At 67.4% G+C, this 113,521-nt stretch carries 109 protein-coding genes and 1 tRNA gene; 50 read left to right on the top strand and 60 right to left on the bottom strand.

Annotated features, from left to right (window positions below):
• Positions 1-98 precede the first annotated feature (98 nt).
• The 3 genes from FV220_RS01375 to FV220_RS01365 all read left to right on the top strand — a co-directional run bounded on the left by FV220_RS01375 (position 99) and on the right by FV220_RS01365 (position 3,706).
• Positions 99-1,259, top strand: a complete 1,161-nt coding sequence (locus FV220_RS01375) for a ceramide glucosyltransferase (protein WP_147829159.1) — start codon at positions 99-101, stop codon at positions 1,257-1,259.
• A 96-nt stretch (positions 1,260-1,355) separates the two neighbouring features.
• Complete coding sequence (gene eat / locus FV220_RS01370) at positions 1,356-2,732, top strand: ethanolamine permease (RefSeq protein ID WP_147829157.1); 1,377 nt, start codon at positions 1,356-1,358, stop codon at positions 2,730-2,732.
• 275 nt (positions 2,733-3,007) lie between these two features.
• Positions 3,008-3,706 (top strand): type 1 glutamine amidotransferase, encoded by a 699-nt coding sequence (locus FV220_RS01365; protein WP_147829155.1) that lies wholly within the window; start codon positions 3,008-3,010, stop codon positions 3,704-3,706.
• Positions 3,707-3,749: 43 nt separating this feature from the next.
• On the opposite strand, the gene FV220_RS01360 is transcribed toward FV220_RS01365, so the two are convergent.
• Positions 3,750-3,836, bottom strand: a tRNA-Leu gene (locus FV220_RS01360).
• A 143-nt stretch (positions 3,837-3,979) separates the two neighbouring features.
• Between FV220_RS01360 and FV220_RS01355 the strand changes: the two genes are divergently transcribed.
• Complete coding sequence (locus FV220_RS01355; protein ID WP_018044975.1) at positions 3,980-4,561, top strand: YqaA family protein; 582 nt, start codon at positions 3,980-3,982, stop codon at positions 4,559-4,561.
• Positions 4,558-5,049: a disulfide bond formation protein B gene (locus FV220_RS01350; RefSeq protein ID WP_147829153.1), complete on the top strand. Its 492-nt coding sequence runs from the start codon at positions 4,558-4,560 to the stop codon at positions 5,047-5,049. Before FV220_RS01355 ends, FV220_RS01350 begins: the two co-directional genes overlap by 4 nt.
• A gap of 18 nt (positions 5,050-5,067) precedes the next feature.
• Here FV220_RS01350 and FV220_RS01345 read toward each other — a convergent pair whose 3' ends face one another.
• From FV220_RS01345 to FV220_RS01330, 4 genes are all read right to left on the bottom strand, one after another.
• A complete protein-coding gene (locus FV220_RS01345) occupies positions 5,068-5,553 on the bottom strand; it encodes a DUF1178 family protein (protein ID WP_056140625.1) in 486 nt (161 codons plus the stop codon).
• 25 nt (positions 5,554-5,578) lie between these two features.
• Positions 5,579-6,454 (bottom strand): carbon-nitrogen hydrolase family protein, encoded by an 876-nt coding sequence (locus tag FV220_RS01340; RefSeq protein WP_056140622.1) that lies wholly within the window; start codon positions 6,452-6,454, stop codon positions 5,579-5,581.
• Complete coding sequence (gene grxC, locus FV220_RS01335) at positions 6,451-6,723, bottom strand: glutaredoxin 3 (protein WP_056140619.1); 273 nt, start codon at positions 6,721-6,723, stop codon at positions 6,451-6,453. Before grxC ends, FV220_RS01340 begins: the two co-directional genes overlap by 4 nt.
• A gap of 118 nt (positions 6,724-6,841) precedes the next feature.
• Complete coding sequence (locus FV220_RS01330; RefSeq protein ID WP_003603128.1) at positions 6,842-7,198, bottom strand: response regulator; 357 nt, start codon at positions 7,196-7,198, stop codon at positions 6,842-6,844.
• A 208-nt stretch (positions 7,199-7,406) separates the two neighbouring features.
• Between FV220_RS01330 and FV220_RS01325 the strand changes: the two genes are divergently transcribed.
• On the top strand, positions 7,407-8,315 hold the full coding sequence (locus FV220_RS01325) for an N-formylglutamate amidohydrolase (RefSeq protein ID WP_147829151.1): 909 nt from the start codon (positions 7,407-7,409) through the stop codon (positions 8,313-8,315).
• Between the two features lie 324 nt (positions 8,316-8,639).
• Here FV220_RS01325 and galU read toward each other — a convergent pair whose 3' ends face one another.
• On the bottom strand, positions 8,640-9,506 hold the full coding sequence (gene galU, locus FV220_RS01320) for a UTP--glucose-1-phosphate uridylyltransferase GalU (protein ID WP_026176136.1): 867 nt from the start codon (positions 9,504-9,506) through the stop codon (positions 8,640-8,642).
• Positions 9,507-9,694: 188 nt separating this feature from the next.
• Between galU and galE the strand changes: the two genes are divergently transcribed.
• The 3 genes from galE to FV220_RS01305 all read left to right on the top strand — a co-directional run bounded on the left by galE (position 9,695) and on the right by FV220_RS01305 (position 13,686).
• The gene (galE, locus tag FV220_RS01315) at positions 9,695-10,687 is read left to right on the top strand and encodes a UDP-glucose 4-epimerase GalE (protein ID WP_056140613.1); all 993 of its coding nucleotides are present in this window, start codon (positions 9,695-9,697) and stop codon (positions 10,685-10,687) included.
• Positions 10,684-11,910, top strand: a complete 1,227-nt coding sequence (locus tag FV220_RS01310; protein ID WP_147829149.1) for a lytic murein transglycosylase — start codon at positions 10,684-10,686, stop codon at positions 11,908-11,910. The genes galE and FV220_RS01310 overlap by 4 nt, the downstream gene beginning before the upstream one ends.
• A 459-nt stretch (positions 11,911-12,369) precedes the next feature.
• The gene (locus FV220_RS01305; protein WP_238253769.1) at positions 12,370-13,686 is read left to right on the top strand and encodes an SGNH family hydrolase; all 1,317 of its coding nucleotides are present in this window, start codon (positions 12,370-12,372) and stop codon (positions 13,684-13,686) included.
• 78 nt (positions 13,687-13,764) lie between these two features.
• On the opposite strand, the gene FV220_RS01300 is transcribed toward FV220_RS01305, so the two are convergent.
• From FV220_RS01300 to gltB, 4 genes are all read right to left on the bottom strand, one after another.
• A complete protein-coding gene (locus FV220_RS01300) occupies positions 13,765-15,198 on the bottom strand; it encodes a glutamate synthase subunit beta (protein WP_147829147.1) in 1,434 nt (477 codons plus the stop codon).
• 72 nt (positions 15,199-15,270) lie between these two features.
• On the bottom strand, positions 15,271-15,672 hold the full coding sequence (locus FV220_RS01295; protein WP_147829145.1) for a type II toxin-antitoxin system VapC family toxin: 402 nt from the start codon (positions 15,670-15,672) through the stop codon (positions 15,271-15,273).
• Positions 15,672-15,902, bottom strand: a complete 231-nt coding sequence (locus FV220_RS01290) for a hypothetical protein (protein WP_056140600.1) — start codon at positions 15,900-15,902, stop codon at positions 15,672-15,674. Before FV220_RS01290 ends, FV220_RS01295 begins: the two co-directional genes overlap by 1 nt.
• Positions 15,903-15,997: 95 nt before the next feature.
• On the bottom strand, positions 15,998-20,710 hold the full coding sequence (gltB, locus tag FV220_RS01285; RefSeq protein WP_147829143.1) for a glutamate synthase large subunit: 4,713 nt from the start codon (positions 20,708-20,710) through the stop codon (positions 15,998-16,000).
• Between the two features lie 434 nt (positions 20,711-21,144).
• Here gltB and FV220_RS26345 point away from each other — a divergent pair, with 434 nt between their 5' ends.
• Both FV220_RS26345 and FV220_RS01280 read left to right on the top strand, forming a co-directional pair.
• Positions 21,145-21,276, top strand: a complete 132-nt coding sequence (locus FV220_RS26345; protein WP_280529911.1) for a hypothetical protein — start codon at positions 21,145-21,147, stop codon at positions 21,274-21,276.
• A gap of 78 nt (positions 21,277-21,354) precedes the next feature.
• A complete protein-coding gene (locus FV220_RS01280; protein WP_147829141.1) occupies positions 21,355-22,272 on the top strand; it encodes a hypothetical protein in 918 nt (305 codons plus the stop codon).
• Between the two features lie 84 nt (positions 22,273-22,356).
• On the opposite strand, the gene FV220_RS01275 is transcribed toward FV220_RS01280, so the two are convergent.
• The 6 genes from FV220_RS01275 to FV220_RS01250 form a co-directional block, all read right to left on the bottom strand.
• Complete coding sequence (locus tag FV220_RS01275; protein WP_018044990.1) at positions 22,357-22,650, bottom strand: formate dehydrogenase subunit delta; 294 nt, start codon at positions 22,648-22,650, stop codon at positions 22,357-22,359.
• Between the two features lie 41 nt (positions 22,651-22,691).
• Entirely contained in the window at positions 22,692-23,549 is an 858-nt protein-coding gene (fdhD, locus tag FV220_RS01270; RefSeq protein ID WP_147829139.1) for a formate dehydrogenase accessory sulfurtransferase FdhD, read from the bottom strand.
• Positions 23,536-26,397, bottom strand: coding sequence for a formate dehydrogenase subunit alpha (fdhF, locus tag FV220_RS01265; RefSeq protein WP_056140590.1), 2,862 nt, complete (start codon positions 26,395-26,397; stop codon positions 23,536-23,538). The genes fdhD and fdhF overlap by 14 nt, the downstream gene beginning before the upstream one ends.
• Before the next feature lie 13 nt (positions 26,398-26,410).
• Complete coding sequence (locus tag FV220_RS01260) at positions 26,411-27,970, bottom strand: formate dehydrogenase beta subunit (RefSeq protein ID WP_056140587.1); 1,560 nt, start codon at positions 27,968-27,970, stop codon at positions 26,411-26,413.
• A complete protein-coding gene (locus tag FV220_RS01255) occupies positions 27,967-28,440 on the bottom strand; it encodes a formate dehydrogenase subunit gamma (RefSeq protein ID WP_018044994.1) in 474 nt (157 codons plus the stop codon). Before FV220_RS01255 ends, FV220_RS01260 begins: the two co-directional genes overlap by 4 nt.
• Before the next feature lie 154 nt (positions 28,441-28,594).
• A complete protein-coding gene (locus tag FV220_RS01250; protein WP_018044995.1) occupies positions 28,595-29,503 on the bottom strand; it encodes a LysR family transcriptional regulator in 909 nt (302 codons plus the stop codon).
• A gap of 423 nt (positions 29,504-29,926) precedes the next feature.
• Between FV220_RS01250 and coxB the strand changes: the two genes are divergently transcribed.
• The 15 genes from coxB to FV220_RS01180 all read left to right on the top strand — a co-directional run bounded on the left by coxB (position 29,927) and on the right by FV220_RS01180 (position 46,472).
• Positions 29,927-30,778 (top strand): cytochrome c oxidase subunit II, encoded by an 852-nt coding sequence (gene coxB, locus FV220_RS01245; protein WP_026176137.1) that lies wholly within the window; start codon positions 29,927-29,929, stop codon positions 30,776-30,778.
• 107 nt (positions 30,779-30,885) lie between these two features.
• A complete protein-coding gene (gene ctaD / locus FV220_RS01240; protein WP_018044997.1) occupies positions 30,886-32,514 on the top strand; it encodes a cytochrome c oxidase subunit I in 1,629 nt (542 codons plus the stop codon).
• A gap of 198 nt (positions 32,515-32,712) precedes the next feature.
• Complete coding sequence (locus FV220_RS01235) at positions 32,713-33,675, top strand: heme o synthase (RefSeq protein WP_027172192.1); 963 nt, start codon at positions 32,713-32,715, stop codon at positions 33,673-33,675.
• Positions 33,676-33,680: 5 nt separating this feature from the next.
• Entirely contained in the window at positions 33,681-33,845 is a 165-nt protein-coding gene (locus FV220_RS25325; protein ID WP_162238932.1) for a hypothetical protein, read from the top strand.
• 43 nt (positions 33,846-33,888) lie between these two features.
• Entirely contained in the window at positions 33,889-34,503 is a 615-nt protein-coding gene (locus FV220_RS01230; protein WP_147829137.1) for a cytochrome c oxidase assembly protein, read from the top strand.
• 165 nt (positions 34,504-34,668) lie between these two features.
• Positions 34,669-35,520: a cytochrome c oxidase subunit 3 gene (locus tag FV220_RS01225; protein ID WP_018045001.1), complete on the top strand. Its 852-nt coding sequence runs from the start codon at positions 34,669-34,671 to the stop codon at positions 35,518-35,520.
• 137 nt (positions 35,521-35,657) lie between these two features.
• Complete coding sequence (locus FV220_RS01220) at positions 35,658-36,029, top strand: DUF983 domain-containing protein (RefSeq protein WP_187273292.1); 372 nt, start codon at positions 35,658-35,660, stop codon at positions 36,027-36,029.
• Positions 36,029-36,805 (top strand): SURF1 family protein, encoded by a 777-nt coding sequence (locus FV220_RS01215; RefSeq protein ID WP_147829135.1) that lies wholly within the window; start codon positions 36,029-36,031, stop codon positions 36,803-36,805. The genes FV220_RS01220 and FV220_RS01215 overlap by 1 nt, the downstream gene beginning before the upstream one ends.
• Positions 36,806-36,900: 95 nt before the next feature.
• Positions 36,901-37,323, top strand: a complete 423-nt coding sequence (locus FV220_RS01210) for a DUF4864 domain-containing protein (protein WP_056140577.1) — start codon at positions 36,901-36,903, stop codon at positions 37,321-37,323.
• A gap of 220 nt (positions 37,324-37,543) precedes the next feature.
• Entirely contained in the window at positions 37,544-38,878 is a 1,335-nt protein-coding gene (locus FV220_RS01205) for a glycosyltransferase (protein WP_147829133.1), read from the top strand.
• Positions 38,879-39,011: 133 nt separating this feature from the next.
• The gene (gene thrC, locus FV220_RS01200) at positions 39,012-40,424 is read left to right on the top strand and encodes a threonine synthase (RefSeq protein ID WP_147829131.1); all 1,413 of its coding nucleotides are present in this window, start codon (positions 39,012-39,014) and stop codon (positions 40,422-40,424) included.
• A 6-nt stretch (positions 40,425-40,430) separates the two neighbouring features.
• On the top strand, positions 40,431-41,726 hold the full coding sequence (locus FV220_RS01195; protein WP_056140569.1) for a pitrilysin family protein: 1,296 nt from the start codon (positions 40,431-40,433) through the stop codon (positions 41,724-41,726).
• Between the two features lie 401 nt (positions 41,727-42,127).
• Positions 42,128-44,947 (top strand): EAL domain-containing protein, encoded by a 2,820-nt coding sequence (locus tag FV220_RS01190; protein ID WP_246689351.1) that lies wholly within the window; start codon positions 42,128-42,130, stop codon positions 44,945-44,947.
• A gap of 114 nt (positions 44,948-45,061) precedes the next feature.
• Entirely contained in the window at positions 45,062-45,439 is a 378-nt protein-coding gene (locus tag FV220_RS01185; RefSeq protein WP_018045009.1) for a hypothetical protein, read from the top strand.
• A 76-nt stretch (positions 45,440-45,515) separates the two neighbouring features.
• A complete protein-coding gene (locus tag FV220_RS01180) occupies positions 45,516-46,472 on the top strand; it encodes a ferredoxin--NAD(+) reductase (RefSeq protein WP_187273291.1) in 957 nt (318 codons plus the stop codon).
• A 126-nt stretch (positions 46,473-46,598) separates the two neighbouring features.
• Here FV220_RS01180 and FV220_RS01175 read toward each other — a convergent pair whose 3' ends face one another.
• From FV220_RS01175 to FV220_RS01165, 3 genes are all read right to left on the bottom strand, one after another.
• On the bottom strand, positions 46,599-47,312 hold the full coding sequence (locus FV220_RS01175; protein WP_056140564.1) for an RlmE family RNA methyltransferase: 714 nt from the start codon (positions 47,310-47,312) through the stop codon (positions 46,599-46,601).
• Positions 47,309-48,415, bottom strand: a complete 1,107-nt coding sequence (locus tag FV220_RS01170) for a Ppx/GppA phosphatase family protein (protein ID WP_026176142.1) — start codon at positions 48,413-48,415, stop codon at positions 47,309-47,311. The genes FV220_RS01175 and FV220_RS01170 overlap by 4 nt, the downstream gene beginning before the upstream one ends.
• 109 nt (positions 48,416-48,524) lie before the next feature.
• Positions 48,525-48,995 (bottom strand): response regulator, encoded by a 471-nt coding sequence (locus tag FV220_RS01165; protein ID WP_018045013.1) that lies wholly within the window; start codon positions 48,993-48,995, stop codon positions 48,525-48,527.
• Between the two features lie 392 nt (positions 48,996-49,387).
• Here FV220_RS01165 and FV220_RS01160 point away from each other — a divergent pair, with 392 nt between their 5' ends.
• Entirely contained in the window at positions 49,388-50,146 is a 759-nt protein-coding gene (locus FV220_RS01160; RefSeq protein WP_018045014.1) for a cold-shock protein, read from the top strand.
• A gap of 174 nt (positions 50,147-50,320) precedes the next feature.
• Entirely contained in the window at positions 50,321-50,587 is a 267-nt protein-coding gene (locus FV220_RS01155; protein WP_147829127.1) for a hypothetical protein, read from the top strand.
• On the opposite strand, the gene lpxB is transcribed toward FV220_RS01155, so the two are convergent.
• The 9 genes from lpxB to FV220_RS01110 all read right to left on the bottom strand — a co-directional run bounded on the left by lpxB (position 50,565) and on the right by FV220_RS01110 (position 62,232).
• Positions 50,565-51,755: a lipid-A-disaccharide synthase gene (gene lpxB, locus FV220_RS01150; protein ID WP_187273290.1), complete on the bottom strand. Its 1,191-nt coding sequence runs from the start codon at positions 51,753-51,755 to the stop codon at positions 50,565-50,567. The genes FV220_RS01155 and lpxB overlap by 23 nt on opposite strands.
• Complete coding sequence (gene lpxI / locus FV220_RS01145) at positions 51,752-52,636, bottom strand: UDP-2,3-diacylglucosamine diphosphatase LpxI (protein ID WP_187273289.1); 885 nt, start codon at positions 52,634-52,636, stop codon at positions 51,752-51,754. Before lpxI ends, lpxB begins: the two co-directional genes overlap by 4 nt.
• Positions 52,633-53,445: an acyl-ACP--UDP-N-acetylglucosamine O-acyltransferase gene (lpxA, locus tag FV220_RS01140; RefSeq protein WP_147829125.1), complete on the bottom strand. Its 813-nt coding sequence runs from the start codon at positions 53,443-53,445 to the stop codon at positions 52,633-52,635. The genes lpxI and lpxA overlap by 4 nt, the downstream gene beginning before the upstream one ends.
• Positions 53,442-53,906, bottom strand: coding sequence for a 3-hydroxyacyl-ACP dehydratase FabZ (gene fabZ / locus FV220_RS01135; protein WP_056140547.1), 465 nt, complete (start codon positions 53,904-53,906; stop codon positions 53,442-53,444). The genes lpxA and fabZ overlap by 4 nt, the downstream gene beginning before the upstream one ends.
• A 151-nt stretch (positions 53,907-54,057) precedes the next feature.
• The gene (gene lpxD, locus FV220_RS01130) at positions 54,058-55,122 is read right to left on the bottom strand and encodes a UDP-3-O-(3-hydroxymyristoyl)glucosamine N-acyltransferase (protein WP_147829123.1); all 1,065 of its coding nucleotides are present in this window, start codon (positions 55,120-55,122) and stop codon (positions 54,058-54,060) included.
• A 47-nt stretch (positions 55,123-55,169) separates the two neighbouring features.
• Positions 55,170-57,755, bottom strand: coding sequence for an outer membrane protein assembly factor BamA (gene bamA, locus FV220_RS01125; protein ID WP_147829121.1), 2,586 nt, complete (start codon positions 57,753-57,755; stop codon positions 55,170-55,172).
• A 353-nt stretch (positions 57,756-58,108) separates the two neighbouring features.
• Positions 58,109-59,269: an RIP metalloprotease RseP gene (rseP, locus tag FV220_RS01120; RefSeq protein ID WP_026176144.1), complete on the bottom strand. Its 1,161-nt coding sequence runs from the start codon at positions 59,267-59,269 to the stop codon at positions 58,109-58,111.
• A gap of 164 nt (positions 59,270-59,433) precedes the next feature.
• A complete protein-coding gene (locus tag FV220_RS01115; protein WP_147829119.1) occupies positions 59,434-61,005 on the bottom strand; it encodes a DHA2 family efflux MFS transporter permease subunit in 1,572 nt (523 codons plus the stop codon).
• A 9-nt stretch (positions 61,006-61,014) separates the two neighbouring features.
• Positions 61,015-62,232 carry an HlyD family secretion protein gene (locus FV220_RS01110; RefSeq protein ID WP_147829117.1) on the bottom strand — a complete coding sequence of 406 codons (1,218 nt, stop codon included), beginning with the start codon at positions 62,230-62,232 and terminating at the stop codon, positions 61,015-61,017.
• A gap of 149 nt (positions 62,233-62,381) precedes the next feature.
• On the opposite strand from FV220_RS01110, the gene FV220_RS01105 reads away from it, so the two are divergent.
• The 3 genes from FV220_RS01105 (at position 62,382) to FV220_RS01095 (ending at position 64,886) form a co-directional block, all read left to right on the top strand.
• The gene (locus tag FV220_RS01105) at positions 62,382-63,011 is read left to right on the top strand and encodes a TetR/AcrR family transcriptional regulator (RefSeq protein ID WP_147829115.1); all 630 of its coding nucleotides are present in this window, start codon (positions 62,382-62,384) and stop codon (positions 63,009-63,011) included.
• Positions 63,012-63,102: 91 nt separating this feature from the next.
• Positions 63,103-64,401 (top strand): SDR family oxidoreductase, encoded by a 1,299-nt coding sequence (locus FV220_RS01100; protein ID WP_147829113.1) that lies wholly within the window; start codon positions 63,103-63,105, stop codon positions 64,399-64,401.
• Positions 64,402-64,406: 5 nt separating this feature from the next.
• The gene (locus FV220_RS01095; RefSeq protein ID WP_147829111.1) at positions 64,407-64,886 is read left to right on the top strand and encodes a DUF2269 domain-containing protein; all 480 of its coding nucleotides are present in this window, start codon (positions 64,407-64,409) and stop codon (positions 64,884-64,886) included.
• A gap of 7 nt (positions 64,887-64,893) precedes the next feature.
• On the opposite strand, the gene dxr is transcribed toward FV220_RS01095, so the two are convergent.
• The 15 genes from dxr to FV220_RS01020 form a co-directional block, all read right to left on the bottom strand.
• Positions 64,894-66,063 carry a 1-deoxy-D-xylulose-5-phosphate reductoisomerase gene (dxr, locus tag FV220_RS01090; protein WP_147829109.1) on the bottom strand — a complete coding sequence of 390 codons (1,170 nt, stop codon included), beginning with the start codon at positions 66,061-66,063 and terminating at the stop codon, positions 64,894-64,896.
• 13 nt (positions 66,064-66,076) lie between these two features.
• Entirely contained in the window at positions 66,077-66,943 is an 867-nt protein-coding gene (locus FV220_RS01085; protein ID WP_147829169.1) for a phosphatidate cytidylyltransferase, read from the bottom strand.
• Complete coding sequence (locus FV220_RS01080) at positions 66,943-67,788, bottom strand: isoprenyl transferase (protein WP_147829107.1); 846 nt, start codon at positions 67,786-67,788, stop codon at positions 66,943-66,945. Before FV220_RS01080 ends, FV220_RS01085 begins: the two co-directional genes overlap by 1 nt.
• Positions 67,789-67,837: 49 nt before the next feature.
• Positions 67,838-68,401, bottom strand: a complete 564-nt coding sequence (gene frr / locus FV220_RS01075; protein ID WP_018045031.1) for a ribosome recycling factor — start codon at positions 68,399-68,401, stop codon at positions 67,838-67,840.
• A 151-nt stretch (positions 68,402-68,552) separates the two neighbouring features.
• The gene (locus tag FV220_RS01070) at positions 68,553-69,038 is read right to left on the bottom strand and encodes a BLUF domain-containing protein (protein WP_056140523.1); all 486 of its coding nucleotides are present in this window, start codon (positions 69,036-69,038) and stop codon (positions 68,553-68,555) included.
• A 160-nt stretch (positions 69,039-69,198) separates the two neighbouring features.
• Positions 69,199-69,921, bottom strand: coding sequence for a UMP kinase (gene pyrH, locus FV220_RS01065; protein WP_018045033.1), 723 nt, complete (start codon positions 69,919-69,921; stop codon positions 69,199-69,201).
• Positions 69,922-70,161: 240 nt separating this feature from the next.
• A complete protein-coding gene (tsf, locus tag FV220_RS01060) occupies positions 70,162-71,085 on the bottom strand; it encodes a translation elongation factor Ts (protein ID WP_056140520.1) in 924 nt (307 codons plus the stop codon).
• A gap of 122 nt (positions 71,086-71,207) precedes the next feature.
• Positions 71,208-72,272, bottom strand: coding sequence for a 30S ribosomal protein S2 (locus FV220_RS01055; RefSeq protein WP_018045035.1), 1,065 nt, complete (start codon positions 72,270-72,272; stop codon positions 71,208-71,210).
• 177 nt (positions 72,273-72,449) lie between these two features.
• Positions 72,450-73,199: a pseudouridine synthase gene (locus FV220_RS01050; RefSeq protein ID WP_147829105.1), complete on the bottom strand. Its 750-nt coding sequence runs from the start codon at positions 73,197-73,199 to the stop codon at positions 72,450-72,452.
• A gap of 10 nt (positions 73,200-73,209) precedes the next feature.
• Complete coding sequence (locus tag FV220_RS01045; RefSeq protein WP_018045037.1) at positions 73,210-74,133, bottom strand: methyltransferase; 924 nt, start codon at positions 74,131-74,133, stop codon at positions 73,210-73,212.
• 359 nt (positions 74,134-74,492) lie between these two features.
• Positions 74,493-75,422 carry a GTPase Era gene (gene era / locus FV220_RS01040; protein ID WP_085984279.1) on the bottom strand — a complete coding sequence of 310 codons (930 nt, stop codon included), beginning with the start codon at positions 75,420-75,422 and terminating at the stop codon, positions 74,493-74,495.
• Between the two features lie 49 nt (positions 75,423-75,471).
• Positions 75,472-76,284, bottom strand: coding sequence for a ribonuclease III (gene rnc / locus FV220_RS01035; protein ID WP_056140511.1), 813 nt, complete (start codon positions 76,282-76,284; stop codon positions 75,472-75,474).
• An 11-nt stretch (positions 76,285-76,295) separates the two neighbouring features.
• Positions 76,296-77,096 (bottom strand): signal peptidase I, encoded by an 801-nt coding sequence (gene lepB, locus FV220_RS01030; RefSeq protein WP_027172155.1) that lies wholly within the window; start codon positions 77,094-77,096, stop codon positions 76,296-76,298.
• A gap of 60 nt (positions 77,097-77,156) precedes the next feature.
• Positions 77,157-77,612, bottom strand: coding sequence for a holo-ACP synthase (acpS, locus tag FV220_RS01025; protein ID WP_147829102.1), 456 nt, complete (start codon positions 77,610-77,612; stop codon positions 77,157-77,159).
• Positions 77,609-78,376, bottom strand: coding sequence for a pyridoxine 5'-phosphate synthase (locus FV220_RS01020; RefSeq protein ID WP_147829167.1), 768 nt, complete (start codon positions 78,374-78,376; stop codon positions 77,609-77,611). Before FV220_RS01020 ends, acpS begins: the two co-directional genes overlap by 4 nt.
• Positions 78,377-78,491: 115 nt before the next feature.
• Here FV220_RS01020 and FV220_RS01015 point away from each other — a divergent pair, with 115 nt between their 5' ends.
• The 3 genes from FV220_RS01015 to FV220_RS01005 all read left to right on the top strand — a co-directional run bounded on the left by FV220_RS01015 (position 78,492) and on the right by FV220_RS01005 (position 79,963).
• The gene (locus tag FV220_RS01015) at positions 78,492-78,866 is read left to right on the top strand and encodes a PH domain-containing protein (RefSeq protein ID WP_147829100.1); all 375 of its coding nucleotides are present in this window, start codon (positions 78,492-78,494) and stop codon (positions 78,864-78,866) included.
• A 72-nt stretch (positions 78,867-78,938) separates the two neighbouring features.
• Positions 78,939-79,202, top strand: coding sequence for a PepSY domain-containing protein (locus FV220_RS01010; protein WP_147829098.1), 264 nt, complete (start codon positions 78,939-78,941; stop codon positions 79,200-79,202).
• Positions 79,203-79,297: 95 nt separating this feature from the next.
• Positions 79,298-79,963: an MgtC/SapB family protein gene (locus FV220_RS01005; protein WP_147829096.1), complete on the top strand. Its 666-nt coding sequence runs from the start codon at positions 79,298-79,300 to the stop codon at positions 79,961-79,963.
• Positions 79,964-79,967: 4 nt separating this feature from the next.
• Here the strand turns inward: FV220_RS01005 and FV220_RS01000 are convergent, their stop codons facing one another.
• Positions 79,968-81,737: a methanol/ethanol family PQQ-dependent dehydrogenase gene (locus tag FV220_RS01000; RefSeq protein ID WP_147829165.1), complete on the bottom strand. Its 1,770-nt coding sequence runs from the start codon at positions 81,735-81,737 to the stop codon at positions 79,968-79,970.
• Between the two features lie 373 nt (positions 81,738-82,110).
• Between FV220_RS01000 and rpsF the strand changes: the two genes are divergently transcribed.
• The 12 genes from rpsF (at position 82,111) to FV220_RS00940 (ending at position 94,587) form a co-directional block, all read left to right on the top strand.
• Positions 82,111-82,578 carry a 30S ribosomal protein S6 gene (gene rpsF, locus FV220_RS00995; protein ID WP_018045048.1) on the top strand — a complete coding sequence of 156 codons (468 nt, stop codon included), beginning with the start codon at positions 82,111-82,113 and terminating at the stop codon, positions 82,576-82,578.
• A 3-nt stretch (positions 82,579-82,581) separates the two neighbouring features.
• Positions 82,582-82,863, top strand: a complete 282-nt coding sequence (gene rpsR, locus FV220_RS00990; RefSeq protein WP_018045049.1) for a 30S ribosomal protein S18 — start codon at positions 82,582-82,584, stop codon at positions 82,861-82,863.
• A gap of 234 nt (positions 82,864-83,097) precedes the next feature.
• Positions 83,098-84,162, top strand: a complete 1,065-nt coding sequence (locus FV220_RS00985) for a hypothetical protein (RefSeq protein WP_147829094.1) — start codon at positions 83,098-83,100, stop codon at positions 84,160-84,162.
• Positions 84,163-84,229: 67 nt separating this feature from the next.
• Positions 84,230-84,793, top strand: coding sequence for a 50S ribosomal protein L9 (rplI, locus tag FV220_RS00980; RefSeq protein ID WP_147829092.1), 564 nt, complete (start codon positions 84,230-84,232; stop codon positions 84,791-84,793).
• 404 nt (positions 84,794-85,197) lie between these two features.
• Positions 85,198-86,685, top strand: a complete 1,488-nt coding sequence (locus FV220_RS00975; RefSeq protein ID WP_027172146.1) for a replicative DNA helicase — start codon at positions 85,198-85,200, stop codon at positions 86,683-86,685.
• Positions 86,686-86,937: 252 nt separating this feature from the next.
• The gene (alr, locus tag FV220_RS00970) at positions 86,938-88,047 is read left to right on the top strand and encodes an alanine racemase (RefSeq protein ID WP_147829090.1); all 1,110 of its coding nucleotides are present in this window, start codon (positions 86,938-86,940) and stop codon (positions 88,045-88,047) included.
• A gap of 188 nt (positions 88,048-88,235) precedes the next feature.
• Positions 88,236-89,672, top strand: coding sequence for a DNA repair protein RadA (gene radA, locus FV220_RS00965; protein ID WP_026176151.1), 1,437 nt, complete (start codon positions 88,236-88,238; stop codon positions 89,670-89,672).
• A gap of 130 nt (positions 89,673-89,802) precedes the next feature.
• Complete coding sequence (locus tag FV220_RS00960) at positions 89,803-90,399, top strand: CvpA family protein (protein ID WP_147829088.1); 597 nt, start codon at positions 89,803-89,805, stop codon at positions 90,397-90,399.
• A 180-nt stretch (positions 90,400-90,579) separates the two neighbouring features.
• Positions 90,580-92,070, top strand: a complete 1,491-nt coding sequence (gene purF / locus FV220_RS00955; RefSeq protein ID WP_018045057.1) for an amidophosphoribosyltransferase — start codon at positions 90,580-90,582, stop codon at positions 92,068-92,070.
• 8 nt (positions 92,071-92,078) lie between these two features.
• Positions 92,079-92,819 carry an SDR family NAD(P)-dependent oxidoreductase gene (locus tag FV220_RS00950; protein WP_147829086.1) on the top strand — a complete coding sequence of 247 codons (741 nt, stop codon included), beginning with the start codon at positions 92,079-92,081 and terminating at the stop codon, positions 92,817-92,819.
• A 181-nt stretch (positions 92,820-93,000) separates the two neighbouring features.
• Entirely contained in the window at positions 93,001-93,408 is a 408-nt protein-coding gene (locus FV220_RS00945) for a dihydrofolate reductase (protein WP_056140480.1), read from the top strand.
• 54 nt (positions 93,409-93,462) lie between these two features.
• Positions 93,463-94,587: a carboxylate-amine ligase gene (locus FV220_RS00940; protein WP_147829084.1), complete on the top strand. Its 1,125-nt coding sequence runs from the start codon at positions 93,463-93,465 to the stop codon at positions 94,585-94,587.
• 3 nt (positions 94,588-94,590) lie between these two features.
• Here FV220_RS00940 and der read toward each other — a convergent pair whose 3' ends face one another.
• The 3 genes from der to FV220_RS00925 form a co-directional block, all read right to left on the bottom strand.
• Complete coding sequence (gene der, locus FV220_RS00935; RefSeq protein ID WP_018045062.1) at positions 94,591-95,949, bottom strand: ribosome biogenesis GTPase Der; 1,359 nt, start codon at positions 95,947-95,949, stop codon at positions 94,591-94,593.
• 64 nt (positions 95,950-96,013) lie between these two features.
• Complete coding sequence (locus tag FV220_RS00930; protein ID WP_056140476.1) at positions 96,014-96,727, bottom strand: tetratricopeptide repeat protein; 714 nt, start codon at positions 96,725-96,727, stop codon at positions 96,014-96,016.
• Between the two features lie 102 nt (positions 96,728-96,829).
• A complete protein-coding gene (locus FV220_RS00925) occupies positions 96,830-97,435 on the bottom strand; it encodes an NnrU family protein (RefSeq protein ID WP_147829081.1) in 606 nt (201 codons plus the stop codon).
• A gap of 108 nt (positions 97,436-97,543) precedes the next feature.
• Here FV220_RS00925 and FV220_RS00920 point away from each other — a divergent pair, with 108 nt between their 5' ends.
• The gene (locus FV220_RS00920) at positions 97,544-98,713 is read left to right on the top strand and encodes a hypothetical protein (protein ID WP_147829079.1); all 1,170 of its coding nucleotides are present in this window, start codon (positions 97,544-97,546) and stop codon (positions 98,711-98,713) included.
• 115 nt (positions 98,714-98,828) lie between these two features.
• On the opposite strand, the gene FV220_RS00915 is transcribed toward FV220_RS00920, so the two are convergent.
• Positions 98,829-99,800 (bottom strand): OmpA family protein, encoded by a 972-nt coding sequence (locus FV220_RS00915; RefSeq protein WP_246689350.1) that lies wholly within the window; start codon positions 99,798-99,800, stop codon positions 98,829-98,831.
• Positions 99,801-100,013: 213 nt separating this feature from the next.
• Between FV220_RS00915 and FV220_RS00910 the strand changes: the two genes are divergently transcribed.
• Positions 100,014-100,313, top strand: coding sequence for a hypothetical protein (locus FV220_RS00910; protein WP_026176153.1), 300 nt, complete (start codon positions 100,014-100,016; stop codon positions 100,311-100,313).
• A gap of 87 nt (positions 100,314-100,400) precedes the next feature.
• Here the strand turns inward: FV220_RS00910 and guaA are convergent, their stop codons facing one another.
• From guaA to FV220_RS00895, 3 genes are all read right to left on the bottom strand, one after another.
• Complete coding sequence (guaA, locus tag FV220_RS00905; protein ID WP_056140468.1) at positions 100,401-101,957, bottom strand: glutamine-hydrolyzing GMP synthase; 1,557 nt, start codon at positions 101,955-101,957, stop codon at positions 100,401-100,403.
• Between the two features lie 97 nt (positions 101,958-102,054).
• The gene (locus FV220_RS00900; protein ID WP_147829077.1) at positions 102,055-103,014 is read right to left on the bottom strand and encodes an alpha/beta hydrolase; all 960 of its coding nucleotides are present in this window, start codon (positions 103,012-103,014) and stop codon (positions 102,055-102,057) included.
• Complete coding sequence (locus FV220_RS00895; protein WP_147829075.1) at positions 103,014-104,315, bottom strand: RsmB/NOP family class I SAM-dependent RNA methyltransferase; 1,302 nt, start codon at positions 104,313-104,315, stop codon at positions 103,014-103,016. The genes FV220_RS00900 and FV220_RS00895 overlap by 1 nt, the downstream gene beginning before the upstream one ends.
• 198 nt (positions 104,316-104,513) lie before the next feature.
• Here FV220_RS00895 and FV220_RS25320 point away from each other — a divergent pair, with 198 nt between their 5' ends.
• Positions 104,514-104,684, top strand: coding sequence for a hypothetical protein (locus tag FV220_RS25320; RefSeq protein ID WP_018045073.1), 171 nt, complete (start codon positions 104,514-104,516; stop codon positions 104,682-104,684).
• Between the two features lie 25 nt (positions 104,685-104,709).
• Here the strand turns inward: FV220_RS25320 and panE are convergent, their stop codons facing one another.
• The 5 genes from panE to FV220_RS00870 form a co-directional block, all read right to left on the bottom strand.
• Entirely contained in the window at positions 104,710-105,648 is a 939-nt protein-coding gene (gene panE, locus FV220_RS00890) for a 2-dehydropantoate 2-reductase (RefSeq protein ID WP_147829073.1), read from the bottom strand.
• Between the two features lie 69 nt (positions 105,649-105,717).
• Positions 105,718-106,149 (bottom strand): MAPEG family protein, encoded by a 432-nt coding sequence (locus tag FV220_RS00885; protein WP_147829071.1) that lies wholly within the window; start codon positions 106,147-106,149, stop codon positions 105,718-105,720.
• Between the two features lie 22 nt (positions 106,150-106,171).
• Positions 106,172-106,594, bottom strand: coding sequence for an MAPEG family protein (locus tag FV220_RS00880; RefSeq protein ID WP_147829069.1), 423 nt, complete (start codon positions 106,592-106,594; stop codon positions 106,172-106,174).
• Between the two features lie 10 nt (positions 106,595-106,604).
• Positions 106,605-108,098, bottom strand: coding sequence for an IMP dehydrogenase (gene guaB, locus FV220_RS00875; protein ID WP_018045077.1), 1,494 nt, complete (start codon positions 108,096-108,098; stop codon positions 106,605-106,607).
• Between the two features lie 129 nt (positions 108,099-108,227).
• Complete coding sequence (locus tag FV220_RS00870; protein WP_018045078.1) at positions 108,228-109,112, bottom strand: DUF3313 domain-containing protein; 885 nt, start codon at positions 109,110-109,112, stop codon at positions 108,228-108,230.
• Between the two features lie 298 nt (positions 109,113-109,410).
• On the opposite strand from FV220_RS00870, the gene FV220_RS00865 reads away from it, so the two are divergent.
• On the top strand, positions 109,411-110,811 hold the full coding sequence (locus FV220_RS00865; protein WP_147829161.1) for a DHA2 family efflux MFS transporter permease subunit: 1,401 nt from the start codon (positions 109,411-109,413) through the stop codon (positions 110,809-110,811).
• Here the strand turns inward: FV220_RS00865 and FV220_RS00860 are convergent.
• The 4 genes from FV220_RS00860 to FV220_RS00850 all read right to left on the bottom strand — a co-directional run.
• Positions 110,808-111,326 (bottom strand): DoxX family protein, encoded by a 519-nt coding sequence (locus FV220_RS00860; protein WP_147829067.1) that lies wholly within the window; start codon positions 111,324-111,326, stop codon positions 110,808-110,810. The genes FV220_RS00865 and FV220_RS00860 overlap by 4 nt on opposite strands.
• A gap of 84 nt (positions 111,327-111,410) precedes the next feature.
• Positions 111,411-111,536 carry a hypothetical protein gene (locus FV220_RS26340; protein ID WP_274533758.1) on the bottom strand — a complete coding sequence of 42 codons (126 nt, stop codon included), beginning with the start codon at positions 111,534-111,536 and terminating at the stop codon, positions 111,411-111,413.
• 96 nt (positions 111,537-111,632) lie between these two features.
• The gene (locus FV220_RS00855; RefSeq protein WP_244474428.1) at positions 111,633-112,802 is read right to left on the bottom strand and encodes a multidrug effflux MFS transporter; all 1,170 of its coding nucleotides are present in this window, start codon (positions 112,800-112,802) and stop codon (positions 111,633-111,635) included.
• Positions 112,803-113,060: 258 nt separating this feature from the next.
• Positions 113,061-113,521, bottom strand: a 461-nt coding sequence (locus FV220_RS00850; protein WP_147829065.1) for a hypothetical protein, incomplete at its 5' end; no start/stop codon positions are given.

The raw sequence follows: 113,521 nt of genomic DNA, 5'->3' as shown, positions 1-113,521 counted from the left end.
ACTCCGCATTGCTGTCATACGACTGAAACAGCCTGCCTGTTACGGCCTCGGGCAGGGGCTGGTTCCGTCAGGCGGCGGATGCCCGGAGGGAGCACGGCATGATCGGCAGCATCGAGACCGGCGCGATCGTCGCGCTCTCGCTCTGTGCCGCGCTGACCCTGGTCAATTGTCTCAGCATCGCCATCGCCGCATGGCGCATCGGCCGCAACCGCGGCACGCCGAGCTTTCCCAGCGCCGCGCCGATCTCCCTCGTACGCCCGGTCTGCGGCCTCGAAGCGTTCAGTGAGGAGATGCTCGAGCGCGGCTTCCATCTCGCCCATCCGGATTACGAGCTGATCTTCTGCGTCGCCGACGGGCGCGATCCCATCGTCCCTCTGCTGCATCGCCTGATGGCGGCCCATCCGGCGGTGCCGGCTCGGCTCATCGTCGGCGACGAGCGGATCAGCGACAATCCCAAACTCAACAATTGCGTGCGCGGCTGGGAGGCGGCCCGCCACGACTGGGTGGTGCTCGCCGATTCCAACGTCCTGATGCCGCCGGACTACCTGCAGCGGCTGCAGGCCTCGTGGCGGCCGGATACGGGCCTCGTCTGCTCGACGCCCATCGGCGCACGGCCGCATGGTTTCTTCGCCGAACTGGAATGCGCCTTCCTCAATACGCTCCAGGCGCGTTGGCAATATACCGGCGAGAGTCTCGGCCTCGGCTTCGCGCAGGGCAAGAGCATGCTCTGGCACAAGCCGTTCCTCGACGGGCGGGGCGGCATCCGGGCGCTCGCCGCCGAGATCGCCGAGGATGCGGCGGCGACCAAGCTCGTGCGCGCGGCGGGCAAGCAAGTGCATCTCGTGGCCGCGCCCTTCGACCAGCCCCTCGGATTCCGGACGTTTCGTGAGGTCTGGTCGCGGCAGGTGCGCTGGGCGCGCCTGCGCCGGGTCACCTTCCCGCATTTCTTCGCGCCCGAGATCGGCTCGGGCGCGGTGCTTCCCTTCGCCATCGCGGCTCTCGCGGTCCCGGACGCTCCGGTCATGATCGGCGTCGTCGCCATGGCCATGCTCTGGTACGGGGCCGAGTATACGCTCGCCGCCCGCGCCGGGTGGCACCGCTCTCCCCGGCTCCTCCTCGCCTTCCTCCTGCGCGACGCGATCCTCCCCGTCATGTGGGCGAGCGCCTGGATGCAGAGCGCCATCGTCTGGCGCGGTAACGCCATGGACATCCGCCCCAAGGAGACGCCCCGCCTGCGCACCCGCGCCACGGCGGCGTGAGGCCGGATACGGGCTTCGCACGCCCTATTTCTCTTGCGGCAAAACTCTTGCTTGGCCATTCCCGACGGCAGCCTTCGCCGATGACGGGAACCCACCATGCAAAGCGAATCCACCGGCCTGCATAAGGGCCTGAACGCCTTCCATCTCTGGGGCATCGCCGTCGGCCTCGTGATCTCGGGCGAGTATTTCGGCTGGAGCTATGGCTGGGCCAGCGCCGGAACGCTCGGCTTCCTGGTGACCACGACCTTCATCGCGGCAATGTACGTCGCCTTCATCTTCAGCTTCACCGAGCTCACCACGGCCATTCCGCAGGCCGGCGGCCCCTTCGCCTATAGCCGGCGCGCCTTCGGGCCCATCGGCGGCTGCATCGCGGGCTACGCGACGTTGATCGAGTTCGTCTTCGCGCCCCCCGCCATCGCGCTCGCCATCGGGGCCTATCTCAACGTCCAGTTTCCGGGCCTCGACCCGAAACATGCGGCGCTCGGCGCCTACCTGATCTTCATGACCCTCAACATCGTCGGCGTGCAGATCGCCGCCACGTTCGAGCTGTTCGTGACCATCCTGGCGGTGGCCGAATTGCTGGTCTTCATGGGCGTCGTCGCCCCGGCCTTCAGCTTCTCCAATTTCGCCGCCCATGGCTGGGCCGGTGAATCCACATTCAGCCTCGCCGCAATCGGCGGCATGTTCGCGGCCATTCCCTTCGCCATCTGGTTCTTCCTCGCCATCGAGGGCGTCGCCATGGCGGCGGAAGAGGCCAAGGACCCCAAGCGCACGATCCCCATCGCCTATATCACCGGCGTCCTGACACTCACCGTCCTCGCCTTCGGCGTGATGATCTTCGCCGGCGGCTCGGGTGACTGGCGCACCCTGAGCAACCTCAACGACCCGCTGCCCCAGGCCATGAAGACGGTGGTGGGCGAGTCGAGCGGCTGGCTGCACATGCTGGTCTGGCTCGGCCTGTTCGGCCTCGTGGCGTCGTTCCACGGCATCATCATGGGCTATTCGCGCCAGATCTTCGCCCTCGGTCGCGCCGGCTACCTCCCCGGGTTCCTGGCCAAGGTGCACCCCCGCTTCCAGACCCCCCACGTGGCGACCGTGGCCGGCGGCCTCGTCGGCATCGCCGCCATCTACAGCGACAACCTCATCGAGATCGCGGGCCAGTCCCTCACCGCGAGCATCGTCACCATGGCGGTGTTCGGCGCGCTGGTGATGTACGGGATGAGCATGGCGGCCCTGTTCAAGCTGCGCCGCAGCGAGCCCGACCTCGCCCGTCCCTACCGAGCGCCGTTCTTCCCCGTCGCCCCCGCCTTCGCCCTGGCCATGGCCGGCATCTGCTTCATCGCCCTGGTCGTCTTCAACCCGATGATCTTCGCGATCTTCCTGGCCGTGATGGTGGTCGCGGTCGCCGCCTCGCACTTCCTGGCAAAGCCGGTGGAGACCGCTCCCGCCGCGACGCTCGATCCGGTCATCTGAGGAGCTAATTGAGACGTTTCTCCAATGCTTTACCTCATCCTGAGGTGCCGCGCAGCGGCCTCGAAGGAGCCTTCCAGGGATCGCTTTGGTTTCTGGAGGGCTCCTTCGAGGCCCTTTGCTCCAGCAAAGGGCACCTCAGGATGAGGCGGTCTGCTTGGACGATCGCCTTTGGCGGATGATCGACGTCGACATGAGTATTCGCTGAGAAATCCAATCAAGCAGGATCTGAGGGCATAGGGCTCGCATCGATCCCCTCTCTTGGCCATAAGGCGGCGATGAAGATTGGAATCATCGAGGCGGGCGCACCGCCCGCCCGCCTGGCCGAGACCTACCCGTCCTACGGCCGCATGGTGGAGAGGCTCCTCGGCGACCCTGCCGAGGTGACCACCTTCCCGGTGGCGGAGGGGCGGTTTCCCACCTCTCCCGAGGCGTTCGATGCGTTCGTCGTGACGGGATCGGCGGCGGGCGTCTATGACGACCTGCCGTGGATCGCGCCGCTCAAGAGCTTCCTGCGCGACCTCGACGGGCGCGCCAAGCTAGTCGGGCTCTGCTTCGGACACCAGATCCTGGCGGCGGCCTTCGGCGGCACGGTGGAGAAATCGGCCAAGGGCTGGGGCATCGGCCTCCACACCTATGACCTGTTCGAACGCGCGGACTGGATGGACGAGGCGACCCGCGTCTCGGTCCCGGCGATCCATCAGGATCAGGTCGTCGTTCCTCCGGCGGATGCCCGCATCCTCGGCGGCAACGCCTTCACGCCCTACGGCATCCTGTCCTACCCGCAACGCCGGGCGATCTCGTTCCAGGTCCATCCGGAATTCGAGACCGATTACGCCACGGATCTGATTGCCGGGCACCGGCCCGCTCTGCCCCACGACGAGGCGTTTCAGGCAGCCGCCGTCGCCTCGCTGCGCGGCGAGAGCGATGCTGCTCGCGTCGGCGGCTGGATCCGCCGTTTCCTGCAATCGAGATAGGGTTTGCCCGCCTCTGGCTCACGGGCCGCGTCGCAGGGGCGATTGGTGCGGGCGGTCGGAATCGAACCGACACTCTGTCACCAGAACCGGATTTTGAGTCCGGCGCGTCTACCAGTTCCACCACGCCCGCAACATCCGCCTCATGGCACAGGTTCGCCCGGACGGCCAGAGGGGTTTTGCGGGGAAACCTCGCCGCTACGGTTCCGGCTCGCAAGTCCGGCCAGGTTGTGCTCAAAGGGCCTCGCGCCCTCCCCTTTCGGATAGAAGCCCTTCATGATCCGCCGCCTCTACGAGTGGATACTCGCGCTCGCGGGCAAGCCGTCGGCCCCCTACGCACTCGGTGCGGTGGCGTTCGCGGAGAGCTCGTTCTTTCCGGTCCCGCCCGACGTGATGCTGGTGCCGATGGCGGTGAGCCGGCCCGACAAGGTCTGGTTCTACGCGACGATCACCACCCTGTCCTCGGTGGCCGGCGGGCTGCTCGGCTACGCCATCGGCGCCCTGCTCTACGATTCCATCGGGGTCTGGCTGTTCTCGCTCTATGGGCTGAACGAGAAGGCGGCGAGCTTCCAAGCCTCCTACGCCCAGTACGGGCATTGGGTGATCCTGCTGAAGGGGCTCACGCCGATCCCGTTCAAGCTGGTGACGATCACCTCGGGCTTCGCCCATTACGACCTGTTCTGGTTCGTCCTGCTCTCGCTCATCACCCGCGGGGCGCGCTTCTTCCTGCTCGCTGGGCTTCTGAAGCGCTACGGCGTATCCATTCGCGCCGTCCTCGACCGGCATCTGAATGTCGTCGCGGCCATCACGGTGGCCGTCGTCATCCTCGGCTTCGTCCTGTTCAAGGTGCTGCTGTGATCGATTACTCCACCCTTCTCCGTCTTCGCCGGGCTGCGCTGGCGGTCCTGATCGGCTCCGCACTGGCGATCGCGGGCGCCTTCTATTTTCAGTGGGTCCTCGGCTACGTGCCGTGCAAGCTCTGCCTGACGGAGCGCCTACCCTATTACGCGGCGATCCCGCTGGCCCTCCTGGCCCTGTTCACGCCCGAGCGCCTGACCCGGCTGATCCTCGGGATCGCCGCCCTCGGGCTGCTCTACGGGGCCGGCCTCAGCGTCTATCACGCGGGCGCCGAATGGGCGTTCTGGGCCGGCCCGTCCGATTGCGGCGGCGGCAGCGGCGCCAATCCCAGCGATGTGGGCGACTTCCTCGATACCCTGAAGGCGACGCGGGTCGCCGATTGCTCCACCGCCGCCTGGCGTTTCCTCGGCATCTCGCTGGCCGGCTGGAATGCGGCGATCGCCTTCGCCCTGGCCTCCATCGCCGGGACGGCGGCCCTCAAGCGGTGACGAGACGGGGCCGACCTCTCAGTTGAGGTCGCCCGGCAGTGCGGGGAGCGGCGCCACGTCGATTCCCTCCTCCACCAGCGCGCGCGCCTCGGCGGGACTCGCTTCACCGTAGATCGGCCGGGACTCGGCCTCGCCGTAATGCATGCGGCGGGCTTCCTCGGGGAAACGGGGGCCGACATTGTCGGCCGTCCGGGTCACATGCTCGCGCATGGCACGCATCAGGGCGCGCAACTGCCGCTCCGGCTCGGCCATCACCGGCACGTCCGCCGAAGGCACGGCAACGGACGCGCTCGCAGGAGGTTCGACAGTCGAGCGGCTTCGGTCAGGCGACAATGCGACGGTCTTTGCCAGCGCTGGCGCCATCATGGCCTTCGCGACCTTGGTCGAGCCGCAGGCCAGACAGGCCACGAGACCGTCCGCCGCCTGAGCGTCGTAGGAATCGCTCGAGCGAAACCAGCCCTCGAAATCGTGTCCGTTCTCGCAGACGAGCGTGTAGCGGATCATGGGCGGGATCGGACCGGACGCATGCTCACCCGGCCCGCCCGACGCGCTCGACCGTGAAGGGGCGCGCGTGTTTGAGGGCGGGGATCCGCCCCCTCGCCTCGGTGACGCGGGCGAGGTCGATCTCGGCCAGGATCACGCCGGGCTCCGCCCCGCCGGCATCCGCCAGCACCTTGCCCCAGGGATCGACGATAATCGAATGGCCGTAGGTCTCGCGGCCGTCCTCGTGGCGACCGCCCTGGGCGGCCGAGATCATGAACGATCCGGTCTCGATGGCGCGGGCGCGGTGGAGCACATGCCAATGCGCCTCGCCCGTCTGCTTGGTGAAACAGGCCGGCGCGCTGAGGATCGTCGCCCCGGCTTCCGCCAGAGCCCGGTACAGGGCGGGGAAACGCAGATCGTAGCAGATCGCGATTCCGAGCGGCGCCCACGGCGTCTCGGCGACGACCGCGCAGGCGCCGCCGGTATAGGTGTTGGATTCGCGCCAGCGCTCGCCGTTGGGAAGGTCCACGTCGTAGAGGTGGAGCTTGTCGTAGGACGCGGTGATCGCGCCTTCCGCATCGATGAGGAAGGCGCGGTTCGCGATCTTGTCGCCGTTCCGCACGGCCAGCGAGCCGATATGGACGACGATGCCGCGCTCGCGGGCCACATCGCGCAGGGCGGCGAGGGTCACGTCCTCGTCCTGCTCGCGCACGTTGGCGAACAGGCTGGCTTTGTCCCGCTCCACCAGGGAGGTCATTTCCGGCGTCTGGACGTAGTCCGCCCCCTGGGACGCCGCCTCTCGCACCAGGGCGACGGCGGCATCGCGGTTGGCGAGGGGATCGCGCCCGGACCGCATCTGGACGCAGGCCGCGACGAAGCGGGGCTCCGTCTTGCTCTGTTCCGTCGATGACGCGTCGCTCATGATTGCACTGCCGGCGCCGACAGGAGCGGGTCGAGCTTTCCCGACCGGTCGAGGGCATAGAGGTCGTCGCAACCACCCACATGCGTCTCGCCGATGAAGATCTGCGGCACACTGGTCCGGCCGCCGGCACGCTGGGTCATGGCGAGGCGCGAGCCCGCGATCTTCTCGACGTCGATCTCGGTGAAGGAAGCGCCCTTCTCCCGCAGCAAGGTCTTGGCGGCGGTGCAATAAGGGCACCAGGCTGTCGTATAGATGGTCACCGGAGGCATGGTTTGCTGACGTCCCGCTTCGCTCCCCTCAGCATATAGGGGAACGGCGGTCACCTTCCTACCGACAAGACACCGTCCTGTTACAAAGCCGTCGTCGGGCCGGGGATCACGTCCCGACTCAGGCGGCCAGCAGCTTCTCGACCTCATTGACGAGATCGCGCAGGTGGAAAGGCTTGGACAGGACCTTCGCGTCCTTCGGAGCCTTCGAATCGGGGTTGAGGGCCACCGCCGCGAAACCCGTGATGAACATCACCTTGATGTCCGGATCGAGTTCGGTGGCGCGGCGGGCGAGCTCGATCCCGTCCATTTCCGGCATCACGATATCGGTGAGGAGCAGCTCGAAAGGCTCCTCCCGCAGGCGGTTATAGGCCGACAGGCCGTTATCGAACGACAGCACGTCATAGCCGGCATTCTGCAACGCCTTGGCCAGGAACCGGCGCATGTCGTTATCGTCTTCGGCCAGGAGGATCTTCATCTGTCGGTGTCCCGCACCCGTGAGTCGCTGAGTTCATTTCATAAAGCGCAGACTTGGTAAACAAGGTGTTGAGATTGGTGGCCGGGCCACGTGCACAGGGGCACACCGTTCGTTTCACCTCAGGTCGTGTCACAGTGGACACCACCCTCCGCGCACCGCAAAGTGCGGTCATGCGTTTCCCCGTCAGCCCCTGGGCGCCCACGCCGCGATGACCGAGCCGAGCCTCCGCCGGGATGCAGCGAATCCAGGAGATTTCGCGCCACCCTTCGCCATCGACGAACCGAGGGAGCACACGCTTCCGTTCGTGTTCAACACGCCTCATTCCGGTGCGGTCTACCCGAAGGCCTTCCTGGCGGCGTCGCGCCTCGACCCGTTGGCGCTCCGGCGCTCGGAGGACGCCTATGTCGACAGGCTGTTCGCGCCGGTGGTCGATCTCGGTGCGCCGCTGATGCGCGCGAACTTCCCGCGGGCCTATCTCGACGTGAATCGCGAGCCCTACGAACTCGACCCACGCATGTTCGACGGACGCCTCCCGCCCTTCGCCAACACCCGGTCCATGCGGGTGGCCGGCGGCCTCGGCACGGTGCCGAGGGTGGTCGCCGACGGCCAGGAAATCTACCGCGGCCGGTTTCCCGTCGAGGAGGCGGTCGCGCGGATCGAGGAACTCTACAAGCCGTATCACCGCACCCTGCGCGGTCTCGTTCAGCGCACGGCCCGCGTCTTCGGCCACGCCATCCTCATCGATTGCCACTCGATGCCGTCATCGAGCCTGCTGCGCGAGGAGGATTCGAAGGCCGATTTCGTTCTGGGCGACAGGTTCGGAACGAGCTGCACCCCAGCCCTGATCGCGGCGTTCGAATATCATTTGCACGCGCGCGGCTTCCGCACCCTGCGTAACAAGCCCTATGCGGGCGGCTTCATCACCGAGCATTACGGCGAGCCGAATATCGGCCGTCACGCGCTCCAGATCGAGATCAATCGCGGTCTCTACATGAACGAGGCCACCCTCGCGGTCACGCAGGGCTTCGCCGATCTGGTCTGGATGCTGCGCGAGGTGGTGAAGGCGGTCGCGGAGGAGATGGACAGCCTCACGCCGCGCAGAATGGCGGCCGAATAGGCCCCGGCTTTCTGCCCCCGTCCATCCAGGGTTCGAGCGCGCCTGAACGGCTGCACTGAGCCCGACCCCACCGAAGCCCAACCCCACCGAAGAATGGATCGCCCAAGAAAAAAGGCCGCTCCGAAGAGCGGCCCGAAGTCTAGGGAGGAAACGCCCAAGAAGGGCTGCGGGACCGCGACGCCATCGCGATCTCGCAATGCACAAAGTAAAGTGCGTCGCACAAAACGCAAGAGTGTTTCGCCGTCGAAAGGCTGCACACCGCGCATGCCCCGCCCGCGTCCGCTGCACCATACGGCGCAGCTTGCAGGTCTCCTCCGTTTTACCTCACGATTCGCTGAGCAGACGGGCGATTTCGGCTTTCAGCGGCTCGGCCAGATCCTTGCGCTCGAGCGCGTAGGCGATGTTCGCGGTGAGGAAGCCGAGCTTGGAGCCGGTATCGTAGGTCCGGCCCTCGTAGCGCATGCCGAAGAAGGATTGCTTCTCGGCGAGTTTGATCATGGCGTCGGTGAGCTGGATCTCGCCGCCGGCACCCTTCTCGCCATGCTCCAGGATCGAGAAGATCTCCGGCTGGAGGATGTAACGCCCGGAAATGATGAAGTTCGACGGGGCGGTGCCCTGTTTGGGCTTCTCGATCATGCCGTTGATCTCGAAGGTCTGCCCGTAGGTCTCGCCGACGCCGACGATGCCGTACTGGTGCGTCTCTTCGGGCTTCACCTCTTCCACGGCGATGACGTTGCCGCCATGGCGCTCGTAGGCCGAGAGCATCTGCTGCATGCAGCCCTTGCTCAGCATGTCGGGCAGCAGCACCGCGAAGGGCTCGTCGCCGACGATCTCGCGGGCGCACCAGACCGCATGGCCGAGGCCGAGGGGGGCCTGCTGGCGGGTGAAGCTCGTCTGCCCGGCGGCCGGGAGATCACGCTTCAACTCCTCGTAGATCGCTTCCTTGCCGCGCTCCTGCAGCATGCGGTCGAGTTCGAAGGCGATGTCGAAATGGTCCTCGATCACGGCCTTGCCGCGGCCGGTGACGAAGATGAAATGCTCGATTCCGGCCTCGCGCGCCTCGTCCACCACATGCTGGACGACCGGCCGGTCGACCACGGTGAGCATTTCCTTCGGGACGGCCTTGGTGGCGGGCAGGAAGCGGGTACCCAACCCTGCGACAGGCAGGACGGCTTTACGAATCGGTTTCATCAAGCGGGACCCGGTCTCTTAAAATGCGGTGGGAACAACCCGGAGGCGGAGGACGATAGCACGTTGTCGCGATCTCGCGAGCAAGAACAAAACCATTTCCACCCCCGACTCAGCCTAACGCGCCGCATGATCACACGGGGGGTTTGAGGTATATCTTCCGCGAAGTCGGCGGGAATGGAAGCGGGGCCATGGCGATTCTGGTGACGGGCGGCGCGGGATATATTGGCAGCCACATGGTTTTGGCGCTGCTGGATGCCGGCCATGAGGACGTCGTCGTCATCGATGATCTGTCCACCGGTTTCGACTGGGTGCTCCCCCCCGAAGTGACCCTCGTGGTGGGCGACGTGGCGGATCAGGCCCTGGTGAAGCGGGTCATCGCCGAGCACGGAATCGACGTGCTGGCGCATTTCGCCGCCAAGATCGTGGTGCCGGAATCGGTGGCGGACCCGCTCGGCTACTATCTCGCGAACACGGTCAAGACCCGGGCGCTCATCGAGGCCGCCGTCGCGGGTGGGGTGAAGCACGTCATCTTCTCCTCCACAGCCGCCGTCTACGGCGAGCCCGAGATCGTCCCGGTACCGGAGAACCTCGTGGCCGCGCCGATCAACCCCTACGGCCGCTCGAAACTGATGAGCGAGTGGATGATCGCCGACGCGGCCAAGGCCCACGGCTTCAGCTACGTCATCCTGCGCTATTTCAACGTCGCCGGGGCCGATCCGCGCGGGCGCAGCGGCCAATCCGCAAGCGACGCCACCCACCTGATCAAGGTGGCCACTCAGGCGGCACTCGGCCGGCGCACCCATCTCAATGTGTTCGGCACGGACTACCCCACCCCCGACGGCTCGTGCCTGCGCGACTACATCCAGGTGTCCGACCTCGCCGATGCCCATTGCGTGGCGATCGCGCATCTGCGCTCGGGCGGCGAGAGCAAGACGCTCAATTGCGGCTACGGGCGCGGCTATTCGGTCCTCCAGGTGATCGAGGTGGTGAAGCGCATGTCGGGCCGCGACTTCGAGGTGAGGCTGGCGCCGCGCAGGCCCGGCGACCCGGCGCAGATCGTGGCGAAGGCCGACCGGATCCGCGACGAATTGGGATGGCGCCCGCGCCATGACGACCTCGATGGGATCGTGGCCCAGGCCCTCGCATGGGAAGAGTCGCTGGCCCGGCGCAACCGCCTATGACAACGCTCCTTCGCGCCGCCCTCGCCCTCTGCGTCCTGTTGGCGACCGAGAGCAGGGCACAGGACGCTGTCCGGGTCCCCGCAACCGCGAAACCCGACATGGCGGCCAACGCATCGTTCCGCAGCTTCATCGATGCCCTGCGGCCCGATGCGGAGGCACGTGGGGTCAGCGCGGCGACCTTCGATGCGGCCTTCCGCGGAGTCTCCTCCCCCGACCCCGGCATTCTCGCCAAAACCACCGCTCAAGGGGAGTTCGGACGCCCCGTCTGGGACTATCTCGTCGGTGCGGTGTCGACCGGGCGGATCGCCAAGGGGCGATCCCAGGCGGCGCGTCTCTCCGGCACCCTGTCGGCGATCGAAGCGCGCACCGGCGTGCCCCGCTGGATCATCCTCGCCTTCTGGGGGGTCGAGTCGGATTTCGGGGCGAGCGGCGGGACCGTCCCGACCATCCGCGCCCTGGCGACCCTGGCCCAGGCGCGCTTTCGCGGGGCGCTGTTTCGCAACGAACTCCTCGACGCCCTGACCATCCTTCAGCGCGGCGACATCGCGCCGGAGGCGATGAAGGGATCCTGGGCCGGCGCCATGGGCCAAACCCAGTTCCTTCCGTCGACCTTCCTCAAACATGCGGTGGATTTCGACGGAGATGGCCACCGCGACATCTGGCGCTCCGAGGCCGATGCCCTCGCCTCCATCGCCGGTTATCTTCAAACGCTCGGCTGGAACCGCGACCTGTCTTGGGGCTACGCCGTCACGCTTCCCGGCGGTTTCGACCTGACGAAGTATCGCGCGGACCTGTCGGACTTCACCAGACGCGGCGTTCGCAGGATCGATGGCGAGGCCCTGCCGGCATCGGGAGCGGCGAGCCTGTTCCTGCCCGGCGGTTCGGGCGGCCCGGTCTTCCTGATCACCGACAATTTCGAGGTCATCCGGGGCTACAATACCTCGGATTCCTACGCGCTCGCCGTCGGGCACCTCGCCGACCGGCTCGCCGGCGGGCCGGCCTTGGCGGCGCCCTGGCCGACAGGCGCGGCTCGCCTCGACAAACCGGGCCTGCAGGCACTGCAGAAGGGCCTCGCTACCCGAAACCTCTATGCCGGCGACGCCGACGGCCGCGCCGGACCGAAGCTGCGCGAAGCGGTCCGCCAGTATCAGATCAAGGAAGGTCTCGTGGCCGACGGCTATGCCACGCCCGCTCTCCTCGAACATATCACGGCGCGCCCGTGACTCCTGTCATACGAAGCGTCTTGCTACTCAAGGGGGATACCGGCGACGGGGGACCTGACGAGGTGGCTCGAATTGAGTTTGCCTCGACGATCCAAGACCTTACCTCATCCTGAGGCGCCGCGAAGCGGCCTCGAAGGAGCCCTCCAGGGATCGCATCAGTCTCTGGAACCCTCCTTCGAGGCCCTTCGCCGAGGCGAAAGGCACCTCAGGATGAGGTGGTCGGATCGGAAGACCCGATCGATCCCGATCATCCGCTGAAAGGTTCGATCGAACGCCCGCTTAGACGCGGGGCGGATCGTCGGATAGGATGGCATTGTCTCGTCCTTCGACGATCAGCAGGCAGGTCGCAGCGTGGCATCAAGGACCGTCAAGACCGTACCGAACGGGGCGACCATCGCGGGACGGGTGAAGGACGCCGTTCGTCGCGCCTGCCTCCTCGCTCTGTTCGCGACGCCCCCGCTGTTCTCGTCGAGCCCGTCCGCCGTGGCCCAATGGGGGGATTCCTACGATACCCCTCGCGGCGATTCCTACTACGCGCCGCGCCGCCGCCCCCGCGAGGAGGGTGATTACGGCGCACGCCAGGCCAATCGGCGCTACACCCCTCCCCCTCAGGAGGCACCGCGCCAGTTCTACTGGCCCTGGGAGGATCGTCCTCAGCAGGTTCAGCCGACCCCCGCGCCCGTGCCATCGGCCCGACCCACCCGGCCGCGGCCGCCGACCATCGGGGAGAGCCAGCGCTCCTACACGAAGCGGCCGCGTCCCGCTCCGGTGATCGCCCAGCCGAAGCCGGTCCAGCCCAAGGCGGAGCCGTCGATCCGCATCGCGGTGTTCGGCGATTCGCTGGCGAGCTATCTCGGACGCGGCCTCGACGACGTGTTCGAGGACAATGCCGATGTGGCGATCCTCGACCGCTCGAAGGCCGATAGCGGCCTCGTCCGGAAGGACGTGGTCGACTGGCCCAAGGCCGCGGAGGATTTCCTCAAGACGAGCCCGAAGGTCGCCTACGCCGTGGTGATGCTGGGCGCGAACGACCGGCAGCCCATCCGCGAGGGGACGGAGAATGTCGACCCGGGGACGGAGCGCTGGCGCGAGATCTACCGCGACCGCGTGGACGCCCTGGCCAAGGTCTTCGCCAGCCAGAAGATCCCCTTCATCTGGGTAGGCGCGCCCCCCATGCGCAGCGAGCCACTGACGAAAGACATCGCGTCGATCAACGACCTGATCCGTGACCGGGTCGCCAAGGCGGGCGGGACTTATGTCGACATCTGGCCGGGCTTCGTCGACGACCGCAACCGCTTCACCATGACCGGCCCCGACCTGGAAGGGCAGGAAGCCAAGCTGCGGACGTCGGACGGCGTGCATTTCACCAAGGCGGGCGCCCGCAAGGTCGCGCATTTCGCCGACGTGGAACTCAAGCGTCTCATGGGCACGAACCCCACGGAAGCGCCAGCCGTCGCGCCCGTGGCGACCGTCCCCGGCCCCCTCCTCGATGGCGAGGCGCCGAAGCTCGACGATACCGCCGCGATCGATCGCCAGATCACCGCGATGCTGCCGAGCCTGCCGGAGCCTCCGGGCATCCCCGCCTTGCCGGTGAAGCCCGCGTTCGGCCCGGTCATTCCCCTCGGCCGCGCCGAAGTGACCCCCGGCGGCACGCTCATCAGCGGACGGCCGCGCGATGGCGACGCATCGGGGAACGTCGAGCGGGTGCTTCAGCGCGGCTCGGCGCCGATGCCCCAGCCGGGCCGGGCCGACGATTTCAAATGGCCGCCGGGCTGAGCCCGGCGTGGCGGCACTGAGTTCGAGAAGAGATCAAGTCGCCGGGGCCTGACATAAAGCTGGCCCCGGATTGCTACTTCAGCGCGGCAGGACGCTCGATCCCATCAGCGCCTCGTCGATGGAGCGCGCCGCCTGGCGGCCTTCACGGATCGCCCAGACCACGAGGGACTGCCCACGGCGCATGTCGCCGGCGGCATAGATCTTCTCGTTGGACGTCCGGTAATCGAGTTCGTTGGCGGTGACGTTGCCGCGCTTGTCCATGACGACACCGGACTCCTCGAGCAGGCCCTTGCGGACCGAACCGGCGAAACCGATGGCGAGGAACACCAGATCGGCCGGCAGGGTGAACTCACCGCCGGGAACGGGCTGGCGCTTCTCATCCACACGGGTGCAGACCACGCCGGTGAGCTTGCCCTTCTTGTTGCCTTCCAGGCGCAGGGTGGCGGCCTGGAACTCGCGCTCGGCGCCCTCCGCCTGGCTCGACGAGGTCCGCATCTTGGTCGGCCAATAGGGCCAGACCGAGAGCTTGTCCTCGCGCTCCGGCGGACGCGGCCGGATGTCGAGCTGCGTCACCGAGAGAGCGCCCTGGCGGAAGGAGGTGCCGACGCAATCCGACGCCGTATCGCCGCCGCCGATCACGACGACGTTCTTCGCGGTGGCGAGGATCGGCAATTCGCCGTTGCCCGGCATCGGCTCGGCGCCGACCCGGCGGTTCGACTGGACGAGGAACGGCATCGCGTAGTGCACGCCGGCGAGCTCCTGGCCGGGAAGCTGCGGGTTGCGCGGGTCTTCGGCGCCGCCGGCGAAGAGCACGGCGTCGAACTCGGCGGTGAGTTCGTCGAGCGGCTTCGTCACGCCGACATTGACGCCGTAATGGAAGGTCACGCCCTCCGCTTCCATCTGCTTCACGCGCCGGTCGATATGGCGCTTCTCCATCTTGAAGTCGGGGATGCCGTAGCGCAGCAGACCGCCGGCCTTCGGCTCACGCTCGAAGACATGGACGTCGTGGCCGACACGGGCGAGCTGCTGCGCAGCGGCCATGCCCGCCGGCCCCGAGCCGATGACAGCGACCTTCTTGCCGGTGCGGGTGGTGGGGATTTCCGGCTTCACCCAGCCGTTGTTCCAGGCACGGTCGGCGATGGCCTGCTCGATCGTCTTGATGGCGACGGGCTGGTTCTCGAGGTTGAGGGTGCAGGCCTCCTCACACGGCGCGGGGCAGACGCGGCCGGTGAATTCCGGGAAATTGTTGGTGGAGTGGAGGTTGCGCGCGGCCTCCTCCCAGTCCGACTGGAAGACGAGCTCGTTCCAGTCCGGGATCTGGTTGTGCACGGGGCAGCCGGTCGGCCCATGGCAGAACGGGATGCCGCAATCCATGCAGCGCGCCGCCTGCTTCTTCAGGTCGTGCTCGTCGAGGGGCAGCGTGAACTCGCGGAAGTGCCGCACGCGGTCGGCTGCGAGCTGATACTTCTGCTCCTGCCGGTCGAACTCGAGGAAACCCGTGATCTTGCCCATGACCTAAAGCCCCACTCACCCAAAGCGCTCCGCACGAAGCGGAGACCGATTCTTCTTTCGCGAGCGAGCTCGCTACGGTCTTAACCAGTTCTCGACGTCGAGCATCGGCACCCGCGAGAACTCACCGACATTGTCCGTCACCAATACACTGCCATCGCAAATCGCGTGCGACGCGATCAGCAGGTCGTTCGCTCCGATCGGTGTTCCAGCCGCTTCGAGAAGTCGGCGCAGTTCGCCATAGGTGTGATCGACGGGCACGGAGAGGGATGCGACGGTGATCGCACCCAAAACCGCATCCACCTGCCGGGTCAGGCGTTCGGATCCTTTCCTGGCGGCACCGAAACGCAGTTCCGAGGCCACCACCACACTCGTATAGACGTTCGACTCCCCCACCCGCGCAATCGTCTCTCGCAGGAGCCCATTGGGAGCGCGAACGAGGGCCGACAGGATGTTCGTGTCGAGCAGGTAGCGCACTAGAGATCAACCGGCTCCGGAAGTCGGTCCTCGATCTCGGGCCACGCGTCGTCCAGAGGCATGAGGCGCGAAAGGGTCGACAGGAGGGAAAGCTGTCCGACGGCTTCGAGCGTCAGGCGGCCGGCCTCCAAGCGAAGGATCGCCTCGTCGCCGGGCAGAGCGAACTCATCCGGGAGCCGGATGGTCTGCTCGTGCCCCTCGCGATGAAGCTTGATCCTCCGTTCGATCATGTATCCCTTCTCCTCAGACACGGTCCGACGCGGAACGAGCGCCCGCATCGATCCCCTCGACGACGTCGGATCGGAACCGATCCGACGTCTCCTTGCTATTCCGCCGCCACCGGCATCCGCGCCATTTCCATTTCGCGCAGGGCCCGGCGGTATTCCACCGGCATCACCTTCACGAACTTGGTGCGGTAGCCGGCCCAATCTTCCAGAATCGCCTTGGCACGCGGGGAACCCGTGTACTTCAGGTGATTGGTGATGAGCTGGCTCAGGCGCTCCTCGTCATGCCCGGACATGTCGGCGAGGATGTCGACGCGCCCCTTGGTCTCGAGGTCGCCGTCCTGGTGGAAGCGGCGCATGACGTCGTCCTCCTCCTCGACGGGTTCGAGATCGACCATGGAGAGGTTGCAGCGGGCGGCAAACGAACCGTCCGCATCGAGCACGTAGGCGATGCCGCCCGACATGCCGGCCGCGAAGTTGCGCCCGGTCTCGCCGATGGACACCACGACGCCGCCGGTCATGTACTCGCAGCCATGGTCGCCCATGCCTTCGACCACGGTGATGGCGCCTGAATTGCGGACGGCGAAGCGCTCGCCGGCCGAACCGCGGATGTAGCATTCGCCCGCGATGGCCCCGTAGAGCACCGTGTTGCCGGCCATGATCGTCCGCCCGGCGGGCGACCGCAGCGCGTCGCTCGGCCGGATGATCAGCTTGCCGCCGGACAGCCCCTTGCCGACGTAATCGTTGGCGTGGCCCGTGAGAACCACGGTGATGCCGGCGGCGAGCCATGCCCCGAAGCTCTGGCCGGCGGTGCCGGCGAGGTTCACCGTGATGGTGTCGTCGGGCAGGCCCTCGTGGCCGTAGCGCTTCGCGACGACGCCCGAGAGCATCGCGCCCGCCGTGCGGTCCGAGTTCCGGATCACCTCGTTGAGCACCACCGGCTCGGCAGTCTCGATGGCCGACTTCGCGCCCTCGATCAAGCGACGGTCGAGCACCGTGTCGATCGGATGCTTCTGCTTCTCCGTATGGCGGATCGCCACGTCGGGGCCGACATCGGGACGATGGAACAGCTTCGAGAAATCGAGGCCTCGCGCCTTCCAGTGGTTGATGACCTCCAGCGTGTCGAGGAAGTCGGAGCGGCCGATGAGGTCTTCGAGCTTGGTGTAGCCCATCGCCGCCATCAGCTCGCGCAACTCCTCCGCCACGAAGAAGAAGTAGTTGACCACATGCTCGGGCGTGCCCTTGAAGCGCTTGCGCAGGACGGGGTCCTGCGTCGCCACGCCCACCGGGCAGGTGTTCAGGTGGCACTTGCGCATCATGATGCAGCCGGCCGCGATGAGCGGCGCGGTGGAGAAGCCGAACTGGTCGGCGCCGAGCAGGGCCGCGACGAGCACGTCGCGACCGGTGCGGATGCCGCCATCGGCCTGCAGCACGACACGACCGCGCAGGTGGCTGAGCACCAGGGTCTGCTGGGTCTCGGCGAGACCCGTCTCCCATGGGCCGCCCGCATGCTTGATCGAGGTCAGCGGCGCGGCGCCGGTGCCGCCGTCGAAGCCCGAGATGGTGATGTGGTCGGCGCGCGCCTTGGCGACGCCGGTGGCGACCGTGCCGACACCGACCTCGGACACGAGCTTCACCGACACGTCGGCCGCTGGGTTCACGTTCTTCAGGTCGAAGATGAGCTGGGCCAGGTCCTCGATGGAGTAGATGTCGTGATGCGGCGGCGGCGAGATCAGGCCGACGCCGGGGGTGGCGTAACGGACCTTGGCGATCTTGGCGTCGACCTTGTGGCCGGGCAGCTGGCCGCCCTCGCCGGGCTTGGCGCCCTGCGAGACCTTGATCTGCATCATGTCGGCATTGACGAGATATTCCGTCGTGACGCCGAAGCGGCCGGAGGCCACCTGCTTGATCGCCGAGCGGCGCGAACGACCGTCGGCCATCGGCTTGAACCGCTCGACCTCCTCGCCGCCCTCACCGGAATTCGAACGACCGCCGAACGAGTTCACCGCGATGGCGAGGGTCTCGTGGGCTTCCTTCGAGATGGAGCCGTAAGACATCGCGCCCGTGGCGAACCGCTTGACGATGTCCACCGCCGGCTCGACCTCGGAGATGTCGACGGGCGCCCGGCCGAGCTCGGCCGCCTGCTTGATCCGGAACAGGCCGCGGATGGTCTTGAGGTGGTTCTCCTGCTCGTTCACCAGCCGGGCGAACTCGCGGTAGCGCTCGGGCAGGCCGAGACGCACCGCGTGCTGCAGGGTCGCCACCGAATCCGGCGTCCAGGTATGGCTCTCGCCGCGCAGGCGGTAGGCATACTCGCCGCCGACATCGAGGGCATGGCGGAAGACCGGGGCATCGCCGAACGCGTCGGCATGGCGACGGGCGGTCTCCTCGGCGACCTCGGCCATGCCGATGCCTTCGATGGTGGTCTTGGTGCCGAAGAAGTCGCGGGCCACGAAGGACGAGTTCAGGCCGATCGCGTCGAAGATCTGGGCGCCGCAATAGGATTGATAGGTCGAGATGCCCATCTTGGACATGACCTTGAGCAGGCCCTTATCGATCGACTTGATGTAGCGGTAGACGATCTCGTCGTCGGTGAGATCCGGCGGGAACTCGGCCTTCATCGCGATCACGGTCTCGAAGGCGAGATAGGGGTTGATGGCCTCCGCGCCGTAGCCGGCGAGACAGGCGAAGTGATGCACCTCGCGCGGCTCTCCGGATTCGACCACGAGACCGACCGAGGTGCGAAGCCCCTTGCGGATCAGGTAGTTGTGCACCGCCGCCGTGGCCAGCAGGGCCGGGATCGCGATGCGATCCGGGCCAACGCCGCGGTCGGTCAGGATGATGATGTTGTAGCCGCCGCGCACCGCCGCCTCGGCCCGGTCGCAGAGCCGGTCGACCGCGCCTTCCATGGCGACGGCGCCGGATTCGGCCGGGAAGGTCATGTCGAGGGTCTTGGTGTCGAAACGGTCCTCGAAATGCGAGATCGAGCGGATCTTCTCCAGATCGCCGTTGGTCAGGATCGGCTGACGGACCTCGAGGCGCTTCTTGCGGGAGGCGCCCTCCATGTCGAGCAGGTTCGGGCGCGGCCCGATGAACGAGACGAGGCTCATCACGGCCTCCTCGCGGATCGGGTCGATCGCCGGATTGGTGACCTGCGCGAAGTTCTGCTTGAAGTAGGTGTAGAGGGGCTTGGGCTTGTCGGAGAGAGCCGAGAGCGGCGTGTCGGTTCCCATGGAGCCGACCGCCTCCTGGCCGGTGACGGCCATGGGCGCCATCAGCAGCTTGAGGTCTTCCTGGCTGTAGCCGAACGCCTGCTGGCGATCGAGCAGCGACACGTCGGAGCGCGAGGCGCGCGGGATGACGGGCTTCAGGTCTTCCAGCACGATCTGGGTGTTCTTCACCCATTGCGCATAGGGATTGGCCGCCGCGAGCTCGCTCTTGATCTCCTCGTCGGAGATGATGCGGCCCTTCCGAAGGTCGATGAGCAGCATGCGGCCCGGCTGCAGGCGCCAGGATTCGACGATGCTCTCGTCCGGGATCGGCAGGACGCCCATCTCGGAGGCCAGCACGACGAGGCCGTCTTCCGTGACGATGTAGCGGGCGGGGCGCAGGCCGTTGCGGTCGAGGGTCGCGCCGATCTGGCGACCATCGGTGAAGCACACGGCGGCGGGGCCGTCCCACGGCTCCATCAGCGCGGCGTGATATTCGTAGAATGCCTTGCGCTCCTCGCTCATGAGCGGATTGCCGGCCCAGGCCTCCGGGATCAGCATCATCATGGCATGGGCGAGCGAGTAGCCGCCCTGCACGAGGAATTCGAGGGCGTTGTCGAAACAGGCCGTGTCGGACTGGCCCTCGTAGGAGATCGGCCAGAGCTTCGAGATGTCGTTGCCGAACAGATCCGAATCGACACTGGCCTGGCGTGCCGCCATCCAGTTCACGTTGCCGCGCAGCGTGTTGATCTCGCCGTTATGGGCGACCATCCGGTAGGGATGCGACAGCTGCCAGGTCGGGAAGGTGTTGGTGGCGAAACGCTGGTGCACGAGGGCGAGGCCCGAGACGTAGCGCTCGTCCTGCAGGTCCTTGAAGTAATGGCCGAGCTGCGTGACCAGAACCATGCCCTTGTAGACGATGGTACGGGTCGAGACGGAGACCGGGTAATAGGCCTTCACGCGCGGATCGTTGAGGCCGTAGACCTTGTTCGAGATGACCTTGCGCGCGATGAACAGACGGCGCTCGAAGGCGTCCTCGTCCGTGATCGCGGCCGGGCGGCCGATGAAGACCTGCTTGTGGTGCGGCTCCGTCTCCTTGACGCGCACGCCGAGGTCGCTCGAATCCACCGGCACGTCGCGCCAGCCGAGGAAGGGAAGCCCTTCGTCCTGGAGGGCCTTCTCGACGATCTCCTCGACGATGCGGCGGCCTTCCTCGTCCTTCGGCATGAAGAACTGCCCGACGCCGTAATGGCCGGGCTCGGGCAACGCGATGCCGAGGCCCTCGCACTCCTCCTTCAGGAGGAAATGAGGGATGTGGGTGAGGATGCCGCAACCGTCGCCCATCTTCGGATCGGCGCCGACGGCGCCGCGATGGTCGATGTTCTCGAGGATGAGCAGGCCCTGCGCCACGATGGCGTGGGTGCGCCGGTCATGCATGTCCGCCACGAAGCCGACGCCGCAGGCATCGCCTTCGCGGGCGGGATCGTAGAGGCCCTGCTTGGGCGGGAGAGCGTGATCGCGGACGACGAGCGGCGCGACGCCGTCCCGCGTGGCGGGGATCGGGTTCTGGACGACCCCGGCAACCTCAGATGCGGCCATGTTCATAACCCCTTAGCCTCGTTCGTCCGTGCCCGCATGCGAGCATGTTTCATGCCCAAATGCCATCCGGCACTCAGGCTCCGTCCTCGACGCGGTCGGATTCGGGCAGGGTCTTCGGTGAGGAAGCGCCCGCTCTCCGCGGGCTCAGCGCCGGCTTGAATTCAAGCCGTGCGGGCCCGGATCGCCGCGATGGCGACCGGCTTGGAATCTCGTTTTTTCGTGAGATTCGACACCCGCTCCAGACCTTCCACGTTCCTCGAAGGCACTTCGTCCCCGGCGATCGCTCGCCGTGGGGACGCCCCGCCAAAAATGGGACAGCCGTACTGTCCTAATTATGGAAGGTGACAGATTTTAAACGGTCCAGCAAGAGGCTCGCGCGCCCGATGGACAGGTTTGATGCGCCATGCGACGCCGCGACCGGCCGAGGCGCAAGGCAGCCTATGAACAGCACTCGCCCCCTCGCCGAATGGCGGCGGATCGAGGCCGCCCGCGACTTGCCGCGCTTCACCCGTATTCCCGCCCCATTCGGGCATTCTACAGGGCTTGCCAAGCACAAGCGGCATGCGGGGTGATGGACCGCACGGAGACCTCCTTAGACCTGCGCCAACAGTGGGCTACGGAACGACGACACTTCATCGAGACGAGGCACCATGGAATCGAGCCGCAGGGCGCCTGTGCGCTCCCATACGATCAGCCTGACCATGCTGGCGGGGTTCATCACCCTGTTGGCTCTCGGGACGGGCACGGCCCAGGCACAGTACGGCTACGAGCCCGATCCGTTCCTTCCCCCCCGTGCCGTGGTCTGGCGCCTCAACGACCGGGGCTTCACCGAAGTGACGCGGCCGCGATTCGACGGCCGGGCCTATATCGTCGAAGCGACCGGCCCCTATGGAGACAGAGTCCGTTTGTTCGTGGACGCACGGGACGGCGCCGTTCTCGACCGCCAGCGGCTCGGTGTCCCGATGCAGCCGGCACCGGTTCCGGTCGCCCGTCCGGCGGCGCCCGGCTATGGCTGGACCGAAGCGGACGAGCAGCCCCGTCGACCGATGCGCGAAGCGGAACGACTGGTTCCTCCCGGCAGGATCCCGAGCCAGGATGGCATCGGCCGGCAGCCACGTTACGACGTGGCGGCGCGCCCCGAGTCCACCAGCCGCGCCGAACCCTCCGACCGCAATCCGCTGGGCCTGAACCCGGATGCCCGGTCCGGCGACGTCAGACGCCCGGCGGAAGCAGCACCTGCCCGCAAAATCACCAGATTGGCCCCGCCGGCGAAACCGGCCGCGCCCCGGCTCGCGCCGGAAGCCCCCTCGCCGTCCCCCGCGGACGCAGCGTCCGACGCTCGGGCCAGCACGCCGCCGGTCGCCGCCATCGAGCAGCCGAAGGCCGAGCCAACGACGCCGGCAGCGAATCAGCCCCGCCGCGACACGGCGCAGGCTCCGTCATCCGCCAAGTCTCAGACTTGGAGCGACCCGCCGTCTGACAGGAAAGCCGTTCGGGTCATCGGCGGCGCGACGGTGGTGCCGGGATCGACCGACAAGGATCAGCAAGGCGACCGTCCGGCCGAATAGCCGGCCCTCGATTTCCACCATGCCAACAAAAGGCGTCGAGCCATGAGGGCTCGGCGCCTTTTTCTTCGAAACGCCTCCGGCCGTTCAGCCGGCGTCGCTGGCGCCGGCACCCTGGAGGTGCGGATCGTTGGTGGCCGCCCGAACGGGGCTGTCGTTCTGGTCCGGGGAGGTCGTGATCGCCTTCAACGCCAGCGGATCGAGGCCGCTTCCCTCCGTGGGGCCATGCGCTTCGAGGGCGCGGCGCATCTTCGGCGTCCAGAACGCGACGATGTGCTTGTGAATGCCGGCGACCGCCTCGTCATCCGGATAGGATCGGAAGAAGCCCGCGATCTGGTTCGCCATGCGGACGAGCTTGTCGTTGGTGGTCAGGGCGCTCATGGGACTAGCTCTGGTCGACGGGTGAAGGGGGCCGCGCGCCTCTAGCGCTCGGCTGCAAGGAGAAGGCGTTCGCGGCCGGTGAAGACCGTGAGGGTGTCAGACCGGGCGATGGCGCAGAGCGTCATGTCGTGCAGGCGCGCCCGGTCGATGGCCAGCGATGTCGGGGCCGAGATCGCCACGAGGATCGCGGCGCCGAAGGTCGCGGCCTTTTCGACCATTTCGAACGAGCAGCGGCTGGTGATGACGACGAACCCCTCGCGTGGGTCGGTCCGCTCCCGCATCAGCGCGCCGATCAGCTTGTCGAGGCCGTTATGGCGGCCGACATCCTCGCGCAGGGCAAGAAGGTTGCCGTCCCGATCCGCCCAGGCCGCGGCATGGACGGCGCGGGTCGTGTGGTTGAGAAGCTGCGCGTCGCCCATTCCAAGCAGGGCGCGCTGGATCGATTCGATCCCGACCGCCTGCACCGCATGAGCACGCGGCTCCGCCTTGGGCAGGGCCGCGAGATCGTCGATCCCGCAGACGCCGCAACCGGTGCGCCCGGAGATGGCGCGTTTCCGGGCAAGGTGCTCGCGCAACCGCCCCGGTGCGAGATCGACCACGAGGCGCAATCCCCCGTCTCCGTCCTCGACCCGGACCGACCTGATCTCGTCGACGGACTCGACGATTCCCTCGGTGAGGCTGAACCCGTAGGCGAAATCCACCAGGTCGGACGGGGTCGTCATCATGACCGCGTAGGGCACGCTGCCATAGACGAGGTTGACGGGCATCTCGACGGCAAGATCGCGATGCCCTTCGCGGGCCGTGGGGTCGTCGTAGGCCACGACCAGGGTCGGGACACGCCGGCTCGTCGGAGCCGGCGCGTCGCTCTCGTTCAGATCGTTCCGTTCACTCGGCAGCATTCAATTGCGTCGCGATTCTCGTGAGCGAGAAGTCCTCCTCGAAGAACTTCGCCTGCCAATCCGACGGCCGGTTGGTCCGTCGCACCTGCACCGCCGTCACCTTATACTCGGGGCAGTTGGTGGCCCAGTCCGAGAAGTCGGTGGTGATGACGTTGGCGCCGGTCTTGGCGTGGTGGAACGTGGTGTAGACCACGCCCGGCTGCATGCGCTCGGAGACGATCGCCTTGAGGGCGATGTCGCCGGAACGGCTCTCCAAGGCCACCAGATCGCCGTGGACGATGCCGCGCACCTCCGCGTCGAACGGGTGGATCTCCAGCACGTCCTCCTCGTGCCAGCGCGAGTTCTCCGTGCGGCGGGTCTGCGCGCCGACATTGTACTGCGACAGGATGCGGCCGGTGGTGAGGATGAGCGGGAAGCGCGGGCCGGTGCGCTCCTCGGTGGCCACGTATTCCGTGATCATGAACTTCCCGAGGCCGCGCACGAAGCGGTCCACGTGCATCATCGGCGTGCCGTTGGGGGCGGCGTCGTTGCACGGCCACTGGATCGAGCCGAGCTCGTCGATCTTGGCGAAGCTCACGCCCTTGAAGCTCGGGGTGAGCGAGGCGATCTCGTCCATGATCTCGCTGGGATGCGAATAGTTCATCGGGTAGCCCAGCGCGTTGGAGAGCAGAATCGTGCCCTCCCAATCGCCGTAGCCGGCCAGCGGCGGCATCACCTTGCGCACGCGGCTGATACGCCGCTCGGCATTGGTGAAGGTGCCGTCCTTCTCGAGGAACGACGCGCCCGGCAGGAAGACGTGGGCGTATTTCGCCGTCTCGTTCAGGAAGATGTCCTGGACGACGATGCATTCCATCGCCATCAGGCCGGCGGTGACGTGGTGCGTGTCGGGGTCGGACTGGGCGATGTCCTCGCCCTGGATGTACATGCCCTTGAAGGCACCATCGACGGCTTCGTCGAGCATGTTGGTGATGCGCAGGCCCGGATCCTTGTCGAGCTGGACGCCCCACAGGGATTCGAAGGTCTCGCGGGTGGCATCGTCCGACACGTGGCGGTAGCCCGGCAGCTCGTGCGGGAACGAGCCCATGTCACAGGAGCCCTGGACGTTGTTCTGGCCGCGCAGCGGATTCACACCGGCGCCCAGCATGCCGATATTGCCGGTGGCCATGGCGATGTTGGCCATGCCCATGACCATGGTCGAGCCCTGGCTGTGCTCGGTGACGCCCAGACCGTAATAGATGCCCGCGGCCCCGCCGGTGGCGTAGAGGCGGGCGGCACCCCGGATGTCCTCGGGGTTCACGCCGATCTTGTCGGCCTGGGCCTCGGGCGAGTGACGCTCCTCGGCGATGAAACGCGCCCAGGATTCGAAGTCGCCGAGATCGCAGCGCTCGCGGACATAGGCCTCGTCGATGAGCCCTTCCGTGACGATGACGTGCGCCATCGCGTTGATGAAGGCGACGTTGGAGCCGGGCTTCAGCGGCAGGTGATAATCGGCCTCGATATGGGGCGACTTCACGAGGTCGATCCTGCGCGGATCGGCGACGATGAGCTTGGCACCCTCACGCAGGCGCTTCTTCATGCGCGAGCCGAAGACCGGGTGACCGTCCGTCGGGTTGGCGCCGATGACGAGGATCACGTCGGAATGCGCCACCGAGGCGAAATCCTGCGTGCCGGCCGAGGTGCCGAGCGTCGACATCAGGCCGTAGCCCGTGGGCGAATGGCAGACGCGGGCGCAGGTATCGACGTTGTTGTTGCCGAAGGCGGCGCGCACGAGCTTCTGGACGAGGTAGGCTTCCTCGTTGGTGCAGCGCGACGAGGTGATGCCGCCCACCGAATCCTTGCCGTACTTGGCCTGGATGCGCTTGAACTCCGACGCGGCACGGTCGATCGCGACCTCCCACGACACTTCCTGCCAGGGGTCCGTGATCTTGTCGCGGATCATCGGCTTGGTGATGCGGTCCTTGTGGGTGGCGTAGCCGTAGGCGAAGCGGCCCTTGACGCAGGAATGGCCCTCGTTGGCCTTGCCGTCCTTGTAGGGGACCATGCGGACGATGCGGGTACCCTGCATCTCGGCCTTGAACGAGCAGCCGACGCCGCAATAGGCGCAGGTGGTGACCTCGGAATGGTCCGGCTGGCCGTGCTCGATGATCGACTTCTCCTGCAGCGTCGCCGTCGGGCAGGCCTGGACGCAGGCGCCGCAGGACACGCATTCGGAGTTGAAGAAGTCGGTGGGGCCGGCAGCCACGCGGCTGTCGAAGCCACGGCCCGAGATCGTCAGCGCGAAGGTGCCCTGGGTCTCTTCACAAGCGCGGACGCAGCGATTGCAGACGATGCACTTCGACGGATCGTAGGTGAAATACGGGTTCGACGTATCCTTGGCCAGGTACTGGTCCGAGGTCGGCTTGACGTGGTTGGCGCCGTCATAGCCGTAGCGCACGTCGCGCAGGCCGACCGCGCCGGCCATGTCCTGCAACTCGCAATCGCCGTTGGCGGCACAGGTCAGGCAGTCGAGGGGGTGATCGGAGATGTAGAGCTCCATCACGCCCTTGCGGAGCTTGGCGAGCTTGTCCGTCTGGGTCGAGACCACCATGCCGTTCTCGGCCGGGGTGGTGCAGGAGGCGGGCGTGCCGCGCCGCCCCTCGATCTCGACGAGGCAGAGGCGGCAGGAGCCGAAGGCTTCCAGCGAATCGGTGGCGCAGAGCTTGGGGATCTGCGTGCCGGCATGCATCGCCGCCGCCATCACCGAGGTGCCGGCGGGAACGGTCACGCTCATGCCGTCGATCGTGAGGGTGACGGTCTGCTCGTTCACCCGGATCGGGGTGCCGTAATCGATCTCTTTGATGAGGGCCATGGGTCGCGCCTCCTTATTCAGCGGCCACGGACATCGGTCCGCGCTGCTGGAAATCCTCGGGGAAATGGGTGATCGCGCTCATGACGGGCATCGGTGTGAGGCCTCCCATGGCGCAGAGCGACCCATCGGTCATGACGTCGCAAAGGTCGGCCACGACGGCGAGATTCTCGGTGGGACGGATGCCGGCGATGACCTTGTCCATGGTCTCGACGCCGCGCGTCGCGCCGATGCGGCAGGGGGTGCACTTGCCGCAGGATTCCACCGCGCAGAACTCGAAGGCGAAGCGGGCCTGCTTGGCCATGTCCACGGTGTCGTCGAACACGACGATGCCGCCATGGCCGACGAGGCCCTTCTTGGCCGCCATCGCCTCGTAATCGAGAGGCGTGTCGAGGAGATGGTCGGGGAAGTAGGCCCCAAGGGGGCCGCCGACCTGCACGGCGCGGACCGGACGGCCGCTCTGCGTGCCGCCGCCGAAATCCTCGATGATCTCGCGCAGGGTGATGCCGAAGGCGAACTCGATGAGGCCGCCATGCTTGATGTTGCCGGCGAGTTGGATCGCCAGCGTGCCGAGCGAACGACCCATGCCGTAATCGGCATAGGCCTTGGCGCCGTGCTCCAGGATGTAGGGCACGGCCGTGAAGGTCATGACGTTGTTGACGAGGGTCGGCTGACCGAGGAAGCCCTTGAGTGCCGGGATCGGCGGCTTGGCGCGGACGATGCCGCGACGACCCTCCAGGCTCTCCAGCAGAGAGGTCTCCTCGCCGCAGATATAGGCGCCGGCGCCCAAGCGCACTTCGAGATGGAAGGCCTTGCCCGAGCCCGCCACGTTCTCGCCGAGATAGCCGGCGGCCCGGGCGTTGACGATCGCTTCCTTGAGCGTCGCGAAGGCCTGGGGATATTCGGACCGCAGGTAGATATAGCCGCGCGTGGCACCCGTCGCGATGCCCGCGATGGTCATGCCCTCGATGAGGTTGAAGGGATCGCCCTCCATCATCATCCGGTCTGCGAAGGTGCCGGAATCGCCCTCGTCGGCATTGCAGACGACGTATTTCTGCTCGGACTGGGCGAGCATCACCGTGTTCCACTTGATGCCGGCGGGGAAGCCGGCGCCACCGCGTCCGCGCAGACCGGAATCGCGCACCTGCGCCACGATGCCGGCGGCATCGAGCTTCAGCGCGGCATCCAGCCCGTTATAGCCGCCATGCGCCCGGTAATCCTCCACCGAGACGGGATCGATCACACCGCAGCGATGGAAGGTCAGGCGCTGCTGACGGGCGAGATAGGTCATCTCCTCGGGCTTGCCGAGGCGAAGGGCATGCTCGCCGCCGTTCACCAGACCGGCATCGAGAAGGCCGTCGACATCGCCGGGAGTGACGGGACCGTAGGCGATGCGGCCCTCCGGGGTCGCGACCTCGACCATGGGCTCGAGCCACAGCATCCCGCGCGAGCCCGTGCGGACGATGGTGACGTCGAGGCCGCGGCGCTCGGCGCCGGCGAAGATCGCGCGGGCGACACGGTTGGCGCCGAGACCGAGGGCGACGGCGTCGCGCGGGACATAGATGGTGATGCTCACGACTTCATCTCCGTGAGGGCCGATTCCAGGGAATCTGCGGTGAGGCGCGCGAGCGGCTCATCGTCGACCAGGGCGCCCGGACCGTTGGCGCAGAGGCCGAGACAATAGACGGGCTCCACGGTGATCTGACCGTCAGGCGTCGTCCCGTGCCAATCGATCCCGAGGCGGGCGAGAATGTCGGCATGCAACGCGTCCGAGCCCATGGCCTGGCAGGCCTCGGCCCGGCACAGCTTCACCTGATGCTTGCCCGAGGGAGCGCGACGGAAGTCGTGGTAGAACGTGATGCAGCCGTGAACCTCGGCCCGGGACAGGTTCAGCGCATCCGCGATCAGCGGTACCGCGCCCTCGTCCACGTAACCGAAGGTCTCCTGCAAGGCGTGGAGGATGGGGAGCGTGGCGCCTTCGAGATGCGTATGGTCGGCGATGATGCCGGCCGCACGCTGCGCGCTCCAGGGCTCGTGCTGCAGCATTGTTCCTACCTAGTGAACTTGTTGTCGTTCCAAGGTGGTATATCTCCGAACGTGAATCAATCGCGCGGTTCGGTCGGTCGACAATGCTTTTTTGTTATAATTCTATTGTGCGCTGCGAAAGGGCAGTGTGACGAGTGAGTTGCGGGGCAGCCCGTCAGAGCGAGGCGATGTCGTCGGCGACGGTGGGAGCGATCGCCTGGGCCTCGACGATGAGCGCGGCGCAGAGGGGCGTCATCGGGTCCCGTTCCGGCACCACCAGCCCGATCATGTGGCTCACGTCGGGCTCACCGATCGGAACGGAGCGGACGCGCTCACTCAGGCGGAAGCTGTCGGCGAGGACAGCGGGCATCACGCTCGCCCATTTCGCCGTGCGGACATGGGTGAGCAGCACGATCATCGAGTTGGACTGGAGCAGCGGCGCGGCATCCCGCCCGGCATTGTGCAAGTGACCGTCGATGATGCGGCGGTTCTGCATGTCCGGCGTGAGCAGGCACAGGGGCAGACGACCGACCTCCTCCCAGCTGACCGAATCCCTCTTGCCGTAGACGCCGTCGATGGCCGTGAGCAGGCGGTAGCGCTCGCGGTAGAGTGGCACCGCGATGACTTTCCCGAGGGGCTCGTTCTCCAGATAGGTGATTCCGGCGTCGATCTCGTGGTCGGCGATCAGCCGGCCGATCTCGCCGGAGGTCGTCGAGTGGACGGAGAACCGCACGTCGGGATGGCGGGCACGGAAGGGCGTCGTCAACGAGGCGACGATGGGCGTCGCGGTGGGAACCGCCGCGAGCCGCAGGGTACCCGACAAACCCCGGCGCAAGCTGGCCACTTCTTCCCGCATGGCGCGCGCGTCGCCGACGATCCGGCGTGCCCAATCGAGGACGCGCTCGCCTTCCGGGGTGAACCCCTGGAAGCGGGACCCGCGCTCCACCAGCAGGACGCCGAGTCGCTCTTCGAGCTGCTTCACCCCGGCCGACAGAGTTTGCTGAGACACGTTGCAGAATTGCGCCGCCCGGCCGAAATGCCGCTCGCGGGCCAAGGCAAGGAGGAATTCGAGACGCTCGATCACCGCCGGGACCCTATCGTGTTCATCCCCGTTCCGGCCTTCGGCGCGTTCGAAACCTGGATGGGCACGGGCATCCTCGCACGGGATCAAGCCCCCTCCATAGCGGGAACGGCGCTATACTGGCGACGGATTCAGCCCCGAAGACGGCTGTAAGATAAATTTAAGTTCGCCGCCGAGCAAAATCGCTTTGAACCCCGCTCGTCATTCGGGCTCCCTTCGGCCTGGACTACGGGGAAAGCCTCATCCATGCGACGCTGTTGCGGTTGCGCCGTCGACCTCCATGTGGTCTGACACCGGCAATGCCGGCCCGAAATACGTGATCGAGGCTTGCCTTTCCCGTTGAGCTAGGACTTGCGCGCGACGTCAAAAGTCGCAAGACGCTGCGGGACGACGTAGAACGATACCAAGGGGAGCCACGAGAGGCACATGCGGACCACGCAGGCGCAACACCGGTCATCATGGGGACTTGCTGCAGGCGCTTTTGCTGCGCTCGGCACCGCCCTCGTTTCTACAGCCGCCCTGGCGGCGGGCATCGGCCAGCCCGAGCCGTGGCAGATGGACCGTCAGGTCGCCGTCACCGAGAACGCGCGGGACATCCACACGTTCGAGCAGGGGATGCACTGGCTCTCCTTCGGCATCTCGGCCTTCGTGCTGGGCCTGATCGTCTATTGCATCTTCAAGTTCAACGCGAAGGCGAACCCGGTCCCGTCCAAGACCACTCACAACACCATGATCGAAATCGCCTGGACCATCGTCCCGGTGCTGATCCTGGTGGCGGTGGCCATCCCCTCGTTCCGCCTGCTGCGCACCCAGCTCTCGGACCCCAAGGCCGACGTCATCATCAAGGTGATCGGTCATGCCTGGTACTGGTCCTACGAGTACCCGGCCGTGGAGAACGGCGGCGGCTTCACCTTCGATGCCAATATCGACGAAGACAAGCAGCCCAAGCTGCTGGGCACCGACAACGACATGGTCGTTCCGGTGAACAAGATCGTGAAGATCCAGGTGACCGCGGCCGACGTGCTGCACTCCTGGGCGATGCCGTCCTTCGGGTTCAAGATCGACGCGATCCCCGGCCGCCTGAACCAGTTCTGGTTCAAGGCCGAGCGTGAGGGCACCTATCACGGCCAGTGCTCGGAGCTCTGCGGCGCACGCCACGCCTACATGCCCATCACGGTGCAGGTGGTGAGCGACGAGGCCTACGCCGCTTGGCTCGCCGAGGGGAAGACCAAGTTCGCCCGCCTCGACGACGGTTCGAAGTTCGCAGAAGCCAAGTAGCGGCTTTTTCCGGCGCCGCCCCACGGCACCGGCTGGACCGGCCCTTCACCGGGTCGGTCCATTCGCAAATCGAGAGATTTAGAGAAACCTGAACAGGGTCTGCAACGATGGCAACCGCCACAGCACAATCAGGGCATCACGACGCCCACGCCTCCCATACGCCGTCCTTCTTCGCCCGTTGGTTCCTGTCGACCAACCATAAGGACATCGGCACGCTCTACCTCCTGTTCGCGTTCTGCGCGGGCATCATCGGCGCGTTCCTCTCCTTCGGCATCCGCATGGAGATGGAAGAGCCCGGCCTGCAGTACTTCTCGAATCCCGGCACCTACAACGTGTTCGTGACCGGCCACGGCCTCATCATGGTGTTCTTCATGGTGATGCCGGCACTCATCGGCGGCTTCGGCAACTGGTTCGTCCCGCTCATGATCGGCGCGCCAGACATGGCGTTCCCGCGCATGAACAACATCTCGTTCTGGCTGACCGTCGCCGGCTTCGCGAGCCTCGTCTGCTCGCTGTTCGTCGAAGGCGCCCCCGGAACCACCGGTGCCGGCACGGGCTGGACCGTCTACCCGCCGCTCTCCACCTCCGGCCATCCCGGCCCGTCCGTGGACTTCGCGATCTTCGCCCTCCACCTCTCGGGCGCCGGCTCGATCCTGGGCGCCATCAACTTCATCACCACCATCCTGAACATGCGCGCGCCGGGCATGACCCTGCACAAGATGCCGCTGTTCGCCTGGGCCGAGCTGGTGACCGCGTTCCTGCTGCTCCTGTCGCTCCCGGTCCTCGCCGGCGCGATCACGATGCTGCTCACGGACCGCAACTTCGGCACGACCTTCTTCGATCCGGCCGGCGGTGGCGATCCGGTGCTCTACCAGCACCTGTTCTGGTTCTTCGGCCACCCCGAAGTGTACATCATGATCCTGCCGGCCTTCGGCATCGTCTCCCACATCATCTCGACCTTCTCGCGCAAGCCGGTGTTCGGCTACCTCGCCATGGCCTATGCCATGGTCGCCATCGGCGTCGTCGGCTTCGTCGTGTGGGCTCACCACATGTACACGGTCGGCCTGTCGCTCCAGACGCAGTCCTACTTCGTCTTCGCCACCATGGTCATCGCGGTGCCCACCGGCGTGAAGATCTTCTCGTGGATCGCGACGATGTGGGGCGGCTCAATCCGCTTCACCGCCGCCATGCACTGGGCGGTCGGCTTCATCTTCCTGTTCACGGTCGGCGGCGTCACCGGCGTCGTGCTGGCGAACTCGGCGGTCGATAAGTACCTGCACGACACATATTACGTCGTCGCCCACTTCCACTACGTGCTGTCGCTCGGCGCCGTGTTCATCATCTTCGCCGGTGTCTACTACTGGTTCCCGAAGATGACCGGCTACGTCATCCCGGAATGGGCCGGCAAGCTGCACTTCTGGCTGGCCTTCATCGGTGCGAACGTCCTGTTCTTCCCGATGCACTTCCTGGGTCTCGCCGGCATGCCGCGTCGTTACGCCGACTACCCGGAAGCCTTCGCCGGCTGGCACAAGGTCTCCACCTGGGGCGGTCACATCTTCGCTCTCGGCATGGTGGTGTTCTTCATCGGCGTCGTCCTCGCCTTCCGTTCGAAGGTCCGCGCTGCCGACAATCCGTGGGGCGAAGGCGCCACCACACTGGAGTGGACGCTCTCCTCGCCGCCGCCCTTCCACCAGTTCGAGACGCTGCCGACCATCGTCGACGACCACGGTCACTGAGGCACTGCCGTCTTCACGATCGCGGTCGGCTTCGAAATTGCGATTGTTCTAAAACGACACTAGGGATTGCGAGGATCGCGTGAGCGGTCCTCGCTCTTTACCGGATGCCCCTCTTCACCGAGCGACATCCCGCAAAGGGCGGCGCCAGAGACGGCGTGATCCGAATTCCGGCCATACCGACAACAGTATCGGGACCCCATGACGAGCCTGTCGAACAGCGTCTCCGCTGCCGCCGAGCCGCACGATTTCGCGCCGACCCCGATGATGGTCGGTGGTGAGGTCGCGGATTTCTTCGCACTCCTGAAGCCGCGCGTGATGGTGCTGGTGATCTTCACCGCCCTCGTCGGCATGGTGGTCTCGCACGTTCACATCCAGCCCGTCGTCGGCGTGATCTCGCTCCTGATGATCGCGGTGGGCGCCGGCGCCTCCGGCTGCCTCAACATGTGGTGGGATGCCGATATCGACGCGGTCATGACCCGCACCGCGACCCGCCCGATACCCGGCGGCCGCATCCAGCCCGGCGAGGCCCTGGCCTTCGGCATCGTCCTGTCGGTGGGCTCGGTGCTGGTGCTCGGCCTCGCCTCGAACTGGCTCGCCGCTTCGCTCCTGGCCTTCACGATCGTCTTCTACGCCGTCGTCTATTCCATGTGGCTGAAGAGGGCGACGCCGCAGAACATCGTCATCGGCGGCGCTGCCGGTGCCCTGCCCCCGATGATCGGTCAGGCGGCCGTGTCGGGATCGGTGGGCATCGAATCGACGATCCTGTTCCTCATCATCTTCATCTGGACGCCGCCGCATTTCTGGGCGCTCGCGCTGATCAAGGCCGGCGAATACGCCAAGGCCGGCATCCCGATGATGCCCAACGTCGCCGGGCCGCAATCCACCCGCCGCCAGATCATCTACTACTCGATCGTGTTGTTCCCGGTGGGCCTCGCCCCGGTGTTCCTCGGCTTCGGTGGATGGCTCTACGGCGTCACCGCCTTCATCGGCGGCCTCGGGATGCTGGCCTTCAGCGTCCATGTCTACCGCAACCGCGAGGGCGAGGCGGAGCGCAAGGCCGCCCTCGGCATGTTCGGCTTTTCCATCCTCTACCTGTTCCTGCTGTTCTCGGCGGTCCTGGCCGAGCAGGGCCTCGGGCTCTACCGCGCGGTGCTCGCGTGACCTCGATGCCGGAGAAATCCACGCCGCCGCGGCGTTTGACGCCCGAGGAGCAGCAGCGCCAGCGCAGGCGCTCGATCGCCATCGCCACGGTGCTGTTCGTCCTCGTGGCCATCTTCTACGCCCTGACCATCGCCAAGCTCGGACCGCAGATCCTCAACCGCCCGCTGTGACCCGATCGACAGGATCGTTCAGCGAAGAGAGTCGGACGTCATCATGACCGGCATGCCAACCAAGCGAAGCAGCACGCCGAACCGCAAGGCTTCGGTCACCGCCCTCGCCTGCGCGGGTCTGGCTTTGGGAATGGTCGGCCTCGCCTTCGCGTCGGCGCCGCTCTACGACATGTTCTGCAAGGCCACCGGCTATGACGGCACGCCGCGGGTCGGGCTCGCTCCCACTCAGGTCGCGATGGACGACAGCATGGTCGTCCATTTCGACACCAATGTCGCGTCGACCCTGCCCTGGCGCTTCGTCGCGGAGACGCCGAAGATCGAGGCGCGTCTGGGCGAGACGAAGACCGTGTTCTTCCGCGTCAAGAACACGGGGACGACCCCCTCGACGGGGATCGCGACCTACAATGTCCAGCCCGGGCTCATGGGCAGCTTCTTCGTGAAGATCCAATGCTTCTGCTTCAACGAGCAGACGTTGCAGCCCGGCGAGACGATGGATTTCCCGGTGGTGTTCTACATCGATCCGGCCGTGCGCGCCGATTCGAACACCGCCCATCTGCAGGAACTGACGCTCTCCTACACCTACTTCGCGTCGAAGAACGGCCAGCCCTCGGCCGCCCTGGCGACGACGGACGGCAAGGGTGCGAAAACCAATTTCTGAGGTCGTCAAATAATTTGGCGGGACGCGTTTTGTACGCGCCAGGTTTTTTGAGGTCTCAAGCGTGACAACACTGCGCCGTCCCGATTAAGGGTTCCGGTGTAGCCGAACGTTCAGAAGGTCAGAGCCGTTCGCGGCATTGGGCCCGGGGTGAGGAGAAGAATTGAGATGGCCGAGGCGCACGCCAAGAATCACGACTTCCATATCTTGAGCCCGAGCCCTTGGCCGCTGTTGGGTGCCTTCTCCGGCTTCCTCATGGCGTTCGGCGCCGTGTTCTGGATGAAGAGCCTGCAGATCGGCACGCTCAGCCCCGGCCCCTACATCTTCGGCGCCGGCACGATCGGTGTGCTCTACGTCATGTTCTCCTGGTGGCGCGACGTCGTCCACGAGGCGAATGCCGGCGACCATACCCGCGTGGTGCAGCTTCACCACCGCTACGGCATGATCATGTTCATCGCCTCCGAGGTGATGTTCTTCGCCGCCTGGTTCTGGGCCTATTTCGAGGCGGCGCTCTACACCGCCGACCCGATCCAGACCACGCGCCTGGATTTCACCGGGGGCACCTGGCCGCCCAAGGGCATCGAGGCGTTCGATCCCTGGCACCTGCCGCTCCTCAACACGCTGATCCTGCTGACCTCCGGCACGACGATCACCTGGGCTCACCACGCCCTGCTGCACAACGACCGCAAGGGCCTGAAATACGGTCTGTGGCTCACGATCATCCTCGGCGTGCTGTTCACGGCCTGCCAGGCCTACGAGTACAGCCACGCGCATTTCGGCTTCTCGGGCAGCATCTACTCGGCGACCTTCTTCATGGCGACGGGCTTCCACGGCGCTCACGTCATCATCGGCACGATCTTCCTCGCGATCTGCCTATACCGGGTCTATCTCGGCCAGTTCACAGTCCAGCAGCATCTCGGCTTCGAGTTCGCCGCTTGGTACTGGCACTTCGTCGATGTGGTCTGGCTGTTCCTGTTCGCGTCGATCTACGTCTGGGGCGCCGGCACGGCGGCTCACTGACACCGGTCCCGCCTCATCGAGGCGAAGCGACACAGGTATGAGAATCAGGGCGGCGCGAGCCGCCCTTTTTCGTGCCATGACTGCCGGGAACCCCATATGGGGCGGACGGCGGACTCGCCCGTCACCGAGGAGCAAGCATCGTGAATCACCCTCGGCCGCTACCGCCGCCAGTTCCCACCGGATTGCGCTGCCGCTGCCCCCGCTGCGGCAAGGGCGCGATGTTCGACGGCTTCCTCACGTTCCGGCCGTCCTGTGAGGTCTGCGGCCTCGACTATTCGAACTTCAATTCCGGCGACGGCCCCGCCTTCTTCGTCATGTCCATCGTCGGCATCGTCGTCGTCGGGCTGGCGCTCTGGCTCGAGATCACCTTCGAGCCGCCGATCTGGGTCCATGCCGTCGTGGCCATCACCCTGTCGGTCGGGCTGAGCCTCGCCCTCGTGCGCCCGTTGAAGGGAATGCTGGCGGCGCTTCAATTCGCCAACAAGGCCGCCGAGGGGCGCTTTCGCTGATGCCCAAGCCTGTTCGTCCGGGCGCCGTGCGGGCGCTTGCGGCGCCCGCCATCGCCTCGCTGATCTGCCTTGCCATCCTGTTGAGCCTCGGCGTCTGGCAGTTGCATCGCAAGGGCGAGAAGGAAGCCCTGATCGGCCGCATCGTCGCTCGCTCGCGCGCCGAGCCCCCTGCCCCTCTCCCGGCCCGAAACGATTGGGATCCGGCGCGGGACGAGTTCGAGCGCGTGCGGGTGACGGGGACGCTGCTGAACGATCAGGAGACCCTGGTCCACGGTCTCGCGGCCGGTGCCGTGCCTGGCAAGGCTCTCCAGGGCTTCTACGTTCTGACACCGTTGAAGCGGGACGATGACGGCAGCCTCGTCATCGTCAACCGGGGTTTCGTGCCCACGGAGTTGAAGGATGCGGCGCGGCGCCAGCCGGGACAGGTCGCCGGATCGGTCACGATCACCGGGATGCTGCGCGGTTCCGAGATACGGACCATGTTCGTGCCGCCGCCGGAGCCCGCCAAGGGAGAGTGGTTCCATCGCGACATCGACGGCATCGCCGCTGCGAGGGGGCTCACCGTGATGCCCTATCTCATCGAGGCGGATGCCACGCCGAACCCCGGCGGCTGGCCCAAGGGCGGACAGCTTCGCGTCGACCTTCCCAACAACCACATGCAATACGCCTTCACATGGTTCGGCATCGCCGCCTGCCTGGTCGGCGTCTTCGGCGTCTTCGCGTGGAAACGTCTCTCGGAAGAACGGGACGGCTCCGCGAGCAACCCGGCCACATAAGGAAGCCGGCAGGGCTCGGGATCCGGGCTCGCTCTTGCCGGCCGGACGCGTCGCGCTATCCTGACGTCGGACATCCCCATCGCGGAGTGTGGTCCATGCGCGCCGTCCTCTCCCTGCTGATCGCCCTCACCTGTCTCGCTTCGGAACCGGCCCGGGCCGCAGACGAAGCGGCGAAGCTCGCAGCCAGGGCGACGGTGGAGCGTCAGATCGCGGCGTTCCGCAAGGACGACGCGGCCACCGCCTATGCCCAGGCCGCCCCGTCGATCCAGGGGATGTTCGCCTCACCGGACACGTTCATCGAGATGGTCCGGAAGGGATACGGTGCCGTCTACCGCGCCCGCAGCTTCAGCATCGATCGTGTCGAGGAGAGCGGCGAGGACGGTCTAAGCCTGGGCATGACGCTGCAGGACGAGAACGGCATCGACTGGACTGCGCTCTACAGCCTCGAAAAGCAGAGCGACGGCACATGGCGGATCAATGGCTGCCGCCTCGTCAAGGCGCCCGGCGACAACGCATAGGCGAGGTCCGGCTGGGATGGTCATGGCCCGGTCTTTCCCGAAGCCTGAAGCTCCCTAAAGAACCCGATCCGCCGGTAGATGCGCCGCGCCCCCTTCGCGGCTAAAGAAGGCCTCAGGAAGCCCTCCGTGACGACCGGTCCTCGTACCGAGCGCGACGGCGCGGTGGGAATTTGGTGAGAGACGTTCGAGGTCTCGCCGGATCGAGGAGGATGAGGTCGAGATGAGCGGAACACAGCCGGTGGATCCGTATTGGGCGGCTCTCCTCGCGTTCCTGGACGAAGACAGCGCGCTCCTTGCCGCCACGGCGGCACCGGACGGGCTCAAGGAGTATCGCCCGGGCCTGATCGCCTTCTCGGACCTCGACGACATCCCCTCTGTCCGGCAGGTGGTTTGCCACAAGGGCCTGATCGAGCAGATTCCGGTACGTCTGCTCGCCGCCAGTTTCGGAAGGGCCAAGCTCGCTTTCTCCAACGAGGTATTCGTCGTGTTCCGTCTCGGGCACAGCGAGTCGGACCACGTTCGGTCGTTCGAGATCGATCTCGCCAACCATCTCTCCAGTTCGGATCTCGATGCCGGGCAGCCCGCCGCCCGGCGCAAAGAGGTGACCCGGCCGCTCCTCCGGCGGCCCGTCGCATCCGCGAGAGGCGTGGGCGTGCCCCGCATCGTGGCAGCCCTTCAATCCCCGACGCTCCTCAACAACTGGGCGTCCGCCGGCGGATGGAATCTGGAAGCGGCCAAGCTCGGCGATCATGACGGCTTGGCGGAATCGGCCCTGCTGCAGGTTCCGTCCTGGGACGGGAGCGACGAGAACGTCGCAGCCGTCCTCGTGACCACCCCGCTTCAGCTCGAGGAAGCCAGAACCCATTTGCCCAACGCCGCCCATATCTGGATCATCCACAACGGACGCGCGGGACTTCTTCCGCCGAAGCTCATCGACGAGGTGGATGGCGTCATCACCTTGTCCCGCAAGGTCCTCGCCCTTCAACGCACCCATCATCCGGCGTTGCTGCACAAACCGTCCTGGGTGATCGCCCCCTGGTACGAGCCCGAGCGGCGTTACCGATGGAGCGCGGACCGCGCCTGGACGATGAAATCGCGGCCGAACACGCGCGATCGCTACGACCTGGCGCTGACCCATCAGGTCATCGAACTGGCCAAGCGGCGATCCGTCGACATCGTCATGTACGGACAGGACACGGTGGGAGGCTTCCTCGACGGGCGCGCCAAGGACGAGTTGCAGAGCTCGTGTTCGTGCTACGTCAGTCCCCTGCCGCCCTGGGCGGGGTTCGGCCTGGCGCAGCACGAGTGCCTGTCGGCCGGAGTTCCGCTGGCGGGCCTGCTTTGGGGCGACTTGGAAGAGGACCTTCCGGCCCCGTATCCGGCTCTCACCGAGACGCTGGACGATCTGGCCGAGACCATACGGCGGCTCTGCACCGAGGAAGCCCATGCCGAGGCGGTGTCTGAGGCGGGGCTGGACTACATCGCTCAGGCGCGAACGAAGTCTCGGACGGAGCGGGCGATCGAAAGGTTCCTCGACGAGGTCGGCGGAGCTTGATCGATTCGGTCTTCGCGGAAACGGCGCCGCTTCATTCATCTATCGGCGAAGCGTGATCCCGGACGTCGGCAATTTCCGGCTTTCGACAGCGCCATCCACTTCGTGTAGACCGGCCCCCTTCCCGGAGGCCCCTTTGCTACACGTTTCGACCCGCGGCGCCGCGGCGCCCCTCAGCTTTTCCGATGCTCTCCTCGCCGGCCTTGCCCGCGACGGCGGTCTGTACCTGCCCGAGAGTTGGCCGCAGATTTCCCGTGCCGAGATCGCCGGGCTCGCCGGACAGCGCTACGCCGATGCGGCCAAGCTCGTCCTGAGGCCGCTGATCGACGGCGAGATCGCGGACGCCGATCTCGACCGGATGATCGAGGACTCCTACGCCACCTTCCGCCACCCGGCGGTGTGTCCGCTGGTGCAGCTCGACGACAACCTGTTCCTGCTGGAGCTCTTCCACGGTCCGACGCTGGCGTTCAAGGACGTGGCGATGCAGCTCCTCGGCCGGCTGATGGACCACGTCCTGCGGTCCCGCCGCTCCCGCGCCACCATCGTCGGCGCCACCTCGGGCGATACCGGCAGCGCCGCCGTCGAAGCCTTCCGAGGGCTCGATCAGGTCGACATCTTCATCCTGTTCCCGCATGGCCGCGTCTCCGAGGTGCAGCGCCGCCAGATGACGTCGGTGGGCGCGGACAATGTCCACGCCATCGCCATCGACGGCAATTTCGACGATTGCCAGAACATCGTCAAAGCCTTGTTCCAGCACGCGGATTTCGCCGACGAGCTGCGACTTTCCGGCGTCAACTCGATCAACTGGGCGCGGGTCGCCGCTCAGGCGGTCTATTATTTCACCAGCGCCGTGGCCCTGGGCGCACCGCACCGCCCCGTCTCCTTCGCGGTGCCGACGGGCAATTTCGGCGACATCCTCGCCGGTTGGGTCGCCAAGCGCATGGGCCTGCCCATCGAGCGCCTGATGATCGGCACCAACGCCAACGACATCCTGGCCCGCACCCTGGAGCATGGCGCCTACGAGGTTCGCGGCGTCCAGCCGACCACCTCGCCCTCCATGGACATCCAGATTTCCTCGAATTTCGAGCGCCTGCTGTTCGAGGCTCTGGGCCGCGACGCGTCGAGCCTGTCGCGACTGATGGCCGGTCTCAAGCAATCGGGCGGCTTCCACCTCGACGAGGCGGTCCTCAAGGCCGTCCGCGGCGAGTTCGATGCCGCGTCCGTTCCGGAGGAGGCCGTCATCGCCGAGATCGCGCGGGTCCACCGGGAGATCGGCATGGTCATCGACCCGCATACCGCCATCGGCGTTCATGCCGGCCGGCGCCTTCTGGAGAAGGACGGCAAGACCCCCGTCGTCGCCCTCGCCACCGCCCATCCGGCGAAGTTTCCGGATGCCGTCGCGCAGGCGACGGGCGGCCTTCGCCCCGTATTGCCGCCGCACCTCGCCGATCTGCTGGATCGGAAGGAGCGTTTCACCCGCGTCGCCAACGACCAGGCGGCGGTGGAAGCTTTCATCCGCGCACATTCACGCATCACGGCGGGGAACTGAGAACCCATGAACCAGCATTTCGCGACCCATGGCGCTTCTCCCGGCCTGAAGGTGTCCCGCCTCTCCAACGGCATCACCGTCACCACGGAGACGATGCCCGGTGTCGCCACCGCGACCCTGGGCGTCTGGGTGGGCGCCGGGTCGCGCCACGAGAGGCCCGACGAGGGCGGCCTCAGCCACCTCATCGAGCACATGGCGTTCAAGGGGACCGAGACCCGCTCGGCCCGCCGGATCGCCGAGGACATCGAGAATGTCGGCGGCGACATCAATGCCGCTACCAGCGCCGAGGGCACCAGCTACACCGCCCGCGTCCTCGGCGAGGATGCCGGCGTCGCCCTGGACGTCATCGGCGACATCCTCACCCGCTCGGTCTTCGACGCGGGCGAACTCGCCCGCGAGAAGGGCGTGATCCTGCAGGAATACGCCGCCATCGAGGATACGCCCGACGACGTGGTCTACGAGGCCTTCACCGCGGCGGCATTTCCGGACCAGCCGATCGGCCGTCCGATCATCGGCACGCCGCAGACCATCGCGAGCTTCGACCGCGACGCCATCGAAGCCTATCTCGCCCGCGAATACACCCCGGACCGCATCGTCGTGGCCGCAGCGGGGGCCATCTCCCACGAGGCCATCGTCGAGGCGGCCGAGCATCATTTCGGCGGGATGCCGGCGACAGTCGCCCCGGACATGGTCCCCGGCACCTATGTCGGCGGCGAGAAGCGGATCCAGAAGAAGCTCGAACAGGCCAATCTCGTGCTGGGCCTGCCCGGTCTCTCCTTTCGCGACGAAGGCTATTACGCGCTCCACATGTTCGCGCAGGTGCTCGGCGGCGGTCTCACCTCGCGGCTCTGGCACGAGGTGCGCGAGACCCGCGGCCTCGCCTATGAGATCCAGGCATTCCACTGGTCCTTCGTCGATTGCGGCCTGTTCGGCATCGGCGCCGGCACGTCCGGCTCGGATCTCGCCGAACTCGTCGACGTGACCCTGGCGGCCACGGCCAAGGCGGCGCGCGATGCCGATTCCGTGGAGGTCGCCCGCGCCAAGGCGCAGGTGAAGGTGGCACTCCTATCGGCCCTTGAGACCCCCGGCGGCCGGATCGAGCGCAATGCCCGCCAAATGCTCGCCTGGGGCCGGGTGATCCCGCCTCAGGAAGTCATCGCCAAGATCGATGCCGTCACGGTGGATGACGTCAGGGCGGCGGGATTGCGCCTGCTCTCGGGCGCTCCGACGCTCGCCGCGATCGGCCCGATCAAGAAGCTCCCGTCCCTGGAGAAGATGACGGGCGTGCTGCGGGCGAATTGAGGGGCGCCGCCGGCCGGGCGGCTCGGCGTCGAGGATAAGGCTTTCGACGACCGACCGAACGCCCGGCAAAGGGTCATGGGTTTGATCTCATACCGGCGATTGTCGACCCTGTTAGCGTTCCAGGCGTACGCCTCCACGTTTCAGAAGTGTGTCCGGCTTGTTTTGGCCGCAAAAGGACGCGATCCAAAACGCCTCGGCGCTACGCCAAGAAGCAGTGGGTGCCGCGATTGCGGGCAAGCCGCTCGCCTTGTCCGTGGACCCCCCCGCCGGTACGACTGGGCCACAAGCTGAGCCGTATTCCTCGTCAGTGCCCGCCCGGCCGGAACACTCGCCCGTTGCGCAGATCTTTCCTCGTCCTCACCGCCTTCGTCTCGCTCCTGATCGGCTTCCTCGGAACGGGGATGCCGGCTTCGGCCGTGGAAGCCGTGCGCGTGACCCTCGACGCTCCGGCGATCGATCTGACGCCGATGATCGAGCGCTATCGCTCGGACGGCGACCTGATCCAGATCTCTACCGCCCCCGGCAAGGACGGCATCGTCCGCCGTATCGTGGTGAAGGCCCGCGACAGCGGAGCGCGGCCCGACTGGATGGTCTTCGCGCTCACCAACGACACCGACGAGCAGGTCGACCGGGTCCTCGTGGCGCCCCATTTCCGTCTCGTCGGCTCGGGCGTGATCTGGCCGGACCTCGGCGGCTCGCGCATCGCGGCGATCACGGCGAGCCAGGGTATCAGGCCCGAGCGGGACGAGAACCCGGAAGCCGACCAGTTCGTGATCACCCTCGATCCCGGCGCCACCGTCACCTTCGTCGCCGAGCTGAACGGGCCGAACGTGCCGCAGGTCTATCTCTGGGACCAGGAAGCCTACCGCAAGAAATCCACCGGCCTGACGCTCTACAAGGGCATCATCATCGGCATCGCCGGGCTGCTTGCCCTGTTCCTCACGATCATCTTCGTGGTGAAGGGCGCGATCATCTTCCCCGCGGCCGCCGCCCTCGCCTGGGCGGTGCTCGCCTATGCGTGCATCGATTTCGGGTTCCTGCAGCGGGTCTTTCCCGTCACCGAAGTGGCCGAGCGGGTCTACCGGGCCTCCGCAGAGGCGGTGCTGGGGGCGACGCTCCTCGTCTTCCTGTTCGCCTATCTCAACCTGAGCCGCTGGCATGTGCGCTACGGCCATGTGGCCTTCTTCTGGCTCGCGTTCCTGGCCGGCCTCGTGGGCCTGGCGGTGTTCGACCCGCCGGTGGCGGCGGGCGTCGCCCGCATCTCCATCGCCGCCGTCGCCGGCGTCGGCCTGCTGCTGATCGTCTATCTCGCCATCCATAACGGCTACGACCGGGCGATCCTGCTGGTGCCGACCTGGTTCCTGCTCCTCGTCTGGGTCGTGGCCGCGGGCTTCGCCATCACCGGCCAGATCGGCAGCGACCTCGTCCAGCCCGCCCTCATCGGAGGCCTCGTCCTCATCGTCATGCTCATCGGCTTCACGGTGATGCAGCACGCCTTCACCGGCGGCGGGATGACCCACTCCCTGGTCTCGGACACCGAACGGCGTGCCCTGGCCCTGACGGGCGCCGGCGACGTGGTCTTCGACTGGGACGTGCCGGCCGACCGGGTCTTCGCCGGACAGGAGATCGAGAACCAGCTCGGCCTCAAGCGCGGCACCCTCGAGGGGCCGGCCTCGAACTGGCTCGGCCTCGTCCACCCCTTCGACGTGGATCGATACTCGGCCGCCCTGGACACGGTGATCGAGGAACGGCGCGGCCGCATCGTCCACGATTTCCGCCTGCGCTCCACCGAAGGCCTCTATGTCTGGTACCGGCTGAAGGCCCGGCCGGTGATCGGACCGGACGGTGAGGTCATCCGCATCGTCGGCACCATCTCGGACGTCACCGAGGTGAAGACGGCCGAGGAGCGTCTGCTCTACGACGCGATCCACGACAGCCTCACCGGCCTGCCCAACCGCGAATTGTTCAACGACCGCCTCGACGCCGCCCTCGCCTTCGCGAGCCAGGACGCGCGCCTGAAACCGACGACGATCCTCCTCGACGTCGACCGGTTCAAGGCGATCAACGACGCCATCGGTCTTTCGGCGGGCGATTCGATCCTGCTCACCCTGTCGCGCCGTCTCGGCCGGCTTCTGCGCCCGCAGGATTCCCTGGCCCGCATCGCAGGCGACGAGTTCGGACTGATCCTGCTCTCGGAGCGCGAGCCGGACCGCATCCTCGCCTTCACGGACATGATCCGCCGGGCCATCGCCACGCCGATCACCTATGCCGACCGCGAGATCTTCCTCACCGTCTCCATCGGCATCGTCCTGCACGAGGCCGGTGCCGCCCTGAAGCGCGAGGACGTGTTCAAGAACGCCGAGATCGCGATGATCCAGGCCAAGCGCAACGGCGGCGACCGCACCGAAGTGTTCCGCGCCTCCATGCGCAACGAACGCAGCGACCGGCTGATGCTCGAAGCCGACCTGCGCCGCGCCCTGGACCGCAACGAGATGAAGGTGCTGTTCCAGCCCGTCGTCCGCCTGGAGGACCGCACGGTAGCGGGGTTCGAGACGGTCCTGCGCTGGGACCACCCCAAGCTCGGCCGCATTCCGCATTCCACCTTCATGCCCATCGCCGAGGAGAGCGGATTCGTCGTCAATCTCGGCATCTTCGCCCTGGAGCGCACGGCCCTCGAACTCGCCGCCTGGCAGCGCTCACTCGACGTCGATCCGCCGATCTTCGCATGCGTGAACGTGTCCTCGCGGCAGATCCTCCGGCACGACCTGCTTCACGACGTGAAGACGATCCTGGCCCGCTCGGGCGTGCTTCCCGGTTCGCTCAAGCTCGAACTCGGCGAAGGGCTGGTGATGGAGAACCCGGAATACGCGGCCCAGATGCTGAGCCGCATCCACGATCTCGGGGCGGGCCTCTCGCTGGACGATTTCGGCACCGGCTACTCGGCCCTGTCCTATCTCCAGCGGTTCCCGTTCGACACGATCAAGATCGACCCGAGTTTCGTGCGCCAGATGGCGGCCGGGCACTCGGTGATGCTGCGCTCCATCGTCAAGATGGCCCAGGAACTCGGCCTCGCGATCATCGCCGACGGCGCCGAGAACGAAACCGATGCGCAGGCCCTGGCCGAGTTCGGCTGCGAATACGCGCAAGGTCCTGCCTTCGGCGATCCGATGTCGATGCTCCAGGCCCGCCAGCTGGTCGGCGCGGCAACGGAAGCGGCCTGATCGCCAAACCGCGACGGTTGAATTAAACCTCCCTTAACCATGATCGCTCATCGTGACGGTCGAGATGGATCGAGCGGCGCGGCACGGTCTGCCGTTCGACAGGAGGCGGGCGTGATGGCCGAAGCGGCATTGCGATTAGGTGATGAATTCGGCCCGGGCGAGGATTTCGGCTCGGATATCGTGAAGCGCCTCATGGCGCGCCCGATCCGCACCGGCGCCGCGCGGAAGCGCGTGGACATCGCTCCGGTGACATTGCCGGTGGAGCCGCGGGCGGAGGTGGCCGAGGAGGCCGCACCGTCCGACGACCTGGCGCGGCTGCGCTCCGAGATCATGGTGATGAAGGCGGTCCTGCGCGCCGAGCGGGAAGAAGCCGCCAGCGTCCGTGCCAGCGTCGAGCGTCTCGCCGGGCCGGCACCGCTCTCGCCGGAAGCCTGCGCGGTGCGCGACCGCTGGGCCGCTCTCGTGGATCAGTTGCTCGACGGACACCGGTGAGGTCTCCGCCATCGGCCGGCGCGCGTCATCCGACGCCGGCTTCCTTTCGACTTCTCTCACCATTCGAGGCTCGACCATGAGCGCGCGCTGCTCGCTTGTCGTCAACGGCAAGGCCGTGCGGGTCTCGACCGGCGATACGCCGCTCGAAGCCGCCCTTGCCGACGGCGTGATCGCCCCCACCACCGGCCTGCACGGGTCACATCTCCTCGGCCAGGGCGCCAGCCCGTCGTCGCGCCGCGCCCAGGCCCGCCTGCACCGGGCAGAGCCCGTCAAGCTCTCCACGCCCCGCCCGTCCAAGGCGGCCGAGAGCCTTGTCTTCGCCGAGGTGAAGCCGGCCGCCCAGGCGCGCCGGGTCGGCACCGTCACGCAGATCGTTCCCCTCGGCGCCCATGTGGTCGAGGTCGTGGTCACGATCACGCGCCGTCTCGACATCGAGCCCGGTCACCAGGTCACCGCCGCGTTCGAAGGGTTCGACCCGATCGACGTGAGCCCGACCCTGCGCCTCGACGGCACGACGGAGCTCAACGAACTCGTCTTCCACCTGCGTCTCGGACATGCCTGCGACGCGGTCGCCCATGCCCTCGGCGAGGAGATCCTTCTCGGGCATCCGGTCAAGATCAAGGGTCCGGTCGGTCGCGGCTATTATCGTCCCGGCGGCGGTCGTCTTCTCCTCGTCGGCCGCGAGACCGGCTTCGCGCCGATCTGGGCGATCGCCCGGGCGGCGCGCTACATCGAGCCACAGCGCGAGATCGTGGTGGTGATCGGGGCGAGCGACCCCCTCGACCTCTACATGCGCCCGTCGCTCGACTGGCTCAGGGCCACGGGAGTCTCACGGATCACCCTCGTCGCCGACAGGACGCGGCAGCGCCCCCCGGATGTTCGTCCGGGCCCCCTCACCGCACACCTCACCGGCCTGAAGACCACCGACGTCGTGCATGTGGCGGGTGACGCCTCCACCGTGGGCGCGGTCGAGGTCCTGGCAGCGGGTGCCGGCGCGCGATGCTACCCGATCCTGATCCCGCCGGGACTCTGACCGCGACGGCTCATACCGGGCGGCGCAGATCCCAACCGCCGGTCGACATCGGCTCGCCCGGCGAACGGTCGCCGCCCTGCGATCAAACCGGCAGACGGCCATGAGAGCCCTCATTGCCATCCGCTGTCAGGCGTCGTCCTCGGCAGTTTCGGCGACGGCTCCGCGAAACCCGGTCGCCAGCACGTAGAGTTCGCTCGAATCGGCGCGGCTCGCCGAGGGCTTCACGTGGCGCACCAGGGTGAAGTCGCGTTTCAGGTCGGCGAGGAGCGTGCCCTCCGTCCCGCCCTGGAAGACCTTGGCGAGATAGGTGCCGCCCGGCGCCAACACCTCGCGGGCGAATTCGGCGGCGGTCTCGGCGAGGCCGATGATGCGCAAATGGTCTGTCTGCTTGTGGCCGGTCGTGTTCGCCGCCATGTCGGACATGACGATATCGGCCTGCCCGCCGAGAAGATCGATCAGCCGCTTCGGGGCGTCGGGATCGAGGAAGTCGAGGGTGATGAACTCGACGCCGACCATCGGCTCGATCTCGAGCAGATCGATGCCGACGATCCGCCCGCTCGGCCCGACGATCTTGGCGGCGACCTGGGACCAGCCGCCGGGTGCGGCCCCCAGATCGATGATCTTCTGGTTCGGCTTCAGGATCTTGAAGCGCTCGTCGATCTCGAGAAGCTTGAAGGCCGCGCGGGAACGGTATCCCTCGCGCTTGGCCCGCGCCACGTAGGGATCGTTGAGCTGCCGTTCGAGCCAGCGCTTCTGAGAGGCGGTACGGCCCCGCCCCGTCTTGACCCGCTGCTTGAGATCGCCCCGCAACCCGCCGCCCGCACCACGCCTGTCGGTCAACGGTAGCCTCCGCGGCGCCAGACGCCGTCTTCGCGCATCATGTTCATCAAAAGACCTTCGCGCAGCCCCCGGTCGGCGATGCGTAGCCGTTCGGAGGGGAATGCCCGGCGGATCGCTTCCAGGATGGCGCAACCCGCGAGCACGAGATCGGCCCGATCACGGCCGATGCAGGGATTGTCTGCCCTCTGGTCGAGGCGCGTGTCGAGCAGATCGTCGATGGCGTCGCTGACTTCGCCGTCGCTCATCCACAAGCCATCGACGCGGCGGCGCTCGTAGCGTGCCAGTCGCAGATGCATGGCGGCCAGCGTCGTCACCGTTCCGGACGTGCCGAGGAGATGGAAATGCCGGGCATTGGCCGCCGGCGCGGCGCGGATGGCAAAGCGCGACAGCATGTCGGCCACCTCCTCCACCATGCCCTCGAACGTCAGGCGGGTGACATCGGCAGTTCCGTGCCGCTCGGCCAGGGTGACCACCCCGACGGGGAGGGAATCCCAGGCGCGGATCCGTAAAGTGGGGTCCGCCGAAGGGTTGGTGGCCGCGCCGTCGAGCCAGGCGATCTCGGTGGAGCCGCCGCCGATATCGAAGATGACAACCGATTCCGAATAGGGGTCGGCCAGGGCGGCGCAGCCGGTGACGGCGAGGTAGGCCTCGGTCTGCCGGTCGACGATTTCGAGATCGAGCCCCACCTCGTCGCGCACGCGCGCCACGAAATCCGCCCCGTTGACAGCAAGCCGGCACGCTTCCGTGGCGATGATCTTGGCACGGGCGACGCCGCGTGATTCCATCTTGGCGCGGCAGACGCGCAGAGCCTCCAGCGTGCGCTCCACGGCGGCTTCGCTGAGACGGTCGGACGTCCCCAGCCCTTCGCCGAGCCGGACGATGCGCGAGAAGGCATCGACCACGCGAAAGCCGTGGGACGCAGGCTCGGCGATCAGAAGGCGGCAATTGTTCGTGCCGAGGTCGAGGGCGGCGTAAGCATTGCGCCGTCCGGGCCGGTAACCCACCACGGGCGACCGAGCCGCATCCGGCAAGGCGGGAGCGCTCGGTGAAGACGGGCCAGCCATAGGGCGGGCCGGCATCATGGCGGCGCTCTCTTCCCTCATCGGCCTAGCCGGCATCCTCGATCGTGGCCCGACCGGGTAGGTCGACCGTCATGCGATAAGAAGCCTACAGGCCTTGGGCGTCAGTGCAAAGCCTCGATCTATGATCGGCTTAGAGAGCTTTGCCGGCTGCCGTCATTCTCGGCACCGGACGCAGGAGGCTCTTCACCTGGGAGAACGGCCGGGGCCGGTTGATGACTTCGTCCAGGCGCGACCACAGGGTCTTGGGCGAGAACGGTTTGGCGATGATCTCGTTGACCCCGAGGGAGATGGCACGGTCGACGACGTTGCGGCGGGGCTGCGCCAGCATCAGGATGATCGGCACGGTGGGCGACGGCGACGTGGTGGGCGTGCGGGCGAGGCGGATGAACTCCTCGCCGGACAGGATGGCGAGGTCCCAGTCGATGATCGTGATGTCCGGCTTGCTCTCGGCCAGCACACCCAGCGCCTCGGCACCGTCCGGCGCTTCGAGGACGCGTTTGATTCCCACGCGCATCAGCATGTCGCGAACGATTCGGCGAATATAGAGGCTCTCGTCCACGACGAGGGCCGAAAGATCCGGAAATGACGGGGTTGCGATCATCGGCCAGGGGTTCCGGGCCACCGGCTTTCGCAGGCGCCTGTGCGCATCCTAGCGGCCATCGATGTGCATTTTCCTAACGCGATCAGGAAAAATTGGGAACGCGAAGTCGTTCATCCGCATGGCGTTTGCGCATCCTGTACGCAATGGCCTCCTGTCGGAAAGGCAGGCCTGAGACGGAACGGAGTACGTAATCTGTCGCAGGAAATCCGCGGAACCTTGCAGAGTCCGGCGAGAAGCACCTTGCGAGAGAGCCAAGATTCAGTCAGGACTAAGGCGTTATTCTTGGTCACCGCTGCTGAGAGTGATGATAGTGTGGTGAAGTGCCCGTCTGGGACGGCGCGCACCCGGTATTCAAAGACAGATGGTCGGCGGACGGTTTTTGCGAGCTTTCGATGGGACGTGGTCGTGATTTCAGGGGGCCGCAGAAGCGCGGCTTCGATGAGGGTGGTGCCGAGCCTCGCTGGCCGGATCAGGCACCCCCGAGCGGTGGCTTCGGCGGTGGATATGGCGGTGGCGGCGGCGGTTTCGATCGTGGTCCGGCCCGTGCTGCAGCCGCTCCCTCTGGACCGGAGCGTGACGCGACGGTCAAGTGGTTCAATAAGGAGAAGGGCTTCGGCTTCGTCGAACTGGCTGACGGTTCCGGCGACGCGTTCCTTCACATCCGCGCAGTCGAGGCTGCGGGCCATGCCGATCTGCTTCCCGGCACGCGCCTGACCGTCCACACCGCGCAGGGCCAAAAGGGTCCGCAGGTCACGGACGTGACCAGCGTCGACACCTCGACGGCCGAGGCCGAGGCCCCGCGTCGTGCGCCCGCACCCCGCGCCGGTGGTTTCGGTGGTGGTGATCGCTTCAGCGGCGGTGGCGGCAGCTACGGTGGCGGCAACGATCGCTTCGGCGGTGGTGCTGGCGGCGGTGGCGGTCGTTTCGCCAGCGGTCCGTCGGTCGAGATGAGCGGCACCGTGAAGTGGTACGACCCGGCCAAGGGCTTCGGCTTCGTCTCCGTCAATGACGGCGGCAAGGACGTGTTCGTGCACCGCTCGGCCCTGTCGCGCGCCGGACTCGAGTCCCTCGCCGAAGGCCAGCAGGTCACCCTCAGCGTGATCGACGGCCAGAAGGGCCGCGAGGCTCAGAGCATCAACGCAGATTACTGATCGGTGAGAGAGCTTTCGGGTCAGACCGCGGTTACGCGGCCTTGCCCACGGAGAGACGAATCAGCGGCGGCCTTCGGGTCGCCGTTTTTCGTATCCAGCATCCTCGGGGGAAACCCTATGACGGTCTCCGAACGAAACGATCCGAAGGGACGATGCCGGGTGCCGGGAACAGCGATGCGTACCGTCTTCATGACGATGAGCCTGTGCCTGCCGACGGCTTTCGCGGTTCCAGCGCAGGCCGAGGATTTCACCGGCTTCTATGCGGGCGTGAATGCCGGCTACGCGTTCGGACGCGACGAGGCAGCGCGAACACCGGATATGCCGTCCCTGTCCTCGACACGCGGGGCGGACGACCGGGCCCTCCCGCCCAGCGCCCTCCAGGCCTCGGAAGTCATGCGGGGCGCGAGACCGAAAGCGCTTACGTCGACGACGGTCCGCTGACCGCGGGGCGAGCCGCCGACAGCACGATTCTCGCTGCCTTGCGGCTCGGCTCGTCATCGCCCGCGAGGCGCATCGAGCCGTCGATGCGTTGAAGCGAGCGCACCTGCGCGTCACGCGCCGCGCCGCCCTTGAGGAGCGGAAGCAGGGCCTCGCCCAGGCGGCCGGGGGTGCATTCGGCCTGAATGAATTCGGGCATGGCATTCTCGCCGAGGATCAGATTCGGCAGCACGATGGTCGGCACCTGGATCAGCCGCCGCGCCACGGCCTCCTCCAGGCGCGAGACCTTGTAGGCGACGACCATTGGCACACCGGCCAGGGCGAGTTCGAGGGTGACCGTGCCCGAGGCCGCCAGGGCCGCGCGGGACCGCCGGAAGGCCGCGTATTTCGCCGCCTCGCCATGCACGATCGTCACAGGGCGGGACCAGGAAAGAGCCAATCGCTCGATCATGGCGCGATGGCGTGTGACCGCCGGGAGCACGGCGTCGATAGGCCCGTATCGCTGCACGAGAAGGTCCAGGGTGGCACCGAAGACCGGCATCAGCCGCTCGATCTCGGAGCGGCGCGAGCCCGGCAGGATCACGAGGGTCGGCGGCGTCCCCTCCCGCGCCGCCGCCTCCGCGGAATCCGGGCGCAGCTCGGCCAGACGCTCGATGAGCGGATGCCCGACATAGGTGCAGTCCGGGCCGCCGAGCCGGCGATGCGCCTCCGGTTCGAAGGGCAGGAGCGCCAGGACGTGGTCGATGAACGGCCGCATCTTCGCCGCACGCCAAGGCCTCCACGCCCAGACGCTGGGAGAGACGTAATCGACGATGGGCAGATCGGGCAGGCGCTTTCGCACCCGCGAGGCGACCGCATGGGTGAAACCGGGACTGTCGATGATGACGAGGACGTCCGGGCGCGCTTCGACGATGTCCCGCACCGTCTGGCGAATGCGGCGCAGAAGGGTGCGCAGGCGGGCCGCCACGGGCAGGTAGCCCATCACCGCCACGTCATCGAGGGGAAACAGGGAGAGGAAGCCCTGCGCGGCCATGGCCTCGCCGCCGACCCCACCGAACGTCACCTGCCCGTCGGAGAGGTCCGACAACGCCCGCATGAGCTTGGCGCCGAGCTGATCGCCAGAATCCTCGCCGGCAACGAGCCAGATTCGTCTGGACGGATGCATGGTCATGCCTCAATCCGCAAACCGATGAGGAACAGGCCCGCACGGTCGGCCTCGGCCACCGTGGCGTCCCTGTCGATGATGAGGGTGTAGCCCGCCTGGATGGCGATGCCGGCGCAGCCCGCCGCTGCGGCGGCCTTCACCGTGCGCGGACCGATGGCCGGCAGGTCGACCCGCAGATCCTGGCCGGTCTTGGCGAGTTTCACCAACACGGTACCGGGCTGAGCCGTGCCCAATCCGAACGGCTTGCGCCCGAGGGCACGCGCGCGGGCGAGCATCCGGTCGGTGCCCTCCGGCCCCTCCACCGCCAGCGCGCGCTGGGCCGCGACGACGATCGCCTGGCCGACATCGTAGGCGGCCAATGCCGCGAGGATGCCGCAACCCGTGGCGATGGAGGCCCGCGCCGCGAGATCCGGCGCGAGGCGCCCGACCTGCCCCTCTGGACTCAGCAGGTCCGGCGCCACGTCGTGGATGCCGACGACGCGGTGGCCGTTATCCTCCAGAAGGACGAGGGCGCCCCGCAGCAGCCGGTCGTCCCCTCCCCCCGAAATGGCCCGGAGCGCATCGCGATTCCGCAAGGCCGCCGCCGCGTTGAGGATGGCGGCGGGGTTGGGCCGCGAGACTCCGCCCACCGGTATGACGCAGGCCGGCCCCCAGGCCTCGAGGATCTGCAACGCACCGGCGATGTCGAGGAGATCGACCGTGGCCTCGGCGCGTGCGCGCATCGGGCGTTCGGCGAAACCACGGATGGCGAGCACCCGGAACGGGCGTCCCGACCTATCGAGGGATTCGGCCACGAGTTCGGGGAGCCGCCCCGCGCCGGCGACCAGAACCAGACGCTCCTCCGGATGGGGATCGACAAGAGAGGTCGGCTGGAGAGAGGCGGTCAAGCCGAGCCCGGATTCTCGCGCGGGGTGCAGATCGAGCGTTTACCGCCCACGCGGATGAAGGCGATGATCTCGGCCACGGCACGATGCGCCTCGAACTCCGCCGCCACGTCCTCCACACGCTCCATCAGGGTGCCCTCCTGGGCAAAGAGCAGGCGATAGGCCCGGCGCAGGGCATGGATATCCTCGCGGGCGAAACCCCGGCGCTGCAGGCCGATGATGTTGAGGCCCGAGAGATAAGCGCGGTTGCCGAGCGCCATGCCGTAGGGAATGCAATCGTTCTCCAACCCCGAGAGGCCGCCGACGAAGGCATGGGCCCCGACGCGGGCGAACTGGATCACGGCGGCTCCACCACCGAGAATCGCATAGTCGCCGACGCTGCAATGGCCGGCGAGCATGACGTTGTTGGAGAAGACGACCCCATCGCCCACCCGGCAATCGTGCCCCACATGGGAATTGGCAAGAAAGGTGCACTTGTCGCCGACGACCGTCTCGAGGCCGCCGCCGGCCGTGCCGGGATTCATCGTGACGCCTTCGCGAATCAGGCAGTCGGCCCCGATAGTCAGCGTCGACGCCTCGCCGCGAAACTTCAGATCCTGCGGTGGATGACCGATGGACGAGAAGGGGTAGAGCTTGGTGCGGGGACCGATTCCGGTGCGTCCGGCGACGACCACGTGACTGACGAGCTCGCAGCCCTCACCCAGGACGACCTCCGGCCCGACATGGCAGAAGGGGCCGATCCGCACGCCTTCGCCGATCGTGGCCCCGTCTTCGATGACGGAGCTCGGATGGATCTCGGCCAATGCGCTCACTCCGTCACCAGCATGGCGCCGATCTCGGCCTCGGCCACGAGGGTGTCACCCACCCGCGCCTGGCCCTTGAACCACCACATGGTCCGGCGCTGGTTCATCTTCGTCATGTGGTACCGCACCGTGTCGCCGGGCACGACGGGCTTGCGGAACTTGCACTTGTCGATGGTCATGAAGAACACCTGCTTGGCCCGCATCTCGTCGGTCTTGATGTGCTGGCAGCAGATGGCGCCGGCGGTCTGGGCCATGCCCTCGATCAGCAGGACGCCCGGGAACACCGGCAGGCCCGGAAAATGCCCGGTGAATTGCGGCTCGTTGAACGAGACGTTCTTGATCCCGATGCAGGAGCGATCCCCGTCGATCTCGATGATGCGGTCGATCATCAGGAACGGGTAGCGATGGGGCAGAAGTTCCAGGATCTTCTGGATGTCGGCCGAGCCCAGATCTTTCGGCATGTCACTCATCGATCGAACAATCCCATGGCGCCCCGGCGCCCCTGACGCCTCGCCCCGAACCTTGGAAGAAAACCGAACGTCGTCATCGGCATAAACGCCAACGGATGCAAGTCTCGGAGAGTCGTGCAGCCGGTCATCCCGTGCCGGGGACGGTTCCGGCTCAGTCCTTGGGGGGCTCGCTCGTGTCGCGGCCCGACTTTTCCGCGAGGCGGGCGAGAGCGGTGAGTTCGCGGAACCAGGTGCGCACGGGCTTGGCCGGCGTACCACCCCAGCGGCTTCCGGGCGGGACGTCCCGGTTGACGTTCGAAGACCCGGCGATCTGCGAGCCCATGCCGATCCGCAGGTGCCCGACCACGCCGACCTGGCCGCCGAGGACCACGTAATCCTCCAACGTGGTCGAGCCGGAAATGCCCACACCCGAGACGATGACGCAGTGGCGCCCGATGACGACGTTATGGGCGATCTGGACGAGGTTATCGATCTTGGTCCCCTCCCCGATCACGGTATCGCGTCCGGCGCCGCGATCGATCGTGGTGTTGGCGCCGATCTCGACATCGTCCTGCACGATGACGCGGCCAGTCTGGGGCACCTTGAGATGCCCGCCCGGTCCCATGGCGAAGCCGAATCCGTCCTGGCCGATGCGCGCGCCGGGATGAAGGATCACGCGGTTACCGACGAGGGCATAGGCCAGGGTCACCCCCGCCCCGATGGAGCAATCGCGGCCGATGCGGACATTGGGGCCGATCACGGCGTTCGGGCCGATGACCGTCCCCGAACCGATCTCGGCACCGGGACCGATCACGGCGCCGGGATCGACGATCACGCCGTCTTCGAGGCGGGCCTTGGGATGGACATGGGCGCCCGGAGATACCCCCTCGGTGGCGAATTGCGAGTGGGGCCGCATGGCCTCCGGGTGGAAGCGCGCCAGCAGGCCGGCATAGACCCGGTACGGATCACGCGTGACCAGGGCCACCGTCGTCGGTGGCACCTTGGCCGCGAAGCGCGGTGAGACGAGGCAGGCCAGCGCCTTCGTCTGCGCCAGGACATCGCCGTAGCGGGCGTTGTCCATATAGGCGAGGTCGCCGGGGCCTGCGGTCTCCAAGGGAGACGCGCCGCCGACCATCGCGCCAGGGTCCGCGCCTTCGGGAAGCGAAATGCCGGCAGCCCCGGCGATGTCGCCGAGGCTGAGGGCCGTGCTGGATGCGAAGAAGATGGGATCAGACATGATGCGACAACGCACGGGCTTCGAGAAGGAAGCCCGTGCGTCTTGGCTCAGAAGCGCGAACCGCCGGAGAAGCGGAAGGCCTGGAGCTGATCCTTGCCGACGCGGCCGAGGAAGCTGCCATCGGCGTTGTAGATCTTCTGGCCCTCGTCCTTGGTCAGGGCGTAGGCGTAATCGAAGCGGATCGGGCCCAGCGGCGAGTTCCACAGGATGGACGCACCGATCGAGGAGCGGATCGTCATCTTGTCGCGGACGTTCAGGCATTCCGGCTCGACGGTGATCGCTCCGGCACCCAGCGCCGTGTAGGCACAGGCCCCGCCGGGTGCGATGCCGTTGATGATCGCGTCGCCGTTCACGTTGAACTGGGTGCGGCTGTTGTAGCCGAACAGCGTACCGGCATCGGCGAAGACGGCGCCCTTCAGACCGAGATCACGCGGAATACCGTAGATCGGGAACTGAACTTCGAGCGTACCGCCGAAGTAAGTCGTACCGCCGACGGCATTCGAACGGGAGTCGGCGCTGCCGACGTCGCGGGGACCGATACCGTTGGGCGCGAAGCCGCGAACGAGCGACGGGCCGAGGAAGTACTGATCGGTGATGCGCAGCTTCTCGTCGGTGAGCGGCGAGATATGGCCGCCCTGGAAGCGGGCGAAGCCGACCACGTCCTCGTAAAATTCCTTGTAGTAGCGAACGTCGCCAGCCACGCGGAAGAACTTCGAGTCACCGCCGAGACCGGCGATTTCGGGTTTCAGCTCGGCATAGAGGCCGTTCCGCGGCTGGGCGAGGTTGTCCAGCGTCGAATAGGCAAGCGTCACACCGGCAAGCGAGGTGAGCGTGTTGCCGGTCGAGCCCTTAAGAGCAATCGAGGCTTCGCCATTGAAGGCACAATTATCCGGGTAGCGCGCCAGACCGCCCGTGTTGAGGCCGGAGACGGGGTCGATCGTGCCCGCCGGGTTCACCGTTGTGAAACCGGGGATCGGGTTCGAACAGTCGTTATACGGCCGCTTGGTGCTGTTCGGGATCGTCAACTCGGTGTTGTAGAGCGAGTAGCGCAAGGTGACGCCGAACTCTTCCGTGATCGGCAGGCCGACGCGGATCTGGCCACCGTAGACGGTGGTCTCATAGCGCGAGTAGCGGGTCAGATCGCTGTACTTGTAGAAGGCGTCGAAGCCGGCGGCGAGGCGGTAACCGAGGAAGTACGGCTCGGTGAAGGAGAAGTCGACGCCGCGGGAGTACTGGCCGCCGGTGCCGGCGACGCGGACATACTGGCCGCGACCGAGGAAGTTCGACTCGGAGACCGAGACTTCGCCGATGATGCCGTCCTGGGTGGAGTAGCCGCCCGCCACCGAGAACGAACCCGTGGGCTGATCCTCGACGTCGATGTTGATGATCACGCGGTCGGCCGACGAGCCCGGCTCGTTGGAGAAACGGACCTTCTTGAAGAAGCCGAGACCATTCAGGCGACGCTCGGCGCGATCGGTGAGAACGCGGTTATAGGCATCACCCTCGGTGAGATCGAGCTCGCGGCGGATGACGTAGTCGCGGGTGCGGGTGTTGCCGCGGATGTTGATGCGCTCGACATAGACGCGCGGGCCGTCCTCGACGACGAAGCCGAGGGCCACGGTGTGGGAGGCGCGGTCGCGCTGGCCGGTGGGGCGGACCTGGGCGAAGGGGAAGCCCTGGCGGGCGACCTGGTTGGTCACACCGGAGAGGGTCTTCTCCACGTCCTCGGCGTTGTAGACGTCGCCCACGGCGGCGCGGACCTCGCCGTCGAGGATCTGGGTGTCGACACCCGGCAGGCGCGAATCGATGGCCACCGCGCCGACGGTGTATTGCTGACCCTCGTCCACGGTGACGGTGATGACCCAGCCGGCATCGCCCTCGCCTTCGACGTAGCGCGCATCGGCATTCACCACCCGGAAATCGGCATAACCGTTCTTCAGGTAGTAGCGGCGCACGAGGTCGAGATCGTTGGTGATCCGGTCGGGATCGTAGACGTCCGAGGTCTTGATGAACGAGAGGAAGTTCATCTCCGACGAGCTCATCAGCTCGCGCAGCTTGCTGTCGGAATAGGCGCTGTTGCCGACGAACTTGATCGCCTTGATGCCGGTCTTGTCGCCTTCCTCGATCACGTAGATCAGGTCGATGCGGCCGTTGGGCAGATCTACGGTGCGGAAGCTCACCTTGGCGGTGCCGCGGCCGGCGCGGCGGTAGATCTCGCGGATGCGCTGAAGATCGGCCTGGACGATGCCCTCGCTGAAGCCGCCGCGGGCCTTGGCCTCGACCTCGGCTTCGAGCGTCCCCTTCTCGACCTTCTTGTTCCCCTCGAACACGACGCGGTTGATGAGGTTGTTCTCGCGCACCGTCACCACCGTCCCGCCGCCGCTGCGCGAGACCTTCACGTCGGAGAACATGCCGCTCGCCAGAAGGTTGCGGCGGGCCTCTTCGGGAGATCCCGAGGCCGTGCCGGTCACGTAGGACCGGATCGTGTCGGCATCGACGCGCTTGTTACCCTGGACGACGATCTGCTGCGCCTGTGCCGTACCGCCCAGAACCAGCCCTGCGGCCGCGGCAGCGACTAGGACGATGGTCCGTTCGGCCGACTTCCGCCGGCGCTTCCCCGTCATCGACATCATGTAATCGCCCGTCTCTATTTATTAACAGTCCGGGTTTGCACCCGCAGACAGGCGGTCGTTGTCCGACCGTCCCGTCACCTGGTCCCAAGCTCAGCTTCTACCGAGTTTCCCGAGCGAAGCAAACGCTCGGACCTGGGCTGTAGGGGGGATTTTGGGGAGACGTGGCCTTCCGGTCACTTAACGGTTCCCGTTCATCGCTCGATAAGGTGAATCAATCGTCAATTTGCAGCAAAAAGCCCGCCCCGAGGACTGGGCGGGCTTTTCGATTATCGAGCTCGATCAAGGCGTTACGGAGACATCCACAGCCTTGCGAGAGACGCGCTCCGCGGCGCCGCGGAGACGATGGCGCCGGGTCAGGAACCCCGTCCGGACCAGGACGCGCCGAGGTTCAGGATGTCGTTCCAGGCGGCGAACAGCATCAGGAAAAGGACCAGGGCGAGCCCGATCCGGAAGCCGATCTCCTGGGTCTTCTCGCTCAGGGGACGGCCGCGAACGGCCTCGAACGCGTAGAACAACAGGTGGCCACCATCGAGGAGGGGGACCGGGAAAAGGTTAAGCAGGCCGATCGACACGGACAGGAGCGCCACAAGGCCGATGAGCCCTCCGACACCTCCGACTTTGGCGACCTCGCCCGAAACGCGGGCGATCCCGATGGGTCCGGAGAGCTGATCGGCGGATTCGCGCCCGGTCACCAGCTTGCCGAGGTAGTTCATCGTCCGGTCGACCACGAAATAGGTCTCCGACACGCCGAGCCCGAGGGATTGGACGAGGCCGTAATGCCGGACCTGGGCATCGGCGCCGTTCGGTCCCTTGATGCCGAGGCGGCCGAGGCGGTGCTTGCCGAACGGCGTGCGCTCCTCCACCGCGTCGGGAATCGCGGTCAGGGTCTTCGTCTCACCGCCGCGGTCGACGGTGACGGCGAGGCTGGCGCCGGCGCTGCCGGAGACGGTGCGCTGCATGTCGAGGAAGTTGGTCACCTGCGTCCCGTCGATGGACGTGACGAGGTCGCCGGGCTGGAAGCCCGCCCGCTCGGCCGCACTGCCCGGCATCACGCCGTCGATGCGCGGCGGAAGCTCGTAACGGCCGGAGACATAGATCGCCCCGGCAAAGAGCGCGATGGCCAGGAGGAAGTTGGCGATGGGTCCGGCGGCGACGATGGCCGCGCGCTTACCCAGGCTCTGGGCCGGGAAACTCGTGGCGCGCTCCTCGGGCGTCATGCGCGCGAGGGCGGCGGGATCGGCCACGCTGGCGCCGTTCGCGTCGCCGTGGAACTTGACGTAGCCGCCGAGCGGGATCGCCGAGACCTTCCAACGGGTACCATGGCGGTCGTTGAAGCCGAAGAGTTCGGGGCCGAACCCGAGGGAGAAGGCATGGACGCCGACCCCGCACCAGCGGCCGACGAGGAAGTGGCCCATCTCGTGGACGAACACCACGATGCTGAGCACGATGACGAAGGGGATCACCGACCCGAAGAAGCCGGAGGCCGTCCCCCCCATCGAAGCTAGAAAGTCCATTCGTCGATCCTCAGGGCCTCGCGAGGGGCCAACATACGTCCATAGCAGATCGGATCGCGGACGAGCGAACGCAAACCGGACGGGGCCGGCGAGATCGTCGCATGCGGCTCGCCCGTCCCCGAATTCCTCGGTGGAGGGTTAAGGGCTCGGCCGGAGCAATCGTCTCAATGGCCGCCGCCCGCCGGAGCGGCGGCGCGCGGCCGGCGGATCAGCGGCGTCGCGCAGGCCATGGCGAGGAACAGGAAGGTCAGAACCAGGAAGACGTCGGTGAAGCCCATCACCAGACCCTGCATCCGCACCGTGTTCATCATCGCCTTGAGGGCCATGGCGTTGCCGTCGAGGCCCAGCGCATCGAACTGGCGGCGCGTCATGTCGAGCCGCTCCAGCACGGTATTGTTCGTCCAGGTGAAGCGCTCGTGCAGCCGGGCGAGATGCAGATCCCAGCGGTCGTTGAGCACGGTGTTGATGAGGGCGAGGCCCACCGCCCCGCCGAGGTTGCGGGTCAGGTTGTAGAGGCCGGACGCGTTCTTCATCCGCGCCGGCGGAAGCGTGCCGAGCGCGATGTTGTTGATCGGGATCATGCACAGCATCAGCGAGCAGCCGCGCAGGACCTGCGGCAGCAGCAATTCCCAGAAATCCCAATCCTTGGTCAGCCCGGTGACGATCCACGTGCCGGCGGCGAAGCCGGTGAAGCCAATCCCCATCAGGATGCGCGGATCGACCTTGCCCGAGAACCGCCCCGCGATGGGCGCGGTGGCGAACATGCACAGGCCTGAGACGAACATCGTCTCGCCGATCTGCAGCGCGGAGTAGCCGCGCACGCGTCCGAGATAGACCGGGTAGAGATAGGTGAGGCCGTAGAGGCCGATGCCGAGGACGAAGCTGAAGATGCAGCCCGCCGCGAAGTTGCGGTCGGAGAAGGCGCGTAGGTCGACGATGGGCTCTGCCGCCGTGAGCGCGCGCCAGAAGAAGGCGACACCGCCCACGACGCAGACGATGGCGCAGGCGAAGACCGCCTCGTCCTGAAGCCAGTCGTGGTTCGGCCCCTCCTCCAACACGTATTCGAGGCAACCGAGGAAGGCGGCCATGAAGGCGAGACCGAACCAGTCGAAGCGCTTGAACAGGTCGAGGTTGGGCTCGTCGAAATCGACGAGCAGGTAGGTCGAGACGGTGACGACGATGCCCGGCACCACGTTGATGAGAAACAGCCAGTGCCAGTCGAACGCATCCGTCAGATAGCCGCCCACGGTCGGGCCGATGGTGGGGGCGAGCGTCGCCACGAGGCCGATCATCGGCGAGACGATGGGGCGCTTGGAGGGCGGGAAGATCGTAAAGGCCGAGGCGAAGACGGTAGGGATCATGCCGCCGCCGATGAAGCCCTGCAGCGCCCGCCACAGGATCATCTCGTTGATCGAGGTCGAGGTCGCGCACATCAGGCTCATCAGGGTGAAGCCGCCGGCCGAGACCACGAACATCCACCGGGTCGAGATCACCCGCGACAGGAAGCCGGAGAGCGGGATCGCGATGACCTCGGCGATGAGATAGCTGGTCTGGACCCAGGGGATCTCGTCGCCCGAGGCAGAGAGCCCGGCCTGGATCTCGGCCAGCGACGCCGAGACGATCTGGATGTCCAGGATGGCCATGAACATCCCGAACACCATGCAGACGAAGGCCACCATGCGGCGGCGATCGAGAGGCGGCTCGGCGGCGGGCGCGATGGTGGCGGTGGCGGCCATGATCGGCCCCTAATGCCGCCACGCCGTGCGGACGGGCTCGCCCCCGTCGCGGGTATCGACACGCACGGTGACGGAGAGGCCCGGACGCAGGAGCCCCTCACGGGCGACGTCCGCCGGCACGTGGATACGCACCGGCAGGCGCTGCACGATCTTGGTGAAATTGCCGGTAGCGTTGTCCGGCGGGAGCAGGCTGAAGACCGAGCCCGAGGCCGGTGACAGGGATTCGACCTCACCCACGATGTCCTGACCGGGATAGGCGTCCACCGCGATATGGACGCGCTGACCGGGATGCATTCGCTCGACCTGCGTCTCCTTGAAGTTCGCGTCGATCCGCACGCTCTCCAGGGGAACGAGGGCGGCGACCCGCGAGCCCGGCGCGACATAGGCGCCCGCCTCCACGGCCTTGTTGCCGACGACGCCGTCGAAGGGGGCCTGGATCACCGTGAAGGAGAGGTCTCGGGCGGCCCTGTCCTCGGCGGTCTTCAGTTCGGCCGCGAGCCCTTCCGCCTCCCGGCCCTGAGCCCGCAGAACTTCGACATTGGCTTTCATCATGGCGAGGTTCGCCTCGGCGCCCTTCACCGTGGCCTCGGTGCGGTTACGGTCGGCCAGAGCCTGCTCGATCCGCGATTTGGCGACGAAATCGACCTTCTCCAGCTGCTGCTGGCGGGCGTAATCGGCGGCGGCGCGAATGGAATCGGCCTTGGCCGCATCGATCTGCGCTGCGCTCTGGAGGATCTGGGCCTGCGCGGCCTCCACTTGCCGGCCGATGCGGGCGATGGTGGCCTGCTGCGTCAGGAGCTTGTCATGCGCGGCTTGGGCGGCGAGGCGATAATCGCCGTCGTCGAGGCGGGCGATCACGTCGCCCTTCCGCACCGCCTGCCCGTTCATCACCGGCACGGCGGCGAGATAGCCGGGAACCTTGGCCGCCAGGATCGAGATGTCGGCCTGGACATAGGCATCGTCGGTGGAGACGAAGAAGCGTCCCACCGTCCACCATTCGTAGCCCTTGTAACCGCCGCCGGCGAGGCCGAGGACGACGAGGCTCGCCAGGATGGCCTTGCGCAGAGGACGTCGCTTCGGAGGTGACGCGACCGCTCCGGCCGGCGGCGCGGTCGGCGGTCCGGCCACGACGGGGATCGCCGGCGAGGCCACCGGCGCCACGACATCGTCGGAATTAACCGCCCCCGAGGACGCGTCGCGGTGCCCATCATCGTCACGCAGAGACATGATCCCGTCCCGAAACAAATGAGTTGACCGAACCGTTCGGTCAATTTCGGCATCGGATTGACCGAGGCCGTCGATTGCACCTAGTTAGGGTGACTGAACGGTTCGGTCAATCGGAGGGAGAGGTGGTGGCAGGCGGAGGGGACGTTCCGATGTCGGACAGGACGGGCGCGAGAAACGCGGCGGAGACCGACAAGCGTCGGCAGATCCTCGACGGCGCGCGCTCGGTCTTCATGGCCTCGGGCTTCGACGGCGCCAGCATGGGCGAGATCGCCAAGGCGGCAGGCGTGTCGAAGGGCACGCTCTACGTCTATTTCGACAGCAAGGAGGCGTTGTTCGAGGCGCTGACCCTAGAGGAGAAGCGCGGCCTCGCCGAGGCTTTATTCCAGCTCGATGCCGACGATCCGGACGTGCGCGGGGTCCTCACCCGGCTCGGCGAGACCTACCTCGTCCACATGATCCGTCCGGACCACGTGGCGATCATCCGGATGGTGATCGGGGCGACGGAGAAGTTTCCGCGCTTCGGCCAGGCCTTCTACGAGGCCGGCCCGGCACAGGGGGTGGCGCGGCTCACCGCCTATCTCGACCGCCAGGTGGCGGCGGGTCGTTTGCGCCGCGCGGATACGGAACTCGCCGCCAAGCACTTCCTGCATCTGTGCCAGGCCGGGCTGCTGACGCGCCTGCTCTTCGCGGCGGGCGGTCCGGTGACGCAAGGCGAGATCGCGCCCCGCGTGAGCGAGGCCATCCGCGTGTTCTTCGCGGCCTACGGGCCCGAGGATTGACGGGTTTCCGCCTCGCGAACGGTCACGCTTGATTTAGGCAAACCTGCCAAGGGTGGGCCGAGACGCGATCGGAGCGGTGGATCACCGATAGATGCGAATCCTGGTTCTCGGAGGCTACGGCCTCATCGGCTCGGCGGTGGTCTCCCGCTGCCTCGCCGCCGGCCATGCGGTGACGGGTCTGGGGCGGGACGTCCGGTCAGCGCGATGGCGTCACCCCGATGCCGACTGGATCGCGTGCGACATCGCGAGACTGGCCGAGCCGGAGGATTGGACAACGATCCTCACCGGGTTCGACGCCGTGGTGAACTGCTCGGGCGCCTTGCGGGACGGCCCGCGCGACGATGTGCGCGCCGTCCAAGCGGTCGCCATGCGCGCCCTGTTCGCCTGCTGCCGGCAGATGGGCATCCGGCGAATCGTCCAGGTTTCGGCCGTGGGAGCCTCGCCCGATGCCCCCACCGAATTCATGCGCAGCAAGGCCGAGGCCGATGCGGCCCTTTGCGCCCTCGATCTCGACTGGGTGATCCTGAGGCCCGGCCTCGTCGTCGCGCCCGTCTCCTACGGCGCCACCGGCCTGATACGCGGGTTGGCGTCGCTTCCGGTGGCCTTCACGCGGATGCCCTCTCTCCGGCCGATCCAGACCGTCCATGTGCAGGACGTAGCGGGGGCGGTCCTCCTCGCGGTGGAGGGAGGGATCGCCGTACGGGCGCAGTACGACCTCGTCGAGGATCAAGGCCACACCCTGCCGGACATCGTCGCGGCCTACCGCGCCTGGCTCGGGCGCCCTCCGGCCCCGCTCGCGCTGCCGGTCTCGTCCTGGCTCCTCCGGGCCGGTTTCCGCATGGGCGATCTTGTCGGCCGACTCGGCTGGCGGACTCCCATCCGCATCACGGCTCTGCGCCAGATCGAGGCCGGCATCGACGGAGATCCGACCGCCTGGGAGCGGGTCGCGGGCTCACCGCTCTCCTCCCTGTCGGAGAGCCTTCGGCGGATGCCGTCCGGGGTGCAGGAACGCTGGTTCGGCCGGCTCTGGCTCCTGAAGCCGGCGATCCTCGCCACGCTCTCGCTGTTCTGGCTGCTCTCGGGCCTGATCGCCCTGACGCATCTCGACGCCGCCATGGCGGCGATGACCGCCCACGGCATCGATGCGGTGACGGCGCGGGTCACGGTGCTCGCCGGGATTTTCGTCGACCTGGCGCTGGGGGCCGCGATCCTGGTGAGGCGCACCATGCCGCTCGCCGCCCTCGGCATGGCGGCGATGACGGGGATCTACCTCTTCTTCGGCTCGGCCATCGCCGCCGGCCTCTGGCTCGATCCCCTCGGCGCCTATCTCAAGACCCTGCCCGGGGCGATGCTGGCCCTCGTGGCCTATGCGCTGGCCGACGAGCGCTGACCCCGATGGAGTACGTCGATCTCCTGCGCTGGCTGCACGTCATCGGCGCGACGATCCTACTGGGCACCGGGGCCGGCATCGCCTTCTTCATGACGATGGCGCACCGCACGGGACGGCCCGACCTGATCGCCCATGTGGCGGGGACGGTGGTCGTCGCCGACACGCTCTTCACGGCGACGGCGGCGGTCATCCAACCGGTGACGGGTTGGCTGCTGGCACGCGCGGTGGGCTGGCCCCTCTCCGAGGGATGGATCGCCCTGTCGCTGATTCTCTACGTCGTCATCGGCTTGTTCTGGCTGCCGGTCGTCAGGATCCAGACGACCTTGCGCGATCTCGCCGGGGCTGCGGCGGCATCCGGAATGCCCCTGCCGCCGCGCTATCACAGGCTGTACCGGATCTGGTTCGCCTGCGGTTTTCCCGCCTTCGCCGCCATTCTCGCCATCGTCTGGCTGATGACGGCGAAACCGCGATTCGCCCTATTCTGAGCTGACCTCAGGCGGCCGAAGGCAGCGCCTTGGCGCTCCAGGCGCGGACATGGGCGTCGATGGCCAGAGCCTCGTCCACGTCGGCGGGCGCGCTGCGATACTCCGGGGCGAAATGCTCGCAGGCTCGCTCCACCAATTCGGCGATGCCGTAGAAGTCGATCTCGCCGCGGATGAAGGCGGCCACGGCGATCTCGTTGGCGGCGTTCATCACTGTCGGGGCGGCACCGCCCTCCGCGAGCGCCGCGCGGGCGATGCGCAGGCAGGGGAAGCGCGCCTCGTCCGCTGCCTCGAAGGTGAGGCTGCCGACGGCGGCGAGATCGAGGGAGCGTCCCCGCTCGATGGTCAGGCGGTCGCCGAGGCCGAGACAATGGGCGATGGGGACGCGCATGTCCGGCATGGCGAGACCGGCCGTCACGGCGCCGTCGCGCCAGGTGATGAGGCCGTGCACGATGGATTGCGGATGCACGATCACGTCGAGGCGCTCGGCCTCGATGGCGAACAGGTGATGCGCCTCGATGAGTTCGAGGCCCTTGTTCATCAGCGACGCCGAATCGATGTTGATCTTCATTCCCATCGACCAGGTCGGATGAGCCGCGGCCTCGGTGGGCGAGGCCGCCGCGATGCGCTCCCGCGTCCAGGTGCGGAACGGGCCGCCGGAGGCGGTGATGGTCATCTTGGTCACGTCGGAGACACGGCCGTCTCCGAGAGCCTGCGCCAGGGCGTTGTGCTCGGAATCCACGGGCAGCAGCGTCGCCTTGAACCGCGCGGCATCGCGCATGAACGCATCGCCGGCGCAGACGAGGCTCTCCTTGTTGGCGAGCGCCACCGTGCGGCCGAGGCGCAGGGCGGCATGGGTCGGCCGCAGGCCGGCCGCGCCGCTCACCGCCGCCACGACGATGTCGGCGTCACGGGCCACGGCTTCGAGGACGGCGCTATCGCCTGCCCCATTGGCGATGCCGGTGCCGGAAAGCGCGTCGCGCAGGGCCGCCCCCTGGCTCTCGTCGGCGAGCGCGGCGAAATCTGCGCCGATCTCACGGGCGAGCTTTGCCAAAGCGGCGGCGTCGCGGCCACCGACGAGGGCGCCGATCCGGAAGCGCCCGGGATGTTGCGCCAGGAGGTCGGTGGTGGAACGACCGATGGACCCGGTGGCGCCGAGGATGGTGACGGTATGGGTCAACGAATCGATTCCTTCAGACCACCGCCAGGCGGTGGGCGATGAGATAGAGGCCGGCGAGGACGGCCACGGCGAAGAAGCCGTCGAGCCGATCCATGACACCGCCATGGCCCGGGATCGAACGGCCCGAATCCTTGACGCCGTAATGACGCTTGAGACCTGATTCGGCGAGATCGCCGGCCTGACTCAGGATGGACGCGAGGGCACTCGTGATGGCGACCGCGACGAGGGGGGCGTTCGCCAGACTGCTCCACCCCTGCGAGCGCGCGGCCATCACCAGCAGGGTGCCGGCGGCGATGCCCGCCACAAGGCCGCCGAGGGAACCGGACCACGTCTTCTTGGGGCTCACGGACGGCATCAGCTTCGGCCCGCCGAAGGTCCGGCCGGTGATGTAGGCGACGATGTCGGTGGACCAGACCACGGCGAACATCCAGGCCGGGCCGAAGATGCCGATGGCCGGGTCGTCGCGCAGGGCCGGGGGAACCAGGGCCAGCACGGCGGCGCTGAGGAAGCCGATGAGGACGCGGCCCCGCCCGCCGGAATCCCTCACGGTGACGAGGAGCGCCACGAGGGCGGCGCCGGTGACCGCGAGCCAGATCGGCGGCGACGCATCAAGGCGCAGGCAGAGGGCGAGGCCGGCCAGCCCCAGGCCCGTGATCGCAACGGTAGGCCTGAGCGGCGCGATCCGGCTGATCGTGATCCATTCGCCCGCGAAGACGATGCCGGCGATGAGCCAGATGGCGGCGAAGGCCCAGCCGCCGAGGAACAGCGTGGTGAGCACGATGGTCGCCAGCACGATGGCTGAGGCGGTCCGCAGCTGGAACTCGCGGCCGCCGAGGGGGCCACGCCTCGGCGCAGACGCCGCGTCGCCGGGCGAGACCATCACCCGGCCTTGCCGCTGAGGCCACCGAAGCGGCGGTCGCGGCGATGATACTCGTCGATGGCCGCATGGAAGCAGGCGTGATCGAAATCCGGCCAGAATTCCGGCACGATCACGTATTCGGCGTAGGCCGTCTGCCACGTCAGGAAGTTCGACAGGCGCTGCTCGCCGGAGGTCCGAATGACGAGGTCGGGATCGGGAATGCCGGTGGTGTCGAGGGCTTGGGTGATGGCTTCGAGGCCGATCTCGGCGGGGCTCATCCGCCCGTCGGCCACAGCCTGGGCCAGAGTCCGGACCGCCCGGAGGATCTCCTGGCGCCCGCCGTAATTGAAAGCGATCACCAGGGTGAGGCCGGTATTGCCGCGGGTCCGCGACTCGGCCTCGTCGAGCAGGGCGGCGATATCGGTGCTCAGGCCCTCGCGGGCGCCGATGATCTTGACGCGCACGTTGTTGCCGTGGAGCTCGGCGAGGTCGCGGCGCACGAACAGCTTCAGCAGGCCCATGAGATCGGCGATCTCGGCCGGCGGCCGGCGCCAGTTCTCGGAGGAGAAGCTGTAGATCGTCAGATAGGAAACGCCGAGTTCGATCGCGGAGCGGACCGCGCGGCGGACGGCCTCGACGCCGCGGCGATGCCCCTCCACACGCGGCAGACCACGGCGCGCGGCCCAGCGGCCGTTGCCGTCCATGATGATGGCCACGTGGGCGGGCGCCACTGGACGGGTGACGGGAGACGGGCCGGACCCCGATGGCGCGGCATCGCGCGAGGCGAGGCCGACCGTGGCAGCGGCCGCATCCCTATCCCCGGCCGCAGATACCTCGATCTGACGCGCGCCCTCTGAGCGACCCAACGCGCTTCTCCCCGTCCCTGATTCCGTCGATTCCATACCTGTCCGAAACCTAGACCTGCATGATTTCCTTTTCCTTCGAGGCGAGAACGCCGTCGATCTCGGCGATGTGCTGGTCGGTCACCTTCTGCACTTCGGTGGCCTGACGCTTCTCGTCGTCCTCGCTGATGGCGCTGTCCTTCTCGAGCTTCTTGAGATGGTCGAGCGCGTCGCGGCGGACGTGGCGGACCGCGACGCGGGCCTCCTCGGTGTATTTGTGGGCGACCTTGACCATTTCCTTGCGGCGCTGCTCGTTCATCTCCGGCACGCGCAGGCGGATGGTCTGGCCTTCGGTCTGGGGGTTCAGCCCGAGATCGGATTCGCGGATGGCCTTCTCCACGGCAGCGACCATGCTCCGGTCCCAGACCGAGATCGACAGGAGGCGCGGTTCGGGCACGCTCACCGTGGCGACCTGGGCCATCGGCATCGACGACCCGTAGGCATCGACGTTGATCGGATCGAGGATGCTCGGAGTGGCGCGTCCGGTGCGCAGGGAGCCGAGATCCTTCGACAAGGCGCTCACGGCGCCCTGCATCCGGCGCTTGATATCGTTCAGGTCGAACTCTGGGGTCGCCATACTGTGTGTCCCGACGAAATTAGGGAGAAAGGGCGTTGGGCCGCCGGGGCCCGTGCGTGCGGCCTCAATGAACCAAAATCCGACAGGTCGCAAATGGCGTTCGCAGCTGCGGCGGATCAAATCGCCGGTGCGAGCCGGGTTCGCGATCGGCCTATCGCGCGACCGGCTTCATCGGCACGATCCCCGGCTGGCCCGAGCGCTGCACGAAATGGCTCGCATCGAGCTCCGTGAACGCCCGGAGCAGGGCGATGATGGACGTCGCGGACATCTCCGTGGGGTCGAACTTCGCGGTGGGACCGTATTGGAGATAGAGGGCGTTGAGGGCCTCCGAACGGCCGGCATAGCCCACCGTCCATCCCCCCAACGAACGCTGCTGCACCGGGGCGGCCGAGACGAGGACCATGCCGCTGTGACGGCTGTCCGCCGCCAGGGTCCAGAGCTGCTCCGAGATCGTCGATGCCTCGCCCTCCATGGCCTGGAGGAAGAAATCCTCGTTGAACACGAGGGCCCCGGTCATGCCGGACGCGCGATCGTAGCGGCTGCAGGAGGCCAGGATGTCCCGGACCATGTCGCGCATCGAACCACCCGTCAGCTTGACGAGATTCCGGCTATAGAAAACGATCTGCGACAAGGGCATCGACTATGCTCGGTAGCCGCTTCGGGCGTGCGGCAGGCGTTCCCTTTCCCAGGACGACCTAAAATCCTCAAGAAACCCTGAGGACAGAATCATCGATCGACTGACAGACCGCCGCGCATTAACGCGGCACGGCCAATCCGATACTTGAGACAGGGTGCCGTCAGGGCACGACATGCGTCGAAGGGGCGTTCCCGGTGAGGATCGCGGTCACCGAACTCGGCGCGTGGACCGAGCCGACGACGATGGAGATGCGGCTCTCGCGGGCGAGAGCGAAGGCGGCGGTATCCATGATCTTGAGATCGCGGGCGATGGCATCGTCATGGGTCAGGCGATCGAACCGCACCGCCGAAGGGTCCTTCTTCGGATCGGCCGAATAGACACCGTCCACCTGGGTCGCCTTGAGCACAGCTCCGCAGCGCAGTTCGGCCGCGCGCAGGACGGCGGCGGTGTCGGTGGTGAAATACGGGTTGCCAGTGCCGCCGGCGAGGACGACCACCTGGCCCTTGTCGAGATGGTGAAGGGCCGGCTGGCGCGCATAGGTCTCGCAGATGGTCGGCATCGACACGGCGGACATGGTGCGGGCGGGCACGCCGGCGGCATTCAGCGCCGTCTCCAGTGCGAGGGAGTTCATCACCGTGGCGATCATGCCCAGCGAGTCGCCGGTGGCCCGGTCGATCCACCCCGCCGACGAGATGCGCGCGCCCCGGATCATGTTGCCGCCGCCGACCACGAGGGCGACCTGGAAGCCGGCCTCCAAGGTCTTGGCGATATCGTCCGCCAGGGCCGCGAGAAGCGGGGGATGCAGCCAATACCCGTCCGGGGCGGCCAGGGCCTCGCCCGACAGTTTCACGAGCACGCGGCGAAACGGTTTGGTCTTCGACATGGCGCCAGTCCCCTCGAGCACCGGCGCAAGGCCGAACGATCCAATCGGAAGTGTCCGCTGTCTATCGCAAGGCGGTCGCGAAGGTCGAGGGGCAGGACGCCGTTAGCGCGTCATCCCCCATCTCGCCCCCAAGCCTGTGGAGAGACGCGACGAGGCCGGGGACCGGAAACGCGAAACGGGCGGCGGCATCGCTGCCGCCGCCCGTTTCACAGGGAGACCCGTCTCGGATCGAAGGCCGTATCAGCCGCGGGCGGCGGCGGCGACTTCGGTGGCGAAATCGGGGGCTTCTTCCTTCTCGATGCCCTCGCCGAGGGCGTAGCGCACGAAGGCCGTGAGCTTGACCGGCGCGCCGGCCTTGCCCTCGGCTTCCTTCAGCACCTGCGTGATCGTCTTGGAGCCGTCATGGACGAAGGGCTGCTCCAGGAGGGTGACCTCCTTGTAGTAGCTCTTCAGGCCGCTCTCGACGATCTTGGCGAGCACGTGGTCCGGCTTGCCGGCGTTCTTCTCGCGCAGGATGTTGCTCTCACGCTCCAGCACGGCCTGATCGACGCCCGCTGCGTCGAGGGCCACCGGGTTGGTGGCCGCGACGTGCATGGCGATCTGACGGCCGAGGGTGGAGAGAACCTCCACATCGCCCTCCGATTCGAGAGCCACCAGCACGCCGATCTTGCCGAGGCCGTCGGCGACCTGGGCGTGGACGTAGGACGCGATCACACCCTTGGTCACGTCGAGCTTGGCGACGCGGCGCAGGGTCATGTTCTCGCCGATGGTGGCGATGAGGCTGGAGAGCGTCTCCTTGATCGTCGTGGAGCCGCCGGGGAAGTGCGCGGCCTCGAGGCCTTCGAGGGTGCCGTCGGTGTCGAGGGCGAGCTTGGCGGCCTCGCGGGCGAAGCCCTGGAAGCTGTCGTTGCGGGCGACGAAATCGGTCTCGGAATTCACTTCGACGATGGCGGCGTGATGGCCCGACGATTCGACGGCCACGAGGCCCTCGGCGGCGACGCGGCCGGCCTTCTTGGCGGCCTTGGCGAGGCCCTTCTTACGCAGCCAGTCGACGGCGGCTTCGATGTCGCCGTCCGTCTCGTTGAGTGCGCCCTTGCAGTCCATCATGCCCGCGCCGGTCTTTTCGCGGAGCTCTTTCACCAATGCGGCGGTGATGTTGGCCATGGCGAGTCCTCTCTTCGGGTCTGTCTCAAATGATAAAGGAGCCCGACGCTAGGGTCAGCGCCGGGCTTCGTGGATGGTTTCGACGTCAGCGGCGGCGTCCCGTCACCGGGATGCCTGTGCGATCAAACGGCGGCAGCGGCCTCGGCGAAGCCACGGGCCTGATCGACCCAGCCGTCGCGGCTGATACGGCCGTTGAGCTTCAGGTCGGCATCGACCTTGGCGACTTCCGCGTCGGTCATCGCCGCGATCTGCCAGTAATGGTAGACGCCGGCATCGTTGAGCTTCTGCACGATCTGCGGGCCGGCGCCGTGGAGCTTGGACAGGTCGTCCGGAGCGCCGCGGGGAGCGGAGAGCAGTTCGAAATGCTCGGTGGACTCGACGAGTGCGGCCACGTCGGCCGGGTCGAGAGCACCGGATTCCACCGAGATGGCAGCCTCTTCCTGCGGGAGTTCCTCGGCGACGGGAGCCTCGGAGGCGCCGAGATCGACGCCGCTGGAGCCCTGGCCACGCGAGATGCCGTCGATGGCGGCGCGGGCGATGAGGTCGCAATAGAGCGAGATCGCGCGGCCGGCATCGTCGTTCGCCGGGACGACGTAGGTGATGCCGTCGGGGTTGCAGTTGGTGTCGACGATGGCCGCCACCGGGATCCCGAGGCGCTGGGCCTCCTTGATCGCGAGCTGCTCCTTGTTGGTGTCGATCACGAACAGCAGGTCGGGCACGCCGCCCATGTCCTTGATGCCGCCGAGAGCCTTCTCGAGCTTGTCCTTCTCACGGGACAGCATCAGGCGCTCCTTCTTGGTGAGGCCCTGGCCACCACCTTCGAGGGTCTCGTCGACCTTGCGCAGACGGGCGATCGAGCCCGAGATGGTCTTCCAGTTGGTCAGCATGCCGCCGAGCCAGCGGGAGTTGACGTAGTACTGGGCCGAACGCTTGGCGGCTTCCGCGATCGTGTCGGCGGCCTGACGCTTGGTACCGACGAACAGCACGCGGCCGCCCTTGGCCACGGTGTCGCTCACGGCCTGGAGGGCCTGGTGAAGAGCCGGCACGGTCTGGGCCAGATCGATGATGTGGATGTTGTTGCGGGTACCGAAGATGTAGGTCTGCATCTTCGGGTTCCAGCGGTGGGACTGGTGTCCGAAATGGGCGCCCGCTTCGAGGAGCTGACGCATCGTGAAATCAACGGCCATGATCGTTTTCTCTTCCGGTTGATGCCGCCGCGGAGGAAGCGACCGCCCCTCGAAAGGAACGATCACCGGAAACGCCTCATTCAGGCATGAGGCCGGCTCCGCGTGTGGAATGGGCGGGGCCTTAGCAGAGGATATCTGCCGAGGCAAGGCTATGCGAAGGACGTCGCAGGCAGCGAATCAGGCAGCCGGTGCCTCGCCGAACAAGGCCGTGACATCCCCCTCGGTGAGGATGCGGTACGTGCCGGCCTCCATGTCCGCCGGCAGGGTCAGGCCGCCGATGCGGTCGCGATGCAGGGCGGTGACGTGGTTACCGAGCGCCGCGAACATGCGGCGGACCTGATGATAGCGGCCCTCATGCAGGGTCACGACCACATGGGTCTCGTCCTCGACTTCCATCTCCACCGGCAGGAGCGGCTTGTCCTCTCCTTCGAGCAGCATCGAGCCGCTGCCCAGCACCATGACCTCGTCGCCCTTGAGGGGACGGTCGAGGGCGACACGGTAGCGCTTGGCGACTTTCGATTTCGGCGAAATCACCTTGTGCAGGAAAGGCCCGTCATCGGTGAGGAGCAGGAGACCGGAGGTTTCCTTGTCGAGGCGGCCGATGGTGGAGAGGGCCGGGTCGCGCCTTCGCCAGCGCTCTGGAAGGAGCCCGTAGACCAGGGGACCGGCCTCCTTGTGGGAGCAGGTGACGCCCAGCGGCTTGTTCATCATCAAGGCGAGGCCGGGCGGCGGATCCAGGGGATCGCCATCGACGACCATGCGCTCCGACAGATCCGGCGTCGCGGCGATGCGCTGGCTCGCGTCACGCAAAGGCGCGCCGTCGAGCACGACGAGGCCGGCCTTAGCGAGCAGGCCGATCTCCCGGCGCGAGCCGTAACCGAGATTCGCCAGCAGGCGATCGAGCCTGAGGCTCGGGCTCTTGCTCACGAAGGCACGCTCACTTGCGCGCTTCGTAGATCTTGTAGCCGCCGGCCGAGGCCCTCAGCGTGACGGCCTTGAAGGCGGCCTTCAGGGGTGCCTCGTAGGGCAGGTGCGCGTTGGCCGTCAGCCAGAGCGTGCCGCCGGGCCTCAACGTCTCGGCGGCGCGCCGGATGAAGACCTCGCCGAGGAAGCGATCCTCGATCCCGCCATCGTGGAAGGGCGGGTTCATCACCACGAAGTCGAGGCGCTCCAGGGTGACGTCGGTGGAGCGGATGTCGGCCCAGCGGATGTCGGCGCGGGGATCGCCCACGTTGCGGCGGGCCATCTCCACGGCGCGCCGGTCGATGTCGATCAGGGTCAGCGCGGTGACCCCCTGGGAGGCGAGGACGGCACGGGCGAGGACGCCGATACCGCAGCCGAAATCGGCGCCCCGGCCAGACAGGGCCGGCAGGTTGGCCAGGAGCAGCGCCGTGCCCGGATCGAGCCGGTCCCAGGAGAAGACGCCGGGCTGCGTGCACAGGGCGAGGTTGTCGATATGGCGGGGGGCGCCTTCCTGGATCACCTCGTCGAGGTCGATGATCGCGGCGGGCCGGGCGACCTCGCAGATCCGGTGATGCCGCTTGGCGGTCTCGGCCGGCTCGCAGCCGAACTCCTTCAGCTCTCGGCCGAGGCGAGCGCCGCCCTTGTCCTTCGGCGCCAGGGCACGCAGACGACCGCCCGGACGCAGGGCGCGCAACGACAGGGAGAGTGCGTAGCGCCGCTCGATCGTCCCCGCCGGGGCCAGCATGGTCACGCTCTCGAGGCTGCCCTCGGCGATGTCCTCGAGCCGGACCGATCCGGGGATCAGCGGCGAGAGTTGGGCCGCTCCTGCGGACACGTCGGCGAGTTCGGCGGGAGGTGAACCATAGACGGCATCCGGGACGGTGGGAGAAGGCATCATTGATGGATCCGGCGCGACAGCACGCGCGCCTCGAGAGTTGGGCGTTGAGAAGAGGATAGAGAGGTCCGCGACTCGGAATCGGGTGCGGCTTCGTGATTGGTAGCCGGCGATGGCCTCGTTGGAAAGGTTATCTTCGCGGCATCCGCCAAATTCGCAAAATCGAGCGAATCGGTTGGCAACAGCCTGTCAAGTCATTGCCAAGCTGTTCTGTACGGAATCATTCAAAGCAGGCCTTTCAATTGCAACTCCGCCTTGAGAACCCCAACCTTCCGCGAAACGATACTGTGGTTTATGCGGCGGCGCAGCATGAAACGAGTATCCGATACCTCAGATCATGCCGTGCGACATAGGGCCTTCCTTTAGCCGCGCGGGAATTCGAGTCCCATTTCGCGATAGCGCGCCGGGTCGTCGGCCCAGTTCTCGCGCACCTTGACGTGCAGGAACAGGTGGACGGGCTGATCGGCCGCCTCGGCGATCTCGCGTCGCGCCGCCTGCCCGATCGCCTTGATGGTCTGTCCGCCCTTGCCGAGCACGATGGAGCGCTGGCTCTCGCGCTCCACGAAGATCGTCTGCTCGATCCGGACAGAGCCATCGGTCTTGGCCACCCATTGATCGGTCTCGACGGTGGAGCGGTAGGGCAGTTCCTCGTGGAGCCTGTCGTAGAGCTTCTCGCGGGTGATCTCCGCGGCGAGCATGCGGAGCGGAGCGTCGGAGACCTGGTCCTCCGGGTAGAGCCAGGGGCCGGGCTGCATCATCCCGGCCAGGGTCTTGCGCAGCGTATCGATGCCGTCGCCGTTGAGCGCGGAGATCATGAAGGTGTGGGCGAAGGCGATGCGCTCGTTGAGCGAGGCGGCCAGCGCCAGCAGCCGGTCGCGCGGGATCAGGTCGATCTTATTGAGGATCAGTGCCTTGGGGCGGCGCACCTCGGGCAGACGGGCGAGGATCGCCTCGACCTCCTCGGTGACGCCCTTGCGGGCATCGACCAGCAGGCAGATCGCGTCCGCATCGGCGGCCCCGCTCCAGGCGGAATGCACCATCGCCCGGTCGAGGCGGCGCTTCGGCGCGAAGATGCCGGGCGTGTCCACCAGGATGATCTGGGCGCTGCCCTCCATGACGATGCCGCGCACCAGCGCCCGCGTCGTCTGGACCTTGCGGGAGACGATGGAGACCTTCGTGCCCACGAGGCTGTTGAGCAGGGTCGACTTGCCGGCATTGGGAACGCCGATCAGGGCGACGAAGCCCGCGCTCGAATCCGCCGGGATGACCGGCAGCGGCTTGATCTCGGGCATCGGGGCCTGAGGGGGCAGGTCGTCCTCGTCGTCGAAATCGTTGTGGTCGTCAGGCATCGGAGTCGCTTTCTTCACCGACGTCCGCCGACGTCTCCATTCCGTTGAGGGGGCGCGCGCCAGGTTGCTGGCTCACACCCTGGACCTCGCGGTCGAGGACGAGGCGGGCGGCCTCCTGCTCGGCGAGGCGTTTCGAAGGGCCGGTGCCGTATCCGGGCTCCAGGCCCTCGACACGCGCGGCGATCCGGAAGACGGGGGCATGGTCCGGGCCGGACCGCTCCACGACGTCGTAGACCGGGATCGGCAGGGCGCGCCCCATCGCCCATTCCTGAAGGGCGGATTTCGCGTCGCGTCCGCGCGGCGCCGCCGTGTCGGTGCCGGGCGCGAAGGCCGCCAGGACGATGGCTTTGGCCGCCTCGTATCCGGCATCGAGGAAGACCGCGCCGAGGATCGATTCGCAGGCATCGGCCAGGATCGTCTGGTTGCGGCGGCCGCCGCTCTGGATCTCGCCCGGGCCGAGGGCGAGATGCGGCCCGACATCCCAGGCCGTCGCCACGGCGGCGCAGGTCTCCCGGCGCACGAGCCCGGCGAGACGCCGCGACAGGTCACCCTCATCCGCCTGGGGAAACGCTTCGTAGAGGAGGTCCGCGATGGCGAGGCCGAGCACCCGGTCTCCGAGGAACTCGAGGCGCTGATAGCTTCCCACCCGTCCGCCGCCACCGGCCTTGCTGACATGGGTCAGGGCCAGGGACAGCAGGCTGCGGTCGGCAAAGACATGGCCGATCCGCTCTTCGAGCACGTTCAGGCCGGGCTTGGGTCGCGGTGCGCGCCGCGCCCGGCTGGAAGGACGCGCCTCCTCACCCACGATCGATCATCCTAATGGATGCTGCTGAAGATGCGGCCCCACCGCACCTTCGTCGGCCATTGCCAAATCTGCCAGGCGGGCGTGCCCTCGTCGATGGAGAAGAAGATCATTTCGGCGCGGCCGACGAAATTCTCGAACGGGACGAAGCCGACATTGGCGAGATCGCGCGAATCCGTGGAATTGTCGCGGTTGTCGCCCATCATGAAGTAACGGCCCGGCGGCACCAGATAGGGCTCGGTATTGTCCCAGTAGCCGTTGTCGCCCTCGCGCTCGATCACCTGATGCACCACGCCGTTGGGCAGGGTCTCGGTATATTGCTCGACCTTCGTTTCCTCGCCGTACGGACCGGTGGTCTCGTAGGGGGCGATGCGCTCACGCTTCACCGCCACGTCGTTGATGTAGAGGATGCCGGCCTTCATCTGGATCTTGTCGCCCGGCAGGCCGATGACGCGCTTGATGTAGTCGGTGGCATTGTCCTTCGGCAGCTTGAACACCGCGATGTCGCCGCGCTTGGGCTCGGCCGCCCAGATCCGGCCATCGGCCTTGAACGGCAGGTACTCGCTCAGGGGGAGAGAGTACTTCGAATATCCGTAGGAGTACTTGGACACGAACAGGTAGTCGCCCACGAGAAGCGTCGGCACCAGCGACCCCGAGGGGATGTTGAACGGCTGGAAGAGCAGCGTGCGCACCACGAGGGCGATCAGCAGCGCCTGGACGCCGACCTTGACCGTCTCCTTGATGCTCGCCCAGGCGCCGGTGTCGGCCGCCCTCAGGTCTCGCTTCGTCTGGTGATCCACGCGCGCTCGTTCCATCTGTCTGCAATCTCCGGCTCGACGCGCGAACCCGATCGACTGTCGGTGAAGACCGGCGGTCTAGACCATGCGGTCGGGGGCCGCAACGCGAGCGGTCGCCGGCTCAGCATGCGCGGCCGCAAGGGGCAAGGCTTCGATGATCACGAATGCTTGCGCCATGGGCGGATCGTCGGTGAGCGTCACGTGGATCTTCGCGGCATGCCCGGCGGGAATCATCGCCCGCAGTCGCTCCGCGGCGCCCCCGGTGAGACGCAGGGTCGGTGCCCCGCCCGGCAGGCTCACCACCTCCATGTCGCGCCAGAAAACACCGTGGCTCATGCCTGTGCCAAGGGCCTTGGCACAGGCCTCCTTGGCGGCGAAGCGCCTCGCATAGGACGGGGCGCGGGCGGCGCGGCCCTCCGACTTCGCGCGCTCGCCATCGGTATAGATCCGGTGGGTGAACCGCTCGCCGTAGCGTGCGAGGGACCGCTCGATCCGGCGGATGTCGCAGAGGTCCGAGCCGATGCCGACGATCATGCCGCGATCCCCGCCCGCGCCCGGTCCATCGCGGCGCGCATGTCGCGGATCGCCTGGCCGAGCCCCCAGAAGATGGCCTCGCCGATGAGCGAGTGGCCGATATTGAGCTCGGCGAGCTGCGGCAGGGCCGCCACCGGCCCGACGCTGTCGAGGGCGAGACCGTGCCCGGCATGGACTTCGAGGCCGATCCGCGAGCCGTAATCGGCGGCCCGCGCGATGCGGGCGAGTTCATGCGCCACCCGCGCGCCGTCGCCCTCGGCGACCGCTTCGCAGTAGCTCCCCGTATGCAGTTCGACCACGGGTGCTTCGAGACGGAGTGCCGCGTCCATCACCGCCTCGTCGGGCTCGACGAAGAGCGAAACGCGGATGCCGGCGACCGACAGGGCGGCGATCCGGGGGGCGAGGTGCGCCGCCTGGCCGACGATGTCGAGGCCGCCCTCGGTGGTGCGCTCCTCGCGCTTCTCGGGAACGAGGCAGGAGGCGTGCGGCCGCAGGCGGGTGGCGATCCCCACCATCTCGTCGGTGGCCGCCATCTCGAAATTGAGCGGCACCGAGAGCCGCCCCATCAGCGCCTCGATATCGGCGTCGCGGATATGCCGGCGGTCCTCGCGCAGATGCGCGGTGATGCCGTCCGCCCCGGCTTCCACCGCGAGCAGGGCGGCGGCGACGGGATCGGGATGGATGCCGCCGCGAGCGTTACGCACGGTGGCGACGTGGTCGATATTCACCCCGAGGCGCAGGGGAACGGGGGTTGTAGCGGACATCATGCGGCTCCGGACGGCAGGCGGGTCCCGAGAAAAAGGACGACCGGCAGAGGATGTGCCGGGCCGGCTCGTCCCTAGATAGGGGCGAGGCGGCATTTTCGGGATAGGCGGCGCAATGGGAATTCTCGACGGCCTGTTCGGCCATGGCAGCGACCTCTCTCCGCAGGAGGTGAACGACAGCCTCGCGGGAATCCTCACCCAGGGCGAGACGGTGCAGGTCGCCTTCCGGGTGATCCGCGACCTCATCGTCTTCACCGACCGGCGGCTGATCCTCGTGGACAAGCAGGGCATGACCGGGCGTAAGGTCGCCTACATGACCGTGCCCTATCGGGCGATCACCTGCTTCTCGGTGGAGACGGCGGGCGGTTTCGACTTCGATTCGGAACTGGCGATCTGGGTCTCCGGCCGGCCGGAGCCGATCAGGAAGACGCTCAAGCGCGGCGCCGACATCCTCGGCATCCAGCAGGCGATCGCCGCCTCCGTCAGGTGATTCGTCTCCGGAACCGGAAAACCAGGGCAGATGTTTGCGTTTAGACGGCAAACGAAATCTTGGAGGAACCCCATGAGTGTCCTGAAACCCGCGCTCCTCGCCCTGCTCCTCACCGCCGGGTCCGCCGGCATCGCTCTCGCCGACAAGCCCGGTGCGGACTGGATGCCGGCCGAGCAGGTCAAGCAGAAGCTGATGGCCGCCGGTTACACCGACATCACCGAGTTCGAGGCGGATGACGGCCATTGGGAGGGCGAGGGCATGAAGAACGGCGTGAAGATGGAATTCCACGCCGATCCGAAGACCGGCGCCATCATTTCCGAGAAGCCCGACAAATAGGCCCATCGACGGGTGAACAGGGACGGCGGCAGGATTGTCGCCGTCCTCGTCTCTGCTTAGGAGCGACCGACGGGCTCTGAGCGGATGGACTGCGCGTGATCGGCAATTTCGAGATCCTGGGCCGTCTTATCCTCGCGGCGCTGCTCGGCAGCGCCGTGGGTTTCGAGCGTGAGCGCCTCGTCTGGGCGGCGGGGATGCGGACGCACATGCTCGTCTGCGTCGGCTCCTGCCTGATCGTCATCGTCTCGGCTTTCGGCTTTTCGGACATTCTCGGTACGCCGAACGTCTCTCTGGATCCGTCGCGCATGGCGGCGCAGGTGGTGTCCGGCATCGGCTTTCTCGGTGCCGGCACTATCATGCTGCGCGGAGAAATGGTGAAGGGCCTCACCACGGCGGCGGGGTTGTGGGCCGTGGCCGCCATCGGCCTGGCTGCGGGAACAGGCCTCTATGTGGCGGCGATCGCGACCACCGCCATCGTCCTCCTGATCCTGGCGGGGATGAAACCTTTGGAGGCGCGCTATCGCGAGCGGGCGCAGACCCGCACCCTCACCATCACGGCCAGGCGCGGCGCGATCACCATCGAGAGCCTGCGGACGATGTCCGGTTCCTTCGCCTCCCGCCTCCTCCAGTTCGTCGCCCAGCCGACGGCGGAGGACGGCATCGACACGATCGACGTGTCTTACGTTCACATACCGGAGAAGAGCTTCGACGAGATCGTGGCCGCCCTCCGAGACCGCGACGGCGTGACGAGCGTCTCCTGAGGCGTCAGTCCCGCGATTCGGGAAGGGCGAAGACCGTGAGTTGTCCGCCCAGCGCCGTGTAGCGCGACAGGCCGGCATAGCCGCCCACCGCCCCGGCCCCGTCCGCCGGGTCGGTGAGACCGGCCGCAAGCCCGATCCCCGCCCAGCCGCCGACGCCCGAGAGCACGGCGACGTATTGCCTGCCGCGATGGAGGTAGGTCGTCACGTTGCCGATGATGCCCGAGGGCGTCTTGAAGCGGTAGAGTTCGCGGCCCGTGCGCGCATCGACGGCCTTCAGATAGCCTTCCAGCGTTCCGTAGAAGACGACGCCGCCGGCCGTGGCGAGGGCGCCGGACCAGACCGAGAACGGCTCGGTGTTCGACCAGACGACCTTTCCGGCGACGCCGTCCCAGGCGATGAACCGGCCCGTCTCGGGACCATCCTCGGTCGGCTGCAGGGTCACCGTGGCGCCGACGTAGGGGATGCCGGGCGTATAGGTGACGTGGAACGGCTCGTAACTCATGCAGATGTGGTTGGTTGGCACGTAGAACAGCCGGGTGATCGGCGAATACGCCGCCGGTTGCTCGTTCTTGGCGCCGATGGCGCCGGGGCAGATGCCGGTGGTGGTCTCGTCCTCTCCCGTTCGATCGGGTGAGCGGCGCGGATCGACCAGGGGGCGCCCGTAACGGCCCGAGCCCTCGTCCATGTCGATCCCGGTGGCCCAGTTCACCGCCGAATCGAATTTTTTCGCCACCAGGAGTTCGCCGGTGCTCCGGTCCAACGTGTAGCCGAACCCGTTGCGGTCGAAATGGGTGAGAAGCGGACGCGTCCGGCCGTCGATCGTCTGATCCGTGAGGATCATCTCGTTGACGCCGTCGTAGTCCCACTCGTCGTGGGGCGTCATCTGGTAGACCCATCGCATCATGCCGGTATCCGGGTTGCGGGCGACGATCGCCGTCGTCCACCTGTTGTCGCCGGGACGCTGCGTCGGATTCCAGGTCGAGGGGTTGGCGGTGCCGTAATAGATGAGGTCGAGCTCGGGGTCGTAGGAGTACCAGCCCCAGGTCGCCCCGCCGCCGGTCTTCCACTGGTCGCCCTCCCAACTCGCGAGGGACGAGTTCTTGCCGATGGGCCGGCCGAGCGAGGTGGTCTTCTGCGGATCGACGATCATGTCCGCGTCCGGCCCCGTCGAGTAACCGCGCCAGAGCCGTGTCCCGGTCCTGGCATCGTAGGCGGTGATATGGCCGCGGGCTCCGTACTCGGCGCCTGAGATGCCGACGATGATCTTGTCCTTCACCGGCATCACGGTGGCGGTGTTGGTCTCGCCGACCGCCGGATCGCCGTTCTTCACGGACCAGTTCACCCGGCCGGTCCTGGCATCGAGGGAAACCAGGGTGGTGTCGGCCTGGTGCAGGATGATGGCGCCGTCGGCATAGGCCAGACCACGGTTGACCGTGTCACAGCACATCACCGGGATGACCGACGGGTCCTGCTTGGGCTCGTACTTCCAGACGATCACGCCGTCCTTGTCGAGGTCGAGGGCGTAGACGATGTTCGGGAAGGGGGTGTGGACGTACATCATGTTGCCGACGACGAGAGGCGAACCCTCGTGGCCGCGCAGGACGCCCGTCGAGAACGTCCAGGCCACCTGAAGCTGCTTCACGTTGCCGGCGTCGATCTGGTCGAGCTTCGAATAGCGCGTATTGGCGTAATCGATCGTCTGCAGCACCGGCTCGTCGGCGTTGGCCGGGCCGGACGCAATGAGACAGAGCAGGAGGGCCACGGCTCGTTTCATAGCTGACATCGGCGATCCTCCAACGTGGCGTGCGCGTTCCGGCGGCTCCTCTATCACCGGATGCGGATCGATTCGCGGGCTTCCTTGCCGCTGGGATCGGGGCGATCATCCGTGTCGCCATCCTTGCCATCCCGTCCGAACTCGTCTATGCGCCGCAATTCGTGTTCGCTCCGGCTGGGGGCTGAACGGACGGTGCCGGCTTGTCCGGCATGCGGAGTTCGCTCCATCGTCCCGTGTCTCCGCCTTCGATCAACCGCTCGGGCCTTCAAACGGCTCGAAGGGCTTGGCGCCGGGCGAAACGCGTTGAACCGGCCCGACGATCGACACCCGCACATCCGTGCCGTCGGGCCCCTTTTGCTATGAAGGGCCCGTTATGCCTCTTTATGAACACGTCTTCCTGGCGCGCCAGGACGTGACGGCCCAGCAGGTCGAGACCATGGTCGAGACCTACAAGGGCGTCATCGAAGCCAATGGCGGCAAGGTCGAGAAGATCGAGATGTGGGGCGTGAAGTCCCTCGCCTACCGCATCAAGAAGAACCGCAAGGCGCATTTCACGCTCCTCAACGTCGACGCCCCCCCGGCGGCTCTCGCCGAGATGGAGCGCCAGATGCAGATCTCCGAGGACGTCCTGCGCTTCATGACCGTCCGCGTCGAAGAGCTCGAGTCCGAGCCGTCGGCGATGATGCAGAAGCGCGACCGCGACGACCGCAAGGATCGTGAGCGCGGCCGTCGTCGTGACGACGAAGGCTTCGGTGGTGGTGGATTCGGTGGCGACCGGGATCGTGGCGACCGCGGTGATCGCGGCGACCGTCCCGAGCGCAGCTTCGGCGGGGAGAACTAAGCCATGGGTTTCGGTGCTGGACCTGGTGCGGCTCCTGCCGCTGGTGGTGGTGCGGGCGGCGGACGTCGTCCCTTCTTCCGTCGTCGCAAGACCTGCCCGTTCTCGGGCGCGAACGCTCCCAAGATCGACTACAAGGACGTCAAGCTCCTGTCGCGCTACGTCTCCGAGCGCGGCAAGATCGTGCCGTCGCGCATCACGGCGGTGTCGGCCAAGAAGCAGCGTGAACTCGCCCAGGCGATCAAGCGCGCCCGCTTCCTCGGCTTCCTCCCCTACGTGATCAAGTAGGCCTCGGCCTCTCCACGAGGCCCCCTCCTCCCCTTCGTGGGGAGGAGTTGGAGGTGGAGGTGATTGGGTGGCCCTCGGCCTGCGCAGGCTGGCGGAGCCACCCCTACCCTCGATCCCTCCCCACAAGGGGGAAGGAAGTCTACGCCGGCGGTAAGCACGCTGCCGGACGTCGTTGGGGCGAAATGAAACGCCTCTAACCCTGCCCCTTTCGGGGACAGCGGGACAGCGGGATCGATGACACAGTTTCTCGGTATCGGCATCGGCGCGGGCCTCGTCTCCGCACTCCTCTTCGGCGTCCTGCTGAAGGGCACGCTGCTGTCCATCGTGCTCTACCTGCTCGCCCCGCTCCCGATCCTGATCGTGGGCCTCGGCTGGAGCCACAAGGCGGCCCTCGTCGCTGCGATCACGGGCGCCGTCGCGCTTGCCTTCCTACAACCCTTCCTCGGCCTCGGCTTCCTCGCCTATCTGGCGTTGCCGGCCTGGTGGCTGGCTTATCTCGCCCTCCTCGGGCGGCCGAACGCCGACGGCACCATGGAATGGTACCCGACCGGGCGGCTTCTCGCCTGGACCGCCGGCACGGCCGGGCTCGCCTTCGTCGCCATCGCGGTGATCGCCTCGCCGAACTTCGAGACCTTCCAGACCCAGTTGCGCGGGATGACGCGCACGCTGGTGACGATGCAGAGCAAGACCCGTGCGACGCCCCCGGCCGCCGCTCCTGCGGGAAACCCTTCGACGACGGGGAATCCCTCACCGGTAGAGAATCCCCCGCCCACGGAGACGCCCGCGATCCAGGCGGAATCGGATGCGAAGACGGCGCCCACCGCCGAGCCCGGTACCGACCAGCAGAACGCTGTGGCCGATGCCCTGGCGACGATCGCCCCCGGACTGGCGACGCAGGGTCTTGCCGTGCTGCTCACCTTCTATCTCTGGGCCGCTGGGCGGATCGTGCGCATTTCCGGCCGCCTGCCTCGGCCCTGGCCCGACATCCCTTCCACCGCGATGCCGCGCTCCGTCCTCGGCATCCTGGGAGCGGCCTTCGTGCTGGCCCTGGTGCCCGGCTATCCGGGCGTCCTCGGCATCTGCCTCATCGGTGCGCTGACCGCCGCCTTCGCCATGCAGGGCCTCGCCGCCTTCCACGATCGCAGTCGTGGCCGACCCGGACGCATGGCCCTCCTGTTCGGGCTCTATCTGATCCTGTTCTTCACGCAGGGCGTCGCTCTTTTCGCCCTGACGCTGTTCGGCCTCGCCGACACCGCCTTCAACCGGCGCCGTCCCAAGGAGGACGCCGGACGAACCTGAGGCCCGTCTCCCGCATCACGCGGCCGGACCTCTCCCAACACACCCCACCCCAGCAAGGACCAAGACCATGGAAGTCATCCTCCTCGAGCGCGTCGCCAAACTCGGCCAGATGGGCGAGACCGTGAACGTGAAGCCGGGCTACGCCCGCAACTTCCTTCTCGCCCGCGGCAAGGCCCTGCGCGCCACCGCCGGCAACAAGAAGCACTTCGAGACCCAGCGCGCCCAGCTCGAGGCCCGCAATCTCGAGAAGAAGAGCGAGGCGCAGTCCGTCGCAGAGACCCTCGAGGGCAAGAGCTTCGTGCTGATCCGGCAGTCGGGCGAGACCGGCGTGCTCTACGGTTCGGTCTCCACCCGCGATCTGGCCGAAGTCGTCACCGCCGAGGGCTTCACCGTCGGCCGCGACCAGTTCGCCCTCAACCAGCCGATCAAGACTCTCGGCCTGCACAATGTGCCGGTGGTGCTGCACCCCGAGGTCGAGGTGACCGTCACCGTCAACGTCGCCCGCTCGCCGGAAGAGGCCGAGCGTCAGGCCCGCGGCGAATCGACCACCGAGCGTGAGGCGTTCAACCTCGACGACCTCGGCCTCGAAGTCGGCGCCGCTCTCGCCGAGGCCGGCGACGACCGCGAGTAAGCCGCATCCACGACCGGTGGAGAACGGGGATCGTCGCCCGAAGGGGTTGACTGGTTCCCGATTTGTTCCAGCATGGCGCCTGTCATCCCGAAAGGGGTGGCAGGCGTTTTTCGTGTTCGGTCACACGTACTCCGTCCCGTCCGATCACCTCATCCTGAGGTGCCGGAGCGCAGCGAAGGCCTTGAAGGAGGCCTCAAGTTCGCGCGGTGGGTTCTGGAGCCCTCCTTCGAGGCTCGCTGACGCGGGCATCTCAGGATGAGGTGAGAGGGTGGCGCGAAAGGCGCGTCGCGCGAATCGGCTAAGGTTCGGCTAACCATGCCTGGGCCATGGTCGTGCGGTAGCGGAATGGTGCGGCGATGGACTCGCCGCGCGGTGTCGAAGAAGTCGGAGCCTCGAGTCAGCCCATGGCCCTGCCCAACGCCCTGACGGCAAACCTCCAGAGCGTCACGCAGGAGTTCCGCGTCGCGCCCCACAACATCGACGCGGAGCAGGCGCTGCTCGGCGCGATCCTCGTCAACAACGACGCCTATTACCGGATCTCGGACTTCCTCCTGCCCGAGCATTTCATGGAGGATGTCCACCGCAAGATCTTCGAGGTCGCCGCCTCGCTGATCAAGGTGGGCAAGCTCGCGACCCCGATCACGCTCAAGACCTATCTGGGTGACGCCGATCTCGGCGGCCAGACGGTGATGCAGTACCTCGCGCGCCTCGCGGCCGAGGCCACCACGGTCATCAACGCGGGCGATTACGGCCGCACCATCTACGACCTCGCGATCCGCCGCCGGCTGATCACCATCGGCGAGGATCTGGTCAACGGCGCGTACGAGGCGCCGGTGGAATCCTCCCCTCGCGACCAGATCGAGGGCACCGAGCGCCGGCTCTACGAGCTCGCCGAATCGGGCAAGTACGATGGCGGCTTCCAGAAATTCTCCGATGCCCTCACCGCTGCCGTGGACATGGCCGCCAAGGCCTACCAGCGCGACGGCAAGCTCTCGGGCATCGCCACCGGCCTGTCGGACCTCGATGCCAAGATGGGCGGTCTGCAATCCTCCGACTTGATCATCCTCGCCGGCCGTCCGGCCATGGGTAAGACCTCGCTGGTGACCAACATCGCCTTCAACGTCGCCAAGGCCTACCGGGGCGAGAAGCAGCCCGACGGGCGGATCGAGACCAAGAACGGCGGCATCGTCGGGTTCTTCTCCCTCGAAATGTCGGCCGAGCAGCTGGCCACCCGCATCATCGCCGAGCAATCGGGCGTGCCGTCCTACAAGATCCGCCGCGGCGACATCCGGCCGGAGGATTTCTACAAGATCACCGATGCCGCCCGGGACATGCAGACGATCCCGTTCTACATCGACCAGACCGGCGGCATCTCCATCGCGCAGCTCGCCGCCCGCGCCCGGCGCCTGAAGCGCCAGAAGGGTCTCGACCTCCTCATCATCGACTACCTGCAGCTGCTCTCCGGCTCGGGCAAGCGCAGCGACAACCGCGTGCAGGAGATGACCGAGATCACCACCGGCATGAAGGCGCTGGCCAAGGAACTCGCGGTACCGATCATCGGCCTGTCGCAGCTCTCGCGTCAGGTGGAGAACCGCGACGACAAGCGCCCGCAGCTCTCGGACCTTCGTGAATCGGGCTCGATCGAGCAGGACGCCGACGTGGTGATGTTCGTGTTCCGCGAGGAATACTACGTCAACAACAAGAAGCCGCGCGAAGGCACCGAGGAGTTCTTCGCCTGGGAGGCGGAGATGAACCGTGTCCACGGCAAGGCCGAAGTCATCCTCGGCAAGCAGCGCCACGGTCCCACCGGCACGGTGGAGCTGCAGTTCGACGCCAACATCACCCGCTTTTCGGACTTGGCGAGCGAGGACCGCATGCCCGCGCGCATGTGATCGGTGCCGTGCCAGCCGAGTGAGGGTCACCCAACCACCCCCACTCCTAACCTCTCCCCTCAAGGGAGGGGGACGCGGTCCGCTTGAAAGAGCCGATGTGAATCCTTTAGCCCCGCAAGGGGATAGGTGGGGCGCTACAGAGACCGTCGTCTCTATGTCTCACCCTGCGGGAGGCGGTAGACTCCGGTTCCTCACATGAGATTTGCAGGCAGCGGAGACTGCCCCATCACCGCGCTCGAACGAGACCCGGCAATGTCGATCGCTCATCCGGAGGCCGCCATCCACGGCGCCCACCTCACCATCGACCTCGCGGCCATCGCAGAGAACTGGCGTCGGCTCGGCGCGCAGGCGCCGCACATCCCCTGTGCCGCCGTGGTCAAGGCCGATGCGTATGGCTGCGGACTCGTGAAGGTCGCGCCGGTCCTGTGGCGGGCCGGCTGCCGGACGTTCTTCGTCGCCCATGCGAGCGAAGGCGCGGTCGCCCGGTCCGCCCTGCCCGCGGCCACGATCTACGTCCTCAACGGCCTCACGCCCGGCAGCGGCCCCGTCCTCGCCGCACACGCCCTGCGCCCGGTCCTCGGATCGCGCGAGGAACTCGACGAATGGGCGGCTCTGGGGGGGGAGATGGGCCGGCCACTTCCCGCCGCCCTTCACGTCGATACGGGCATGAACCGCCTCGGCCTCACCGTCCCCGAAGCCCTGGCGCTCGCCGGCGATCCGCTCATCCAAGCGGCCGGGATCGACCTGCTCATGAGCCATCTCGTCAGCGCCGAACGGCCCGACGAGGCGATCAACCGGCGCCAGTGCGAGGCGTTCGGGGACGTCCTGCGGGCCTATCCCGGCATTCCGGGCTCGCTCGCCAATTCCTCCGGCTGCTATCTCGGCGAGGGCGTCGCCAACGACCTGCTCCGGCCGGGCTACGCCATCTTCGGCGGCAATCCGACCCCGTGGCGGTCGAACCCGATGCAGCCGGTCGTCCGTCTCGAAGCGTCGATCGCTCAGGTCCGCGACGTCGCGGCCGGAGACGGCGCGGGCTACAATGCCCGCTGGCGCGCCCCCGGCCCGCGACGGCTCGCCACCCTCTCCATCGGCTATGCCGACGGGTATCCGCGCTCGGCGAGCGGGCGCGGCCATGCCCTCGTGGGCGGGGTGCCCTGCCCCATCGTCGGCCTGATCTCCATGGACCTCATCATCCTCGACGTCACCGACGCGCCCAGCGCCCGTCGCGGCGAACCCGCGATCCTGATCGGTGATTCCCTCGACGTGGACAGTGTCGGCCACGCCGCCGGCACCATCGGCTACGAAATCCTGACCGGTCTTGGTTCACGATATGTTCGTCGTTATGTAGAGTCCATCGACTGATCCGGCGATTCCACATCCACCTCCTCATCCTGAGGTGCCGAAGCGAAGCGTAGGCCTCGAAGGAGGGCTCCAGATGGCGCCGCCGGCCCTGGAGGCCTCCTTCGAGGACCGCTGACGCGGTCACCTCAGGATGAGGGAGCGGGTTGGATGGCCGTAGACTGTCGTCTGTGCTTCCTCAAAAGGCGATCATGGCCAAGATCCACCAGACCTTCGTCTGCCAATCCTGCGGCGCCGTCTACAATCGCTGGCGCGGGCGATGCGAAGCCTGCAACGGTTGGAACACGATCGTCGAGGAGACGGGTGCGAGCGGCCCGCAGGCCGGTCCGGTCAAGACGCGGCCGAGCCGGTCGCATGGGCGCATCTTCCCCCTCGAAGGGCTCACCGGCGAGGCGCGGGAGGCGCCGCGCATTCCCTCCGGCATCGGCGAACTCGACCGCGTGACCGGCGGCGGCTTCGTGCGCGGTTCGGTGATCCTGCTCGGCGGCGATCCCGGCATCGGCAAATCGACCCTGCTTATGCAGGCCACCGCCGCCATGGCGCGCACCGGCGAGCGCGTGGTCTACATCTCCGGCGAGGAGGCGGTGGCGCAGGTGCGCCTGCGGGCCGAGCGCCTCGGCCTGTCGAGCGCGGCGGTGGATCTCGCCGCCGAGACCAATGTCGAGGACATCGTCGAGACCCTGAGCCAGGGCCGCCCGCCGGCGCTCGCCATCATCGATTCGATCCAGACCATGTGGACGGAGACGGTGGAATCCGCCCCCGGCACGGTGACCCAGGTCCGATCCTCGGCCCAATCGCTGATCCGCTTCGCCAAGACCACCGGGACGGCGGTGATCCTCGTCGGGCACGTGACCAAGGACGGACAGATCGCCGGCCCCCGCGTGGTGGAGCACATGGTCGATGCCGTGGCCTCGTTCGAGGGCGACCAGGGCCATCACTTCCGTATTCTGCGCGCGGTGAAGAACCGCTTCGGCCCCACCGACGAGATCGGCGTGTTCGAGATGACCGATCGCGGCCTCGCCGAGGTGCCCAACCCCTCCGCGCTCTTCCTCGCGGGACGCGACCACGCGGCGCCGGGCACGGCGGTCTTCGCCGGCATGGAGGGCACGCGGCCCCTGCTGGTGGAGATCCAGGCCCTGGTGGCGCCCTCCTCCCTCGGCACGCCGCGCCGCGCCGTGGTCGGCTGGGATCCCAACCGACTGTCCATGGTGCTCGCGGTGCTGGAGGCCCATGGCGGCATCCGGCTCGGCACCCACGACGTCTATCTCAACGTCGCCGGGGGCCTGCGCATCACGGAGCCGGCGGCCGACCTCGCCGTGGCGGCCGCCCTGGTCTCGTCGCTGTCGGGCGCGGCCCTGCCGGGCGAGACCGTCTATTTCGGCGAGATCGGTCTCTCCGGCGCCATCCGCCCGGTGGCGCAGGCGCCGTCGCGGCTGAAGGAGGCGCTGAAGCTCGGCTTCGCCAAGGCCGTCACGCCGCAGGGCCGCAACGAAATCGGTGACAGCTCCCTGCCCACGGAGGCCCTGCGCCACATCGCCGATCTGGTGGCCGGCATCGCCAGCGGCGCGCCCAAACGCGGCCGGCCCGAGCGCAACCCGGCGCGGTACGAATACGAGGACGACGAGTGAGGCCGGGAAAGGGAGGACGTAGCGGAGGGTGACGGCCGAGATTCCGCAGGATATACAGGCGCGGCGGCGAGGGGGAGCCGCACGAGCCGGCGATCGTCAGCCCCTCTGCCCCGTGCGACCATAGCCTTAAATGCCGTTTTCCGTTCTCGATCTGGCCGTTCTCGGCATCGTCGTCATCTCGGCCCTGCTGGCCGCCGTGCGCGGGGCGACACGCGAGGTGCTGGCCATCGTCGCCTGGGTCGCCGCCGCGGCGGTCGCCTGGAAGCTCTATCCCCTGCTGTTGCCCACCGTGAGCCAGCACGTCTCCAACGCCACCGTGGCGCTGGTGGCCTCCATCGCGACGATCTTCCTCGCGACGCTCATCATCGTCTCGATCATCACGGTGAAGGTCTCCGACATGATCCTCGATTCGCGCATCGGCGCGATCGACCGGTCCCTCGGGCTCGTCTTCGGCGCGGGGCGCGGCTTCCTCATCTGCGTGATCGGCTGGGTGTTCCTGGCCTGGCTGGTCCAGGGCAAGATGCCCGATTGGGCGGCCCAGGCCCGCAGCCGTCCGATGCTCGAGAAATCGGGGGACGCCCTGGTTGCGCAGTTGCCCGAGAATCCGGAAGGGTTCCTCAAGCAGTTCAAGAAGTCCAAGGGCGATGCGGTCGACCCCGCCGAACCGGCGGCCGACGGCGATGCGGCACCCGCCCAACGCCGCACCGAGTCGCCGGCCCGGCGCTGACCTTCTCACGCAGCGCGTCTGATCTGCGTGGCATGCCGCTTGGTTGCTGGGCCAAGGCCGACTAAATGACGGCTTCTTGCAGGAAGCGGCCGTCGTCATAAAACGGTCGCAGGATGCAAGCCGGTCCGTGGACGGTGCCGAACTCGGCAGCGGCGGGCCACCTTAGGATCGCAGAACCAGATGTCAGCACGCAGCGCGAGCGCCCGCCATTCGGTCGACGTGGTGGATGGGCTGGACCGGGACGGGGACACGCTGCGCGAGGAGTGCGGCGTCTTCGGCATTTTCGGCCATCCGGACGCCTCGGCCATCGTGGCGCTCGGCCTCCACGCCCTCCAGCACCGAGGCCAGGAGGCGGCGGGCATCGTCTCCTTCGACGGGCACATCTTCCATTCCGAGCGCCGGCCCGGCCTCGTGGGCGATTCGTTCTCCGACCGCTCCACCATCGAGCATCTCGAAGGCTCGGCCGCCATCGGCCATGTGCGCTACTCGACGACGGGCGGCACGATCCTCCGCAACGTCCAGCCGCTCTTCGCCGAACTCGCCAGCGGCGGCCTCGCGGTGGCCCATAACGGCAACCTCACAAACGCCCTCTCCATCCGGCGCGACCTCGTCCGCGACGGCGCGATCACGCAGTCGACCTCCGACACGGAAGTGATCCTGCACCTCGCTGCCCGCAGCCGCGCGCCGCTCATCGTCGAGCGCTTCACCGAGGCACTGCGCCAGGTCCAGGGCGCCTACGCCATCGTGGCGCTCACCAACAAGAAGCTCATCGGCGCTCGCGATCCCCTCGGCATCCGCCCCCTGGTCATCGGCGAACTCGACGGTCGTTACATCCTCGCCTCCGAGACCTGTGCACTGGACATCATCGGCGCGAAGTTCATCCGCGACGTGGAGAACGGCGAGATTGTCGTCATCTCGGAGGAGGGCATCGAATCGATCCGGTTTGCGCCGGCGCAGCCCATGCGCCCCTGTATCTTCGAATACATCTACTTCGCCCGGCCGGATTCCGTGGTGAACGGCAAGAGCGTCTATTCCGTCCGCAAGAATATCGGCCACGAACTCGCCCGCGAATCCGCCACCGCCGCCGACGTGGTGATCCCGGTGCCGGATTCCGGCGTGCCGGCGGCGCTCGGCTTCGCGCAGGAGACCGGCCTGCCCTTCGAGATGGGCATCATCCGCAACCACTATGTCGGGCGCACTTTCATCCAGCCGACCCAGTCGGTGCGTGAGCTCGGCGTGCGGATGAAGCATTCGGCCAACCGCGCCGTGGTGGAGGGCAAGCGCATCGTCCTCGTGGACGACAGCCTCGTGCGCGGGACCACCTCGGTGAAGATCGTGCGGATGATGCGCGAGGCCGGCGCCAAGGAGGTGCATTTCCGCATCGCCTCGCCGCCGATCACCTATCCGGATTTCTACGGGATCGACACCCCCGAGCGCGAGAAGCTGCTGGCCGCCACTCATGATCTCGAAGGGATGCGCCGCTATATCGGCGCGGATTCCCTGGCCTTCCTGTCCATCGAGGGCCTGTACAAGGCCATGGGCGAGGAGAGCCGCAACGAATCCTGCCCGCAATATACCGATCACTGCTTCACGGGCGACTACCCGACCGGCCTGACCGACCTCGCCATCGCCGGGCCGAAGCGTCTCGCGATGCTCGCCGAAGCGGATTGATCCGACCTATGACGAAGCCCCTCGACGGCCGCATCGCCCTCGTCACCGGCTGCTCGCGCGGCATCGGCAGGGCGGCGGCCCTGGCCCTCGCCGAGGCGGGCGCGCACATCGTGGCCGTCGCCAGGACGCAAGGGGCACTGGAAGAGCTCGACGACGCGATCCGACAGGCGGGATCGAGCGCGACGCTCGTGCCCCTCGACCTCACCGATTTCGACGCGATCGACCGGCTGGGTCTCAGCATCCACGAGCGCTGGCGGAAGCTCGACGTGGTCGTGGGCAATGCCGGCATCCTCGGCAATCTCACGCCCCTCGGCCACGTGACGCCCAAGACCTGGTCGCAGGTGATGGACATCAACGTCACCGCCAACTGGCGCCTGCTGCGCTCGATGGACCCGCTGCTGCGGATGTCGGATGCGGGCCGCGCCATCTTCGTCACCTCCGGCGCGTCGCAGAAATGCAAGGCCTATTGGGGACCGTATTCGGTCTCGAAGGCGGCCCTCGATGCCCTGGTGCGGACCTATGCGGCGGAGACCGAGACGACGGCCATCAAGGCCATGCTCCTCAACCCCGGCCCTCTGCGCACCTCCATGCGCAAGGCGGCGATGCCGGGCGAAGACGAGACCACACTCAAGACTCCCGGCGACCTCGCTCCGCATTTCGTACGGCTCGCTAGCCCGGATTGGGATCAATCGGGCAAGATCTACGATTTCCCCAGCGACCGCGTGCTGACGCCGCAGATGGCGGCTTAGCTTCCCTGCCCCTCATAACCCCACCCGCCACCTCATCCTGAGGCGCCGAAGCGAAGCGCAGGCCTCGAAGGAGGGCTCCAGCACCCGCAGCGCGATCTGGAGCCCGCCTTCGAGGCCGCTTCGCGGCACCTCAGGATGAGGTCGGTGGAGGGAGTGACCCGCCTTCATCGAGGTTTCCATCATGATCGACGTTCGCTGCATCTGCGCCATCGGCCTGCGCGGCCAGTTGGGCCTCAACGGGCAGCTGCCCTGGGAGGGCAACACCGATCCGCTCTTCGTCGAGGACGTGACGCGCTTCTTCGCGCTGACCATGGGGCACGTGCTGATCGCCGGGCCGAAGACCGTGGCCTCGGTGCCGGACTTCGCCTTCAAGGATCGCACCGTCGACGTGATCCGCAGCCACGAGGACCCGGAGGAGGTGCTCAAGCGCTATCCGGGCCGGCGCATCTTCGTCGGCGGCGGCATCACGGTCTGGAACGTCTACGCCAAGTACATCCAGAACTGGGACATCACCCGCCTGCCCTATGACGGCGAGGCCGACCGCTGGTTCGACCCGGCCTGGCTGGTGGGCGGGGCGCTGCGGACCTGACGGCAACGACGACGCCTCCTGCGAGTTGATGCTAATCCACCGCAGGAAACCTCCATGACCGCGCACAGCTACCGTTTCGGCATCGAGGAGGAATATTTCCTGGCCGATGCCGAGACGCGAGGGACGCCGCGGCGGTCGGTGAAGCCGTTCCATACGGAAGCGAGCGAGCGTCTGCCCGAAATCGGGCGGGAGATGCTTCAGTGTCAGGTGGAGGTCTGCACCCCGCCCTCCACGGAGTTCAGCGAGGCGCGTGAGATCCTGGGACGCCAGCGCGACGCCCTCGGTCGTCTGGCGAAGGAGCACGAGCTTCTGCTCTTCGCCGCCGGCACCCATCCGGTGTCCGGTTGGGCGCGGCAATTGCCGACGAAGGGCGAGCGCTATCGCGGCATCCTGCGGGATGTGGGAATGGCGGGACGGCGGAGCCTGATCTGCGGCATGCATGTGCATGTGGAGGTGCCCGACCCGCAGGCGCGGGTGGACCTGATGAACCGGCTGCTGCCGTTCCAGCCGCTGCTGTTCGCGCTCTCGGCCTCGTCCCCCTTCTGGCAGGGCAAGCCGACGGGTCTCACCGCCTACCGGCTCAGCGCTTTCGGCGAGCTGCCGCGCACCGGCCTGCCGCAGCTTTTCTCGGACCCCGACGCCTATGAGCGCTACGTCCGTATCATGACGCGAGCCGGCTCGATCCAGGATGCGAGCTTCCTGTGGTGGTCCCTGCGCCCGTCGATCAAGTTCCCGACCCTCGAATTGCGGGTGGCGGATTCCTGCACACGGCTGGAGGACGCGCTCACGGTGGCGGCACTCTTCCGCTGCCTCGTGCGCTGTGTCGTGCGCCGGCCCGACCTCAACGCCGATCTCGACGGCGTTTCCCGCGCTTTGGCTGAAGAGAACCTGTGGCGCGCCCAACGCAGCGGCACGGAGGCCGAGATCATCGACGAGGCCAGCGAAGACGCCCTCCCCTTCGCCGACGCCCTCGACGCGATGCTGGCCCTCATCGACGCAGATGCCGACGCGCTCGGCTGCGGCGAAGAGGTGGAGCGGGCACGCACCATCGTTCGGGAGGGCACCAGCGCCGACCGCCAGATCGCGGTATTCGAAGCCGCCCGTGAGACGGGCCGCACCAATCGGCAGGGGCTGGACGACGTAGTCGATTGGCTGAGTGAAACGACCTGCGGGTCGTGAGGCTCAGCCCTTGTTCTCCTTGTCGAACGGGTTCTTCGAGGTGCGGAGCGACAACCGGATCGGCACGCCGGGGAGGTCGAAGGCCTCGCGCAGGTTGTTGACGAGGTAGCGGGTGTAGGATTTCGGCAGGCCGTCGAGCTGGTTGCCGAACAGGGCGAAGTGCGGCGGGCGGCTCTTCACCTGGGTGGCGTAGCGGATCTTGATGCGGCGGCTCGCCACCGCCGGTGGCGGGTTGCGCTGGGTCGCCTCGTTGAGCCAGTCGTTGATCTTCGAGGTGGAGATGCGCTTGTTCCAGACCTCGAAGGTCTCGGTGACGGCCTTCATCAGCGTGTCGATGCCGTCGCCGGCGAGGCCCGAGAGGGGCACGACGGAGACGCCGCGCACCTGCGGCAGCAGGCGGGTGCAATCCTCGCGCAGCTTCTTCAGCAAACCCGGCTGGTCGGCCACGAGGTCCCACTTGTTGAGGCCGATGACCAGGGCGCGGCCCTCGCTCTCGATGAGATCGACGATGGTCAGGTCCTGCTTCTCGAACGGGATCGTCGCGTCGAGGAGCACCACCACCACCTCGGCGAAGCGCACGGCCCGCAGGCCGTCGGACACCGCGAGCTTTTCGAGCTTGTCGTCGATGCGGGCCTTGCGGCGCATGCCGGCGGTGTCGTGGAGCTTGATGCGGCGGCCGCGCCATTCCCAGTCGAGGGAGATCGAATCCCGCGTGATGCCGGCCTCGGGGCCGACGAGCAGGCGCTCTTCGCCGAGCATCCGGTTGATCAGGGTCGACTTGCCGGCATTCGGGCGGCCGACGATGGCGACCTTGAGCGAGCGGTTCGACGGGTCGTCGTCGTATTCCTCGTCCTCGTCGTCGAGCTTGGGCAGGGCCTCGGTGAGCGCGTCGTGCAACTCGCCGATACCCTCGCCGTGCTCGGCCGAGAAAGGGATCGGGTCGCCGAGGCCGAGGGAGAACGCTTCGTAGGCGCCGGACAGGCCGGTGCCGCCCTCGGCCTTGTTGGCGACGAGCACCACCGGGCAGCCGGCGCGTCGCACCAGTTCGGCGAAGGGCTGGTCGGCCGGCAGGATGCCGGCGCGGGCATCGATGACGAACAGCACGACGTCGGCTTCGAGGATCGCGGCCTCGGTCTGCGCGCGCATGCGGCCGAGCAGCGAATCGGCATCGGCCTGTTCGAGGCCCGCCGTGTCGATGACGCGAAACACCAATCCGCCGAAGTTGACATCGCCCTCGCGCCGGTCGCGGGTCACGCCGGGGCGATCGTCCACGAGGGCGAGCTTCTTGCCCACCAGCCGGTTGAAGAGGGTCGACTTGCCGACATTCGGCCGTCCGACGATAGCGACGGTCGGCATGTCCATGGTGGTCTCGATTCAGTCGTCGTACGGAGAAAATTCGTCGTGCAGGCGGCGTGCCGGAACCGGCTCAGCGCGTCACGGGCGGGGGTGCGGCCGGCTCAGGCGCAGGGGCCGCGGTCACGGTGACCGGGCCGCCGGCCACGAGGGCGGCGTAGACCTCGATGCGCTGGCGAAGATTGGCCGGCGTCTGAGGATCGGAGATGATCTGGTCGAACCAGCGCCCGGCGGCATCGTATTCGCCGCGCTTCAGCGCCACGAGACCGAGCATTTCGCGGGCGGTGTGGCGGAACGCGCCGGCCGGGGCGGCGAGCCCCTGGAGGCTGGCGAGGGCCGGATCGGGGTTCGGCTGATCGAGGCGGATCAGGGCGGCGCGCAGGCGGGCGAGGTCGCGCAGGCCATCGTTGAGCTTGGTGTCGGCTGCCAGCGCATCGTACTCGGCAGCACCCGCGGTGGCGTCGCGCTTGGCGGTCTCGGTGGCGGAGCGGAAGCGGGCCAGCATCCGGTAGCCGCCGGGAGCCTCGGCCTCCAGCGCCTCGAAGGCCTTGTCGGCCTCGGCGCCCTTGCCGTCCTTGGCGAGGCGATTGGCGGCCTCGAACTTCTCGGACGCGGCTTCCGCGCGAACCCGCTGGTCGTGCTGCCAGTAGCGATAGCCGCCGACGCCGGCCACGACGAGAATCGCCACGGCGACGATGAGACCGCTGTAGCGCTTCCAGATCTGAGCGACCTGATCGCGGCGATAGTCTTCGTTGACCTCGCGGATAAACTCGTTGTTCTCGGCCATGTCGTCTCACGCCGACCGCGATACGATCGACGGCCTTGAGGAAAACCAAGCCCGGCGCCTAGCACAGCCAGGCCGGCTTGGCGACTGGCCATGCAGCCTGCTTCAGGCCGGGACAGGCCAAGCCGAGACGCCGATCACCCATTGATGCAGGTATTTGGCGAAGGCGAACCAGACGACGAAGCCGACCACGACCGCGATGGCGTCGTTGCGCCAGCCGGCCGGAGCCGCGACGGCGCCGTGCTGGGCGGCCACCGCACCGGCCGACAGGGCGCGGCGCTTGGCGCTGATCCGGGCGATCACCGCCCAGGCGAGGAAGCTGCCGAACAGCAGGATCGAGCCGAGGTCGCCATTGGCGAGGAGATGGGCCGTCGCCCAGATCTTCACCGCCAGCAGCATCGGGTGCTTGGCCCGCGCCCGGATATGGCCGGGCAGGTAGGCCGAGGCCAGGGCGATGAAGGCGAGGAGCGTCAGCAGCAGCGCGAGATGGCGCGTGAACACCGGCGGGTTCCAGACCTGGATGTAGCCATCCGCGCGGTATTGTCCGAAACCATAGGCGATGAGCACGATGCCGACGATCGACAGCACTGTATAGCCGAGCTTGAACCGGCTTTCGCCCAGCTCGTCGATGACGCCCGCGCGCTTCGTCCTCAACATGGAGAAGGCATGCGTGCCGAGGAACAGCACGAGGCCGAGGATGAGGATGAGCATGGGATGCCTTCGAATCGCGCCTGTGGATCGCGGGAGCCGCGCCAGGCCGGGTGAAGCAGACTGTAATTGTTCAAAACCCAAACTCGGGCCGATGTCCAGGCTCACCCGATGACGCGGCTCCTCGCCCTCCTCCTGCTCGTCCTGCTCCCCAACGGTGCGGCAGCGCGGTCCGAGCCGCCGCTCTCGGCGCTCACCCTCGTCGGTCCGCCGACGACGATCTTCAGGGCCGAGCGCGATGCCTGCGACGGGGCGGACGTGCCGGACGCCTCTGCCCGTGCCTTCCGCGACGCATCGGGCAGCGTCGCTCTGTTCGGGATGCATTACCGCAACCGGGCCCTGCGCGGTCCGAGCCTCGACCAGTTGAAGCTCGACTGCACCGTGGTGCTCGACTCCGGCGAGAAGGCCGATCCGGCGGCCTATGACGACCGCTCCTGGATCACGGCCACATGGACTGAGGACGGCAAGGCGGTCGCGGCCCTCCTCCACCACGAGTATCAGGCAAACGAGCACGAGGGCCGCTGCCGCTCGAAGGTCTATATCGAGTGCTGGTACAACACGATCGTCGCCGCCTCCTCCGGCGATGGCGGCCGCAGCTTTTCCCGCGCCAGGCCCCCCGTGGTGGTGGCGGGAGCGCCGTTCCGCCAGGAGGTGGGCCAGGGCCGGCAGCGGGGCTTCTTCAATCCATCGAACATCGTCGCGGACGGGCGCTGGCGCTACGTGCTGATCGCCACCACGGGCTGGTCGTCCGGCGGCGGCGAGCAATCCGCCGGGGCCTGCCTGTTCCGCACCGACACGCCCTCCGACCCGACGCGCTGGCGGGCCTGGACCGGGCTCGGCTTCACCGCCGCCTTCCCCGACCCCTACACCAAGCCGACCCTGCTCTCCGAACCGTGCAAGCCGCTGGAGCCGTTCGGCCTGCCCGTGGGCGCGGTGGTGCGCCATCGCGGCACGGGGGCCTGGATCGCCGTCTTCATGGCCGCGGCCGGCGCCAAGGTTCCGCAATCCGGTTTCTATTGGACGACGTCGCGGGATCTCCTCACCTGGGATCAGCCGCGCCTGCTCCTCGCCGGCGCCACGCTCTACGACGATCCCTGCGCGGCCAAAGGCGACCTAATCGCCTATCCGTCGATCCTCGATCCGCAGGCGACCGGCCGCAACTTCGACGATGTGGGCAACACCGCCCTCCTCACCTACGTGACGCTGCGCCGGGAGGGCTGCCAGGTGACCTCGGACCGCGACCTCGTCCGCCGGCCCCTAGCGATCAAGGTCTGGCCATGAGCCGGGAGCGCATCGTCATCACGGCCGGCCCCTATCCGGCGTAAGGCGGACTTCGTCACCGAGACCGTACCGGTGGAGACGACCTCCCGGCCCGGCGGCACCCCACGTTTCCGTGTCAGAACTTCACCAGTTCCACGCGCCGGTTCTTCGCCCTGCCCTCCTCGCTACCATTGGAGGCGACCGGGCTGGCGGCCCCGAAGCCCTTGGCTCTCAGCCGATCCTTCGCGACGCCCGACGCGATGAGCCTGGCCATCACCGCCCTGGCGCGGCCATCGGAGAGCGACTGGTTGTGCCCGGCGGAGCCGGTCTCGTCGGTGTAGCCGTTGATCGCCAATTTAAGACCGGGATTCGTCTTCAGCAGGCTCGTTACCGCTTCGATCTGAGCCGCGGAATCCGGCAGGATCTCGGTCTTGTCGGTGGCGAAGTTGACATGGATCACCGCCCGACCGGTCTTGTCGATGTCCTGCTTCAGCTGATCGGCGGGCAGCAGGGAGGCGGTCTGGGCGAACGGCTTCGTCTCGAGGATGGTCCAGCTCGCGCTGTTGCTGCCGGGCACGAAATGCACCCAGATCTGCTTGTCCGGACGGCGGATCACCCATGTCTGCGTCGGTTCGTTGAAGACGTCGCCAAGCCCGTCATACATGCCCATCGTGACCTCCTCCGGCAGGGTATCGGTCATCGCAGCGGGGATCTTGCTGTCGGCAAGTTTCCGACCGCCGGCCTGGGTCAGCACGGCTTCGATGTTCTTCTTCAACTCGTAGGACGAATAGGTTTTGCCGTCCTCGGTGCTGATGAGGGACAGGAACACCTTGCCGTCGACGTCGTGGAGCGCGGTGCCCGTCCAGAACGGGAAATGCCCGAAATCGCGCGTCTTGGGCGGGTTCATCGGCTGATAGCCGGCTGGCAGCGCGAAATAGGGAAAGCGGCCGAGGGGCACGGTCGAGACGGGGATGTCGTCGAGCGCCACGGCGCCCGGTATGGTCCCGCCCCCGGGAGACGGTGGACCCGCGAGCGGCTCGGCCCTGCTTTCGCTCGCGGCCCATGTCAGAGCCAGCAGAATCCAGGCCAGTGTCAGTACTTTCATCATCTACTCCGGCAGGATGACGGCGCCGACGGTCCGGGCCACCGTCGACGGGTTCGCGGGAAGGCGGGGCCTTCAAGGGGCGAGAGATGCCACGCCTACACCCGGCGTCGAGTCGGACGGATGTCCGATGGACCCCGACCGCCCCCTTAGCCGACCACGCGACCTTGCTGCCCGCTCTCGCTCTAGATATTTTACTGGAGATGTCCGGAGCCGATGATGGAAAGCTCGCAGAAACGCGCCATCCGGAAATATCGCTCGCGCCTTGGCGAGCGCGGCCTCGCGCGTTTCAAAGTGCTTGGCCGGGACGCAGATCGCGACCTCATCCGGTCGCTCCCCAGACGCCAGTCCGAGGACACGTCCGAGGCCTCGAAGCTTCGCGCGACCGTCAGCCAGTCGATCGCTCGCGCTCCGGCCAAGACTCGACGTATCCTTGCCGCCTTACGGCGCTCGCCGCCGGTGAATGCGGAACTAGATCTTTCCCGCCCCCGTGAAGAGGGACGTAAGGTCGACCTGTGACGCGCTATCTCTTGCACACCAACATCATCAGCAACCTCGTCAAGCGGCTTGTGGAACGATCCGGCGCAATGTCGGTGGAGACTGACATCACTCCCACTCGATCGTGCCGGGCGGCTTCGAGGTGATGTCGTAGGTCACCCGGTTGATGCCCTTGACCTCGTTGATGATGCGGGTGGCGACGCGGCCGAGGAAGGCCATGTCGAAGGGGTAGAAATCCGCCGTCATGCCGTCGACCGAGGTCACGGCGCGGAGCGCACAGACGTGGTCGTAGGTGCGGCCGTCGCCCATCACGCCCACCGTCTTCACCGGCAGGATCACCGCGAAGGCCTGCCAGATCGTGTCGTAGAGCCCGGCCTTGCGGATCTCGTCGAGATAGATCGCATCGGCTTTGCGCAAAGCCTCCAGCTTCTCGGCGGTGATGGTGCCGGGGCAGCGGATGGCGAGGCCGGGGCCGGGGAAGGGGTGGCGGCCGACGAAGGCCTCGGGCAGGCCGAGCTCCTTGCCGAGCACCCGGACCTCGTCCTTGAACAGCTCGCGCAGGGGCTCCACGAGCTGCATGTTCATGCGCTCGGGCAGGCCGCCGACATTGTGGTGGCTCTTGATCGTCACCGAGGGGCCGCCGGTGAAGGACACGCTCTCGATCACGTCCGGGTAGAGCGTGCCCTGGGCCAGGAAGGCCGCGCCGCCGATCTTCTTCGCCTCCTCGTCGAACACGTCGATGAACAGGCGGCCGATGGTCTTGCGCTTGATCTCCGGGTCGCTGACGCCCTCCAACTCGCCGAGGAACAGCTCCTGCGCCTGAACATGGACCAGGGGGATGTTGTAATGGTCGCGGAACAGCCGCACGACCTCGTCGGCCTCGCCCATGCGCAGCAGGCCGTGATCGACGAAGACGCAGGTCAGCTGGTCGCCGATGGCCTCGTGGATCAGCACCGCCGCCACCGAGGAATCCACGCCGCCCGACAGGCCGCAGATCACCCGCTCCTTGCCCACCTGGGCGCGGATCTTGGCGATGGCCTCCTCGCGATAGGCGCCCATGGTCCAGTCGCCGGTGCAGCCGGCGATGTCGCGCACGAAGTTGCGGATCAGCAGGGCACCGTGCGGGGTGTGCGCCACCTCCGGGTGGAACTGGACGGCGTAATAGTTGCGCGACTCGTCGGCCACCGCCGCGAAGGGCGCGTTCTTCGACAGGGCGACGGTGGTGAAACCGTCGGGGAGCTTGGTCACACGGTCGCCGTGGCTCATCCAGACCGGATAATGCTCGCCCACATGCCAGACGCCCTTGAACAAGGGACAGTCCGAAATGATCTCGATCTCGGCGCGGCCAAATTCGGCGTGGTGCCCGCCCTCGACCTCGCCGCCGAGCTGGGCCGCCATGGTCTGCTGGCCGTAGCAGATGCCGAAGACCGGCACGCCCGAATCGAACACCACCTGGGGCGTGCGGGGCGAGGCGTCGCTCGTCACCGATTCGGGGCCGCCGGACAGGATCACGCCCTTGGGCTTCGACTCGGCGAAGGCCTCCGCCGCCTTGGTGAAGGGGACGATCTCGCAATAGACCCCCTCCTCGCGCACCCGCCGCGCGATGAGCTGGGTCACCTGGGAGCCGAAATCGACGATGAGGATCTTGTCGTGGTCGGTATTCATGGATCGGAGTTAGACGAGGCCCTGCCGCCGTGCAACGCGCAGGTTCCGCAGGGCGCGCGCCGCCCACATGCATCGGGCGCGCCCATCGCCCGTTGGCTCACGCACGGAGGAAGCCGCGTCGGCGCATCCAGGTGAGGAACAGGCCGGACCAGGCCGCCGCCGGGGAGCCGGGCACACCGAGGCCGAAACCGTGGCCGCCGCGCTCGAACAGGTGCAATTCGGCGGGCACCAGGGCGCCGCGCAGGGCGGCATACATGAGCAGGCTGTTGTCCACCACGGCGATGGGGTCGTCGGCGGCCTGGGCGAGGAAGGTCGGCGGCGCCTTCTCGCGCACATGCGTCTCCACCGAATAGGCCGAGGCCTTCACCGGATCGGGCGGGTCGCCTGCGAGGATGCGCCTCGTGGAGGTCCGGTCGAAGGGCGGAAGCAGGGTGATGACGGGGTAGATCAGCCCCGCGAGCTCGGGCCTGGCCGAGAGCGCATCGCTGGCGTCGAGCCCGGCATAGGTCTCCGCCGAGGCGCGCATGGCCGCCTCCCCCATCAGGTGGCCGCCGGCGGAAAAGCCGAGCACGCCGACCCGTTCGGGGTCGATGCCGTAGGTCACGGCCCCCGCGCGGACGAGGCGGAGTGCCCGCTGCACGTCCTGGAGCGGCGCGTCGGCACCGGCCGCCCAGCCCTCGCCGGGGAGGCGGTAGATCAGCACGAAGGCGGTGATGCCCACGGTGGCGAGCCAGCGCGCCACCGGTATGCCCTCGTTGCCGATGTCGATGCGGCGATAGCCCCCGCCCGCCGCGACGAGCAGGGCCGCCCCGTTGGGTTTGGGCGCGCGCATGACGAGGAGGCAGGGCCGCGCAACGTTGCTGATCACCCCGTCGCGGCTCTCGTCGAACCGCCCATCCGCCGCGATGGGACCGCCGCCGCCGGGGGGCAAGCCGGGCCACAGGTCGATCACGTCGAGATTCGTGCCCGGAGCCGGAACCGTCTCCGCGCGGGCCTGCGCACCGCCGGACAGCATCGCCGCGGCTGCGGCGACCAATGTCCGGCGGTCGAGGCGCATCAGCCGCGTCGTTCCAGGGTGGCGACGTAGAAGCCGTCCGTGCCGGTGAGGGCCGGGCTCATCTGCAGGCCGTGCTCGGTGAACCGCACCACCCCGGCGAGGCCCGGCGCATGGTCGGCGGCGACCGTCTCGGCCGGCAGGACCGTCAGCCCGCCATTCGCCCGTGCGAGGATGCCGTCGATGGCCCCGTCGTTCTCCTCCCGCAGCAGGGAACAGGTGATGTAGGTGATCCGCCCTCCCGGCCGCACCAGGCGGGCGGCCCGGTCGAGCACCTCGGCCTGGTCCGTGACGCGGGCGCTGAGGGAGCCGGGGCGCAGGCGCCATTTGGCGTCGGGATTGCGCCGCCACGTCCCCGTGCCGGTGCAGGGCGCGTCGACCACCACCCGGTCCACGGTGCCGTCGAGGTCGCCGAGCACGTCGGCCCGCGCGCGTCCGCCGCGCGGGGTGCGGATCTCGGCCTCGGCACCGGAGCGGCGCAGCCGGTCGTGGATCGGCGCGAGCCGGCGCGGATCGTCGTCGGTGGCGATGAGGCGTCCCTCGTTCCGCATCATGGCCGCGAGGGCGAGGGTCTTGCCACCGCCGCCCGCGCAGAGATCGACCACGGTCTCGCCCGCGCGCGCACCGGTCAGAGCGCCGGCGATCTGCGAGCCCTCGTCCTGGATCTCGTACCAGCCGTCGAGGAATTCCGGCTCCACATGCAAGGCGGGACCGCGACCGTCCTCGCCGATGGGAATGCGCAGGCCGTTCGGCGCATGCGGCGTCACCGCCGGCGCCAGATGCGCGAGCCCGGCCAGGGCCGTCTCGCGGTCGCGCTTGAGGGTGTTGATGCGGATGTCGAGGGGCGCGCGGCGGGCGAGCGCGCGCAGTTCCTCGAGCAGGGTATCGCCGAACAGGTGGCCGAGGGAGGGCAGGATCCAGTCCGGCACGTCGCCGGCCACATGGGGCGGTGCCTCGGCGAGCGAGCCCTCGGCGATGGCCGTGCGCTCGGCATCGGTCAGGGGATCGGGCGCGAAGCGCTCGCCCGAGAACAGCTCGGCGATGGTGGGCGCCGCGAGTCCGTGCTGCAGCCGCAGCATGCCGATCAGGATGGCGCGCGGGGTCTCGTCCCCCATCACCCAGGCGGAAGAGGCCCGGCGGCGCAGGGCGTCGTAGACGAGGCTCGCGATGGCGGCGCGGTCGCCGGAGCCGGCGAAGCGGTGGGCGAGGCCCCAATCCTTGAGGGCGTCCGCGGCCGGTCGGCGCCGACCGGCGATGTCGGCGAGCACTTCGATGGCGGCGGAAAGGCGAGCGGGAGGGGTCAGGATGAAATCCTCAGGGTTAGGGAAGCGTGACCGGTCACGGCCACCGCCGCGATACGGTCACGCTTTGAGCGGGTGTCCGACACAATACAGCCGAGCTTCCGGCGCGATCGGCCGTCAGACAGGCAGGGCGCCAGACTCGTCTCGTGCCCTTGCTGCGCCCGAGCCCGCTGCGTCAACGTCCGGAGCCTCGCAATCGTCATGTACCCCATCGTCCAACTCACTCTCGCGGGCCTCGTCCTGCTCAGCGTCGCCGCCTGCTCCACCGCGCCCGCCGTCGACCTGACGCCGCCGCCGCAGCGCCCCTACGATGCCAAGACGCAGCTCGAATACGGCAACCCGCCGCCGCCTCCCCCGGCTCCGCGCTACTGAGCGTCCGCCTTTCCGGGGCCGCCGCTCAGGCGGCCTCGCGGGCGCGGCGGTTCTCGTAGGCCTTGAGATGGGTGTAGGCCCGGTCGAGCATCGGGTGCGCCCCGTCGCGGCTGCGGGCGATGAGATCGCCGATGATGTGATCGGCCTCGATCCGCGCCTTGTTCTCGATGTCGCGCAGCATCGAGGCGGTGAAGGCCGAGCCTTCCGCGGTGAGACTCGTGCGCGTGTTCTGCATCACCTTCTCCCGCGGGGCGTAGCCGGCATCTTCGGCGATCCGGCGGCACTCCTCCATCAGCGCCTCGATGAGGGCGAGGCCGCCCGGCGCGGCGACGATGTCGCCGATGGTGGCCCGCATTAGGCAGGTCGCCCCGGCGAGTGTCGCCAGGAACGTCCACTTCTCCCACATTTCCAGCACCATCGCCTCGCTGAGGCGAGCCTGGAACGCGACGCCCTGCATCAGCGCCTCGATCCGCTCCACCCGCTCCGAGCGCCCCCCTGCCCGCTCGCCAAAGGTGAGGGAATGGAGCGGGCTCATCATGCGGATCTCACCGTCGCCCCGCACCGTCGCCACGATGGCGCAGGACCCGCCGAGGACATTCTCCGGTCCGAAGGCGGCGTCGAGGGCGTCGAGATGGCGCAGGCCGTTGAGGACGGGCAGCACCAGCGTCGCGGGGCCGACGGCCGGGGCCACGTCCGCGATGGCTCCGTCGAGGTCGTAGGCCTTGCAGCTGAGGAGAACGAGATCGAAGCGTCCGCCCTTGCCCGCCGCGAGATCGGCGGCGGTGAGGGTCGGGGGCTCCGCGATATGGATGTCGCCGGCCGGGCTCTTGACCCGAAGCCCCGAGGCGGCGAGCTTCTCGGCTCGCGCAGGCCGCACGAGGAAGGTGACGTCCCGACCGGCCTCCACGAGACGCGCCCCGAAATATCCACCGGTGGCACCGGCGCCGACGACGAGCACGCGCATGGGACGATCCTCAATCTCGATGAGCGTCCCTCTTTATCGGACGAGGGAGGCGGTTTTCCAGGCGTGCGTTCAAATTCCGATCGGCGCGAGAAAGATGCGCACCGCGAAGACGATCCACATCGCCAGCAGCACCAGCGCCCCGAGCGTATAGGCGCGAAAACGGAAGGGGACGTGGTTCGAGGTGACGTAGACGCCCGCATGGACGGCGCGCGACGCCACGAAGATCCAGGCGAGTACGACGAAGAGCAGATCGGCCTTCTTCGTGTAGAGTGCCAGCGGCACCAGGGCGAAGAACAGCACCGGCAGCTCGAACTGGTTGGAGAACGCGTTGGCGGCCTGTTGCGCGCGGGGCTGCCAGTTGCGCTGCCCCATCGAGACGTCGCCGGCCGTCACCGCACCCGCCTTGATCTCGGCCAGGCGCACCCGTCCCAGCCAGAACATCAGCACGAAGATCAACAGAACTTGCGCGAAGACGGGGGCGAGGATGGCCTGGACGGTCATGGAGGATCCCGATGCGGCGGCGTCAGCGCCCGAGGGCGACGAGGCCGAGATGCGCGACGAGGATCGCGCAGCCGAGGAAGTTGATGACGAAGACCCTGCCCCTGAGCGGCACGTCGTCGGTGAGCGTCTGGACGGCGGTATGGATCACCCGGCCGGCGAAGAAGAGCCAAGCGGCGGCGACATCGACCCAGGTCACCCGGTCGAGGGCCGCGAGCAGGGCGACGCAGGCGAAGACGATGACGGGAAGTTCGAACTGGTTGGAGAGGTTGCGGGTGATGCGCGCGATCGCCGGAGGCTCGTCGCGGCCGAACTCGAAACAGCCGAACCCCACCTCACCGCGACGCACCGCCAGCAGGCGCGCCACGGAGAGCCAGACATAAAGGCCGAAGGTGAGCCCGATCTGCGCCAGCACGGGCCAGAGCACGAGATGGCGCGGATCGGACATCGGACCGGGCTCAGGCGCGGCTGGGGTAGTTCGGGCTCTCGCGGGTGATGGTCACGTCGTGGACGTGGCTCTCGCGCAGGCCCGCATTGGTGATGCGGACGAACTGCGCCTTGTCCTGGAACTCGGGGATGGTCGGCGCGCCGACATAGCCCATGGCGGCACGCAGGCCGCCGGCGAGCTGGTGCAGCACCGCCGCCACCGGCCCCTTGTAGGGCACCTGACCTTCGATTCCCTCGGGGACGAGCTTGTGGGTGTCGCTGACCTCGGCCTGGAAGTAGCGGTCGGCCGAGCCGCGGGCCATGGCCCCCACCGAGCCCATGCCGCGATAGCTCTTGTAGGAGCGGCCCTGGTGCAGGAACACCTCCCCCGGCGCCTCGTCGGTTCCGGCCAGCAGCGAGCCCAGCATCGCCACGGAGGCGCCGGCCGCGATGGCCTTGGCGAGATCGCCAGAGAACTTGATGCCGCCATCGGCGATGACCGGTACGTCGGCCCGGTCGGCGGCCTCCACCGCTTCCATCAGGGCGGTCAGCTGGGGCACGCCGACGCCGGCCACGATGCGGGTGGTGCAGATCGAGCCCGGGCCGATTCCGACCTTGATCGCGTCCGCGCCGGCATCGATGAGCGCCTGGGCCCCGTCGCGGGTGGCGACGTTGCCGGCCACCACCTGAACGGCGTTGGAGAGCTGCTTCACCCGGCGCACGGCATCGAGCACCTTGATGGAGTGGCCGTGGGCGGTGTCGACCACGATCACGTCGCAGCCTGCATCGATGAGACGCTCGGCCCGCTCGAACCCGCTATCGCCCGTGGTGGTGGCGGCGGCGACCCGCAGGCGGCCCTGCTCGTCCTTCACGGCGCCGGGATAGGCCACCTGCTTCTCGATATCCTTGACCGTGATCAAGCCGATGCAGCGGTAATGGTCGTCGACCACGAGGAGCTTCTCGATGCGGAACTGGTGAAGCAGGCGCTTGGCCTCCTCCTGGTTCACGCCCTCGCGCACGGTGATGAGCCGGTCGCGGGTCATCAGCTCGGCGACGGTCTCGGAAGGGTTGGTGGCGAAGCGCACGTCGCGGTTGGTGAGGATGCCGACGAGCTTGCCGCGCGAGCCGTTGGGGCCGCGCTCCACCACCGGGATGCCGGAGATGCGGTTCTGCTTCATGAGCGAGAAGGCGTCGGCCAGGGTCTCGTCGGGATGGATGGTGATCGGGTTGAGCACCATGCCCGACTCGTATTTCTTGACGAGGCGGACCTGCTCGGCCTGCTCGTGCGGCTCGAGATTGCGGTGGATGACGCCCATGCCGCCGTTCTGGGCCATGGCGATGGCCATCGGCGCTTCGGTGACGGTGTCCATGGCCGAGGCCAGGATCGGCATGTTGAGGTGGATCGTGCGGGTCAGTCGCGACGCGACGCTGACCTCGGTGGGCATCACCGAAGATGCGGCGGGACGGAGAAGCACGTCGTCGAAGGTCAGGCCTTCGATGATGGAATCCGCGGTGATACGAGCCATGTGCCAACTCCCGAAACGGTGAGAGGCGCCGGGCTGTAACAGCCGTCGACGCCGAATGCGTTGGCACGGCGCAGTATCATGGGGCCGGACCCTGCGCAAAGGCAGGATCGCGGCATCGCAATGGAAAACTCAGTTGATCGTGTCGCGGGGGCCCTTGTCGGTCCATTCCGGCGGCAGGCCGAGATAGTCGCCGACCATGCCGTCGATGCCGGGCGCGCGGCCGAACTGCTCGCAATCCGGGTCGAGCGGAGCCTCGCCGAGGGTGGTGACGCGGATGCGGTCCCAGCTCGGAATCGCCAGCGGCTCCTTGAACGGGTCGCGCCCGGTGACGAGCAACGTGCCGAAATCCTGGCCGAATTCGCCGGCCAGATCGTAGGCGTCCCCGGCCGCCGAGAAGCGCGCCTGGTTGGTGAAGGCGTTGGCGCCGCCGCCCCAGATCATCGCCGCCCGCTGCTGGTGACGGCTATCGAGGGCCTCGGCCTCGATGGTGATGCTGCCGAGACCGATCGGGATGCGCGGGATCGGCACGCGGCCGACAGCGGTGGCGAAGCCGACGCCGAGCTGGGACGCGATGGTGATTCCCGCCGAGGTGGCGATGGTCGCGCCGGCCGCCGGGACGTTGGTGAGTTCGACACGGGTGACGGCGGACCGGATCGTGAGGTCGGCCTTCTTGGTGGAGACCACGTCGTAGCGCAGCGACAGCTCGTAGCAGAGGGCGCGGTCGGCCGCGTTGGCGATCAGCCGGCGCTCGACGCTGTTGAGACCGGGGCCGGAGATCGATTCCGGAAACGCCGCCGGGATGATGCGGACCGTCCGCGTCGCCGCGAGGGTCGGCTGATCGGCGTAGAGCTTCGCCCCGGTGGCCACTTCGGTGCTTCCATTGAGGCGGTCGTAGCGGGTGAGCGACCCCGTCTCGTTGAGAATGACGGTGCCGCAACCGGCGACCATGAGCAGCAGGCCCAGAGCCCCACCGATGAGGGGCGAGCGTCGACAGGTTTCGAACCGCGAGGGCATTCAATATCTTTCGCGCAAAATGGCGGCGGTGGCTCGCTCGACCGACGTGATACGAGACAGCCGAATTGTTGCTGAGCTTAAGGCCGTATCGACGCCCCCGAAAGGCGGCCATGCCGGCCTGACCACTTGAAGCCCGCACCTGTGGCTCGTGGGTCACGGTCGTCCACCACGTGCGACACCGCACGTGTCATCCACAGAGACCATCATTTGTGTGCATGTTCGTTCGAGAGCCGAGTTGCGCCCCCTCGACGGCGTGACGGAACCGGGCGGCTTCGTCCGCGCTACCTACGCGATCCCCATGCGCCCATCACAGATCGTTCCCCTCGTCGTCGCTACCGCGCTTTTCATGGAGAACACCGATTCCACGGTGATCGCCACCGCGCTGCCGGCCATCGCCCGAAGCCTCGGCGAGGATCCGATCGCCCTGAAACTGGCGCTGACCTCCTATCTCGTGAGTCTCGCGATCTTCATCCCGATCAGCGGCTGGATGGCCGACCGCTACGGTGCGCGCACGATCTTCCGCGCCGCCCTCGTGGTGTTCATGGCGGGGTCGCTGGCCTGTGCCGCGTCCGATTCGCTCGGCGCCTTCGTCGCCGCGCGCGCGTTCCAGGGCATCGGCGGAGCGATGATGGTGCCGGTCGGCCGTCTCGTCATCCTCCGGGCGGTGCCGAAGAGCGAACTCGTCAGCGCCCTCGCCTACCTGACGATCCCGGCCCTGATCGGACCGATCATGGGGCCGCCTCTGGGAGGGTTGATCACGACCTATCTCGATTGGCGCTGGATCTTCTTCATCAACATACCGATCGGGCTGGCCGGAATCGCGCTCTCGACGATCTATTTCGAGAACATCCGCGAGCCGTCCCGGCCGCCCCTCGACGTCCTCGGGTTCCTGCTCTCGGGAGCCGGCCTCGCCACCTTGATGCTCGGCCTCGCCTCCCTGGGGCGCCACCTCCTGCCGGATTACGTCTCGTGGGGGTGTCTCGGCGGCGGCGTGATCCTGCTCGCGCTCTATCTCGCGCATTCGCGCCGGGTCGAGCATCCGGTGATCCGCCTCGATCTGCTGAGGTACCCGACCTTCCGCGCGGCGGTGACCGGCGGCAGCCTGTTCCGCATCGGCACAGGGGCGATCCCGTTCCTGTTGCCGCTGATGCTGCAAATCGGCTTCGGACTCGATCCGCTGCAATCGGGACTGCTCACCTTCGCCGCGGCGGCGGGCGCGCTCCTCATCAAGATCATCGGGCCGCGCATCCTGCGCGCCTACGGTTTCCGCCGGGTGATGCTGTTCAACGCCGTCGTGGCCTCCTGCTTCCTGGCAGTGAACGGCCTGTTCACCGCGCAGACGCCGCATTGGATCATCATCGGCATCCTGCTCGTCGGCGGCTGCGTGCGCTCGCTTCAATTCACCTGCGTCAACGCCATCGCGTATGCCGATCTCGACAAGCGGGAGATGAGTTCGGCGACGAGTCTCGCGAGCGTCGCGCAGCAATTGTCCCTCAGCCTCGGCGTCTCCATCGGAGCCCTGGCCCTGGAGACGGCCGCCGCGCAGCATGGCCGCACGACCATCGAGGCCGGCGATTTCTGGCCCGCCTTCCTCACCGTCGCGCTGATCTCGTCCGTCTCCCTCCTCGCCTTCCTGCGGCTGAAGCCGGATGCGGGCGCGGAGGTGTCGGGTCAGCGCCTGGCGTCGAAGGGCGTTTAGGCCGCCGCACGGCTCGACGGCCGGGCGGGGCTACGCTTCGGTCCCTTGGCGGATTTCGCATTGGCGTTGGCCGATTGCGGCCGGGCGGGAGCGGGCGCCTCCCGGGTCGAGCGGCGCCAGCCCTGCCAGCTCCATGCGCCCGGACCGGCCAGCGCGTAGATGAGGAAGCCGCCGGCCAGGCCGAGATCGGCGAGGAACAGGGTGCGCTCGGTCATCGCCGCCGCGCCGGAATAGGCCCAGAACCCGTGCAGCATCACCGCCATCGCCACCGCGAACCCCGCCAGGGCGAAGCCGGTGATGCGGGGCAGGACACCGAGGATGAGCGCCAGCGGCCCGAAGACCTGAACCACCACGGCCGCCGTGGCGACGGCATTGGGAGACGGCATCCCGGCCCCGGCCAGCGCGAGCGCGAAACCCGAGACGTTGAGCGCACGCGCGATGCCGGTGGGCAGCAGCGCCGCCGCCAGCAACAGGCGCGACGCAAGGAGGATTCCGTCCTGGCTCCGACCGAACACGCGCGAACTCCGTCCCTGACCCCATCGAGGTCGGAAGAATGCGAGTGAGCGACTGAAGACGGCGTTAAAGCTTGGAGCCGGCGCTCACTCGCCCGGGGAGCGACGCTCCGCCTTCGCCAGCGAGCGCTCATGCAGCAGAACTGCGAGCCAGCCGAGGCCGACGGCGAGTAACGGCGTGAAGACGAAGGCGATCGCGTAGGAGGCGCTCATCGAGCGAACTCTTTTGGGATCGCCCGCCGTCAAGAGAAAGATAGGCGAGGCGCGCGTTGAGTTCAACTTATGGTCGCTGTCGAACCGGTGCGGTCCTCAACCCGACACCCCACCTCGGAACAACCGCCCGCGCTCGGTCCAAGCGACCACGAGTAGCGCCGATCCGCCGAGGCCGGCATAGCCGAGGCCGAGGGGCAGCACCGTGCCGTCGAAGGCGTGGCCGATGATGAAGCCGCAGAAGGCGCCGAGGATGGTGGTGTAGAATCCGAGGAAGGACGAGGCCGTGCCGGCGATCTCGCCGAGGGGCTGCAGGGCCAGCGCGTTGAAGTTCGGCATGGCGAAGCTGATCATGAACTGGTTGCCGGCGAGCACCGTGAGGAACAGCCACAGCGGCGGATGCCCGGCATAGGCGAGGCCGATTCCGACCTGGGCCAGCGCCACCGCCACGAACAGGGTGAGGCCTACATGCGAGAGCGGCCGCATCCCGAGGCGCCGCACCAGACGGGCATTGACGAGGGTGGCCGCCCCCATGGCGCCGGCCACCAGGGCGAAGGCGAGCGGGAACAGGGCCCCGAGCCGGTAGAGCCCTGTATCGAAGAGCTGCTGGGCCGAGCCGACATAGCCCATGATGCAGCCGGTCAGCAGCCCGAGGGCGGTGGCGTAGCCGACCGCCACGCGGGTGCGGAAGGTCAGGGAGACCGCCTGCCCGATCGACCGCAGGGAGAGCGGACGCCGAAATTCCGGATGCAGCGTCTCCGGCATGCGCCAGGAGAACCAGAGGGTGAGGATTCCGGCCAGGGCCAGCATGGAGACGAAGACGTAGTGCCAGGAGCCGAGCAGCAGCATCGCCCCGCCGATGGCGGGCGCGATCATCGGCACGATGAGGAACACCATCATGATCAGCGACATGACGCTGGCCATCTCGCGCCCCGAATAGCGGTCGCGCACGATGGCGGTGGAGAGGACGCGCCCGCCCGCCGCCCCGATTCCCTGGATGACGCGGGCGGCCAGCAGCCATTCGAAGGACGGCGCGACCATGGCGAGGCCCGTGCCCGCGCCGTAGACCGCCAGACTCCCGAGCAGCACCCGCCGGCGCCCCAGCGCATCCGAGACCGGCCCGTAGACGATCTGGGCGACGCCGAAACCGATCATGTAGACGTAGACGAGAAGCTGCAGCGCATTCGGGTCGGCGACCGAGAACCGTGCCTGGATCGCGGGGAAGGCCGGCAGCAGATTGTCGATGGAGATGGCGGTCACGGCCATCATCAGGGCGACGATACCGACGAATTCGCCGAAGCCCGGGCCGTTCCAAGCCGGACCGCCCTGCGGAAAAGCCCGTTCCGTTACCGGCCGGCCGCTCGGCGGAACCGGCCTCAAAGGTGCAGTCACTGGTCCTGAGCCTCGCTGCGGTCGCCGGCTCCTGCGCCGGCGACGTCGTGATGGAAAGTCAGCGGCCCGACCTCCGGTTGCACGAGCCCTTCGCGGACCGCCATTCCCGGAGGCCGGGCTCGGCTCGGTGGGGTGCTACTGCCCGCCGCCCGCCATCTGACCGAGCTTGTCGATGTTCTTGGTGACGAGGGCGATGTTGCCGTCGGAGGGCTTGGTGGGCTCGCCGGCGGCGATCGCCTCGTTGATGTCCTTCAGCGCGGCGGCCTTGTCCTTGGGCTTCATCTTCGTATCGGCCTCGATGGCGGCGACCTGCTTCTTCAGCAGCGGCACGACGCCGACATAGGTCTTCGTCTCGGGGTCCACGCCGTCCAGCACCGCCTCGACGCTGTCGGCCGCGTCCTGCAGGTCGTCGACGCTGGCAAAACCGTTCTTCTTCGCGATGGCCACGGCCTGGGCCTGGACCTTCGGATCGGGCTTGTCCGCGTTGCCGGCAGGGAGTTTCGCCAGTTCGGGCTGCGCCGCCACGAGGCCGTCGATCAGCGCCTGGGTCAGGGCGACCTCCTTCTGCTCCTCGGCCTCGGGGGCCGGGGCGGGAG

The sequence above is a fragment of the Methylobacterium sp. WL19 genome (genome assembly GCF_008040005.1).
GTDB lineage: Bacteria > Pseudomonadota > Alphaproteobacteria > Rhizobiales > Beijerinckiaceae > Methylobacterium > Methylobacterium bullatum.
The sequence above is the reverse complement of the archived record's forward strand: the minus strand, read 5'-3'. Positions and strand labels throughout refer to the sequence as shown.

Excerpts from the sequence above, each read along its gene's own strand:
- FV220_RS00975 (WP_027172146.1), top strand. The coding sequence starts at position 85,198 with ATGGCCCTGCCCAACGCCCTGACGGCAAACCTCCAGAGCGTCACGCAG.
- FV220_RS00945 (WP_056140480.1), top strand. The coding sequence starts at position 93,001 with ATGATCGACGTTCGCTGCATCTGCGCCATCGGCCTGCGCGGCCAGTTG.
- FV220_RS01205 (WP_147829133.1), top strand. The coding sequence starts at position 37,544 with ATGAGCGGAACACAGCCGGTGGATCCGTATTGGGCGGCTCTCCTCGCG.
- FV220_RS01015 (WP_147829100.1), top strand. The coding sequence starts at position 78,492 with ATGGGAATTCTCGACGGCCTGTTCGGCCATGGCAGCGACCTCTCTCCG.
- FV220_RS01310 (WP_147829149.1), top strand. The coding sequence starts at position 10,684 with ATGACAACGCTCCTTCGCGCCGCCCTCGCCCTCTGCGTCCTGTTGGCG.
- lpxB (WP_187273290.1), bottom strand. The coding sequence starts at position 51,755 with ATGACCATGCATCCGTCCAGACGAATCTGGCTCGTTGCCGGCGAGGAT.
- FV220_RS01020 (WP_147829167.1), bottom strand. The coding sequence starts at position 78,376 with ATGTCCGCTACAACCCCCGTTCCCCTGCGCCTCGGGGTGAATATCGAC.
- FV220_RS01045 (WP_018045037.1), bottom strand. The coding sequence starts at position 74,133 with ATGATGCCTTCTCCCACCGTCCCGGATGCCGTCTATGGTTCACCTCCC.
- frr (WP_018045031.1), bottom strand. The coding sequence starts at position 68,401 with ATGGCGACCCCAGAGTTCGACCTGAACGATATCAAGCGCCGGATGCAG.
- FV220_RS00915 (WP_246689350.1), bottom strand. The coding sequence starts at position 99,800 with ATGATGAAAGTACTGACACTGGCCTGGATTCTGCTGGCTCTGACATGG.
- FV220_RS01010 (WP_147829098.1), top strand. The coding sequence starts at position 78,939 with ATGAGTGTCCTGAAACCCGCGCTCCTCGCCCTGCTCCTCACCGCCGGG.
- der (WP_018045062.1), bottom strand. The coding sequence starts at position 95,949 with ATGGACATGCCGACCGTCGCTATCGTCGGACGGCCGAATGTCGGCAAG.
- bamA (WP_147829121.1), bottom strand. The coding sequence starts at position 57,755 with ATGATGTCGATGACGGGGAAGCGCCGGCGGAAGTCGGCCGAACGGACC.
- FV220_RS00985 (WP_147829094.1), top strand. The coding sequence starts at position 83,098 with ATGACACAGTTTCTCGGTATCGGCATCGGCGCGGGCCTCGTCTCCGCA.
- FV220_RS01300 (WP_147829147.1), bottom strand. The coding sequence starts at position 15,198 with ATGGGCAAGATCACGGGTTTCCTCGAGTTCGACCGGCAGGAGCAGAAG.
- tsf (WP_056140520.1), bottom strand. The coding sequence starts at position 71,085 with ATGGCCAACATCACCGCCGCATTGGTGAAAGAGCTCCGCGAAAAGACC.
- FV220_RS00930 (WP_056140476.1), bottom strand. The coding sequence starts at position 96,727 with ATGGCCGAGAACAACGAGTTTATCCGCGAGGTCAACGAAGACTATCGC.
- coxB (WP_026176137.1), top strand. The coding sequence starts at position 29,927 with ATGCGGACCACGCAGGCGCAACACCGGTCATCATGGGGACTTGCTGCA.
- FV220_RS01235 (WP_027172192.1), top strand. The coding sequence starts at position 32,713 with ATGACGAGCCTGTCGAACAGCGTCTCCGCTGCCGCCGAGCCGCACGAT.
- guaA (WP_056140468.1), bottom strand. The coding sequence starts at position 101,957 with ATGAATACCGACCACGACAAGATCCTCATCGTCGATTTCGGCTCCCAG.
- lpxD (WP_147829123.1), bottom strand. The coding sequence starts at position 55,122 with ATGTCTGATCCCATCTTCTTCGCATCCAGCACGGCCCTCAGCCTCGGC.
- FV220_RS01230 (WP_147829137.1), top strand. The coding sequence starts at position 33,889 with ATGACCGGCATGCCAACCAAGCGAAGCAGCACGCCGAACCGCAAGGCT.
- fdhD (WP_147829139.1), bottom strand. The coding sequence starts at position 23,549 with ATGCTGCCGAGTGAACGGAACGATCTGAACGAGAGCGACGCGCCGGCT.
- FV220_RS01100 (WP_147829113.1), top strand. The coding sequence starts at position 63,103 with ATGCGAATCCTGGTTCTCGGAGGCTACGGCCTCATCGGCTCGGCGGTG.
- era (WP_085984279.1), bottom strand. The coding sequence starts at position 75,422 with ATGCCCGAGATCAAGCCGCTGCCGGTCATCCCGGCGGATTCGAGCGCG.
- FV220_RS01165 (WP_018045013.1), bottom strand. The coding sequence starts at position 48,995 with ATGATCGCAACCCCGTCATTTCCGGATCTTTCGGCCCTCGTCGTGGAC.
- FV220_RS01095 (WP_147829111.1), top strand. The coding sequence starts at position 64,407 with ATGGAGTACGTCGATCTCCTGCGCTGGCTGCACGTCATCGGCGCGACG.
- purF (WP_018045057.1), top strand. The coding sequence starts at position 90,580 with ATGTCAGCACGCAGCGCGAGCGCCCGCCATTCGGTCGACGTGGTGGAT.
- rpsF (WP_018045048.1), top strand. The coding sequence starts at position 82,111 with ATGCCTCTTTATGAACACGTCTTCCTGGCGCGCCAGGACGTGACGGCC.
- FV220_RS01275 (WP_018044990.1), bottom strand. The coding sequence starts at position 22,650 with ATGAGCGCCCTGACCACCAACGACAAGCTCGTCCGCATGGCGAACCAG.
- FV220_RS00920 (WP_147829079.1), top strand. The coding sequence starts at position 97,544 with ATGACGCGGCTCCTCGCCCTCCTCCTGCTCGTCCTGCTCCCCAACGGT.
- rpsR (WP_018045049.1), top strand. The coding sequence starts at position 82,582 with ATGGGTTTCGGTGCTGGACCTGGTGCGGCTCCTGCCGCTGGTGGTGGT.
- FV220_RS00900 (WP_147829077.1), bottom strand. The coding sequence starts at position 103,014 with ATGCGCCTCGACCGCCGGACATTGGTCGCCGCAGCCGCGGCGATGCTG.
- FV220_RS01280 (WP_147829141.1), top strand. The coding sequence starts at position 21,355 with ATGGAATCGAGCCGCAGGGCGCCTGTGCGCTCCCATACGATCAGCCTG.
- FV220_RS00925 (WP_147829081.1), bottom strand. The coding sequence starts at position 97,435 with ATGCTCATCCTCATCCTCGGCCTCGTGCTGTTCCTCGGCACGCATGCC.
- FV220_RS25320 (WP_018045073.1), top strand. The coding sequence starts at position 104,514 with ATGTACCCCATCGTCCAACTCACTCTCGCGGGCCTCGTCCTGCTCAGC.
- panE (WP_147829073.1), bottom strand. The coding sequence starts at position 105,648 with ATGCGCGTGCTCGTCGTCGGCGCCGGTGCCACCGGTGGATATTTCGGG.
- FV220_RS01325 (WP_147829151.1), top strand. The coding sequence starts at position 7,407 with ATGACCGAGCCGAGCCTCCGCCGGGATGCAGCGAATCCAGGAGATTTC.
- rplI (WP_147829092.1), top strand. The coding sequence starts at position 84,230 with ATGGAAGTCATCCTCCTCGAGCGCGTCGCCAAACTCGGCCAGATGGGC.
- FV220_RS00870 (WP_018045078.1), bottom strand. The coding sequence starts at position 109,112 with ATGCCCTCGCGGTTCGAAACCTGTCGACGCTCGCCCCTCATCGGTGGG.
- FV220_RS25325 (WP_162238932.1), top strand. The coding sequence starts at position 33,681 with ATGCCGGAGAAATCCACGCCGCCGCGGCGTTTGACGCCCGAGGAGCAG.
- FV220_RS01225 (WP_018045001.1), top strand. The coding sequence starts at position 34,669 with ATGGCCGAGGCGCACGCCAAGAATCACGACTTCCATATCTTGAGCCCG.
- FV220_RS01345 (WP_056140625.1), bottom strand. The coding sequence starts at position 5,553 with ATGATCCGCTACACGCTCGTCTGCGAGAACGGACACGATTTCGAGGGC.
- FV220_RS01190 (WP_246689351.1), top strand. The coding sequence starts at position 42,128 with ATGCCGGCTTCGGCCGTGGAAGCCGTGCGCGTGACCCTCGACGCTCCG.
- FV220_RS01155 (WP_147829127.1), top strand. The coding sequence starts at position 50,321 with ATGCGTACCGTCTTCATGACGATGAGCCTGTGCCTGCCGACGGCTTTC.
- FV220_RS01330 (WP_003603128.1), bottom strand. The coding sequence starts at position 7,198 with ATGAAGATCCTCCTGGCCGAAGACGATAACGACATGCGCCGGTTCCTG.
- FV220_RS26345 (WP_280529911.1), top strand. The coding sequence starts at position 21,145 with ATGAACAGCACTCGCCCCCTCGCCGAATGGCGGCGGATCGAGGCCGCC.
- FV220_RS01105 (WP_147829115.1), top strand. The coding sequence starts at position 62,382 with ATGTCGGACAGGACGGGCGCGAGAAACGCGGCGGAGACCGACAAGCGT.
- fdhF (WP_056140590.1), bottom strand. The coding sequence starts at position 26,397 with ATGGCCCTCATCAAAGAGATCGATTACGGCACCCCGATCCGGGTGAAC.
- FV220_RS26340 (WP_274533758.1), bottom strand. The coding sequence starts at position 111,536 with ATGAGCGCCTCCTACGCGATCGCCTTCGTCTTCACGCCGTTACTCGCC.
- eat (WP_147829157.1), top strand. The coding sequence starts at position 1,356 with ATGCAAAGCGAATCCACCGGCCTGCATAAGGGCCTGAACGCCTTCCAT.
- FV220_RS01055 (WP_018045035.1), bottom strand. The coding sequence starts at position 72,272 with ATGGCCGTTGATTTCACGATGCGTCAGCTCCTCGAAGCGGGCGCCCAT.
- gltB (WP_147829143.1), bottom strand. The coding sequence starts at position 20,710 with ATGAACATGGCCGCATCTGAGGTTGCCGGGGTCGTCCAGAACCCGATC.
- radA (WP_026176151.1), top strand. The coding sequence starts at position 88,236 with ATGGCCAAGATCCACCAGACCTTCGTCTGCCAATCCTGCGGCGCCGTC.
- lepB (WP_027172155.1), bottom strand. The coding sequence starts at position 77,096 with ATGGAACGAGCGCGCGTGGATCACCAGACGAAGCGAGACCTGAGGGCG.
- alr (WP_147829090.1), top strand. The coding sequence starts at position 86,938 with ATGTCGATCGCTCATCCGGAGGCCGCCATCCACGGCGCCCACCTCACC.
- FV220_RS00910 (WP_026176153.1), top strand. The coding sequence starts at position 100,014 with ATGGAAAGCTCGCAGAAACGCGCCATCCGGAAATATCGCTCGCGCCTT.
- FV220_RS01355 (WP_018044975.1), top strand. The coding sequence starts at position 3,980 with ATGATCCGCCGCCTCTACGAGTGGATACTCGCGCTCGCGGGCAAGCCG.
- FV220_RS01185 (WP_018045009.1), top strand. The coding sequence starts at position 45,062 with ATGGCCGAAGCGGCATTGCGATTAGGTGATGAATTCGGCCCGGGCGAG.
- FV220_RS01000 (WP_147829165.1), bottom strand. The coding sequence starts at position 81,737 with ATGAAACGAGCCGTGGCCCTCCTGCTCTGTCTCATTGCGTCCGGCCCG.
- rseP (WP_026176144.1), bottom strand. The coding sequence starts at position 59,269 with ATGGACTTTCTAGCTTCGATGGGGGGGACGGCCTCCGGCTTCTTCGGG.
- FV220_RS00865 (WP_147829161.1), top strand. The coding sequence starts at position 109,411 with ATGCGCCCATCACAGATCGTTCCCCTCGTCGTCGCTACCGCGCTTTTC.
- acpS (WP_147829102.1), bottom strand. The coding sequence starts at position 77,612 with ATGATCGTCGGCATCGGCTCGGACCTCTGCGACATCCGCCGGATCGAG.
- FV220_RS01160 (WP_018045014.1), top strand. The coding sequence starts at position 49,388 with ATGGGACGTGGTCGTGATTTCAGGGGGCCGCAGAAGCGCGGCTTCGAT.
- FV220_RS01195 (WP_056140569.1), top strand. The coding sequence starts at position 40,431 with ATGAACCAGCATTTCGCGACCCATGGCGCTTCTCCCGGCCTGAAGGTG.
- ctaD (WP_018044997.1), top strand. The coding sequence starts at position 30,886 with ATGGCAACCGCCACAGCACAATCAGGGCATCACGACGCCCACGCCTCC.
- pyrH (WP_018045033.1), bottom strand. The coding sequence starts at position 69,921 with ATGTCGAAGACCAAACCGTTTCGCCGCGTGCTCGTGAAACTGTCGGGC.
- FV220_RS00880 (WP_147829069.1), bottom strand. The coding sequence starts at position 106,594 with ATGTCCGATCCGCGCCATCTCGTGCTCTGGCCCGTGCTGGCGCAGATC.
- FV220_RS00855 (WP_244474428.1), bottom strand. The coding sequence starts at position 112,802 with ATGATGGCCGTGACCGCCATCTCCATCGACAATCTGCTGCCGGCCTTC.
- grxC (WP_056140619.1), bottom strand. The coding sequence starts at position 6,723 with ATGCCTCCGGTGACCATCTATACGACAGCCTGGTGCCCTTATTGCACC.
- galU (WP_026176136.1), bottom strand. The coding sequence starts at position 9,506 with ATGAAACCGATTCGTAAAGCCGTCCTGCCTGTCGCAGGGTTGGGTACC.
- FV220_RS01110 (WP_147829117.1), bottom strand. The coding sequence starts at position 62,232 with ATGTCTCTGCGTGACGATGATGGGCACCGCGACGCGTCCTCGGGGGCG.
- FV220_RS01340 (WP_056140622.1), bottom strand. The coding sequence starts at position 6,454 with ATGAGCGACGCGTCATCGACGGAACAGAGCAAGACGGAGCCCCGCTTC.
- FV220_RS00960 (WP_147829088.1), top strand. The coding sequence starts at position 89,803 with ATGCCGTTTTCCGTTCTCGATCTGGCCGTTCTCGGCATCGTCGTCATC.
- galE (WP_056140613.1), top strand. The coding sequence starts at position 9,695 with ATGGCGATTCTGGTGACGGGCGGCGCGGGATATATTGGCAGCCACATG.
- FV220_RS01170 (WP_026176142.1), bottom strand. The coding sequence starts at position 48,415 with ATGAGGGAAGAGAGCGCCGCCATGATGCCGGCCCGCCCTATGGCTGGC.
- FV220_RS00885 (WP_147829071.1), bottom strand. The coding sequence starts at position 106,149 with ATGACCGTCCAGGCCATCCTCGCCCCCGTCTTCGCGCAAGTTCTGTTG.
- FV220_RS01180 (WP_187273291.1), top strand. The coding sequence starts at position 45,516 with ATGAGCGCGCGCTGCTCGCTTGTCGTCAACGGCAAGGCCGTGCGGGTC.
- FV220_RS01290 (WP_056140600.1), bottom strand. The coding sequence starts at position 15,902 with ATGATCGAACGGAGGATCAAGCTTCATCGCGAGGGGCACGAGCAGACC.
- FV220_RS01215 (WP_147829135.1), top strand. The coding sequence starts at position 36,029 with ATGCCCAAGCCTGTTCGTCCGGGCGCCGTGCGGGCGCTTGCGGCGCCC.
- guaB (WP_018045077.1), bottom strand. The coding sequence starts at position 108,098 with ATGGCTCGTATCACCGCGGATTCCATCATCGAAGGCCTGACCTTCGAC.
- FV220_RS00950 (WP_147829086.1), top strand. The coding sequence starts at position 92,079 with ATGACGAAGCCCCTCGACGGCCGCATCGCCCTCGTCACCGGCTGCTCG.
- FV220_RS01210 (WP_056140577.1), top strand. The coding sequence starts at position 36,901 with ATGCGCGCCGTCCTCTCCCTGCTGATCGCCCTCACCTGTCTCGCTTCG.
- FV220_RS01115 (WP_147829119.1), bottom strand. The coding sequence starts at position 61,005 with ATGGCCGCCACCGCCACCATCGCGCCCGCCGCCGAGCCGCCTCTCGAT.
- FV220_RS01085 (WP_147829169.1), bottom strand. The coding sequence starts at position 66,943 with ATGGTCTCGCCCGGCGACGCGGCGTCTGCGCCGAGGCGTGGCCCCCTC.
- FV220_RS01375 (WP_147829159.1), top strand. The coding sequence starts at position 99 with ATGATCGGCAGCATCGAGACCGGCGCGATCGTCGCGCTCTCGCTCTGT.
- FV220_RS01255 (WP_018044994.1), bottom strand. The coding sequence starts at position 28,440 with ATGCTGCAGCACGAGCCCTGGAGCGCGCAGCGTGCGGCCGGCATCATC.
- fabZ (WP_056140547.1), bottom strand. The coding sequence starts at position 53,906 with ATGAGTGACATGCCGAAAGATCTGGGCTCGGCCGACATCCAGAAGATC.
- FV220_RS01365 (WP_147829155.1), top strand. The coding sequence starts at position 3,008 with ATGAAGATTGGAATCATCGAGGCGGGCGCACCGCCCGCCCGCCTGGCC.
- FV220_RS00940 (WP_147829084.1), top strand. The coding sequence starts at position 93,463 with ATGACCGCGCACAGCTACCGTTTCGGCATCGAGGAGGAATATTTCCTG.
- FV220_RS01070 (WP_056140523.1), bottom strand. The coding sequence starts at position 69,038 with ATGCCCTTGTCGCAGATCGTTTTCTATAGCCGGAATCTCGTCAAGCTG.